Annotated in this window: 111 protein-coding genes, 4 tRNA genes and 1 riboswitch (1 of these 116 only partly in view); of the genes, 58 read left to right on the top strand and 57 right to left on the bottom strand. The window is 73.7% G+C overall.

Going from position 1 to position 112,334, the window contains the following annotated elements; genetic code table 11:
• Both N0B34_RS11535 and N0B34_RS11530 read right to left on the bottom strand, forming a co-directional pair.
• Positions 1 to 868, bottom strand: partial view of a permease gene (locus N0B34_RS11535; RefSeq protein ID WP_263731534.1) — the 5' portion only. Its footprint begins 188 nt before the window's first position; 868 of the gene's 1,056 nt are visible here — the first part of the coding sequence; its start codon is at positions 866 to 868; the stop codon falls past the left edge of the window.
• Positions 865 to 1,185, bottom strand: coding sequence for an ArsR/SmtB family transcription factor (locus N0B34_RS11530; RefSeq protein WP_263731533.1), 321 nt, complete (start codon positions 1,183 to 1,185; stop codon positions 865 to 867). The genes N0B34_RS11535 and N0B34_RS11530 overlap by 4 nt, the downstream gene beginning before the upstream one ends.
• A 295-nt stretch (positions 1,186 to 1,480) precedes the next feature.
• On the opposite strand from N0B34_RS11530, the gene N0B34_RS11525 reads away from it, so the two are divergent.
• From N0B34_RS11525 to N0B34_RS11495, 7 genes are read left to right on the top strand one after another with little or no spacing between them, the layout of a single operon-like run.
• Positions 1,481 to 1,744: a sulfurtransferase TusA family protein gene (locus tag N0B34_RS11525; RefSeq protein WP_263731532.1), complete on the top strand. Its 264-nt coding sequence runs from the start codon at positions 1,481 to 1,483 to the stop codon at positions 1,742 to 1,744.
• Between the two features lie 7 nt (positions 1,745 to 1,751).
• Entirely contained in the window at positions 1,752 to 2,180 is a 429-nt protein-coding gene (locus N0B34_RS11520; protein ID WP_263731531.1) for a hydrogenase iron-sulfur subunit, read from the top strand.
• 54 nt (positions 2,181 to 2,234) lie between these two features.
• Entirely contained in the window at positions 2,235 to 2,714 is a 480-nt protein-coding gene (locus tag N0B34_RS11515) for a DsrE/DsrF/DrsH-like family protein (RefSeq protein WP_263731530.1), read from the top strand.
• A 42-nt stretch (positions 2,715 to 2,756) separates the two neighbouring features.
• On the top strand, positions 2,757 to 5,489 hold the full coding sequence (locus tag N0B34_RS11510) for an FAD-dependent oxidoreductase (protein WP_263731529.1): 2,733 nt from the start codon (positions 2,757 to 2,759) through the stop codon (positions 5,487 to 5,489).
• Positions 5,486 to 7,303 carry a CoB--CoM heterodisulfide reductase iron-sulfur subunit A family protein gene (locus N0B34_RS11505; protein WP_263731528.1) on the top strand — a complete coding sequence of 606 codons (1,818 nt, stop codon included), beginning with the start codon at positions 5,486 to 5,488 and terminating at the stop codon, positions 7,301 to 7,303. The genes N0B34_RS11510 and N0B34_RS11505 overlap by 4 nt, the downstream gene beginning before the upstream one ends.
• Positions 7,300 to 7,545, top strand: coding sequence for a hypothetical protein (locus N0B34_RS11500; protein ID WP_263731527.1), 246 nt, complete (start codon positions 7,300 to 7,302; stop codon positions 7,543 to 7,545). Before N0B34_RS11505 ends, N0B34_RS11500 begins: the two co-directional genes overlap by 4 nt.
• Positions 7,542 to 8,723: a 4Fe-4S dicluster domain-containing protein gene (locus N0B34_RS11495; RefSeq protein WP_263731526.1), complete on the top strand. Its 1,182-nt coding sequence runs from the start codon at positions 7,542 to 7,544 to the stop codon at positions 8,721 to 8,723. Before N0B34_RS11500 ends, N0B34_RS11495 begins: the two co-directional genes overlap by 4 nt.
• A 71-nt stretch (positions 8,724 to 8,794) precedes the next feature.
• Here N0B34_RS11495 and N0B34_RS11490 read toward each other — a convergent pair whose 3' ends face one another.
• On the bottom strand, positions 8,795 to 9,571 hold the full coding sequence (locus tag N0B34_RS11490) for a DUF2202 domain-containing protein (protein ID WP_263731525.1): 777 nt from the start codon (positions 9,569 to 9,571) through the stop codon (positions 8,795 to 8,797).
• A 169-nt stretch (positions 9,572 to 9,740) separates the two neighbouring features.
• Here N0B34_RS11490 and N0B34_RS11485 point away from each other — a divergent pair, with 169 nt between their 5' ends.
• A complete protein-coding gene (locus N0B34_RS11485) occupies positions 9,741 to 10,433 on the top strand; it encodes a response regulator transcription factor (protein WP_263731524.1) in 693 nt (230 codons plus the stop codon).
• Positions 10,430 to 11,866, top strand: coding sequence for a sensor histidine kinase (locus tag N0B34_RS11480; protein WP_263731523.1), 1,437 nt, complete (start codon positions 10,430 to 10,432; stop codon positions 11,864 to 11,866). Before N0B34_RS11485 ends, N0B34_RS11480 begins: the two co-directional genes overlap by 4 nt.
• Here N0B34_RS11480 and N0B34_RS11475 read toward each other — a convergent pair.
• Together N0B34_RS11475 and N0B34_RS11470 are read right to left on the bottom strand one after the other, a co-directional pair.
• A complete protein-coding gene (locus tag N0B34_RS11475) occupies positions 11,851 to 12,192 on the bottom strand; it encodes a DsrE family protein (RefSeq protein ID WP_263731522.1) in 342 nt (113 codons plus the stop codon). The two genes, N0B34_RS11480 and N0B34_RS11475, sit on opposite strands and share 16 nt — an antisense overlap.
• Positions 12,193 to 12,196: 4 nt before the next feature.
• Positions 12,197 to 12,811, bottom strand: coding sequence for a hypothetical protein (locus tag N0B34_RS11470; RefSeq protein ID WP_263731521.1), 615 nt, complete (start codon positions 12,809 to 12,811; stop codon positions 12,197 to 12,199).
• 135 nt (positions 12,812 to 12,946) lie between these two features.
• On the opposite strand from N0B34_RS11470, the gene N0B34_RS11465 reads away from it, so the two are divergent.
• A complete protein-coding gene (locus N0B34_RS11465; protein WP_263731520.1) occupies positions 12,947 to 13,870 on the top strand; it encodes a pseudouridine synthase in 924 nt (307 codons plus the stop codon).
• Positions 13,871 to 13,997: 127 nt separating this feature from the next.
• Positions 13,998 to 15,518, top strand: a complete 1,521-nt coding sequence (locus tag N0B34_RS11460) for a methyl-accepting chemotaxis protein (protein ID WP_263731519.1) — start codon at positions 13,998 to 14,000, stop codon at positions 15,516 to 15,518.
• A 57-nt stretch (positions 15,519 to 15,575) separates the two neighbouring features.
• On the opposite strand, the gene N0B34_RS11455 is transcribed toward N0B34_RS11460, so the two are convergent.
• Positions 15,576 to 16,184 carry a sugar O-acetyltransferase gene (locus N0B34_RS11455; RefSeq protein WP_263731518.1) on the bottom strand — a complete coding sequence of 203 codons (609 nt, stop codon included), beginning with the start codon at positions 16,182 to 16,184 and terminating at the stop codon, positions 15,576 to 15,578.
• 41 nt (positions 16,185 to 16,225) lie between these two features.
• On the bottom strand, positions 16,226 to 17,182 hold the full coding sequence (locus N0B34_RS11450) for a DMT family transporter (RefSeq protein WP_263731517.1): 957 nt from the start codon (positions 17,180 to 17,182) through the stop codon (positions 16,226 to 16,228).
• 64 nt (positions 17,183 to 17,246) lie between these two features.
• Between N0B34_RS11450 and N0B34_RS11445 the strand changes: the two genes are divergently transcribed.
• The 6 genes from N0B34_RS11445 (at position 17,247) to N0B34_RS11420 (ending at position 24,313) form a co-directional block, all read left to right on the top strand.
• The gene (locus N0B34_RS11445) at positions 17,247 to 18,206 is read left to right on the top strand and encodes a LysR family transcriptional regulator (RefSeq protein ID WP_263731516.1); all 960 of its coding nucleotides are present in this window, start codon (positions 17,247 to 17,249) and stop codon (positions 18,204 to 18,206) included.
• A 200-nt stretch (positions 18,207 to 18,406) separates the two neighbouring features.
• Positions 18,407 to 19,693 carry an extracellular solute-binding protein gene (locus N0B34_RS11440; RefSeq protein ID WP_263731515.1) on the top strand — a complete coding sequence of 429 codons (1,287 nt, stop codon included), beginning with the start codon at positions 18,407 to 18,409 and terminating at the stop codon, positions 19,691 to 19,693.
• Between the two features lie 92 nt (positions 19,694 to 19,785).
• Entirely contained in the window at positions 19,786 to 20,664 is an 879-nt protein-coding gene (locus tag N0B34_RS11435) for a carbohydrate ABC transporter permease (RefSeq protein ID WP_263731514.1), read from the top strand.
• Positions 20,651 to 21,526 (top strand): carbohydrate ABC transporter permease, encoded by an 876-nt coding sequence (locus N0B34_RS11430; RefSeq protein WP_263731513.1) that lies wholly within the window; start codon positions 20,651 to 20,653, stop codon positions 21,524 to 21,526. The genes N0B34_RS11435 and N0B34_RS11430 overlap by 14 nt, the downstream gene beginning before the upstream one ends.
• Before the next feature lie 25 nt (positions 21,527 to 21,551).
• A complete protein-coding gene (locus N0B34_RS11425) occupies positions 21,552 to 23,102 on the top strand; it encodes a glycoside hydrolase family 5 protein (RefSeq protein WP_263731512.1) in 1,551 nt (516 codons plus the stop codon).
• Entirely contained in the window at positions 23,099 to 24,313 is a 1,215-nt protein-coding gene (locus tag N0B34_RS11420) for an ROK family transcriptional regulator (protein WP_263731511.1), read from the top strand. Before N0B34_RS11425 ends, N0B34_RS11420 begins: the two co-directional genes overlap by 4 nt.
• A 64-nt stretch (positions 24,314 to 24,377) precedes the next feature.
• Here the strand turns inward: N0B34_RS11420 and N0B34_RS11415 are convergent, their stop codons facing one another.
• Complete coding sequence (locus tag N0B34_RS11415; RefSeq protein ID WP_263731510.1) at positions 24,378 to 25,379, bottom strand: adenosine deaminase; 1,002 nt, start codon at positions 25,377 to 25,379, stop codon at positions 24,378 to 24,380.
• Positions 25,380 to 25,501: 122 nt separating this feature from the next.
• On the opposite strand from N0B34_RS11415, the gene N0B34_RS11410 reads away from it, so the two are divergent.
• Both N0B34_RS11410 and N0B34_RS11405 read left to right on the top strand, forming a co-directional pair.
• The gene (locus tag N0B34_RS11410; protein WP_263731509.1) at positions 25,502 to 26,215 is read left to right on the top strand and encodes an RDD family protein; all 714 of its coding nucleotides are present in this window, start codon (positions 25,502 to 25,504) and stop codon (positions 26,213 to 26,215) included.
• Between the two features lie 111 nt (positions 26,216 to 26,326).
• Positions 26,327 to 26,402: transfer RNA gene (locus N0B34_RS11405), tRNA-Lys, on the top strand.
• Positions 26,403 to 26,420: 18 nt separating this feature from the next.
• On the opposite strand, the gene gtfA is transcribed toward N0B34_RS11405, so the two are convergent.
• From gtfA to N0B34_RS11380, 5 genes are read right to left on the bottom strand one after another with little or no spacing between them, the layout of a single operon-like run.
• A complete protein-coding gene (gene gtfA / locus N0B34_RS11400) occupies positions 26,421 to 27,908 on the bottom strand; it encodes a sucrose phosphorylase (RefSeq protein WP_263731508.1) in 1,488 nt (495 codons plus the stop codon).
• A 43-nt stretch (positions 27,909 to 27,951) separates the two neighbouring features.
• Entirely contained in the window at positions 27,952 to 28,980 is a 1,029-nt protein-coding gene (locus N0B34_RS11395) for an alpha/beta hydrolase (RefSeq protein ID WP_263731507.1), read from the bottom strand.
• Positions 28,977 to 29,801, bottom strand: coding sequence for a carbohydrate ABC transporter permease (locus N0B34_RS11390; RefSeq protein ID WP_263731506.1), 825 nt, complete (start codon positions 29,799 to 29,801; stop codon positions 28,977 to 28,979). The genes N0B34_RS11395 and N0B34_RS11390 overlap by 4 nt, the downstream gene beginning before the upstream one ends.
• Positions 29,798 to 30,763 carry a carbohydrate ABC transporter permease gene (locus N0B34_RS11385; protein WP_263731504.1) on the bottom strand — a complete coding sequence of 322 codons (966 nt, stop codon included), beginning with the start codon at positions 30,761 to 30,763 and terminating at the stop codon, positions 29,798 to 29,800. The genes N0B34_RS11390 and N0B34_RS11385 overlap by 4 nt, the downstream gene beginning before the upstream one ends.
• 10 nt (positions 30,764 to 30,773) lie before the next feature.
• The gene (locus tag N0B34_RS11380) at positions 30,774 to 32,099 is read right to left on the bottom strand and encodes an ABC transporter substrate-binding protein (protein WP_263731503.1); all 1,326 of its coding nucleotides are present in this window, start codon (positions 32,097 to 32,099) and stop codon (positions 30,774 to 30,776) included.
• A gap of 297 nt (positions 32,100 to 32,396) precedes the next feature.
• Between N0B34_RS11380 and N0B34_RS11375 the strand changes: the two genes are divergently transcribed.
• Positions 32,397 to 33,458, top strand: a complete 1,062-nt coding sequence (locus tag N0B34_RS11375) for a LacI family DNA-binding transcriptional regulator (RefSeq protein WP_263731502.1) — start codon at positions 32,397 to 32,399, stop codon at positions 33,456 to 33,458.
• A gap of 69 nt (positions 33,459 to 33,527) precedes the next feature.
• Here the strand turns inward: N0B34_RS11375 and N0B34_RS11370 are convergent, their stop codons facing one another.
• The gene (locus N0B34_RS11370) at positions 33,528 to 34,067 is read right to left on the bottom strand and encodes a TetR/AcrR family transcriptional regulator (protein ID WP_263731501.1); all 540 of its coding nucleotides are present in this window, start codon (positions 34,065 to 34,067) and stop codon (positions 33,528 to 33,530) included.
• Between the two features lie 99 nt (positions 34,068 to 34,166).
• Here N0B34_RS11370 and N0B34_RS11365 point away from each other — a divergent pair, with 99 nt between their 5' ends.
• The 3 genes from N0B34_RS11365 (at position 34,167) to N0B34_RS11355 (ending at position 36,665) form a co-directional block, all read left to right on the top strand.
• Entirely contained in the window at positions 34,167 to 35,096 is a 930-nt protein-coding gene (locus N0B34_RS11365) for an SDR family NAD(P)-dependent oxidoreductase (RefSeq protein WP_263731500.1), read from the top strand.
• 101 nt (positions 35,097 to 35,197) lie between these two features.
• A complete protein-coding gene (locus N0B34_RS11360; protein WP_263731499.1) occupies positions 35,198 to 35,923 on the top strand; it encodes a DUF4190 domain-containing protein in 726 nt (241 codons plus the stop codon).
• A 73-nt stretch (positions 35,924 to 35,996) separates the two neighbouring features.
• Positions 35,997 to 36,665, top strand: coding sequence for a 4a-hydroxytetrahydrobiopterin dehydratase (locus tag N0B34_RS11355; protein ID WP_263731498.1), 669 nt, complete (start codon positions 35,997 to 35,999; stop codon positions 36,663 to 36,665).
• Positions 36,666 to 36,669: 4 nt separating this feature from the next.
• Here the strand turns inward: N0B34_RS11355 and N0B34_RS11350 are convergent, their stop codons facing one another.
• Both N0B34_RS11350 and N0B34_RS11345 read right to left on the bottom strand, forming a co-directional pair.
• Complete coding sequence (locus tag N0B34_RS11350) at positions 36,670 to 37,935, bottom strand: RNA polymerase sigma factor (RefSeq protein WP_263731610.1); 1,266 nt, start codon at positions 37,933 to 37,935, stop codon at positions 36,670 to 36,672.
• Between the two features lie 80 nt (positions 37,936 to 38,015).
• Entirely contained in the window at positions 38,016 to 38,432 is a 417-nt protein-coding gene (locus tag N0B34_RS11345; RefSeq protein WP_263731497.1) for a YciI family protein, read from the bottom strand.
• A 234-nt stretch (positions 38,433 to 38,666) separates the two neighbouring features.
• Between N0B34_RS11345 and N0B34_RS11340 the strand changes: the two genes are divergently transcribed.
• Positions 38,667 to 40,016 carry a DUF1524 domain-containing protein gene (locus tag N0B34_RS11340; protein WP_263731496.1) on the top strand — a complete coding sequence of 450 codons (1,350 nt, stop codon included), beginning with the start codon at positions 38,667 to 38,669 and terminating at the stop codon, positions 40,014 to 40,016.
• Positions 40,017 to 40,081: 65 nt separating this feature from the next.
• Positions 40,082 to 40,711, top strand: a complete 630-nt coding sequence (locus N0B34_RS11335) for a LysE family translocator (RefSeq protein WP_263731495.1) — start codon at positions 40,082 to 40,084, stop codon at positions 40,709 to 40,711.
• A gap of 217 nt (positions 40,712 to 40,928) precedes the next feature.
• Here the strand turns inward: N0B34_RS11335 and N0B34_RS11330 are convergent, their stop codons facing one another.
• The 3 genes from N0B34_RS11330 to N0B34_RS11320 all read right to left on the bottom strand — a co-directional run bounded on the left by N0B34_RS11330 (position 40,929) and on the right by N0B34_RS11320 (position 43,018).
• Positions 40,929 to 41,453, bottom strand: a complete 525-nt coding sequence (locus tag N0B34_RS11330; protein WP_263731494.1) for a hypothetical protein — start codon at positions 41,451 to 41,453, stop codon at positions 40,929 to 40,931.
• A 159-nt stretch (positions 41,454 to 41,612) separates the two neighbouring features.
• Positions 41,613 to 42,446: a hypothetical protein gene (locus N0B34_RS11325; RefSeq protein WP_263731493.1), complete on the bottom strand. Its 834-nt coding sequence runs from the start codon at positions 42,444 to 42,446 to the stop codon at positions 41,613 to 41,615.
• Positions 42,447 to 42,469: 23 nt separating this feature from the next.
• Positions 42,470 to 43,018, bottom strand: a complete 549-nt coding sequence (locus tag N0B34_RS11320; protein WP_263731492.1) for an RNA polymerase sigma factor — start codon at positions 43,016 to 43,018, stop codon at positions 42,470 to 42,472.
• Positions 43,019 to 43,177: 159 nt separating this feature from the next.
• On the opposite strand from N0B34_RS11320, the gene N0B34_RS11315 reads away from it, so the two are divergent.
• The 7 genes from N0B34_RS11315 to N0B34_RS11285 all read left to right on the top strand — a co-directional run bounded on the left by N0B34_RS11315 (position 43,178) and on the right by N0B34_RS11285 (position 51,491).
• Positions 43,178 to 43,384, top strand: coding sequence for a hypothetical protein (locus tag N0B34_RS11315; RefSeq protein ID WP_263731491.1), 207 nt, complete (start codon positions 43,178 to 43,180; stop codon positions 43,382 to 43,384).
• Between the two features lie 71 nt (positions 43,385 to 43,455).
• Positions 43,456 to 45,060, top strand: coding sequence for an AlkA N-terminal domain-containing protein (locus tag N0B34_RS11310; protein WP_318529985.1), 1,605 nt, complete (start codon positions 43,456 to 43,458; stop codon positions 45,058 to 45,060).
• Positions 45,060 to 45,590, top strand: coding sequence for a methylated-DNA--[protein]-cysteine S-methyltransferase (locus N0B34_RS11305; RefSeq protein WP_263731490.1), 531 nt, complete (start codon positions 45,060 to 45,062; stop codon positions 45,588 to 45,590). Before N0B34_RS11310 ends, N0B34_RS11305 begins: the two co-directional genes overlap by 1 nt.
• Before the next feature lie 164 nt (positions 45,591 to 45,754).
• The gene (locus N0B34_RS11300; protein ID WP_263731489.1) at positions 45,755 to 47,404 is read left to right on the top strand and encodes an ABC transporter substrate-binding protein; all 1,650 of its coding nucleotides are present in this window, start codon (positions 45,755 to 45,757) and stop codon (positions 47,402 to 47,404) included.
• Between the two features lie 129 nt (positions 47,405 to 47,533).
• On the top strand, positions 47,534 to 48,616 hold the full coding sequence (locus tag N0B34_RS11295) for an ABC transporter permease (RefSeq protein ID WP_412175737.1): 1,083 nt from the start codon (positions 47,534 to 47,536) through the stop codon (positions 48,614 to 48,616).
• A gap of 143 nt (positions 48,617 to 48,759) precedes the next feature.
• Positions 48,760 to 49,764, top strand: coding sequence for an ABC transporter permease (locus N0B34_RS11290; RefSeq protein WP_412175736.1), 1,005 nt, complete (start codon positions 48,760 to 48,762; stop codon positions 49,762 to 49,764).
• Positions 49,761 to 51,491 carry an ABC transporter ATP-binding protein gene (locus N0B34_RS11285; RefSeq protein ID WP_263731487.1) on the top strand — a complete coding sequence of 577 codons (1,731 nt, stop codon included), beginning with the start codon at positions 49,761 to 49,763 and terminating at the stop codon, positions 51,489 to 51,491. The genes N0B34_RS11290 and N0B34_RS11285 overlap by 4 nt, the downstream gene beginning before the upstream one ends.
• Positions 51,492 to 51,607: 116 nt before the next feature.
• On the opposite strand, the gene N0B34_RS11280 is transcribed toward N0B34_RS11285, so the two are convergent.
• The 3 genes from N0B34_RS11280 to N0B34_RS11270 are packed head-to-tail and all read right to left on the bottom strand — an operon-like array spanning position 51,608 to position 53,852.
• Positions 51,608 to 52,516 carry an LLM class flavin-dependent oxidoreductase gene (locus N0B34_RS11280; RefSeq protein WP_263731486.1) on the bottom strand — a complete coding sequence of 303 codons (909 nt, stop codon included), beginning with the start codon at positions 52,514 to 52,516 and terminating at the stop codon, positions 51,608 to 51,610.
• Between the two features lie 9 nt (positions 52,517 to 52,525).
• On the bottom strand, positions 52,526 to 53,467 hold the full coding sequence (locus N0B34_RS11275) for a cation diffusion facilitator family transporter (RefSeq protein ID WP_263731485.1): 942 nt from the start codon (positions 53,465 to 53,467) through the stop codon (positions 52,526 to 52,528).
• 43 nt (positions 53,468 to 53,510) lie between these two features.
• Complete coding sequence (locus tag N0B34_RS11270) at positions 53,511 to 53,852, bottom strand: metallopeptidase family protein (protein WP_263731607.1); 342 nt, start codon at positions 53,850 to 53,852, stop codon at positions 53,511 to 53,513.
• Positions 53,853 to 53,980: 128 nt separating this feature from the next.
• Here N0B34_RS11270 and N0B34_RS11265 point away from each other — a divergent pair.
• The 3 genes from N0B34_RS11265 (at position 53,981) to N0B34_RS11255 (ending at position 54,266) form a co-directional block, all read left to right on the top strand.
• Positions 53,981 to 54,053: transfer RNA gene (locus N0B34_RS11265), tRNA-Glu, on the top strand.
• Between the two features lie 27 nt (positions 54,054 to 54,080).
• Positions 54,081 to 54,154 (top strand) — tRNA-Asp (locus N0B34_RS11260).
• A 39-nt stretch (positions 54,155 to 54,193) separates the two neighbouring features.
• Positions 54,194 to 54,266: transfer RNA gene (locus tag N0B34_RS11255), tRNA-Phe, on the top strand.
• Positions 54,267 to 54,368: 102 nt separating this feature from the next.
• Here N0B34_RS11255 and N0B34_RS11250 read toward each other — a convergent pair.
• Positions 54,369 to 55,034 carry a response regulator gene (locus tag N0B34_RS11250; RefSeq protein WP_263731484.1) on the bottom strand — a complete coding sequence of 222 codons (666 nt, stop codon included), beginning with the start codon at positions 55,032 to 55,034 and terminating at the stop codon, positions 54,369 to 54,371.
• Positions 55,031 to 56,179: a sensor histidine kinase gene (locus N0B34_RS11245; protein ID WP_263731483.1), complete on the bottom strand. Its 1,149-nt coding sequence runs from the start codon at positions 56,177 to 56,179 to the stop codon at positions 55,031 to 55,033. Before N0B34_RS11245 ends, N0B34_RS11250 begins: the two co-directional genes overlap by 4 nt.
• Before the next feature lie 165 nt (positions 56,180 to 56,344).
• Between N0B34_RS11245 and N0B34_RS11240 the strand changes: the two genes are divergently transcribed.
• Positions 56,345 to 56,788 (top strand): DUF6069 family protein, encoded by a 444-nt coding sequence (locus N0B34_RS11240; RefSeq protein WP_263731482.1) that lies wholly within the window; start codon positions 56,345 to 56,347, stop codon positions 56,786 to 56,788.
• 11 nt (positions 56,789 to 56,799) lie between these two features.
• On the opposite strand, the gene N0B34_RS11235 is transcribed toward N0B34_RS11240, so the two are convergent.
• The 4 genes from N0B34_RS11235 to N0B34_RS11220 are packed head-to-tail and all read right to left on the bottom strand — an operon-like array spanning position 56,800 to position 60,416.
• Entirely contained in the window at positions 56,800 to 58,014 is a 1,215-nt protein-coding gene (locus N0B34_RS11235; RefSeq protein ID WP_263731481.1) for an ABC transporter permease, read from the bottom strand.
• Positions 58,014 to 58,697: an ABC transporter ATP-binding protein gene (locus N0B34_RS11230; protein ID WP_263731480.1), complete on the bottom strand. Its 684-nt coding sequence runs from the start codon at positions 58,695 to 58,697 to the stop codon at positions 58,014 to 58,016. Before N0B34_RS11230 ends, N0B34_RS11235 begins: the two co-directional genes overlap by 1 nt.
• Positions 58,694 to 59,797, bottom strand: coding sequence for a peptidoglycan-binding domain-containing protein (locus N0B34_RS11225; protein ID WP_263731479.1), 1,104 nt, complete (start codon positions 59,795 to 59,797; stop codon positions 58,694 to 58,696). The genes N0B34_RS11230 and N0B34_RS11225 overlap by 4 nt, the downstream gene beginning before the upstream one ends.
• Positions 59,790 to 60,416: a hypothetical protein gene (locus N0B34_RS11220; RefSeq protein ID WP_263731478.1), complete on the bottom strand. Its 627-nt coding sequence runs from the start codon at positions 60,414 to 60,416 to the stop codon at positions 59,790 to 59,792. Before N0B34_RS11220 ends, N0B34_RS11225 begins: the two co-directional genes overlap by 8 nt.
• A gap of 140 nt (positions 60,417 to 60,556) precedes the next feature.
• On the opposite strand from N0B34_RS11220, the gene N0B34_RS11215 reads away from it, so the two are divergent.
• Both N0B34_RS11215 and N0B34_RS11210 read left to right on the top strand, forming a co-directional pair.
• Positions 60,557 to 61,207: a response regulator transcription factor gene (locus N0B34_RS11215; protein WP_263731477.1), complete on the top strand. Its 651-nt coding sequence runs from the start codon at positions 60,557 to 60,559 to the stop codon at positions 61,205 to 61,207.
• Positions 61,204 to 62,376 carry a sensor histidine kinase gene (locus N0B34_RS11210; protein WP_263731476.1) on the top strand — a complete coding sequence of 391 codons (1,173 nt, stop codon included), beginning with the start codon at positions 61,204 to 61,206 and terminating at the stop codon, positions 62,374 to 62,376. The genes N0B34_RS11215 and N0B34_RS11210 overlap by 4 nt, the downstream gene beginning before the upstream one ends.
• A 16-nt stretch (positions 62,377 to 62,392) precedes the next feature.
• On the opposite strand, the gene N0B34_RS11205 is transcribed toward N0B34_RS11210, so the two are convergent.
• Entirely contained in the window at positions 62,393 to 63,118 is a 726-nt protein-coding gene (locus tag N0B34_RS11205; protein WP_263731475.1) for an FkbM family methyltransferase, read from the bottom strand.
• Between the two features lie 357 nt (positions 63,119 to 63,475).
• Here N0B34_RS11205 and N0B34_RS11200 point away from each other — a divergent pair, with 357 nt between their 5' ends.
• From N0B34_RS11200 to N0B34_RS11190, 3 genes are all read left to right on the top strand, one after another.
• A complete protein-coding gene (locus N0B34_RS11200) occupies positions 63,476 to 63,937 on the top strand; it encodes a phage holin family protein (protein ID WP_263731474.1) in 462 nt (153 codons plus the stop codon).
• Positions 63,938 to 64,018: 81 nt separating this feature from the next.
• A complete protein-coding gene (locus tag N0B34_RS11195; RefSeq protein ID WP_263731473.1) occupies positions 64,019 to 64,426 on the top strand; it encodes a phage holin family protein in 408 nt (135 codons plus the stop codon).
• A complete protein-coding gene (locus N0B34_RS11190) occupies positions 64,426 to 64,725 on the top strand; it encodes a DUF3618 domain-containing protein (RefSeq protein ID WP_263731472.1) in 300 nt (99 codons plus the stop codon). Before N0B34_RS11195 ends, N0B34_RS11190 begins: the two co-directional genes overlap by 1 nt.
• 139 nt (positions 64,726 to 64,864) lie before the next feature.
• On the opposite strand, the gene N0B34_RS11185 is transcribed toward N0B34_RS11190, so the two are convergent.
• On the bottom strand, positions 64,865 to 65,071 hold the full coding sequence (locus tag N0B34_RS11185) for a BldC family transcriptional regulator (protein WP_263731471.1): 207 nt from the start codon (positions 65,069 to 65,071) through the stop codon (positions 64,865 to 64,867).
• Positions 65,072 to 65,569: 498 nt separating this feature from the next.
• Between N0B34_RS11185 and N0B34_RS11180 the strand changes: the two genes are divergently transcribed.
• Entirely contained in the window at positions 65,570 to 65,782 is a 213-nt protein-coding gene (locus N0B34_RS11180; protein WP_263731470.1) for a DUF3073 domain-containing protein, read from the top strand.
• A gap of 117 nt (positions 65,783 to 65,899) precedes the next feature.
• Here the strand turns inward: N0B34_RS11180 and purM are convergent, their stop codons facing one another.
• The 7 genes from purM to purL all read right to left on the bottom strand — a co-directional run bounded on the left by purM (position 65,900) and on the right by purL (position 74,804).
• Entirely contained in the window at positions 65,900 to 67,018 is a 1,119-nt protein-coding gene (gene purM / locus N0B34_RS11175; protein WP_263731469.1) for a phosphoribosylformylglycinamidine cyclo-ligase, read from the bottom strand.
• On the bottom strand, positions 67,015 to 68,562 hold the full coding sequence (gene purF, locus N0B34_RS11170) for an amidophosphoribosyltransferase (protein WP_263731468.1): 1,548 nt from the start codon (positions 68,560 to 68,562) through the stop codon (positions 67,015 to 67,017). The genes purM and purF overlap by 4 nt, the downstream gene beginning before the upstream one ends.
• Before the next feature lie 38 nt (positions 68,563 to 68,600).
• Positions 68,601 to 69,092, bottom strand: a complete 492-nt coding sequence (locus N0B34_RS11165; protein WP_263731467.1) for a histidine kinase — start codon at positions 69,090 to 69,092, stop codon at positions 68,601 to 68,603.
• Between the two features lie 33 nt (positions 69,093 to 69,125).
• Entirely contained in the window at positions 69,126 to 69,506 is a 381-nt protein-coding gene (locus tag N0B34_RS11160) for a sterol carrier family protein (protein WP_263731466.1), read from the bottom strand.
• Between the two features lie 150 nt (positions 69,507 to 69,656).
• Positions 69,657 to 70,754: a ribosome small subunit-dependent GTPase A gene (gene rsgA, locus N0B34_RS11155; protein WP_263731465.1), complete on the bottom strand. Its 1,098-nt coding sequence runs from the start codon at positions 70,752 to 70,754 to the stop codon at positions 69,657 to 69,659.
• Between the two features lie 63 nt (positions 70,755 to 70,817).
• Positions 70,818 to 72,302: an RNB domain-containing ribonuclease gene (locus N0B34_RS11150; RefSeq protein ID WP_263731464.1), complete on the bottom strand. Its 1,485-nt coding sequence runs from the start codon at positions 72,300 to 72,302 to the stop codon at positions 70,818 to 70,820.
• A gap of 120 nt (positions 72,303 to 72,422) precedes the next feature.
• On the bottom strand, positions 72,423 to 74,804 hold the full coding sequence (gene purL / locus N0B34_RS11145) for a phosphoribosylformylglycinamidine synthase subunit PurL (RefSeq protein ID WP_263731463.1): 2,382 nt from the start codon (positions 74,802 to 74,804) through the stop codon (positions 72,423 to 72,425).
• Positions 74,805 to 74,857: 53 nt separating this feature from the next.
• Here purL and N0B34_RS11140 point away from each other — a divergent pair, with 53 nt between their 5' ends.
• Positions 74,858 to 75,604, top strand: a complete 747-nt coding sequence (locus N0B34_RS11140) for a rhomboid family intramembrane serine protease (protein WP_263731462.1) — start codon at positions 74,858 to 74,860, stop codon at positions 75,602 to 75,604.
• Positions 75,605 to 75,692: 88 nt separating this feature from the next.
• Here N0B34_RS11140 and N0B34_RS11135 read toward each other — a convergent pair whose 3' ends face one another.
• Complete coding sequence (locus tag N0B34_RS11135) at positions 75,693 to 76,913, bottom strand: AGE family epimerase/isomerase (RefSeq protein WP_263731461.1); 1,221 nt, start codon at positions 76,911 to 76,913, stop codon at positions 75,693 to 75,695.
• Between the two features lie 212 nt (positions 76,914 to 77,125).
• Between N0B34_RS11135 and N0B34_RS11130 the strand changes: the two genes are divergently transcribed.
• On the top strand, positions 77,126 to 78,061 hold the full coding sequence (locus tag N0B34_RS11130) for a DUF2599 domain-containing protein (RefSeq protein WP_263731459.1): 936 nt from the start codon (positions 77,126 to 77,128) through the stop codon (positions 78,059 to 78,061).
• A 79-nt stretch (positions 78,062 to 78,140) separates the two neighbouring features.
• Here N0B34_RS11130 and N0B34_RS11125 read toward each other — a convergent pair whose 3' ends face one another.
• Both N0B34_RS11125 and N0B34_RS11120 read right to left on the bottom strand, forming a co-directional pair.
• Entirely contained in the window at positions 78,141 to 80,201 is a 2,061-nt protein-coding gene (locus tag N0B34_RS11125; protein ID WP_263731458.1) for an acyl-CoA dehydrogenase, read from the bottom strand.
• On the bottom strand, positions 80,198 to 80,929 hold the full coding sequence (locus N0B34_RS11120) for a TetR/AcrR family transcriptional regulator (RefSeq protein WP_412175732.1): 732 nt from the start codon (positions 80,927 to 80,929) through the stop codon (positions 80,198 to 80,200). Before N0B34_RS11120 ends, N0B34_RS11125 begins: the two co-directional genes overlap by 4 nt.
• Positions 80,930 to 81,040: 111 nt before the next feature.
• Here N0B34_RS11120 and N0B34_RS11115 point away from each other — a divergent pair, with 111 nt between their 5' ends.
• From N0B34_RS11115 to N0B34_RS11105, 3 genes are read left to right on the top strand one after another with little or no spacing between them, the layout of a single operon-like run.
• Entirely contained in the window at positions 81,041 to 82,396 is a 1,356-nt protein-coding gene (locus tag N0B34_RS11115) for an acetyl-CoA C-acetyltransferase (RefSeq protein WP_263731457.1), read from the top strand.
• A 1-nt stretch (position 82,397) separates the two neighbouring features.
• Complete coding sequence (locus N0B34_RS11110; protein ID WP_263731456.1) at positions 82,398 to 83,816, top strand: 3-oxoacyl-ACP reductase; 1,419 nt, start codon at positions 82,398 to 82,400, stop codon at positions 83,814 to 83,816.
• Positions 83,813 to 84,841: a MaoC family dehydratase gene (locus N0B34_RS11105; RefSeq protein ID WP_263731455.1), complete on the top strand. Its 1,029-nt coding sequence runs from the start codon at positions 83,813 to 83,815 to the stop codon at positions 84,839 to 84,841. Before N0B34_RS11110 ends, N0B34_RS11105 begins: the two co-directional genes overlap by 4 nt.
• Here N0B34_RS11105 and N0B34_RS11100 read toward each other — a convergent pair.
• Together N0B34_RS11100 and N0B34_RS11095 are read right to left on the bottom strand one after the other, a co-directional pair.
• On the bottom strand, positions 84,771 to 86,072 hold the full coding sequence (locus tag N0B34_RS11100; RefSeq protein WP_263731454.1) for an APC family permease: 1,302 nt from the start codon (positions 86,070 to 86,072) through the stop codon (positions 84,771 to 84,773). The genes N0B34_RS11105 and N0B34_RS11100 overlap by 71 nt on opposite strands.
• On the bottom strand, positions 86,073 to 86,648 hold the full coding sequence (locus tag N0B34_RS11095; protein WP_263731453.1) for a GNAT family N-acetyltransferase: 576 nt from the start codon (positions 86,646 to 86,648) through the stop codon (positions 86,073 to 86,075). It abuts the gene before it with no gap.
• Between the two features lie 114 nt (positions 86,649 to 86,762).
• On the opposite strand from N0B34_RS11095, the gene N0B34_RS11090 reads away from it, so the two are divergent.
• Entirely contained in the window at positions 86,763 to 87,359 is a 597-nt protein-coding gene (locus tag N0B34_RS11090; RefSeq protein ID WP_263731452.1) for a pentapeptide repeat-containing protein, read from the top strand.
• A gap of 64 nt (positions 87,360 to 87,423) precedes the next feature.
• Here the strand turns inward: N0B34_RS11090 and N0B34_RS11085 are convergent, their stop codons facing one another.
• Complete coding sequence (locus N0B34_RS11085) at positions 87,424 to 88,797, bottom strand: aminotransferase class V-fold PLP-dependent enzyme (protein WP_263731451.1); 1,374 nt, start codon at positions 88,795 to 88,797, stop codon at positions 87,424 to 87,426.
• A gap of 31 nt (positions 88,798 to 88,828) precedes the next feature.
• Positions 88,829 to 88,943: riboswitch (SAM riboswitch) on the bottom strand.
• A gap of 273 nt (positions 88,944 to 89,216) precedes the next feature.
• Between N0B34_RS11085 and N0B34_RS11080 the strand changes: the two genes are divergently transcribed.
• Both N0B34_RS11080 and N0B34_RS11075 read left to right on the top strand, forming a co-directional pair.
• Positions 89,217 to 89,636 (top strand): rhodanese-like domain-containing protein, encoded by a 420-nt coding sequence (locus tag N0B34_RS11080; protein ID WP_263731450.1) that lies wholly within the window; start codon positions 89,217 to 89,219, stop codon positions 89,634 to 89,636.
• Positions 89,633 to 90,895, top strand: a complete 1,263-nt coding sequence (locus N0B34_RS11075) for an O-succinylhomoserine sulfhydrylase (RefSeq protein WP_263731449.1) — start codon at positions 89,633 to 89,635, stop codon at positions 90,893 to 90,895. Before N0B34_RS11080 ends, N0B34_RS11075 begins: the two co-directional genes overlap by 4 nt.
• Before the next feature lie 57 nt (positions 90,896 to 90,952).
• Here the strand turns inward: N0B34_RS11075 and N0B34_RS11070 are convergent, their stop codons facing one another.
• Positions 90,953 to 91,726, bottom strand: coding sequence for a VIT family protein (locus tag N0B34_RS11070; protein WP_263731448.1), 774 nt, complete (start codon positions 91,724 to 91,726; stop codon positions 90,953 to 90,955).
• Between the two features lie 130 nt (positions 91,727 to 91,856).
• Here N0B34_RS11070 and N0B34_RS11065 point away from each other — a divergent pair, with 130 nt between their 5' ends.
• The gene (locus N0B34_RS11065) at positions 91,857 to 92,537 is read left to right on the top strand and encodes a DUF1345 domain-containing protein (RefSeq protein ID WP_263731447.1); all 681 of its coding nucleotides are present in this window, start codon (positions 91,857 to 91,859) and stop codon (positions 92,535 to 92,537) included.
• A gap of 36 nt (positions 92,538 to 92,573) precedes the next feature.
• Here the strand turns inward: N0B34_RS11065 and purQ are convergent, their stop codons facing one another.
• The 6 genes from purQ to N0B34_RS11035 all read right to left on the bottom strand — a co-directional run bounded on the left by purQ (position 92,574) and on the right by N0B34_RS11035 (position 97,964).
• On the bottom strand, positions 92,574 to 93,269 hold the full coding sequence (purQ, locus tag N0B34_RS11060; RefSeq protein WP_263731446.1) for a phosphoribosylformylglycinamidine synthase subunit PurQ: 696 nt from the start codon (positions 93,267 to 93,269) through the stop codon (positions 92,574 to 92,576).
• Positions 93,269 to 93,541 carry a phosphoribosylformylglycinamidine synthase subunit PurS gene (purS, locus tag N0B34_RS11055; RefSeq protein WP_263731445.1) on the bottom strand — a complete coding sequence of 91 codons (273 nt, stop codon included), beginning with the start codon at positions 93,539 to 93,541 and terminating at the stop codon, positions 93,269 to 93,271. Before purS ends, purQ begins: the two co-directional genes overlap by 1 nt.
• A 141-nt stretch (positions 93,542 to 93,682) precedes the next feature.
• Complete coding sequence (locus N0B34_RS11050) at positions 93,683 to 94,606, bottom strand: phosphoribosylaminoimidazolesuccinocarboxamide synthase (protein WP_263731444.1); 924 nt, start codon at positions 94,604 to 94,606, stop codon at positions 93,683 to 93,685.
• A 58-nt stretch (positions 94,607 to 94,664) separates the two neighbouring features.
• Positions 94,665 to 95,270, bottom strand: a complete 606-nt coding sequence (locus N0B34_RS11045) for a hypothetical protein (protein ID WP_263731442.1) — start codon at positions 95,268 to 95,270, stop codon at positions 94,665 to 94,667.
• A 63-nt stretch (positions 95,271 to 95,333) separates the two neighbouring features.
• Positions 95,334 to 96,599, bottom strand: a complete 1,266-nt coding sequence (gene purD / locus N0B34_RS11040) for a phosphoribosylamine--glycine ligase (RefSeq protein ID WP_263731441.1) — start codon at positions 96,597 to 96,599, stop codon at positions 95,334 to 95,336.
• A gap of 78 nt (positions 96,600 to 96,677) precedes the next feature.
• Positions 96,678 to 97,964: an adenylosuccinate synthase gene (locus N0B34_RS11035; protein WP_263731440.1), complete on the bottom strand. Its 1,287-nt coding sequence runs from the start codon at positions 97,962 to 97,964 to the stop codon at positions 96,678 to 96,680.
• Positions 97,965 to 98,172: 208 nt separating this feature from the next.
• Here N0B34_RS11035 and N0B34_RS11030 point away from each other — a divergent pair, with 208 nt between their 5' ends.
• Positions 98,173 to 98,529 carry an STAS domain-containing protein gene (locus N0B34_RS11030; protein ID WP_263731439.1) on the top strand — a complete coding sequence of 119 codons (357 nt, stop codon included), beginning with the start codon at positions 98,173 to 98,175 and terminating at the stop codon, positions 98,527 to 98,529.
• A 41-nt stretch (positions 98,530 to 98,570) separates the two neighbouring features.
• Here the strand turns inward: N0B34_RS11030 and N0B34_RS11025 are convergent, their stop codons facing one another.
• Positions 98,571 to 100,742, bottom strand: a complete 2,172-nt coding sequence (locus tag N0B34_RS11025) for a SpoIIE family protein phosphatase (RefSeq protein WP_263731438.1) — start codon at positions 100,740 to 100,742, stop codon at positions 98,571 to 98,573.
• Positions 100,743 to 100,831: 89 nt separating this feature from the next.
• Here N0B34_RS11025 and N0B34_RS11020 point away from each other — a divergent pair, with 89 nt between their 5' ends.
• Positions 100,832 to 101,242 carry an STAS domain-containing protein gene (locus tag N0B34_RS11020; protein ID WP_263731437.1) on the top strand — a complete coding sequence of 137 codons (411 nt, stop codon included), beginning with the start codon at positions 100,832 to 100,834 and terminating at the stop codon, positions 101,240 to 101,242.
• A gap of 101 nt (positions 101,243 to 101,343) precedes the next feature.
• Here the strand turns inward: N0B34_RS11020 and fbaA are convergent, their stop codons facing one another.
• Positions 101,344 to 102,363 carry a class II fructose-bisphosphate aldolase gene (gene fbaA, locus N0B34_RS11015; protein WP_263731436.1) on the bottom strand — a complete coding sequence of 340 codons (1,020 nt, stop codon included), beginning with the start codon at positions 102,361 to 102,363 and terminating at the stop codon, positions 101,344 to 101,346.
• A 194-nt stretch (positions 102,364 to 102,557) separates the two neighbouring features.
• Between fbaA and N0B34_RS11010 the strand changes: the two genes are divergently transcribed.
• The 3 genes from N0B34_RS11010 to N0B34_RS11000 all read left to right on the top strand — a co-directional run bounded on the left by N0B34_RS11010 (position 102,558) and on the right by N0B34_RS11000 (position 105,195).
• Positions 102,558 to 103,283, top strand: coding sequence for a VTT domain-containing protein (locus tag N0B34_RS11010; protein ID WP_263731435.1), 726 nt, complete (start codon positions 102,558 to 102,560; stop codon positions 103,281 to 103,283).
• A 40-nt stretch (positions 103,284 to 103,323) separates the two neighbouring features.
• Positions 103,324 to 104,067 carry an HAD-IIA family hydrolase gene (locus N0B34_RS11005; protein WP_263731605.1) on the top strand — a complete coding sequence of 248 codons (744 nt, stop codon included), beginning with the start codon at positions 103,324 to 103,326 and terminating at the stop codon, positions 104,065 to 104,067.
• 105 nt (positions 104,068 to 104,172) lie between these two features.
• Entirely contained in the window at positions 104,173 to 105,195 is a 1,023-nt protein-coding gene (locus N0B34_RS11000; RefSeq protein WP_263731434.1) for an AAA family ATPase, read from the top strand.
• Positions 105,196 to 105,230: 35 nt separating this feature from the next.
• On the opposite strand, the gene N0B34_RS10995 is transcribed toward N0B34_RS11000, so the two are convergent.
• Genes N0B34_RS10995 through N0B34_RS10975 form a run of 5 tightly spaced genes read right to left on the bottom strand, consistent with a single transcriptional unit; the run spans position 105,231 to position 108,868 of the window.
• Positions 105,231 to 105,791 (bottom strand): LemA family protein, encoded by a 561-nt coding sequence (locus tag N0B34_RS10995; protein ID WP_263731433.1) that lies wholly within the window; start codon positions 105,789 to 105,791, stop codon positions 105,231 to 105,233.
• A gap of 5 nt (positions 105,792 to 105,796) precedes the next feature.
• Positions 105,797 to 106,501, bottom strand: coding sequence for a hypothetical protein (locus N0B34_RS10990; RefSeq protein ID WP_263731432.1), 705 nt, complete (start codon positions 106,499 to 106,501; stop codon positions 105,797 to 105,799).
• Positions 106,498 to 107,379: a hypothetical protein gene (locus tag N0B34_RS10985; protein ID WP_263731431.1), complete on the bottom strand. Its 882-nt coding sequence runs from the start codon at positions 107,377 to 107,379 to the stop codon at positions 106,498 to 106,500. The genes N0B34_RS10990 and N0B34_RS10985 overlap by 4 nt, the downstream gene beginning before the upstream one ends.
• A gap of 45 nt (positions 107,380 to 107,424) precedes the next feature.
• Complete coding sequence (gene pyrE, locus N0B34_RS10980) at positions 107,425 to 108,009, bottom strand: orotate phosphoribosyltransferase (protein ID WP_263731430.1); 585 nt, start codon at positions 108,007 to 108,009, stop codon at positions 107,425 to 107,427.
• Between the two features lie 55 nt (positions 108,010 to 108,064).
• Positions 108,065 to 108,868, bottom strand: a complete 804-nt coding sequence (locus tag N0B34_RS10975; RefSeq protein ID WP_263731429.1) for an SDR family NAD(P)-dependent oxidoreductase — start codon at positions 108,866 to 108,868, stop codon at positions 108,065 to 108,067.
• Between the two features lie 138 nt (positions 108,869 to 109,006).
• Between N0B34_RS10975 and recQ the strand changes: the two genes are divergently transcribed.
• A complete protein-coding gene (gene recQ, locus N0B34_RS10970) occupies positions 109,007 to 110,842 on the top strand; it encodes a DNA helicase RecQ (RefSeq protein WP_263731428.1) in 1,836 nt (611 codons plus the stop codon).
• A gap of 69 nt (positions 110,843 to 110,911) precedes the next feature.
• Positions 110,912 to 112,195 (top strand): alpha-amylase family glycosyl hydrolase, encoded by a 1,284-nt coding sequence (locus N0B34_RS10965; RefSeq protein WP_263731604.1) that lies wholly within the window; start codon positions 110,912 to 110,914, stop codon positions 112,193 to 112,195.
• The last annotated feature ends 139 nt before the right edge of the window (positions 112,196 to 112,334 follow it).

Genomic DNA, 112,334 nt, shown 5'->3' with positions numbered 1-112,334 from the left:
GGGCCTGCACCAGCGGCATCACGCCGGCGGCGTTGGAGTACAGCGGCACGCCGAGGGCGACGGCGACCAGCACCGCGAACGGGTTGCCCGCACCGGCGTACCGGGCGAACAGGTCCGCCGGCGCCCAGCCGTGGATCGCCGCACCGAGACCGATGCCCACCAGCAGGTACGGCCAGATGCGCCGCAGGATGGTGCGGACCTCCTCCAGGCCCATCTGGATCCGGTCGTCCCAGCTGAGCCCGATGCTCGGGTCCACCACCTGGCCGCGCAGGCGCGTCTCGAAGACGAACGGCTCCACCCACCGCTCCACGTGCAGCCGGCCCAGCGTGAAGCCGGCGACGACGGCGATCAGCAGGCCGGCGACGATGTAGAGCGCCGTCGGGCCGATGCCGAACATGCCGAACAGCATCGCGATCGCCACCTCGTTCACCAGCGGGCTGGCGATGAGGAAGCTGAGGGTCACGCCGATCGGCACGCCCGCCGCGACGAACCCGATGAAGGCCGGCACCGCGGAGCACGAGCAGAACGGGGTGACCACACCGAGCCCGGCCGCCATCACGTTGCCGACGCCCTCGCGGCGCCCCCCGAGCAGCGCCCGGGTCCGTTCCACGCTCATGAACGACCGCAGGACGGTGACCACGAAGATGATCCCGACCAGCAGCAGGACGATCTTCACCGAGTCGGTGACGAAGAACAGGACACCGGAGCCCAGCCGGCTGGTCAGGTCCAGGCCGAAGACGTGACCGACCAGCCACGTCCAGAACCGCCCGTTGACGGCGTACAGCGCGAACCAGACCACCGCGGCACCCGCGAGCCCGGTCCACCGGCGCACCGAGCTCCCGGCGCGGACCCGCTCCGTGACGCTCATGCCCGCGCCGCCGCCCGAGCGCCGGGCAGCGCGGCCGCCATCCGGGACCGCGCGTCGTCCGCGAGCGCGTAGTCGATCCACCGGCCGCGCCGGCTGGACGTGACCAGGCCCGCGTCACGCAGCACCTTGAGGTGATAGCTGAGCAGGTTGCCCGGCACCTGGACGTGCTCCTGCAGGTTGCACACGCACGACGGGCCCGCCGACAGCTGCTCGAGCACCGTCCACCGCACCGGGTCGGCGACCGCCTGGAGGACACCGAGCGCACCCTCGACCGCGGACGGAGAGAGCGTCAGTTCAAGAGCGATTGAATCAGGCACGGTTGAAGTATGTGCGCTCCCGGCGCGGACGCCGTCGGGACGTTGGTCCCTGCCTGCGCAAACGCGACACATACCCGTAGGGGTACAGGACGTTCGACCCTCACGACGCGACGTGACCAGGTCGAACCTTGGTCCGTGGCGACGTCGTCCGGCCCGATGGTGGGTCCCCGTCCGCGGGTCCTTCCGCGCGCAGACGCACGTCACCGCTGCTGCCGGGCGGTGCGCCCCGGCGGCCTGCCGTGTCCGGCGTCGTCGCCGGCGGACCGGCGCCCACCCGTCCCGGAGGAGGACTGACATGTCGGTAGCGATCGAAGAGCTCAAGGCCCTGGAGGGCACGACCACCGTCGTCGACGCCCGCGGCACGTCGTGCCCCGGCCCGATCCTCGCGGCCAAGAAGGCGATCGGCGGCGTGCCGGTCGGTGGCGTGATGGAGGTGCTGGCGACGGACTCCGGCACCCTCAAGGACCTGCCGGCGTGGTCGAAGAAGATGGGCCACGAGTTCCTGGGGAACTTCGAGGACTCGGGCTACCTGCACCTGTTCCTCAAGAAGATGAAGTGACCCGCTGATGGACCACAGCGACGCCGCCGGGTCGCTGCCGCGGATCCTCGTCTTCTCGACGAACAACATCTCGGATCCCGGCATCGACCTGGCGGGCAGCCGTCACCTGCACTACCCCGCCACCGTCTCGGTGCTGGCGGTCCCGTGCAGCAGCGGCATCAAGCCGTCGTGGATCGTGCACGCCCTCGAGTCCGGCCAGGACGGCGTGTTCATCGCCTCCGACGGCGAGGAGTGCGCGTACCTGCCGGACTGCGCCGAGCGCACGGCGCGGATCGCCACCCAGGCGCAGGAGCTGATGAAGGCCAAGGGCATCGCGCCGCAGCGGCTGAAGATGGCGGCCGTCTGCTCGGTCTGCGCCGAACCGTTCGCCAAGTACATGCGTGAGTTCGCAGCCGCGCTCGACGAGCTGCGGCCCCAGCCGGCCACCGTCGGCTGACCGCCCCGCCACGGGGCGAGGCGCAGGACCCGGACAAGGACCAGGAGAGGGACAGTGGAGTCCACGAAGAAGACGATCATCGTGTTCAGCGGTGATTTCGACAAGGTGATGGCCGCATTCATCATCGCCAACGGCGCGGCGGCGATGGACGACGAGGTCACCATGTTCTTCACGTTCTGGGGCCTGAACGCGCTGCGCAAGGACCAGCACGTCCCCACCACGGGGAAGACGCCGCTGCAGAAGATGTTCGGCGCGATGATGCCGCGCGGCCCCAAGAAGCTGCAGCTGTCGAAGATGAACTTCGCCGGCGCCGGTCCCAAGATGATGCAGCGCGTGATGAAGCAGCAGAACGTGATGCTGCTGCCCGAGCTGATCGCCACCGCCCGCGAGCAGGGCATCAAGCTCGTCGCCTGCACCATGTCGATGGACGTCATGGGTCTGCGCAAGGAAGAGCTGCTCGACGACATCGAGTACGCCGGCGTCGCGTCCTACCTCGGTGACGCGGACGAGTCGAACGTCAACCTCTTCATCTGACCAGGCGCGGGCCGCGGGCCTGACCGGAAGCAGGAGCCATCGATGGACTACGACGTCCTGGTGATCGGCAGCGGGATCGGCGGCATGGAGTCGTCGATCAAGCTCGGCGACATGGGCTACAAGGTGCTGCTCGTCGAGAAGGAGGCGAGCGTCGGCGGCCGGATGATCCTGCTGTCGAAGGTGTTCCCCACGCTCGACTGCGCGAGCTGCATCTCCGGTCCCAAGATGTCGTCGACGATCAACCACCCGAACATCACCACCAAGACGTACTCGGAGGTGACCGGGATCCGCCGGGACGCCGACGGGCGGTTCCACGCCACGGTCAAGGAGAAGCCGACCTTCGTCGACTGGGCGGCGTGCACCGGGTGCAGCGACTGCCAGACGGCCTGCACCGTGGCGGTCCCGGACGAGTTCAACTCCGGCCTGGTCGCCCGCCGCGCCGCGTACATCGCGTTCCCGCAGGCGGTGCCGAAGAAGGCCGTGCTGACCCGGGAGGGCACGTCGCCGTGCATCGGGGCGTGCCCGGCCGGCATCAAGGCGCACGGCTACGTCTCGCTGGTGCGCAACGGCAAGGACGAGGAGGCGTTCCAGCTGGTGCTGGACGCCACTCCCCTGGTCGGCACCCTCGGCCGCGCCTGCTACGCGCCGTGCGAGTCGGAGTGCACCCGCACCAAGCTCGAGGGGACCGTGCCGATCCGCCTGATCAAGCGGTACGCGGCCGACCAGCACTACGCCGCCCAGGGTGCGACGCCCAGCGGGCCCGCGGTCGAGGTCGAGGCGCCCAACCGGCACCGCGTCGCCGTGGTCGGTTCCGGCCCCGCCGGCCTGACGGCAGCCTGGCAGCTGGCCCGCAAGGGCTACGAGGTGACGATCTTCGAGAAGCGGTCGCAGCCCGGTGGCTACCTGCGGCACGCCATCCCGGCCTACCGGCTCCCGCACGACGTGGTCGACGCCGACATCGCCAACCTCACGTCGCTCGGCGTGCGGATCGTCTGCGACGCCCAGGTCGACGACCTCGCCGCGCTGAAGGAACGCGAGGGGGTCGACGCGGTGATCGTCGCCACCGGGACGCAGGCCGCCACCCCGATGAACATCCCCAACGAGGACGTGCGCGGGTCCGTCAACGGCCTGGACTTCCTCGCCGACGTGGCCAACGGCGCGGCGCCCGACCTGACCGGCAAGCGCGTGGTGATCGTCGGCGGCGGCAACGTCGCGATGGACGCGGCGCGCGTCAGCCTGCGGCTCGGTGCCGCGGAGGCCAAGGTCGTCTACCGCCGGACGCGCGCGGAGATGCCCGCGCACCACGTGGAGTCGGAGGACGCCGAGGCCGAGGGCGCCGTCTTCGAGCTCCTGGTCAGCCCGCTCGAGGTGCTCGCGACCGACGGCGCCGTCACGGGCCTGCGGCTGCAGAAGATGCAGCTCGGCGAGCCGGACGCCTCCGGGCGCCGCAGCCCCGAGCCGATCCCCGGCGCCGAGACCACCGTGCCGTGCGACCTGGTCATCTCGACGATCGGCATGAGCCCGGACTCCTCGCTGTACGAGGAGCTGGTCGGCGTCAGCCGGTCCCGCCGGATCAAGGTGAACCCCCGCACGCTGCAGAGCAACGTTCCCTACGTGTTCGCCGCGGGCGACGTCACCACCGGCGCCACGGACATCACCACGGCGATCGGCGCCGGCCGGCGCGCGGCGCACATGGTGGACCGCTGGGTCACCGGGCAGCCGATGGACGGGTTCACGGCGCTGGACGACCGGCTCCCCACCGTGGGCTCCGACCAGGTGCTGTCCCGCCAGTCCGCCTACGGCCACCGCAACCCGATCAAGCCCGACGTCGACCTGGTCCCCCGCCCCCGCGACTTCCACGAGGTCGAGGCGCCGTTGACCGAGGCGCAGGCGCGGTCCGGTGCGGGCAGCTGCCTGGACTGCGGCGTCTGCTCCGAGTGCCAGGAGTGCGTGCACGCCTGCCCGGCGGACGCGATCCGGATGGACCAGCGCGAGAAGGTCAGCGACGTCACGGTCGGCGCGGTGGTCGTGTCCACCGGCTACAAGCTGTTCGCCGCCGACGCCAAGCCCGAGTACGGCTGGGGCCGGTACGCCAACGTGATCACCGGCATGCAGATGGACCGCCTGCTGGCGCCGACCCGCCCGTACAACACGGTGCTGCGGCCCGGCGACGGGAAGGTGCCCGAGCGGATCGCGTACATCTCGTGCACCGGGTCCCGGGACAAGCAGGTGGGCAACCCGCTGTGCTCGAAGGTCTGCTGCATGTACTCGATCAAGCAGAACCAGCTGATCATGGGCGCCCTGCCGCTGGCCGACGTGACCATGCACTACATGGACATGCGGGCCGCGGGGAAGCGGTACGACGAGTTCTACGAGCAGGCCAAGGACATGGGCGCGCAGTACATCCGCGGCCGGGTCTCGAAGATCACCGAGAAGCCCAACGGCGACCTGGTGCTGCGCTACGAGGACACGGAGGGCACCGGCGAGATCGTCGAGGCCGAGTACGACCTCGTCGTCCTGGCCGTGGGCATCCAGCCCAACCGCGACGTCGAGCGCCTGTTCACCGACCAGCCGCTCGGGCTCGACGAGTACTTCTACGTCGCCGAGCCGAGCGACGAGCTGGACCCCGGCCAGACCGACATCCCGGGGGTCTTCGTCGCCGGCACCGCGTCCGGCGCGAAGGACATCGTCGACTCGATCGTGCACGCCGGCGCGGCCGTCGCCCAGGTGGCGGCCCATCTCGAGCACGTCAAGGCCGCGGAGGTGCTGGCATGACGCAGACCCTGGACCCGGCGGCCGACGGCGGGACGGCGCCCGAGGCGACCGGCACAGCCGCCGCGCAGGAGCCCGCCACCGCCCGGCGCCGCATCGGCGTGTACATCTGCCACTGCGGCGGCAACATCTCCGACTACGTCGACGTCGCCAAGGTGCGGGACGCCCTGGCGGACGACCCGGACGTGGTGGTGGCGGAGACGACGCTGTTCGCCTGCGCGGACGGCCAGCAGCACGAGATGGTGCACGACATCGAGACGGAGCACCTCGACGGCCTGGTCGTCGCGTCCTGCTCGCCCAAGCTGCACCAGGTGACGTTCCGCGGGGTGTCCAAGCGCGCCAACCTCAACCCGTACGCGTACACCCAGGTGAACATCCGCGAGCAGGACTCGTGGGCGCACACCGACGACCACGAGGGCGCGACGGCCAAGGCGATCGGCCTGGTCAAGGCGGGGATCGCCAAGACCCGGCTGTCCGTCCCGCTGGAGCCGCTGCGCGTCGACACCGTGCCGGCGACCATGGTGGTCGGCGGGGGCGTCACCGGGCTGCGGGCGGCGATCGGGCTGGCGGACATCGGCATCGCGGTCACCGTGGTGGAGCGCGAGTCGCAGGTCGGCGGCTGGCTGGGCCGGCTGGGCCCGATGTTCCCGCACGACCGCAGCGGCCGGGAGCAGATCGCCCAGCTGCTGAGCGAGATCGAGAAGCGGCCGACCATCACCGTGCTGACCGACGCCGAGCTGGTGGGCAAGTCCGGCACGTTCGGCAACTACACGGCCAAGGTCCACATCCGCAGCGGTGGCGCCGACGAGCTGCGCACCCTGCAGGTCGGCACCTTCGTGATCGCCACCGGGGCGGACGTCTACTCCCCCGAGGTCGGCGAGCTCGGCTACGGGATCGAGGGCGTGCTCACGCTCGCCGAGTTCGGCACGCTGGTCGACGCCGCCAAGGGCGGCGGCGTGCTGACCTGGTCCGGCCGGCCGGTCCGGTCCATCGCCTACGTCTACTGCGTCGGCAACCGGCAGGCGGACGGCAACGCGTACTGCTCCAAGTTCTGCTGCACGGCGACGATCCACGCCTCGATCAAGGTCGCGGACATCGACCCGACCGTGAAGCAGTACCACCTGCACCGCGACGTGCGGGCCTACGGCAAGTTCGAGCTGCTGTACACCGAGTCCCGCGAGCGGGGTTCGGTGTACCTGCGCTACCCGGACGACGAGCTCCCGAGCGTGGAACGGACCGCGGACCAGCGGCTGGCGGTGACGGTCACCGACAAGCTGACCGCCGGTGCACGGCTGACCATCCCGGCCGACCTGGTGGTGCTGGTCACCGGCATGGTGCCCGCGCAGAACACCGAGCTGTCGACGCTGCTGAAGCTGCCGGTGGGCGACGACGGCTTCTACAACGAGATCCACCCCAAGCTGCGCCCGGTGGAGACCGTGGTGGACGGCGTGATGATCGCCGGCGCCTGCCAGGGCCCGAAGACCGCGACCGAGGCGGTCAGCGGCGGGCTCGCGGCCGTCACCCAGAGCGCCGGCATCCTCAAGAAGGGGTTCGCCGAGCTCGACCCGCTGGTCGCGACCGTCGACGAGGCGGCCTGCACAGGCTGCGACGCCTGCCTGACCACCTGCCCCTACGACGCGATCAGCAGCTACGTGTGCGACTCCGGCACCAAGGCGACCATCTCGGCCGCGACGTGCAAGGGCTGCGGCGGCTGCGTGCCGTTCTGCCCGGAGGACGCGATCGACCTGCTCGGGTACACCAGCGCCCAGATGCTGGCCGCGATCGACGGGCTGTCGGTGAAGGAGCCGGTGGGATGAGCCAGACGTTGAGGGACCCGCGGGAGATCATCCGCGAGGAGATGACGATGCACGGCGTGATCACGGCCGCCCTGGCGGACGGGCCGCTGACCGTGCCGCAGATCGCCGAGGCGATCGGCCGCCCGGCGGACGAGGTCGTCTTCTGGGTGATGGGGATGCGCCGCTACGGCCACCTCGTCGAGCTCGCCGACGAGGACGACGGCTACTTCCCGTACGCGCTCGCGAAGGAGGCGTCGAAGTGACGACGACCGTCGACACCGGTCTGCTGGCGGACCTGCAGAAGTTCGGCGCCGCCGACGTGACCGCCTGCTTCAGCTGCGGCAACTGCACGGCGATCTGCCCGCTGGCGGACAACGACGCGACGTTCCCGCGCCGCGTGATCCGGTACGCGCAGGTCGGCATGAAGGACGACCTGCTGGGCTCCAAGGAGCTGTGGACCTGCTACCACTGCGGCCTCTGCTCCGAGTCGTGCCCCACCGAGGCGGACCCGGGCGAGTTCATGGCGACGGCTCGGCGGTACGCGGTCGCCTCGTACGACCCGACGGGGCTCGCGCGCATCCTCTACACCCGGCCCGTGCTCGGCACGGCGATCGCGGTGCTGGTCGCGGCGTTCTTCGGGACGTTCATGCTGACGGCCGGCGGCCTGGGGAACCAGGACACCACCCAGCTGGCGCTGTTCGACTTCGTCCCCGAGGGCCTGATCCACTGGACCGGCATCGGCGTCATGGTGCTGCTCGCCCTCGCGGGCGTGATCGGCATCGGGCGCATGATGCGGCAGGTCGCCCGGCGGGACGGGGAGAGCCTGGCCACCACGGTGCACGGCCGCGAGGCCTGGGGCCGCACGCTGCGCGCCGCGTGGGACTCGATCGGCGTGGAGTCCCTGGGCCAGAAGCGGTTCCGCGACGACTGCCACGACGACCAGCCGGTGGAACCGCTGTACCGGCGCCGCTGGGTGCTGCACGCGCTCAGCATCTGGGGGTTCCTCGGCCTGTTCGTCGCGACGATCAGCGACTGGGGCCTGGCCCTGCTGCACGTCAAGGCGACCGGTACGCCGGTGCCGATCTGGTACCCGACCCGGCTGCTCGGCACCGTGGCCGGCCTGGCGCTGATGTACGGCGTCACCATGTTCATGGTGGGTCGGCGGCGGCGCTGGAGCGCGTCGGCGGCCACCTCCACCGGCTCGGACTGGATGCTGCTGGCCCTGCTGTGGATCACTGGCGCCACCGGGTTCCTCATCGAGGTGGCGCTGTACCTGCCGCCCGCACCGGCCTGGGGCTACTGGGTGTTCCTGCTGCACGTGTCGGTGGCGATGGAGCTGATGCTGCTGCTGCCGTTCACCAAGTTCGCGCACGTGATGTACCGGCCGGTGGCGCTGTTCTTCTACTCCCTGGCGAAGCAGAAGCGCGCCGCGTCCGCCTGACGTCCACCGCTGACATGACGGGGCTCCCCGCACCGAGCCGGTGCGGGGAGCCCCGTCTGCCTCTGCGGCCGTCAGCCGCCGAAGGCGGTCAGGTGACGCTCGGACGCGGTGAGCAGGTGGCTGTAGACCAGCTGCACGTCCGGCGCCGTGACCGACGCCTTGGCGTCCGTCAGCGCGGTGATGTCGGCCTGCTCGACGCTGCGCGCCGCGGCGTACGCGGCATCCGTCGAGGCGGAGCCCTCGGCGAGCAGCCGGTCGTAGGTGGCCTGGACGTCGGTCGCGGAGAACCGGCCGGTCGTGTGGTCCGCGCTCGGGTCGGTCACGCCGTAGCGCTCGAGCAGGATGCGGATCTGGATCAGGTGCTGGCTCTCGGCGTCGGCGACGTGCTCGAACACCGGGGTGGTCGCATCCGCTGCGAACGCCGTGTACAGGTCGTGCGCCAGCAACTCCTCCTCGGCCATGGAGGCCAGCTCGGCCTTCTGCGCGTCGGTGAGCGTGCCGCTCTCGACGCCGGTCAGGCCGGTGCCGGTGCCCTGTCCGGGCCCCTGGCGCATGCCCTGCCCCGCTCCGGGCCCCATGCCCTGTCCCGCACCGCGTCCGGCGCCGTTGCCGTAGCCGTTGGCGGCGCCGAGCCCGGCGCCCGCACCGGGGGTGCCCTGGCCGCCCCGGGCGCGCATGCCGGCGCCCGTGCCGTCGCAGACGCCCGTGCCGGGGCCGGCGGTGCTCCCCGTGGTCGGGGTCGGGGTGGGCGCGTCGCCGCGCGACGCGGCGAGCGACGGGGCCGCGATCAACGCCGTGGCGACGACACCCGTCGTCGCGGCGATCGTCAGCCGGGTCCTGGTTCGCATGATGTGCTCCTTCGTCGAGGTCGTGGTCCTTGCGTGCACCTCGAGGTTCGGCCGCCCGGGTGGAGCCCCGCTGCCGCCGGTGTGGAGACGGGATGGAGTTCTGGCCCCCGGGGACGGCTGATCCCCCCGGTAGCCGCCCCGCCCGGCGGCGGACGGGAAGGATGAGCCCATGCCCACCGTGCTGGTCGTCGAGGACGAGTCGGACATCCGCGAGGTGCTGCGTCGCTACCTCGAGCGCGCCGGCTACGCCGTGCTGACCACGGGGTCGGGCGCCGAGGCGCTGCGGCTGGTGGAGACGTCGGCCGCCGACCTCGTCGTGCTCGATCTCGGCCTGCCGGACGTCGACGGTGCGGACGTGCTGCGCGAGGTGCGGTCCGGTGGCCGGACGCCCGTGCTGGTGCTCACCGCGCGCAGCGCCGTCGAGGACCGCATCCGCGGCCTGCGGCTGGGCGCCGACGACTACGTCACCAAGCCGTTCAGCCCGGCCGAGGTGGTGCTGCGGGTGGCCGCGATCCTGCAGCGGAGCGGAGGGAGCGCCGAGGCTGCGTCGGCGCCGACGTTCGGCGGCGGCCGGCTGCGGATCGACGAGGCCCGGCACGTGGCCCGCTTCGACGACCGCGAGCTGGACCTGACGCCCACCGAGTGGGGCATCCTCGCGGCGCTGGCCGGCGCGCCCGGCCGGGTGTTCTCCCGCTACGAGCTGGTGAACCGGGTGCGCGGCTACGAGTACGCGGGCTACGAGCGCACCATCGACTCCCACGTGAAGAACCTGCGGCACAAGCTGGGCTCGGACGGCGGTGCGGTCGTCGAGACCGTGCTCGGCGTCGGCTACCGGCTCGGGCTGCACCGGGACGAGCGATGAGCCGCCGCGGCCGGCTGGGCCCGGTCGGCCACCGGCTGCTGCTCGCGTTCGTCCTGGTGACGGCGTTCTCCGTGGTCGTCGTCACCGGGGCCGCGCTGATCGGGGTGGGCCGCGGGCTGTCGTCGTCGCAGGACGTCACGCGACAGGACGCCGCCACCGCGGCCGCGGCCGCGGCCGCTCGCGCCTACGCCGCGACGGGCACGTGGTCGGGCGCGGACCTGTCCCAGGCGTCGGCAGTGGCGGACGCCGCCGGGGCACGGCTGTTCGTCGTCTCGGCCACCGGTGAGGCGGTCGGCCTGGGCGGCGCGGGCGGCAACCCGGGGATGGGTCAGAACGGGGCCGGTGGCCCGGGCGGCGCGGACAGCCCGGGCGGTCAGGGACGTGGGGCCGTCGGCCCTGTGGGCGGGACCGGCGTGTACAGCGCGACCGTGACCGTGGACGGCGCGGACGTCGGCACGGTGCGCCTCGTGTTCCCCGTCTCGACGCTCACCCGGGCCCGGGACGTCGCATGGACGTGGGTGGGCCTCGCGGCCGCCGCAGCCCTGGTGCTCGCGCTCGTCGCCGGCTGGGTGGTCACGCGCCTGCTGACCGGCCCGATCGCGCGGACCACGCAGGCCGCGAGGTCGTTCGCGGCCGGGGACCGGACGGCCCGGACGGAGGTGACGGGCCCCGGCGAGCTCGCTGAGCTGGCGCAGGCGTTCAATGCGATGGCGGACGCCGTCACCCGCTCCGAGCGGGACCGGCGCAACCTGACCGCCGACGTCGCGCACGAGCTGCGCACCCCGCTCGCCGCGCTCCAGGCCGGGCTCGAGGAGCTGCGCGACGGGCTGGTCGAGCCGGACCCGGCCCGGCTCGGGGCGCTGCACGACCAGACGCTGCGGCTCGGGCGCATCGTCGCCGACCTCGCCGAGCTGTCCGCCGCCGAGGCCGAGACGGGCGTCTCCGTGCAGCGCGTCCCGGTCGACCTCGCGCGGCTGGCGGCCGACGAGGTGGCCGCCCGCGACCCGCAGCTGCGCGCGGCGGGCCTCGACGTCGACCTGACGGCCGACGGTCCGGTCGACGTGCTCGCCGATGCCGATCGGCTGCACCAGGCGCTCGGCAACGTGCTGGCCAACGCCGCGCGGTACTGCGCGGCGGGCGACCGGGTGAGCGTGCGGGTGGGGGCTGCGGACGGGCACGCCGTGCTCGAGGTCGCCGACACCGGCCCCGGCATACCCGCCGACGAGCTTCCGCACGTGTTCGACCGGCTGTGGCGCGGTCGGGCCGCGGCGCGCGTGGCGGGCTCCGGGATCGGGCTGGCGGTCGCGCGCGAGATCGTCGTCGCCCACGGCGGGACCATCGAGGTGGCGTCCGACGAGGGAGCCGGGACCGCCGTGACGATCCGCCTGCCGCTGGCGCCGAGCGGTCGGGCGGGCGGTCAGGGCCTCAGGTAGGCCCAGCCCTCGAACTGTCGCGCCACCAGGTGGGCGACGCCGGACGTCACCACGACCGCACCGGCCACCAGGTCCTCGTCGGACACCTGCGCCGACCGCATCGAGTTGCGGCACACCGCCAGCCCGATCCCGGCCTGCATCGCCTCGGCGAGCGCGTCCGCCGCCGGGGCCGTCGGCAGGGCGAGCGCCATCGCCTCGCCGTGGACCACCACCTCGACCGGGGTGCCCGCCTCGATCACCGGCAGCAGGTTGAGGGCGTTGCGCAGCACGGCGCGGTGCTTGTCCGGTGCGCCCTCGCTGAGGTGCACCACGACTCCACGGGTCATCAGGTCACTCCGTTCCGGTCACCGCCGGCACCGGGCCGACGGGGTGGGTGGTCACGCGGCACAGCACCTGGCCGCGCAGCCGCACGACGAGGGCACCGGCCGTCATCGCGACGGCCGCCATGGCCAGCACCGGCTGGGCCGGGGCGAACCACCGCATGGTGCCGGCGTAGCCGAGGGCCAGCAGGGCGATCTTGTTGCACACGGGACAGCCGACGGCGAACCAGGTGAGCACGCCACCGGCCATGCCCCACCGGCTCGGCCGGTCCGCGGTGGCCGCTGCTTGCATCGCCACGACTGCACTCTCCGGCACTTCAGGAGAGGCCTGGGCCGCGCGACCGCCGCCGCGCCGGGGGGCTGACGGCCGCACGTAGGTCGCGCCGAGCAGCCCCGCCAGGACGGAGGACAGCACCCACGTGATGTAGCTCCACGTCTGCGGCGGCACCTCCCGGCCGAACACCGGGTTGGGGATCAGCACCGTGGGGACGCCGAGCAGCACGGCGAAGGCCAGCGTGAGCAGCACCGCGGCACCGGACTGCCGGGGCGTCCACCCGCGGAGTGCGAGCGCGGCGGCGCGCAGCGTGCGGCGCGGCTCCGTCGTGGCGAGAACGCTGGGGATCATCGGCCCTCCGGGTGGGCGTCGGGCCGACCTGGCTCGACCGACCCGGTGAGGATACCCGAGGGGGTATCCGAACGGCACGTGGCTCAGCGGACCGTCCCCGGCGGCGCGACCGTCCCCGGCTCCTACCATCGGCGGGTGCCGCCCCCTTCGCCCCTGCCGCCCCGCCACGGGCTGGCCGCGGCCTGGCTGCGCACCGCGGACCGCGTCCCCGCCAGCCGGCAGCCGTGGGCGACCATGGGCGACTGGCTGCACGACAAGCTCCCAGAGCACGTCGACGTCGGCCGGATGCTCGCGTCGGGTCGGTTCGTGGACCAGACGGGCCGCCCGGTGCGCGACGAGGACCCGTACACGCCGCACACCTTCGTCTGGTTCCACCGCGACCTGCGGGACGAGCCGGAGGTGCCCGGCACCGTCCACGTGGTGCACCGCGACGAGCGGCTGGTCGTCATCGACAAGCCCCCGTTCCTGTCGTCGATCCCGCGCGGCCGGCACGTGACGCAGAGCGTCGTCGTGCGCCTGCGCGCCGAGCTGGGCCTGCCGGAGCTGTCCCCCGTGCACCGCCTCGACCGCGTGACGTCGGGCCTGCTGATGCTCGCCACCGAACGTCGCTGGCGAGCGCCCTACCAGGGCGTCTTCGAGCACCGCGGCATGCACAAGACGTACTGGGCGCTCGCCCCGCTGAACCCGGGGCTGCAGCTCCCCACGGTGGTGCGCAACCACATCCGCAAGGAGCGCGGCCAGTGGCGTGCCGAGGTGGTGCCGGACGCACCGGTGAACGCCGAGACGCTCGTCGAGCTCGAGCGACGCGTCGGCGAGCACGGCGTGTACCGCCTGACCCCGCGCACCGGGCGCACCCACCAGCTGCGCCTGCACCTGGCCGGCCTCGGCATCCCGATCGTCGACGACCCGCTCTACCCGCGGGTGCGCGCGGTGGCCGTGGACGACTTCAGCCGGCCGCTGCAGCTGCTCGCCGGCGAGCTGGCGTTCATCGACCCGGTCGACGGGCACGACCGTCGGTTCACCAGCGTGCGGCGGCTGCCGCTGGTCGCGGGCGACTGACCGGCCGGCGGCCTGGCCTTCTCAGCATCCGTCACGGATCGCCGATGGTGCGGACAGGTGCACCCTGCACCCCCTCCAGAAAGGCGCGAAAGTGTCCGGGTTCCGTTGTCGACTCGTCACGTGCTCCGTGCTCCTGCTGCTCCTGCTGGTCGGCGTCGCGGTGATCGGCACGGTCGGGGTGCACTCGGTGGCCACCGCCACGTCAGGTGCGTCCGCAGCCGCCGAGCAGGCCACCCGGAACCTCACCCTGGGGGTCGTCGTCGCGGGCGTGGTCGTCGCCGTCGGAGCCTGGTGGCTGGTCCGCCTGGTGACCACGGGCGTGCGGGAGCTGCACGAGCTGCTCGAGGCCGGCGCCGGCGGCGACCTGACGAAGCGTGGCCGCGACACGCGCCGCGACGAGTTCGGTGCGCTGGTGGGCCGCTACGGCGTCATGGCGGACTCGTTGTCGACCACCGTCGGGACCGTCGCGGTGGGCTCGAGCGGGCTGGCGGCCGGCGCGGAGGAGCTGACCGTCGCGGCAGCGGAGATCCACTCGAGCGCGACGGAGACCGCCGAGCGTTCCGAGGTGCTGGCCGCGGCGGCCGAGCAGGTCTCGAGCAACGTGCGGACCGTGGCGGCGGCCACCGAGGAGATGAGCGCGTCCATCCGGGAGATCGCGCAGAGCACGAGCACCGCGGTCGGCATCGCGGCCGGCGCGGTCAGCACCGCCCGCACCGCGAACTCGACGGTCGCGCGGCTCGGCTCGTCGTCCACGGAGATCGGCAACGTGGTGAAGCTGATCACCTCGATCGCCGAGCAGACGAACCTCCTGGCGCTCAACGCGACCATCGAGGCCGCTCGTGCCGGGGAGGCGGGCAAGGGCTTCGCCGTGGTCGCGGGCGAGGTGAAAGACCTCGCGCGGGAGACGGCCCAGGCGACGGAGGACATCGGACGGCGCATCGAGGCCATCCAGGCGGACTCGCAGGCCGCCGCCGACGCGATCGCCGAGGTCACCGGGGTGATCGAGCGGATCAACGAGACGCAGCAGACCATCGCCACGGCGGTCGAGGAGCAGACGGCGACCACCAACGAGATCAGCCGCAACATCTCCGAGGCCGCGCAGGGTGCGGACGGCATCGCGGAGAGCATCAGCGCCGTGGCGAAGGCCGCGGCGGCCGCCCGCGAAGGGGTCGGGCAGACGCTCGCACTGAGCGACGACCTCAGCAGGACGTCGATGGACCTGGTCCGGACCGCCGCACGCTTCACGGTGTCGGCCGAGGCCGGAGCGGCAACGGCGTCGGTCCGTGGCCAGATCACCAAGGCGATCGGCGCCCACGGCGACTGGAAGCGTCGGCTCGCGTCGGCCGTCGCCCGGCGTTCCCACAGCGAGGACGTCGCGACGGTGGGCAGGTCCGACGCCTGCGCGTTCGGCCGCTGGCTGCGCGACCTGCAGCCGGGGGCGGCCGACGAGCACGCCCACCGAGAGGCCGGTTCGCTGCACGCTCAGTTCCACCGCGAGGCCGCCCGCGTCCTCACGCTGATCTCCAGCGGGGACGTCGCGGCCGCGGCTACCGCGATCGAGCCCGGCGGCTCCTTCGCCGAGGCGTCACGCCGGCTGACCAAGGTCATGCTCGACTGGCGGCACAGCCAACCCGCCACGGCGGCCTGACCCCGGGCCCGACGTCAGGGGACTCCGTCCATCCCGGTGCGGTGGGCGCCGGACCGGTCAGCCGACGGCGTCCGTCAGCAGCGAGCGGACCACGCGTGCCGGGTTGCCGGCGACGACGACGTCCGGCGGCACGTCCTTGGTCACCACGGACCCCGCGCCGACGACGGATCGCGCCCCGATGGTCACCCCCGGGCACACCACCACGCTGCCGCCCAGCCACACGCCGTCCTCGATGGTGATCGGCGAGACCCGCTCCCAACCCTGCGGCCGCAGCTCGGGGTCCAGCACGTGGGTGGGCGTGTACAGGCGCACGCTCGGGCCGATCAGCACGTCGGCGCCGATGCGGATCTCCCCGCCGCCGAGCGTCAGGAAGTCGGCGTTGACGAAGGTCCGGTCGCCGAGGTGCAGGCGGTGGCCGTAGTCGAGGTAGAACGGCGGGCGGAAGTCGACCCCGTCGCCGACGGTGCCGAGCAGCTCGCGGAACATCGCGGCGGCCGCCTCACGGTCCTCGTCGTACAGCGCCGTGATGCGGCGGCACGCACGCTGCGTGGCGGTGGTCAGGTCGCCGAGCTCGGGACCGAAGCGGTAGCGGTACCAGTCGCCGGCCACCATCTTCTCGTACTCGGTGCGACCGTCCGCGAGAGCGGCCGCGAGATCGAGCTCCACCACATTCCCCTTCGTCGACGAGGCCCCAGTCTCCCAGCCGGTCAGCGCCCCGCCTCTGGGACCGTCCGCGGCTCCAGGGCCGCGAGGTGGAGCGACTCGTCGTCACCCGTGACACCGCGGCCACGCCGCTTCCCCGCCGCCGTCGGCGCGCCGCGTCTCACGAGCAGGACCCCCGCGATCACGACCAGGCCTCCGAGCAGCTCGAACAGACGCGGCCGCTCCCCGAGCCAGACGAACGCGATCAGCACGGTCACCGGCGGGACCAGGTAGAGCAGGGACGTCGAGCTGGCGACCGGCAGCCGGGCGACGGCGTAGCCCCACAGCGCGAAGCCGACGGCCGAGGGCAGCAGGCCCAGGTAGAACGCCGCCACCCACGCTCCACCCGACGCCGCGGTGAGCTGGTGCCATCCCAGGGGGAGCAGCGGCAGGGTCATCACCGTCCCGGCGACCTGCCCGTAGGTCGCCACCTCGAGTCCCGACCTGGTGCGCAGCAGAGGTTTGGTCAGGGGGTGGTAGATGCCCTGCACGACGGCGGCGCCGACCACCACCCACAGCGCCGCGCTCACGGTCGCGCCGCTCCGGACTAGGCACACCAGCGCCACCCCGGCGATCGCGACGGCGCTGCCGGCCAGCTGCATGGCGGTGAGCCGCTCGCCGAGCGTCAGCGTCGCGGTGCCGACGCTCACCAGGGGTGCGGCCGCGACGATGATGCTCGCGGCACCCGCAGGCACGTGCAGCTCGCCCCAGTTCAGCAGCAGCTGGTACGCGGTCATCCCGGCGAAGGCCGCCGCGAGCACCAGCGGCACCTGCCCGCGCTCCGGCAGCCGCACGTGCGCGAACGGCGCCACCAGCAGCAGTGCGATCGCCGCGGTGGCCAGCCGGACCAGCGACAGCCCCACCACTCCGAGGGCCGGAGCTGCCACCCGGATGGCCGGGAAGGCGCTCGCCCACAGCAGCACGACGACCAGACCCGCGACCCACGCTCGTCCCGTTCTCACCGCCCCACGGTCGCCTGCAGCAACCATTTCCGTCTATTGACGATTCTTGCGGACTCGACTAAGGATGGCTGACGTGTTGGACGTCCGCCGGCTCCAGATGCTCGCCGCCCTGCGCCGCCTCGGCACGATCGCCGCGGTGGCCGCCGAGATGCACCTGACGCCACCCGCCGTGTCGATGCAGCTGGCGGCGCTCGAGCGGGAGGTGGGCCTGCCGCTCACCGAGCGGCAGGGACGTCGCGTGGTGCTGACGCCGGCGGGTCAGGTGCTGGCGCAGCACGGCCGCGACATCGTCGACCTGGTCAGCGTCGCCGAGCTGGAGGTGGAGGGCCTGCGCCACGGCGCGTCGGGCACCTACCGCCTCGCCGCGTTCCCGACCGCCGCCCGCTCCTACGTCACCGACACCTGGCGAGAGCTGCAGGCCGACCGCACGACGGGGCTGGAGCTGCGGCTGACCGAGCTCGAGCCGGACGACGCCGCCGCCGCGCTGGCGGTGGGCGAGGTCGAGGTGGCGGTGACGCACGCCTACTCGAACGTGCCACCGGTCGACCGGCCGTCGCTCACCGCCCGGCCGCTGACCACGGAGGACGTCCTGCTCGCCGTCCCGGCGTCCTGGGAGGTCGCGCGGGCCTCGGGCGGCCGCGCGGACCTCGCGGACCAGGCCGGCGCACCGTGGGTGGTGCCGCACGCCGACCTGGCGTGTGCGCGCATGGTGCGGCATGCCTGCGCCGCGGCCGGCTTCCGCCCGACGGTGGTGGCCGAGGCGACGGACTTCACCGTGCAGCTGGCTCTGGTGGCCGCGGGCGTCGCGGTCGCCCTCGTCCCCCGCCTGGCGGCGAGCCATGTCCCGGACGGCGTGCGGCTCCTGGACCTCCGGGCGCCGGTCACCCGGCACCACTTCGCGCTGGTCCGCCGCTCGTCGCGCAACGACGCGGGCATCCGTCGCATCGTCGACGCCCTGGTCGGCAACGCCTCGCGCACCGTTGCGGCGATCACCCCGGACGACGCCGGGGCCGTCCTCAGATAGTGCAGATCTGGGGCTTGCGCCGGCTATCTCTACGGCTTAGCCTAAGTCGTGTAATAAGCCTCTCGGCGACGGTGACGACGCCGCGACGCCCGCCCGACACAGCAGTCGGCGCGGCGACGCGCGACGCGGCCCGCGTCGGGCTGCTGACCGGTCCCACCCCACCCTCGGCGTGCGCTGCACCCACTGAAAGGGATCCTTCGATGGCGAACTCCTCCGTCCGGCGCGCACTGGTGCCCGCCGGGCTCGCTGCGGTACTGGCCCTCGCGGCCTGCTCGTCCGGCGGCGCGACGTCGCCGCGGGCCACCTCCGGCGGCACCGGCTCCTCCTCCGCCGCGCCGACCGGCCCGCTGACCGTGTGGGTGATGGGCGACGCGACCACCAAGTTCGACACCCTGGTCGCGCCGTTCACGCAGTCCACCGGGATCAAGGTCAAGACGGTCGCGATCCCGTGGGACAGCGTCGACCAGAAGATGACGACGGCGGTCGCCTCCGGTGACGGTCCGGACGTGGTGCAGGTCGGCCTGTCCAAGCTGCGCACCTACGCCGACACCGGCGCGCTGCTGACCCTCGACGACGCGACGCTGACCGGCCACGCGAACCTGGCGAGCTCGAACTTCCTCGACGGGGTGGCCGGCAAGGCGACCGCCGTGGGCGGCAAGGTCGTCAGCGTCCCGTGGATCGCCGACACCCGGGTGCTGTTCTACCGGTCGGACATCCTGTCCGCGGCGGGCATCAGCACGCCGCCGGCGACGTGGGACGAGCTGCGTGCCGACGCGAAGAAGCTGGCCGCCCGCGGTGCCGGCAAGTACGGCTACTACATCCCCCAGTGGGACAGCCCGCTGCCGGTGGAGATGACCTGGGACTTCGGCGGCGACATCATCGGCGCCGACGGCAAGGTCAACTTCGACACCCCGGAGTTCCGCAAGGCGGTCGACCTGTACACCGGCCTGTACGCCGACAAGAGCGTGCCGACCGCGGGCGACTTCGACCAGACGCAGGGCTTCGTCTCAGGTGCCGCGCCGATGCTCGTCTCCGGCCCGTACCTCGCCGCCGCGATCAAGGACGCCGCACCGGACCTGGCCGGCAAGTGGTCCGTCGCGCAGCTGCCGAAGGGCACCACCAACACGTCCCTGCTCGCGGGTTCCAACATGGCCGTCTGGGCCAAGACCGCCCACAAGGACGCCGCACTGGCGCTGCTGGACTACCTGTCCACCCCGGCCACCCAGGTGAAGTGGTTCCAGCTGAACGGCGACCTGCCGACCGCCAAGGCGGCGCTGGCCGACAACGCCCTCACCTCCGACCCGCTCGTGTCGGTCTACGCCGCGCAGCTGGCCAACGCCAAGATCGTGCCGCTGGTCCCCAACTGGGACGGCGCCACGGGCAAGGCGCTCCTCGACGCCCTCAACTCGATCGCCCTCAAGGGCACCGACAAGGAGACCGCGCTCACGGCTCTGTTCGCGGCCACCAAGGGTCAGTCGATCGGCTGAGGACGCCGCGGTGGCCCGGTGGTGGGCGCCTCCTCCACCACCGGGCCGCCGTCCGTCCCCCGACCGACGCACCACCGAAGGGAAGTGACCCCGTGCGACCCCGTGCGACGCCCTACGTCCTGGTCGGCCCGGCGACCCTGCTGCTGCTGGCGTTCGGCGTGCTGCCGATCCTGGTGGCGGGCGCCGTCAGCCTCACCGACCTGGACGCCTCCGGTCTCGGTGACGTGTCCCGGGTGCGCGGCGTCGGCCTGGCGAACTACGCGGAGCTGTTCGGCGACGCGGCGTTCTGGCAGGCGATGCGCAACACGGCGTTCTACGTGGTGGTCGGCGTGCCGTCGGTCGTCGTGATCTCGCTGGTGATCGCCCTGCTGCTGAACCGGTCGCAGAGCCGGTTCTTCCGGTTCCTGCGGTCCCTGTACTTCATGCCCGCGATCACCGGCATCGTCGCGATCGCGCTGGTGTGGGGGTACCTCTACAACACCCAGTTCGGCCTGGTGAACTACCTGCTGTCGCTCGTCGGCCTCGGCCCCGTGCCGTGGCTGTCCAGCCCGGGGCTGGTCAAGGTGTCGGTCGCGCTGGTCGCGATCTGGCGGGGCACCGGGCTGAACACCGTGATCTTCCTGGCGGCACTGCAGGGGGTGCCCAAGGAGTACCTCGAGGCGGCCGCCCTCGACGGCGCGTCACGGCTGCGCACCACCTGGTCGGTGGTGCTGCCGCTGCTGCGGTTCGCCATCCTCTTCGTCACCGTCACCACGGTGATCGCGTGGCTGCAGTTCTTCGACGAGGCGTTCGTGCTGACCAAGGGCGGTCCGCTGGGCGCGTCGACGTCGATCTCCCTGTTCCTGTTCCAGCAGGGCTTCGCCGGGGCGCGGTTCGGCTACGCCAGCGCCGGCTCGGTGGTCCTCTTCGTCGTCATCGCCGTGATCACGGTGCTGCAGCTGCGCGGGAGGAGGAGCGATGTCGAGTACTGACACCCTGGCCCGGCCGGTGGTCGCCCCGACTGCGACTGCGAGCCGGCCGAGGCGGCGGCGGCACCCGTGGCTGACGGGCCTGGTCCTCTCCGTCGGCGCCCTGGCCACCGCGTTCCCGTTCGCCTGGATGATCGTCTCGGCCGTCAAGCCGCGCCGGGAGTCGATGGCGTACCCGCCGCACCTGCTCCCGCAGCAGCTGACGCTGCAGTACTTCACGCAGCTGGTGCGCCAGCTCGACTTCGGCCGTTACCTCGTGAACACGCTGGCCGTGGTGCTGATCAGCATGGTCGGCCTGCTGCTGATGGCGATGGCCGGGTACGGCTTCGCCAAGTTCACGTTCCGCGGCAAGGAGCCGATCTTCTTCCTGGTCCTGACCACGATGATGATCCCGGTCCAGGTGACGATGATCCCCACCTACCTGATCCTCAACGGGCTGGGCCTGACCAACACCCTGGTCGGCATCGCGCTGCCGACGCTGGTCAGCGCGTTCGGGGTGTTCCTGTTCCGGCAGTTCATGACGACCATCCCGACGGAGGTCATCGAGGCGGCCCGGATCGACGGCGCCGGCGAGGGGCGGATCTTCGCCCGCATCGTGCTGCCGATGTCCCGCCCGATCCTGGCCGTGCAGGTGGTGCTGACCTTCATCACCGGCTGGAACAGCTTCCTGTGGCCGCTGGTGATCGCCTCCGACCAGAACCTCTACACGCTGTCCGTCGGCATCGCGCTGCTGAACCAGCAGGTGGCCACCAACCCGTCGCTGCAGATGGCCGCCGCGTCGCTGATGGTGGTGCCGGTGCTCGTCGTGTTCGTCGTCTTCCAGCGCCACATCGTCCAGGGCTTCGCCCTGTCGGGCCTCAAATGAGCCGCACCAGAGCAGGAGCGCACGCGTGAGCACCATCGCAGCAGGGGGCGTCTCGACGACGACGGGGTTCGTCCACGTCGAGGACGGGCAGATCGTCGACGGCGCCGGGCGGCCGCTGCTGCTGCGCGGCGTGGCGCTGGGCGGCTGGCTGCTGCCCGAGGGGTACATGTGGCGGCTCGGCGACGGGGCGCAGTCCCCGCGGGAGATCGAGGCGCTGGTGGAGCGGCTCGTCGGGCGTGGCCCGGCCGACGAGTTCTGGCGGTCCTACCGGGACGCCTTCGTCACCGAGGCCGACATCGCGCGGATCGCCGCGAGCGGGCTGAACCACGTGCGGGTGCCGATCAACTCCCGCGTGGTGCAGGACGAGTCCGGCGGGCCGCTCGAGGAGGGGTACGCGCTGCTGGACCGGGTGATCGGCTGGTGCCGCACGCACGGCCTGCGGGTGCTGCTCGACCTGCACGGCGCCCCCGGCGGGCAGACGGGCACCAACATCGACGACTCCCCCCGTGGTCTGCCGGAGCTGTTCCTCGAGCCGCGCTACCGCGAGCTGACGCTGCGGCTGTGGCACGACCTGGCCTCGCGGTACGCCGACGAGCCGACGGTGCTGGGCTACGACCTGCTGAACGAGCCGCTGCCCAACGAGTGGCAGCACCGGCTGGCGGACCAGCTGGTGGCGCTGTACCGGGACCTGACGGCGACCGTGCGCGAGGTGGACCAGGTGCACCTGATCCAGTACGAGGGCACCCACTGGGCCACCAACTTCACCGCGTTCACGCAGCGCTGGGACGACAACGCGGTGCTGCACTTCCACAAGTACTGGTCGGCGCCCGACGTCGCCAGCATCGAGCCGTACCTGCGGGTGCGTGACCGGCTGGGTCTGCCGCTGTACATGGGCGAGGGGGGCGAGAACCACCTCGACTGGCTGTACACCGCGTTCCGCCTGTACGAGACGTTCGGCATCGGCTGGAACCTCTGGACGTGGAAGAAGCTGGACACCGCGACCTCCCCGGTCAGCGTGCGTCCCCCCGCGGGCTGGGACCGGTTCGTCGCGAGCGCGCAGGGGCCGGCGCAGCTGACGGCCACCGAGGCCGGCGGGGTGCTCGACGAGCTGGTGCGCAACGTGCGCTTCGAGGCGGCGGACTGGCAGCCGGACGTGCTGGCGGCCGTCACCGGCGAGCGGCCCACGGTGATGCCCGCGTGGGGGTACGGGTTCCGGGGCGCGGGCGCGTCGTACTCCGTCGCTCGACCGAGCCGGTTCGACGTCGCGCGCGCGGACGATGCCTCAGCGCTCACCTGGACCGGCACCGGGCCGCTGCCGGAGAACCCGTTCACGCACGACCTGGACCCCGCGGTGCGCCCCGACCGCGACCTGGGCGTACGGCTCGCGGCCGGCGACTGGCTCGAGTTCGAGCTGACCGGGCCCGCCGCCGGCACGTCGTACCGGCCCGTGCTGCTCGACGGCGGCGACGTGACCCTGGAGCCCGCACCGCGAGGGCTGCGCGCGATCGCCCGCACCGACGCGACCCTGCTGCGTATCGTCCGCACGGACGACCACACCGACGACGAGGCCCGATGACCACCGACCTGACGGGACGGCCGCGGAACGGTGGCGACCAGGCCACCGTCACCACGCTGCGCCTGCGCAACCGCTCCGCCGTGCTGCAGCACGTGATCCTGAACCGCCGCACCACCCGCGCCGACATCGCCCGCGACTGCGGCCTGTCCCCCGCGAGCGCCGCCAACCTGGTGTCCGACCTGGTCGCCGAGGGTCTGGTGCACGAGACCGGCACGGTCGCCTCTGGCGGCGGCCGCCCGATCGCGCTGATCGAGCCGCGCCCCGACGGCGCGTACAGCATCGGCGCGGACATCGGCGAGCGCGGGGTGGCCGTCGAGCTGTTCGACCTGACGATGACCCCCGTCGACCAGGAGTTCCGCGGCGGCCACGCCGAGGAGGACCCGGTGGCGATCGGCCGGGACCTGCGCGAGGCGGTGGCGGCGCTGCAGCAGCGGCACGCCGAGGAGTGGCCGCGGGTGCTCGGCGTCGGGCTGGCGATGCCGGGCATCGTGGAGACGGACGACGGCGTGCAGACGCTCTACGCCCAGAGCCTGGGCTGGCCGCCCGTGGTGATCGACGAGCTGCTGCCGCTGGACGTGCCCGTGTTCGCCGACAACGGCGGCAAGACGCAGGCCAAGGCCGAGCAGTGGTTCGGTGCCGCCCGCGGCATCGACCACGCCGTGGTGGCGCTGCTGGGCCGCGGCGTCGGCGTCGGGCTGATCCAGGAGGGGCGGCTGCAGGCGGGGTCGCACTCCAGCGCCGGCGAGTGGGGCCACACCAAGGTGCAGCGGGGTGGCCGGCTGTGCCGGTGCGGCGGTCGTGGCTGCATCGAGGCGTACGTCGGCGCGCAGGCGATGCTCGATGCCTGGGCGCAGGCCGGCGGCGCTTTCGAGGGCACCGGCTGGCGTGCCGTCGGGCAGCTGCTGGACGCATCGGCCGCCGGTGACACGGCCGCAGTGGCGGTGGTGGACGACGCGATCGAGGCGCTCGCCTACGGCCTGGCCAACCTGGTCAACCTGACCAACCCCGCGCGGATCGTGGTGGGCGGCTGGGTGGGCATCCGGCTCATGGACGCGATGGCCGCCCGCATCGAGACGGCCGTCCGGGCCAGCTCGCTCGAGCGTCCGGGCTCGCAGTTCGAGCTGCTGCCGTCGACGTTCGGCGGCGACACGGTGGCGGTGGGTGCGGCGATCCTGCCGCTCGAGGAGCTGATCCGCGAACCGCGCCGGTAGCCCACCGCCGTCCCCGCCCGGCCGGCTCGTCGGGCGCGGCCGTGCAGCCGGTCAGGCAGCCGGGTCAGCGGGCCGCCAGCCACCCGTCGATCTCGTCGTCCAACGCCCGCTTGCGCTCCGGCGGCAGGAAGCTGGCCTGCACGGCGTTACGCGCCAGCCCGGCCAGGTCGTCGTCGGTCAGCCCCAGCTGCGTCGCGACCGCCGCGTAGTTGTCCTCGGCGTACCCGCCGAAGTACGCCGGGTCGTCGGAGCTGATCGTCGCCACCACGCCCGCGGCCATCAGGCGCGGGAGCGGGTGCGCGGCCAGCTCCGGGACGGCGTGCAGGCGGACGTTCGACAGCGGGCACACGGTCAGGGGCACCCGCTCGGCGGCCAGACGGCGCAGCAGGTCGGCGTCCTCGACGGACCGGATGCCGTGATCGACGCGCTCGACGCCCAGCAGGTCCAGCGCCTCCCGCACGTACTCCGGTCCGCCCTCCTCCCCGGCGTGCGCGACGCGGTGCAGGCCGAGCTCGCGCGCACGGTCGAAGACGGGGGCGAACCGCGACGGCGGGTTGCCCACCTCCGCCGAGTCCAGGCCGATCCCGATGATCGGCGCCCCCAGGGCGACCAGCTGCTCGAGCACGTCGAGAGCCTCCTCGACGCTCCGGTCGCGCAGGAAGCAGGCGATCAGGGCGCTCGTCGTCCCCGTCTCGACCGCCCCCGCCCGGCAGCCCTCCACGAGTCCGTCGACCACGTCGCTCAGCGCAACGCCACGGCTGACGTGCGCTTGCGGGTCGAAGAAGATCTCCGCGTGCCGCACCCCACCGGCCGCCGCGCGCCGCAGGTAGGCGCGGGCGAGCTCGGCGAAGTCGTCGGGCGTGCGCAGCACCACCAGGTTCGCGTAGTACAGGTCGAGAAAGTCCTGCAGGTCCTCGAACCGGTAGCGGGAGCGCAGTGCGGCCAGCGAGCCGAACGGCAGGTCGATGCCGTGCCGGGCGGCCAGATCGGCGATCAGCTCCGGCTCGAGCGTGCCCTCGATGTGCAGGTGCAGCTCCACCTTGGGCAGCGCCGCGATGCGGTCCATGCGTCCTCCTGTCCGTGGCGGTGGGTCAGAGGCTGCCACGCGCGCACGCGCCTCGGCGTGACCGGCGTCTCCCGCTGCCATACTCGCGGCGAGCACCGGCCCGACGCCCGCAGGGAGCGCCCATGACCTCGCAGGACGACTGGACGTCGGCCCGTCCCGGCGACCCCGACCCCTTCGCGCCTCCGCAGGCTGGTTCCCAGGGCGGCGGGCAGGCCGGGCCGCCGCCCTACCCGCCTGCCCAGCCCTATCCGCCTGCGCAGCCCTACCCGGCCGCGCCGCCCTATCCGTCGGCGCCGGTCTACGGCACTCCGTACGGCTACCCGCCGGCGACCTACCCGTTCGTGCCGCTACCCCCGCTGGCCACGTGGCCCTACCGCGTCGCGGCCTTCCTCGTGGACCAGGCGGTCCCGGGCCTGCTCAGCCTGGTCGGGCTCGCCATCTGGTTGCCGGGATACATCGCGTTCGTCCGGACGATGGCCGCCTCCGCCGAGCAGGGCAGGGCGACGATGCAGGCGGTGCCGATCTTCGGGACGGCCTACCTCGTGATGACGTTGCTCAGCCTCGCGGGCCTGGCGTTCTCCATCTGGAACCGCGCCTTCCGGCAGGGCCGCACCGGGCAGTCGCTGGGCAAGCAGCTGGTCGGTCTGCGCCTGCTCAACGAGCAGACGATGGCGCCGATGGGCGCCGGCATGGCGTTCGTCCGGGACCTGGCGCACTACGTCGACGGGGCCGCGATGTACGTCGGCTACCTCTGGCCGCTGTGGGACCCGAAGCGGCAGACGTTCGCCGACAAGATGTGCCGCACCGTCGTGGTGATGGAGGGCCGGCGCGGCTGACCGTCCACACCGCGCTGCGTCGACCGAAGCGGTCACCGGGCCGCGGATAGGCTCGGACCGCGTCATCGCAGCCGCGGGCGTCCGACCCGCGGGACTGCAGACGACGTACCCGGGCCTCTAGCTCAATTGGCAGAGCAGCGGACTTTTAATCCGCGGGTTGTGGGTTCGATCCCCACGGGGCCCACCAGACCAACGGATTGACCCGCTACACGGACCGCTCGGCGAGCAGCACCTGCGTGCCGCGCTCGTCGGACGCGCTCAGCGTGAAGGACGCGTCCCGCACGTCGAACGACAGCGCCACCCGGTCGGCCCCGCGCTGCCACGTCATCTCGGCGGCCGTCCCGTCCAGCGTCCACGCGAAGTCCCCGCCGAACGCCGGATGCCTGTTCCGCAGCCGCAGCACGGCCAGCTGCGCCTGCACCACCGGCCTGGCGAGCTCCCGCTCCACCTCGTCGGCCGTGTAGTGGTGCCGGTTCACGTCGCGCCCCACACCGGTGCGTCGCAGCAGGTCCAGGTCGTTGGAGCCGGCCAGCAGCCCGACGTAGTACACCTGCGGGATGCCGGGCAGCAGCACCTGCATCAGGCGGGCCAGCAGGTACCGGCGGTCGTCGGCCGCGAGCGCGTCATAGAACGTGCAGTTGACCTGGTAGAGGTCGAGGTTCGACGCGGCCGCGCCGGTCGCCTGGCGGCTGCCGCCTCGGCTGTTCGCGTGGATGGCGTCGACCAGGGCGCTGATCTGGTCGGGCTCCATGAGGCCGGGAACACCCGGCACCAGGTCGCTCGCGCCGACGTCGACCACGCCGATGCCGTCGTGCGTGTCCAGCACGGTGACGCAGTTGGCCGGCCGCACCGCCAGCCACCGGTCCAGCGGTCCCAGGTCGGCCGCCGTCAGGGCGTGCAGCACCAACGGCGGCAGCGCGAAGTCGTAGACCAGGTCCACCTGCCGGGCGATCTCCAGCTGCTGGCGGTAGTGGCCGTGGACCTCGACCAGCACCTGGGCGCCGTGCTCGTGGGCGTAGGCGGTGATGCGGTCGGTCAGCGCGTGCGCGGACGGCGTCATGAAGCAGTCGGTGCCCGGCTCCTTGCCGGTGTACCCGACGGCGTCGAGCCGCAGCATCCGCACGCCGGCGCCGGTCAGGGCGTCGATCACGGACGTGAGGTACTCCCAGGCGAGCGGGTCACGCACGTCCAGGTCCACCTGCTCGGCCGTGAACGTGGTCCACACCAGGCGACGGCGGCCGCCGAGCGTCATCGGCGTGAACGGCAGCCCGGGACGCGGCCGGTAGATGCCGGCGAGCTCCTCCTCGGTGACGCCGTCGGGGTACACGGAGGACAGGGTGAGGAACATGCCGGCCCACGGTGACCGGTCGCCCCGGGTCACCACGTCGAGGAACTGGGCCGACTGCGCGGACATGTGGTTGACGATCACGTCGGCCATCACCGTGTGCGTGGCGCTGATCGCCCGCACGTCGTCCCAGCCGCCCAGGCGGGGGTCGACGGCGGTGTGGTCGCGCGGGTCGAAGCCCGCGTCGGCACCGTCGAACGGCGTGTAGAAGGGCAGCACGTGCACGCCGTCGAACGCACCGGCCAGCGGGCCGGTCAGCAGCGCGTCGAGCGCGCGCAGGTCGCCCCCGAGCCGGTCGGCGTACGTGATCAGCTGCGGTCCGGTGGCGGACGGCTGGGTGGTGGTCATCTGCGATCCTTCGTCGCTGCGACACCCTGGGCGACCAGGGCGGTCATGGGGTCTGCTCGTCGTCCAGCGTGCTCGCTGCGGCGCGCGCGAGCACCCCGTCGCGGGCCCTGCGCGCCAGCGTGCGGGTCAGCCAGCTCACGCGCGCCGCGCGCGCGGCACGGGACAGGTCCGCCTCCGGCACCAGGAAGTCGAAGCCGTGGCAGCCGCCCGGCCACACGTGCAGCTCGGCGTCGCCGCCCGCCGCCCACAGCCGGGCGGCGTAGGCGACGATCTCGTCCCGGAACGTCTCGGCCGAGGCGACCTCGAGGTACGTCGGCGGCAGCCCGCCGAGGTCCTCCGCACGCGCCGACGCGGCATAGGCCGGCACGTCCGGACCGCCGACGAGGTCCCCCAGGTAGGCCCCCCAGCCGGTGGCGTTCGCCTCCCGGTCCCAAGCGCCGACCCCGGCCATCTGGTGGCCCGACGCGCTCTCGTTGCGGTCGTCGAGCATCGGGTACACCAGCAGCTGCCCCGCCAGGCGCGGACCGCTGCGGTCGCGGGCCGCCAGCGCGGTGGCCGCAGCCAGCCCCGCCCCCGCGCTGACGCCGGAGACCACCACCAGCCCGGGGTCGAGGCCCAGCTCCGCCGCGTGGTCCACCAGCCACACGAGGCCCGCGTAGCTGTCGTCGAGCGCCGCCGGGTAGCGCCACTCGGGCGCGAGCCGGTACTCCACGGCAGCGACCGCCGCGCCGAGCTGCGCCGCGACACCCACCAGCCAGGGCAGCTCCTCGTGCGCCGCCCCGGTCACCATGCCACCGCCGTGCAGGTGGTAGAGCACCGGCAGCGGGTGGTCCGCGACGACGGGCCGCACCAGGGTCAGCGTCACGTCCGGAGCCGTCCCGGTGCCGGGCACCCGGTGCGACGTCATGCGGTACGTGCCGCCACGGGTGATCGCCGCGACGTCGGGGGCAGCCACCCGACGGCGCAGCGCCGGGATGTCGGCCGCCGCGAGCGAGGTCACCACGTCACCGTCGGCGGCGAGTGCGGCGGCGATCTGCGGGTCGAACGGGGGTCGGGGCGTCGAGGCGCTCATCCCTTCAGCGAGCCCTGCAGCAGCGCGGACACGAAGCGCCGCTGGAACACCAGGAAGATCACCAACGTCGGGGTCAGGATCAGCAGCGATCCCGCGCACAGCAGCGGGATGTCGGTGCCCCACTGACCCTGGAACGCACCCAGCGCACCGGCCATGGTGCGCTGCAGCGGGTCGGACACCAGCACCACGGCGAGCAGGAACTGGTTCCAGCTCCACAGGAACAGCAGGATCGCCAACGACGACAGCGCGGGCATCGACAGCGGCACGTGGATCCGCCAGAACAGCTGCCACAGGTTGGCGCCGTCGATGCGGGCGGCCTCCGAGATGTCGTCCGGCATGGTGATGAAGTGCGCGCGCATCCAGAACACCGCGAACGGCATGTAGAGGCCGATCAGCGGCAGGATGATCGCCCACCTGGTGTTCAGCAGGCCCAGGTCACGCATCTGGTAGTAGAGCGGGATGATGATGCCCTCGAAGGGCAGCGTCAGCCCCAGCAGGAACCCGATGAACAGCGCCCGGCCGCCGGGCGGCCTCAGGTGGCCCAGCGCGAACCCGGCCATCGTGGAGATCAGCAGGGAGACGGGCACGACGCCCACCTCGATCAGCACGCTGGACCAGAGCAGCCGGCCCATGTCGGCGGCCTTGAACGCCTCGACGAAGTTGGACCAGTGCGGGGTGGCGGGCCACGAGAGCCCGGCCGGGTACGTGCCCGACGGGTGCAGGGCGGTGACGAAGAGGCTGACGAACGGCAGCACCGTCACGGCCATGAGGATGACGAGCAGGACGCGGCCGAGCCACTGCTCGCGACGAGAGACGATCACGACTTGCCTTCCCGGCTGAGCGACTGCAGCGGCAGGACCACGGCGAGCACGAGGAGCATGAGCACCACGGCCAGCGCGGACGCGCTGCCGACCTGTCGCTGGAAGAACGCGAGGTAGTAGATCTCCAGGCCCGGCACGAGCGTCCGGTTGCCGGGTCCGCCCTGCGTGGCGATGTAGACGATGTCGAAGCTGGCGAGCGCCGCGATGATCGTCACGGTGAGGCAGACGACCACCTCCTGCCGAAGGCTCGGCAGCGTGATCGAGAAGAACTCGCGCACCGGACCGGCGCCGTCGACGCGGGCCGCCTCGTAGAGCGAGGGGTCGATCTTGGTCATGCCGGCGAGCAGCAGCAGCATGCACAGGCCGAACAGCACCCACGCGCCGATCACGCCGACCGCGGGCAGCGCCGTGCCGAAGTCGCCGAGCCACGGGCGCGCCAGCCGGCCGAGCCCGAGCAGCCGGAAGACCTGGTTCACCACGCCGTCCGTGGACAGCTGCCAGCTCCACATGATGCCGGCGGCCACCAGCGGGATGATCTGCGGCAGGAACAGCACGGTGCGGGCGACGACGGCCAGCCGGCTGGTGGCGAACCCGCGGATCGCGTTGGCGGTGAACAGGCCGAGCGCCACCGGGACGAAGCTGAAGAACAGGATCAGCGTGAACGCGTTGACGATCGAGCCGGACAGCTCGGGGTTGTGCAGGATCGCGACGTAGTTCGACAGTCCTGCCCAGGTCGACGGCGTGATCCCGTCCCACTTGTAGAACGAGTACTGCACCGTCATGACGATGGGCCGGATCACGAAGATCACGTAGGCGAGGACTGCCGGTGCCGTGAGCGCCAGGGCCAGCCCGCCGCGCCGCAGGCGCCGCGCGCGAAGTGCGCGACGCCTGCGGTCCGTCGTGAAGCGAGCTGCGGCCTCGTCCTCGCGGTGACGCCGGATGGTCGTCGACCGCTTCTGCATGGTGGTTCCCTCAGCTGCCGATCTGGGTCTTGTAGTCCGCCTGGACGGCCGTCAGCAGCCCCTTGGCGTCGATCTGGCCCGCCACCAGCTTCTGCAGGTTGGGCGTCCAGCTCTTGGCGTAGATCGCACCGGTCGCGTTGGCGATGAAGTCCATCGCACCGTTGTCCGCGCCGATCTGCGCGCCGGCGGCCAGCGTCTGGCCGGTGACGGTGTTCTTGTCGACGGCCGGCATGAAGGCGTCCGCCGGGCCCATCGGGTGCGAGCCGCCCACCTGGACGTCGATGGTCCGGGCCTGCTGGTTGGTCGCCACCCAGTTGAGGAAGAAGGCCGCGCAGTCGGCGTGCTTGGCCTTGGCGGAGATGCCGTAGGTCAGCGGGGCGGACATGGCCCCGAACTTGCCGCCGGCCTGGGCCGGGGGCATGAGGAAGAAGCCGACCTTGCCCGGCATCTTCTGGTCGAGGTTCCCGGACTCCCAGTCGCCGTCGAAGATGAACGCGCTCTTGCCGTCGATGAACCGGCTCATCATGGTCGCGTAGTCGATCGAGTTGACGTCGCTGGCGAAGTAGCCCGACGAGATCCACTGCTGCAGGTGCTGCGCGGCCTGGAGGTTGGTCGGCGTGTCGATCGTCGCGCCCGACTTCTGGTAGATCCACGCGTTGATCGCCGACGCGTCGCCGTAGGACGCCATCAGGCCCTGCAGCGGGAACGCGAGGCCGCCGGTGGCGCCGCCGTTGAACTGCACGATCGGCGTGATGCCGGCGTCCTTGGCCTTCTTCAGCGCGGCGTCCAGGTCGTCGAGCGTCTTGGGGGCCTCGGTCATCCCGAACTTCGCGGCGAGGTCCTTGTTGTAGAAGACGCCGGTCATCGAGAAGTTCAGGCCCATGGCGTAGAGCGGACCGTCACCGCGGCGGCCGTCGGCGTCCACCCGCATCTGCTCCAGCTGCGAGGCGGGCCACTTGTCCCAGCCGAACGCCTTGGCGTAGGGGTCGAGGTTCAGCAGCAGCCCGTCCTTCACCAGACCGGAGACCTGCGGGAGCCGCATGAGGTCCGGCGGGTCGTCGACGAGCACGCGCGGTGCGTTCTGGGTGATCACCGCGAACTGGTCCTCGCGGATCTTGAAGGTGACGTTCGGGTACTGCTTGGTGAACTCGTCGGTGAGGTTCTTCGGCAGCGGGAACCCGGTCTCGATGTAGGTGCTCAGCGTCACGGGCGAGGTGCCGCACGTGGGCGAGCCGCCGGCGAACGTCGCCGAACCGGTGGACGCAGCCGTGGAGGCGGTTGCCGTGCCCCCGGGGGCGCTGCACGCCGCCAGGGCGAGCGCGGTTCCCAAGATCACGCTGGTGGTGAGGGCCGTTCGTCGAGCTGATCCAGGTCGAGACACCGGTGTCTCCCTTCGTGGAGCGGGCCATGGTCGTCGGCCAGCACGGGCCCGACGGGTGCTAAATCGGCTTAGCCCGGCTAAGGTCCCGTATGGGCGCCGCCCTGTCAAGCGCCGCAGCCACCGCCGGCTCCGCGCCGTCGGTGCGCTCCCGGCTGCTCACGGGGCGCCCCCGTGGCGACCGTGCGGGCGGCGTCCGGGCGCCCTGCGGGCCCCACGGTGCCCACTACGATCCGCGTGAGCCGAGGAGCTGAGTTGGGCCGAAAGAGAGTGACCCTCGCGGACGTCGCGAGCGCAGCCGGGGTCTCCGGCACCACCGCCTCGCTGGTGCTCTCGGGCCGTGGGGACGAGCTGCGCATCTCCCCGACGGTGCAGCAACGGGTCCGTGAGGCGTCGGCCGCCCTCGGCTACCGGCCCAACATCGTCTCGATCGGCCTTCGCAACGGCTCGAGCCGCACGCTGGGGTTCGTCTCCGACACGGTCGCCACCTCCCAGCTCGCCGGGGACATGATCAAGGGCGCGCTGGAGACCGCACGGGCGCACGGCTTCATGCTGTTCATCGCCGAGACCGAGGGCGACCCGGAGCTGGAGCGCCGGCTGCTCGACGCGATGCTCGACCGGCAGGTCGACGGGATCGTTCTCGCCTCGATGTTCACCCGCACCCGACCCCTGCCCTCGGGGCTGGACCAGGTGCCGGCGATCCTGCTCAACGCCCTGCCCGAGCAGCGCACCAGCTCCATCCCGGCCGTCATCCCGGACGAACTGACGGCGGGACGCGCGGCGGCGCGGCTACTGCTCGACGCCGGTCACCGCTCGATCCACCTGGTCGGAGCGGGCCCCGGCGAGCACGACGTGCCACCCGGCACCGTGGCGGGCGTCGAACGTCTGGCCGGCATCCGGGAGACGCTGCACGCCGCGGGCCTCGAGCTGGCCAGCGGTCACCTGGTGTCCGAGTGGGAGCCCCGCGTCGGCTGGGAGGCGACGCACCGGCTGCTCGAGGAGTGGGGTCCCGGGCAGGCGATCATCACCCTGAACGACCGCCTGGCCTTCGGTGCCTACCAGGCGATCCAGGAGGCGGGTCTGACCGTCCCCGGCGACGTCTCGGTGGTCTCCTTCGACGACGCACCCCTCGCCCAGTGGCTGCGCCCGGGCCTGACGACGTTCGCCATCCCGCACCACGACCTGGGACGACGGGCCGTCGAGCTGCTCGTCGAGCAGATCGGCGCGGACGGTACGACCACCGACACGTCCACCGAACCGGTGCACCGCGTGAGCATGCCGCTGCGCGAGCGCGGATCGGTCGCGCGGCGCAGCTGACCGCAGCCGATGCGGCAGCGACCGGGCCGCTCCGGGACGGCCGGCGGGAGAGGCCGCAGTGGGGATCGGCTACGCGGGCCGCACGCCGGAGACGAGCACGTCGAGCAGCAGCTCGCGGTCGGCGGGCGACCCGAGCCGGACGGCCGCCTCGATGCCGCACACCAGGTTCTGCAGGTGCCCGACGGTCAGCTCCGGCCTGACGGCGCCGGTGGCACGGGCGCGGTCGAACACAGCGCCGAAGGAGTCGAGGATCTCCCGCTTCACCGCCGTGACCTCGGGGTCCTCGTCGGCAGGCGAGACGAGGACCGTCTTGAGGCCGCCGTCCTCCAGCTGCAGGGTCAGCGCCCACCCGAGGAACGCCGCGAGCGCCTCCCCCGCGTCCGGGATGCCGGCGGCCCGGCGGGCGAGGTCGCGCAGCCGCAGCAGCGTCTGCTCCGACAGCGCCTCCTGAAGCGCGTGCACGGTCGGGAAGTGTCGGTAGACGGTGCCGACCCCGACGCCCGCCTCGTGGGCGACCTCGTTGAGCCGGAGGGACGAGCCGTCGAGACCCCGGGCGGCGCCGAGGATCTTCTCCCGGTTGCGCTCCGCATCGGATCTCCGGCCGGCCACCGCACCAGCCTAGGCCAAACCGGATCGTTCATCCACTTACCGTGCTACCGTGATTCGGATAGTTCATCCGAATACCGCCATCCGCCCGGAGGAACACCCATGACCTGGGACCCCGCCCACCTGCCCGACCAGACGGGACGCACCCTCGCGGTCACCGGCGCGACCGCCGGCATCGGCTACTTCGCCGCCGAGCAGCTCGCCGCCGCGGGAGCGCACGTGGTGCTCGTGTCACGGTCGGCCACCAAGCTGGACCGCGCCCGCACCACGCTGCTGCAGCACGTGCCCTCCGCGACCGTGAGCACCACGGTCGTCGACCTCGCCTCGCTCGCGTCGGTGCGCGAGGCGGCCGACGAGCTGTCCCGGCTCCCCCGGCTCGACGGGATCTTCCTCAACGGCGGCGTCATGAGCCCCCGCCGGGGCGAGCTGACGGCCGACGGCCTGCCGGTGGCCATCGGTACGCACGTGGTGGCCAACGTCGCCCTGGTGGCGGGCGTCCTGGACCGGCTGGCCTCCACCGCCACCGAGCACGGGTCCACCGGCCGGATCGTGCACGCCTCGACCGGGTTCGTCCGCAGGTTCGCCCTGGCGCCGGACGACGCCCTGGCCACCCCTCGCCTGCTGATCGCGGCCTACGTCAAGGCCAAGACGTTCACCGAGATCTTCGCCTTCGAGCTGGACCGCCGGCTCCGGGCCGCCGACGTCCCCGTCGCCTCGGTCGTCAGCCGCCCCGGGGTGGGGGTGGACGCCAACACGCCGCAGCGGGCCGGTGTCCGCGACGCGACGACGCCCTACCGGCGCAACCCGTACACGCCGTGGGCCCAGGGCAAGGACTCGGCGGCCTGGTCGGCCGTGCGGGCGCTGACCGACCCGGACGCCACCGGCGGGCAGTACTACGCACCGACCGGCGCGCTGCGCGGGCTCCCGGTGCGCGTCGAGCCGCTCGCCCGCACCGCAACACCGGATGCCGCGACGGCGCGCCGCGTCTGGGACCAGCTCCAGCAGCTCGCCGGCGTGCACCTGCCGGTGTAGACGCGGCGACACCCGGCTCGCCGCACCGGACATTTCCGCTCAAGGTGACCCGCGTGCGCGCCGATGACAGTCCCCGACTGCATCATCACGAAGGGGGCACCGTGTCGAGCAACGATTCCTACCCACCGTCGGGCCAGGCGGGACCGGACGGCGAGGCGGTGGGCCTGACGTCGTGGCAGCCGGCACCGTCGGACCCGTACGCCTCCCCTGCCCCCGCGCCGCAGTGGGCCGCGCCGGCGCAGCCGTGGTCGGCCGCGGCACCGGTTCCGGCCCCTGCCCCGCCCACGCCGGACCACCAGGTGCCGAACCCGTACGGCACACCGAGCTACGGAACGCCGACCTACGGCACCGCGACCTACGGCAGCCCGACGTTCGGTGCCGCCACCGGTGCACCTGCCTACGGAACGCCCACCGGTGCACCTGCCTACGGCTCGCCGACCGGCGCCCCGGCTTACGGCTCGCCGACTGGTGCCCCGTCGTACGGCACCCCGTCGTACGGGGCCCCCGGCTACCCCGCAGGCCCCGTCTACCCGGCACCGCCGATCGGCGCCCCGAGGTACGCCCCGACCCCGGTCGTGGAACCGAAGAACGGCATGGCGGTGGCGTCCTTCGTCGTGTCCCTGGTGATGCTGGCCGCCGGCCTCTTCACGGGGTTCTACATCGGGTCGTTCGTCGTCGTCTGGCTGGGCGTCGCCGGCCTGCGCAAGGCGAACGCCCTGGACGCCGCCGGGTACGGCCCCCGTGGCCGCGTCCTCGCGTGGATCGGCATCGCGATCGGCGTGGTGAACCTGGTCATCGTGTGGGGGCTGCGCTTCGGGGCCTTCTGACCGGCACGCCGGGCGGCCGGCGGCATCCCCGGCTTACCGTGAGAGCTCCTGCCCGGACGTGAGGGAGCGCACGATGGCTGATGCCCCGCTGACCACCACGCAGGTGCGCGATGCCGGTCTGGCCGACTGGCGGCAGCTGCTGGGACGGCTCAAGGCACGGTTCCGCACCGGCGACTTCGCCACCGGGCTGGCGCTGGTGAACCGGATCGGCGAGCTGGCCGAGGCGGCGAACCACCACCCCGACGTCCAGCTGACCTACCCGGACGTGATCGTCACGCTGACCAGCCACGATGCCGGCGGGATCACGGACCGGGACGTCGACCTGGCGCGCCGGATCAGCGAGGTGACGGCGCAGCAGGGCATCGCGTCGGACGTCGTCGGGCTCACGCAGCTCGAGCTGGGGCTCGACACGGCCGCGGGGTCGCGCCTGGCGCCGTACTACGCCGCGCTGCTCGGCGGCACGGTCGCGGACGGCGAGGCGGTGGACCCGTCCGGCCAGGTCCCGACGCTGTGGTGGCAGGAACCCGGAGACGCGGACGACCCGCTGGCGCTGCCGGCGCAGCCGTTCGAGCAGCGATGGCACCTCGACGTGTGGGTGGGCGTCGACGAGGGTGAGCGGCGACTCGCGGCGGTGCTCGACGCGGGCGGCCGCCTGGTCAGCGACCGCGCGGCTCCGCGGTACTGGGTGGTCGAGGACGCCGACGGCAACCGCTCCTGCATCTGCACCGCCGCGGATCGCTGAGCGATCAGCCGTCGGACAGATCGGCGGCCTTGCGCTCCAGCAGCTCCCGCTCGCGGCGGTTGGTGGTGAGCCCGGCGGCGCGCAGCAGCTCCGCTCGGGCCTCCGTCGGACGCCCGAGCCGGGCCAGCAGCTCCCCGCGGACGCTCGGCAGCAGGTGCGAGGCCGCGAGGCGCCCACCCGCCGCCAGCTCGTCCACGATCGCGAGCGCGGTCAGCGGGCCGTGCAGCATGGCGACGGCGACGGCCCGGTTCAGCTCCACCACCGGCGACGGCGCGACCCGCCCGAGCGCCTCGTACAGCAGCACGATCCGTTCCCAGTCGGTCGCATCGACCGTCGGGGCGGCAGCGTGGCAGGAGGCGATCGCGGCCTGCAGGCCGTACGGACCGAGGCCCCGCCCCACCTGCGCCGCGCGCGCCAGCGCGGCCTGCCCGCGTGCGACGGCGGCGCGGTCCCACAGCCGGCGGTCCTGGTCCTGCAGGCCGACCGCCGCACCGTCCGGTCCGGTGCGGGCGGGGAAGCGCGCGGCCGTCAGCTCCATCAGCGCCAGCAGACCGTGCACCTCGGGTTCGTCGGGCAGCAGGCGGGACAGCACGCGGGCCAGCCGCAGCGCCTCACGGGCCAGGTCGACGCGGAGCAGGTCGTCGCCCGCGGTGGCGGTGGAGCCCTCGGTGAAGACGACGTACAGCACGCTCAGCACGCCGCCGAGCCGCTGGTGCCGCTCGTCGGCCGCCGGCAGCTCGAAGGGCACCTTCGCGGCCGCCAGGGTCTTCTTCGCACGGCTGATCCGCGCCTGGACCGTCGCCCTCGGCACCAGGAAGGCCCGCGCGATCTCGTCCGTGGTCAGTCCCGCCACCACCCGCAGGGTCAGCGCGACGCGCGCCTCGGCGGAGAGCACCGGGTGGCACGCGATGAACACCAGGGCGAGCACGTCGTCGTCGATCTCCTCGGGGTCCGGCAGCAGGTCGTCGAGGCCGTCCTGCACCTGCGGGCCGCCCGACGACGACGCCAGCTCCCCCTCGCGCAGCCCGTGCGCCAGCGCCGCGTACCGCTCGTCGAGCGCCGCCCGCCGCCGGAAGCCGTCGATCCCCCGCCGCCGCCCGACGGTCAGCAGCCACCCGGCCGGGTTCGCGGGGACACCGTCCCGCGGCCAGCTCTCCAGCGCCTCGGCCAGCGCCTGCTGCGCCAGGTCCTCCGCCAGCGGGAAGTCGCCGGTCCACCGGGCCAGCGTGCCGACGATCCGCGCCGACTCGATCCGCCAGACCGCCTCCACCGCGGCCCGGGACGCCTCGTGCGGGTCACGAGGCGTCCCGGCGACGGCGGGTCGGACCGCGGCGGCGTCCGCGTCGGGCGTCAGAGCTGACCCGTCTGCTCCCGCCACGCCCGCTCCTTGACGATCCACTCGTTGTCCTGCGGGAACTCGTCGATCTGGGTGACGCGGCGGATCTCCGTCTTCGCGCCCGGGAACGGCGGCATGCGCTTGGCCCACTCGACCGCCTCCTCGAGGCTCGCGACGTCGAGCACGTAGTAGCCGCCGAACAGCTCCTTGGTCTCGCCGTACGGCCCGTCCGTGACCAGCGGCGGCTCGCTCGAGTAGTCGACGACGACGCTGACCTCCGGGTCCAGCCCCTCCGCCGCGAGCAGCACGCCGGCCCTGATCAGCTCGTCGTTGAGCCGCCCGATCGTCTCGAGCATCTCCTCGAACGGCCGGGACATCATCGCGGCGAACGTCTCGTCCGACGGACGCATGATCAGCATGTACTTCGCCATCGTCTCCACCTCTCGGTCGCGGGTCGGTCGTCGACCCTCTCATCTGGGAGTCGAACGGGGTAGACGCGGATCGACACCGCAGCGCGACGAGCCGGTCGTGGGCGTCGTCCCGGGATCGGCACGCCCCTCCCGCGTGCGAGCAAAAGGCATTCTTCGGACAACACAGACGATTTTCCTGGCAATTCATCCGGCATTTCTCCGTGGCTTCCGGGGAGCGCGATTAGCGTCGGCGCCGTGTCCGGTCCCGTCCCACCCGTCCCAGCCGTTCCCCCCACCGACCGACGGGCCGTCCGCAGCCCGTGGAGCCGCCCCGCGGTGCTCATGCCGCTGATCGGGAACGGCCTGGCGCTCCTGGTCGGGTTCGCGGCCGCCGGCGTGGGCGGCGCACTGCTGATGCTCGGCGGCACGGTGCTGCTCGGGGCCGTCTGGCACCTGGTGACCGGGCGCCCGGTGCTCGGCGTGCCGGGCCGACGCGCTGGCGCGGTGCTGGTCGCCCTGTCCCTGGTCGGCATGGGCGTCGGCGGTGCCACGGCGGCACCGCCCACCGGGCCGACCACGACGGCCTCGGCGTCGGCTCCCGCGTCGGCGGCGACGCGACCCAGCCGCACCCCCACCGCGGCACCGACCGCCGACGACCTGGCCGACCCCGACGACCCCGCGCTGAACCAGGCGCAGGCCGCCATGCTGGCGCGCCCCGCCGTGCCACCGACCGGCGACACCTCGACCACCCTGGCCGCCGCCCAGGGCCAGGACGCCCTGGTCGCGCTCGCCGCCCTGGTCGTGGACGACTCCCCGACCACCACCGGGTACCAGCGGGACCTGTTCGGCTACCGCGCGGTCGACCTCGACCGCAACGGCTGCGACACCCGCAACGACATCCTGCGCCGGGACCTGCACGACGTGGTGCTCAAGCCCGGCACCAACGACTGCGTGGTGCTCTCCGGCACGCTGGCCGACCCGTACTCCGGCGAGACGATCACCTTCACGCGCGGCACCAGCACGTCGAACGACGTGCAGATCGACCACGTCGTCGCCCTCGCCGACGCCTGGGCCAGCGGTGCGTCCGCCTGGGACCAGACCACGCGGTACCGGCTGGGCAACGACCCGCTGAACCTGCTGGCCGTCTCGGGTCCGCTGAACACGCAGAAGTCCGACGGCAACGCAGCCGAGTGGCTCCCGCCGAGCACCGCCTACCGGTGCGCGTACGTCGCCCGGCAGATCGGGGTGAAGTACACCTACCGCCTGACGGTCACCACGCCCGAGCGGGCTGCGATGGCCGCCGTGCTGGCCACCTGCCCCGACGAGCCCCTGCCGGCCGGCTCGACGCTGCCGGCGCCCGTGGTCCCGGCACCGGCCCCCGCCGCTCCGGAACCTGCCGCCCCCGCTCTGGCGGCACCGGCCCCCGCGGCCCCGGGCCCCGCGCCGGCACCCGCCGCGCCCGCGCCGCAGCCGGCCGCACCCGCGACCGTCTACTACGAGAACTGCACCGCAGCCCGCGCCGCCGGTGCGGCGCCGATCCTCGAGGGCCAGCCGGGCTACCGCCCGGCACTCGACCGCGACAAGGACGGCATCGCCTGCGAGTGACCTGCTGACGACCGGCAGCCGAACACCCGCTGGGCGTCCGGCCTCCGGCCTCGCACACTGTGCCCATGCTGAGCCACCTGCTGGTCGCCACCGGCGTGCTGGCGCTGCTGACCGTCCTGCCCGGACCGGACATGGCCGTGATCACCCGCGCCGCCCTGGCCGGCGGCCGCCCGGCCGCCACCCGGGCGGCGGCCGGCATCGTCACCGGCCTGCTGGTCTGGGGCTCGCTGGCCGTGCTCGGGCTGACGGCGCTGCTGACCGCGTCGCCCCGGGCGTACCTCGTCGTCAAGGTGCTCGCGGTGCTGTACCTGCTCTACCTCGGTGTGCAGGCATTCCGGACGCAGCACGCCCCGGCCGCGGGCGGCGACCTCGAGCTGACCCCACCCACCAGCCCGACCGCTCGGGCACCATTCCTCACCGGGCTGACCACCGACCTGCTCAACCCGAAGATCGCGGTGTTCTACACGGCGATGCTGCCCACCCTGGCGCCCCCGTCGCTGCCGGGAGCCCCTGGCCTGGCGCTGCTCGTGGTGATCCACGTGGTGCTGACCTTCGCCTGGCAGGTCGGCTACGCCCAGCTGCTGACGCGTGCCCGGCACGTCGTCGGCCGGCCTGCCGTACGCCGCGCGCTCGACCGGGTCACGGGCGTCGCCCTCATCGGGTTCGCCGTCCGGCTCGTCACCGAGCACGCCTGAGCCGAAGAGCTGCCGAACCGGCGCACCCCTGAGCCGGTGGAGGGCTGACCGCGCGATCAGACCGCTCGTCCCCTGACGCAAGAACGCCGCCCGGTGGCAGGGGGTCCACCGGGCGGCGTTCGTGCTGGGCGGCCTACGCGGGCCGTCCCGTGCTGCCGCCCGGCGGCAGGGGGTCCGCCGGGCGACTGCGGGTGAGCGACCTCGAGGGTCGCCCGGATCAGTGGTGCGAGTCGACGGCCGCGGTCGGGACCGCGGTCGGCAGCACGCGAGGCGCGTGCACGTCCGCCGACTCCGTGGCGTCCGCCGTCTCGGTCGGCTCCGGCGTCGCCCCGTCCTTGCGCAGGTCGTTGCGCTCGTGCGCACGGAGCGCGATCTGCGGGCCGTCGACGCCGCCGTCGCGCGCGTCCGCGGCGACGCTCTGACCGAACGCCGCGGCGGACGGCAGGTCCGTCGGCAGCGGACGGGCGGTCTCGCTCGCCTCGGGAGTCTCGCTCGCCTCGGGGGTCTCGGTCGCCTCGGGCTTCTCCGTCTCCACGGCCTCGGCGGACTCGCTCGCGTCCGCGGAGCTGGTCACGCCGGGCACCGGCGCGGTGGCCGAGCCGGTGAACTGGTCCGCGATGGCGGGGGCACTGGCGGCGACACCGACCACGCCCGCGGCGATGACGACGCCGACGGTGGCCTTGCCCGCGACGCTGAGCCCGGCGATCTTGGCCAGGACGGCCGCAGCTGTCGAAGTGCTCACGTGATTCCTCCGGTTCGCAGGAGCGTGGTCCGTCGGGACCGCGCCGTCTGTCCGGCGGCTCGTGCCGCCCTCACCCCCGCAATCGCAGGTGCCCCGCGGAGGGTTACGGGGTCCGTCGAGATTTCTCCGGCCGGATCCGCGCGACGCGCTCGAGGCGGCTCAGTGCTCGGACGGCGACGGGCTGGCGTCGGGCTTCGGCGAGGGGGACGACGACGGCTCGGGCGACGGCGCAGGAGCGACGTCCTGCTTGCGCGTCATCCAGTCGTTCGAGCTGGTCGCGGGCGCCTGGTCGCTCGACGAGCGGTCGCCCGACGACCCGGACGACGTGCGGTCGCCGGACGAGCCGCGCTCGGTGGACGTCCCCTGCCCGGCCACCGCGGGCGACCCCGTCCCGGCGACGGCCGGCGAGCGACCCTGCTCCGGACGTGAGCCGTCCCGGCCGTCCTTCGCGTCGGCGCTTCCCGCGGACGTCGCAGGCTCGGCACCCGCGTCGCCGACCGAACCGGTGGTCTCCCCGGCGACGTCGTCGGGCAGTCCCGTCCGGTGCGTGCCGTCGCGGTGCGGGGCGATGGCGGAGCTGCTGGGCGCCGGTGCGGGCTCGACACCACCGCCGAAGACGCGGCCGACGTCGACCAGCACCGTGTGGGCCGGCTGCTGCACCACGTCGGGCACCGCCGGGATGGTCGCGGCACCGGTCACGGCCGCCATCGCGACCCCCGCGCCGAGCACCACCTTGCCGGTCAGCCCGAGGCCACCGATCCACCGGCCGGCGGTGCTGGCGCGCCGCCGCACGGCACGTCCCACCAGCACGGCGAACGGCACGGGCGCGACGCGCGGCGGCAGTCCGGCCTCGAGCAGCGCGGCCAGCTCGGCCGTCGGTGCGGGCGCGGGCTCGTGCGCCATGGCGCGCAGGGAGTCCAGGAGGTCCACGAGGGCGCCGTCGCCGGGCACGGCGTGCCCGGTGAGCAGCAGCTCGTCGTCCTGAGACCTCATGCCCTCGTAATCGTCGAAACCGGTCATAGGGGCACGGTCTCCGTCTCGATCATCTTGCGCAGCGTCGCCAGGCCCCGCCGCTGCAGCGCCTTGACCGCGCCCTCCGACCGTCCGACCACCTCCGCGACCTGCTCGACGGTGAGGTCCGCCACCACCCGCAGCACCAGCACCTCCTGCTGCTCCCCCGTCAGCCGGCCCAGCAGCGCGAGCACCCGCTGGTGCCCCAGCACGTCCATCGCCTCCGCCTCGGCGCTGCCCACGGCCCGGTCGTCCTCGGCGGGCTCGTACGGCACCTGCGGGACGGTGCGGGCGCTGCGGCGCCAGTGGTCCATCACCCGACGGTGCGCGATGGTGAACACCCAGGACCGGAAGTGCGCCTGGTCCCCGGTGAAGCCGCTCAGCCCGGTGAAGACGGCGAGGAACACCTCGCTCGTCACGTCCTCCACCTCGCGCACACCCTGCGCGCGGACGTAGGCGGCGACGGGCTTCGAGAGGTCGCCGTACAGGAGGGTGAACGCCTCGCCCGCTCCGCTGCGGGCGCGTGCCAGCACCCCGTCGAAGTCGTCGAGCACGGACCCAGCATGCCCGATGCCGGGAGGCTCGCCGACGCCCACCCGGCCGGGCGCGGAACGGTCCTGTCCGCCCCTTGACACGCCCACGTTCGAGTGGTTCGCGGGTGAGATGTCCACAACTCGACCAAACGCGGGCCACCTTCCGGGCACTATAGGCCGGTGACCAGCGACGAGACCGGGGACGACCTCTGCGTGACGGTGACGGACGACGACGTGCACGCCGCGCGGCGGGCGTGGCTGGCCGCTGTCGAGGAGTGCGCAGGGTCACCGCGCGAGCAGCTGCTGCACGACTCGTTCCGCCGCATCGTCCACACGCAGGCGCAGCAGACCGCGCTGGAGTTCCGCCGGTCGCACCGACCGTCCTGAACCCCACCACCCGCACCGCGATGTCGGATTCTCGCTAGCCCCGGCCGACGCACAGGGCGCACCATCGACGCGTGCCCGCCCCGATCCCTCCCGCGGCCGCCGCGCCGCGTGCGCTGCGACCGGCCGCCACCACCGCACCACGCCCCGGCATCCCCGACGCCGACGCCTGCCTCGCGGCCGTCCGCAGCCGCGACCCCCGCTTCGATGGCTGGTTCTACACGGCGGTGCTCTCCACCGGCATCTACTGCCGTCCCAGCTGCCCGGCCCGCACCCCGCGGGACGACCGCATGCGGTTCTACCCCTCCGCGGCGGCCGCCCAGCAGGCCGGCTTCCGCGCCTGCAAGCGCTGCCGCCCCGACGCCAGCCCCGGCTCACCCGCGTGGGACGTGCGCTCGGACGTGGTGGCCCGGGCGATGCGGCTGATCGAGGACGGGTTGGTGGACCGCGGCGGCGTGCCGGCGCTGGCCGCCGCGGTCGGCTACAGCACCCGCCAGCTGGAGCGGCTGCTGCAGGGCGAGCTCGGAGCCGGGCCGCTGGCCCTCGCGGCGGCCCGCCGCGCACAGACCGCCCGCACCCTGGTCGAGTCGACCCAGCTGCCGATGACCGACGTCGCCTTCGCCGCCGGCTACGCCTCCGTGCGGGCGTTCAACGACGCCGTCCGGGCGACGTACGCGCTGACGCCCACCGAGCTGCGCGCGGCGGCCTCCCGTCGTGCACCGAGCCGTCCGGGGGCGCTGTCGTTGCGGCTCGCCTACCGGCTGCCCCTGGACCCGTCGAACCTGCTCGGCCACCTGGTGGCGACCGCGGTCCCGGGCGTGGAGGAGTACCGCGGCGGCGCCTACCGCTCCACCGTGCCGCTGCCGCACGGCCCTGGGGTGGTCGCCGTGCACCCGCCGCGGGAGGGCGCCTTCCCGGTGACCGTGCGCCTGACCGACCTGCGGGACCTGCCGGCAGCGGTGGCCCGCACACGCCGGCTGCTGGACCTCGACGCCGACCCCGTGGCGATCGACGAGGCGCTGTCCGCGGACCGCCGGCTGCGGCCGCTCGTCCGCGCGTCCCGGGGGCGACGGGTGCCGCGCACCCTCGACCCCGAGGCGATGGCGCTGCGCGCGGTGATCGGTCAGCAGGTGTCCACGTCGGCGGCGCGCACGCACGCCGGCCGGCTCGTGGCGGCGCTCGGGACCCCGGTCGCGGACCCCGACGGCGGCCTGACCCACCTGTTCCCGCGCCCGGCCCAGCTGCTCGCCGACGAGGCGGTCACCGCGGGGCTTCTCGCCATGCCGGCGTCGCGTCGGGACACGCTGCTCGGACTGGCCCGCGCGCTCGCCGACGGCGACGTGGTGCTCGACGCCGGCGCCGGCCGCCCGGCCGCCCGCGCGGCGCTGGCGGCGCTGCCCGGCATCGGGCCGTGGACCGTCGAGACCGTCGCCATGCGGGCGCTCGGCGACCCCGACGCCTTCCTGCCCGGCGACCTCGGTGTGCGGCAGGCCGCCCGGCGCCTCGGGCTGCCCACCTCACCGGCCGCCCTCGAGCAGGAGTCGCGCGCGTGGTCACCGTGGCGCGCCTATGCCGTGCAGCACCTGTGGGCCACCGGCACCCACGCCGTCAACCAGCTCCCGGACACCGATCTGCCCGACCGGCCCCGGAACCCGCACCACGCATCGGAGGTCCTGTGATGATCCACACCGTCGTCGACTCCCCGCTCGGCCCGCTCACCCTGGTGGCGGACGACGAGGGTCGCCTGGCCGGCCTGTACATGCAGGACCAGCGCTACCGTCCCGCCGACGAGCGGTTCGGCCCCGCCGTCAAGGTCCCCGCCGGCCCGGACGCGGATCGCGCCGAGGCGGTCCTCACCGAGACGGCCGACCAGCTCGAGCAGTACTTCGCCGGCACGCGGCGCTCCCTGGACGTGCCGCGGTCACCCGTCGGCACCGCCTTCCAGCGCCAGGTGTGGGACGCGCTCGCCCGCATCCCGTACGGCGAGACGCGCACCTACGCCGAGGTGGCCCGCGAGCTGGGCCGGCCGACGGCGGTCCGGGCGGTCGGCGCCGCCATCGGCCGCAACCCGCTGTGCGTCGTGGTGCCGTGCCACCGGGTGGTCGGCACCGGCGGGGCGCTCACCGGGTACGCCGGCGGACTGGTGCGCAAGCAGCGACTGCTCGACCTGGAGAACGCGCCCGTGGCGGCCACGGCGTCCAGATCCTGAGATTTCTCCCCTCGGATCGCGGACCGAGACCCGTTCGTGATCATCGGGTTACCGGTCGGTAAACGTCCCGTGCTCTCCTGAGGCGGTGCGCGCCCGCTCGGGGCGCGTGGGGACGCCGTCGCGCGGGGCGCGAGGCGATCGAGCAACGACGAAAGAGGTGGCGGATGACATCCGCGACGACACGTCGCCGTGTGTGGGCGATCACGGCTGGGCTTGCGGCGACCACGCTCCTGCTCGCCGCGTGCAGCAACGGCAAGAGCGGCGCGAACGCGACCACGGGTTCCACCGGCGGCTCCAGCACCGCGCTGACCATCGGGACCACGGACAAGATCACGACGATCGACCCGGCCGGCGAGTACGACAACGGCTCCTTCGCCGTGATCAACCAGGTGTTCCCCTTCCTGATGAACACCCCGTACGGCAGCCCGGACGTCAAGCCCGACATCGCGCAGTCCGCCTCGTTCACCAGCCCCACCGAGTACACGGTCAAGCTGAAGCCGAACCTGAAGTTCGCCAACGGTGACCCGCTCACCGCCACATCGGTGAAGTTCTCGTTCGACCGCGTGCTGAAGATCAACGACCAGAACGGCCCGTCCTCGCTGCTGTTCAACCTCGACAGCACCGAGGTGAAGGACCCCACCACGGTCGTCTTCCACCTGAAGTCCCCCAACGACCAGACGTTCCCGCAGGTCCTGTCCAGCCCCGCCGGCCCGATCGTCGACGAGAAGGTGTTCTCCCCGACGGCGCTGACCCCGGACGCGGACATCGTCAAGGCGAACGCCTTCGCCGGCCCGTACGTGATCACCAGCTACACGCTCAACGAGCTGATCTCCTACAAGGCCAACCCGGACTACCAGGGCATCTACGGCGCCCCGAAGACGGCCAACGTCAACGTCCAGTACTACGCGGACTCGTCCAACCTGAAGCTGGACGTCCAGCAGGGCAACATCGACGTCGCGTTCCGCAGCCTGTCCGCCACGGACATCGACTCGCTGCGCTCGGACAGCAAGGTGCAGGTGGTCGACGGTCCCGGCGGCGAGATCCGCTACGTCGTCTTCAACTTCAACACGCAGCCGTACGGCGCGAAGACTCCCGAGGCCGACCCCGCCAAGGCGCTCGCGGTCCGTCAGGCCGTCGCCGACGTCGTCGACCGCAAGGCGATCGCCGACCAGGTCTACAAGGGCACCTACACGCCGCTGTACTCCTACGTCGCCCAGGGCCTGACCGGTGCCACCGAGTCGCTCAAGGGTCTGTACGGCGACGGCAAGGGCGGTCCCGACAAGGACAAGGCGACCAAGACGCTGTCCGACGCGGGCGTCACCACCCCGGTCACGCTGAACCTGCAGTACACGCCGGCGCACTACGGCCCGTCGTCCGCGGACGAGTACGCCCTGCTCAAGGACCAGCTGGAGAGCTCGGGCCTGTTCAAGGTGAACCTGCAGAGCACCGAGTGGCAGCAGTACTCCAAGGACCGCACCTCGGACGTCTACCCCGAGTACCAGCTCGGCTGGTTCCCGGACTACTCGGACGCCGACAACTACCTGACGCCGTTCTTCCTGCAGGGCGGCTTCCTGAAGAACCACTACGACAACCCGACGGTGGACCAGCTGATCCAGCAGCAGGCCACCACGACGGACGCGTCGGCCCGCACGGCCCTGATCCAGCAGATCCAGGACGCCGTCGCCAAGGACCTGTCCACCGTGCCGCTGCTGCAGGGTGCCCAGGTCGCGGTGGTCGGCAAGAACGTGCAGGGTGCGAAGGACACGCTCGACGCGTCCTTCAAGTTCCGCTACGGCGCCCTGTCCAAGAGCTGACGGACGACTCCCGGCTGACGGGGGCGGTCTCCTCGCACGTCGAGGGGGCCGCCCCCCTGCCCGTCCTCCAGCACGTCCGCGCGGCATCGCGCCGCCTGCTTCCTCGAGGTCCTCGTGTCCACAACCGACGTGGCGACGGCTGAGCCCGCCGCCGACCCTGCCCCGGCCACCGGGGCGTCCCGCCAGCGCGGCGGCGGGCTGGGCCGCTACCTGCTGGTGCGGTTCCTGCTGATCTTCCCCACGGTGCTGATCCTGGTCACCGTCGTCTTCGTGCTGATGCGGTCGACGGGTGACCCGATCACCGCGGCCCTCGGCGGCCGGCTCGGGCCCGAGCAGCTCAAGGAACGCATCCACGCCGCCGGGTACGACAAGCCGATCCTGGTGCAGTACTGGCACTACGTGTCCGGCATCGCCCACGGCGACTTCGGCACCACGATCACGGACCACCGTCCGGTGACGCAGGTGCTCACCACGTTCGGGTCGGCGACGCTGGAGCTCGCCGTGTACGCCCTGGTGGTGGCGTTCCTCATCGGCATCCCGCTCGGCCGCATCGCTGCGGCTCGGCGGGACAAGGGCCCCGACGCCGTGCTGCGCGTCTCGGCGATCCTCGCCTACGCCACCCCCGTCTTCTTCGCCGGCATGGTGCTCAAGCTCGTGTTCGCCGTGTGGCTCAACGTGCTGCCGGTGGCGGGTCGCGCGACGACGCGCTCGATCCTCACCATGAAGACGCAGGGCGCGGGCACCGGCATCTACCTGATCGACGCGATCTCCACCGGCGACCCCGCGGTGGTCGGCGACGTGCTGCAGCACGCGGTGCTGCCCGCCGTGGCGCTCGGCCTGCTGACCGCCGGCGTGTTCCTGCGGCTGGTCCGCACCAACGTGATCGGCACGCTGCAGACCGGCTACGTGGAGGCGGCGCGCTCCCGCGGCGTCTCGGAGCGGCGGCTGCTGCGCACGCACGCCTGGCGGCCCGCGCTGGTGCCGATCATCACGGTGATCGGTCTGCAGGTGGCCATGCTGCTGGGCGGTGCGGTGCTGACCGAGACGACGTTCGAGTGGAAGGGCCTGGGCTTCCAGCTGGTGCAGTACCTGCTGGCCCGGGACTTCGTGGCGGTGCAGGGCATGGTGGCCCTGCTCGCCGTCATCGTGGCGGTGACCAACTTCGTGGTCGACGTCATCGCCGCCCTGGTCGACCCGAGGATCCGTTACTGATGACCGCCGACGTCTCCGTCCCGAACGACACCCCCGCCGACCCGGCAGACATCCCCGTCGACGCCCTTCCCACCCGTGGACCGCTCTGGAAGCGGCTGCCCGTGGTGCGCCAGCTGCGCACCAGCGTCGGACTGCAGCGCGGCATGCTGGTCGCCGGCGTGGTGATCACCGGGATCTTCCTGGTCACGGCGGTCTTCGCCCCGCTGATCGCCCCGTACGGCGGCTCGCAGCTGCGCAGCGGCTCCGTGGCGTTCGGCGCACAGAAGCCGCCCTCCGCCGAGCACCTGCTCGGCACCACCGTGGGCGGGTACGACGTGCTGTCGCGCGTGGTGTGGGGCTCCCGCACCGCCCTGCTGGTGATGCTCGTCGCCGTGGTGCTGTCGATCTTCGCCGGCATCGCCCTCGGGCTGGTGTCCGGGTACTTCGGCGGGTGGATCGACCGGGTGCTCGTCGTGGTCGCGGATGCGATCTACGCGTTCCCGACGCTGCTGCTCGCGATCGTCGCGGCCATCGTGATCAGCCGGGGGCAGTCGTCGATGTGGGGCGGCATCCTCGCCGCGGCCATCTCCATCACCGTCGTCTTCGTGCCGCAGTACTTCCGCGTGGTGCGGTCCGAGGTGGTGCGGGTCAAGGCGGAGGCCTTCGTCGAGGCGGCCAAGGTGATCGGCACGCCGCCGGCCCGGATCATGGTGCGCCACGTGCTGCGCAACTCGGTGCGGACGCTGCCGCTGATCGTCACGCTCAACTGCTCCGAGGCGATCCTCACGCTGGCCGGCCTCGGCTTCCTCGGGTTCGGCATCGAGCCGTCCGCGGCTGCCGAGTGGGGCTACGACCTGAACAAGGCCCTGTCCGACGTGACCAGCGGCATCTGGTGGACCTCGGTGTTCCCCGGCGTCGCCATCGTGCTCACGGTGCTCGGCGTCACGCTGGTCGGCGAGTCGCTCAACGACCTGGCCGACCCGCGGCTGCGCACCCGCCGGGCGGCCGGTCGGCGCGGCGTACGGGCGGCGGTGCAGTCCGAGGCGGACGTGGTCGAGGTCGATCCGCTGGATGCGCCGCCGGTGGCCGACGAGGCCCGGTCCGGCGGCCGGATCGGTTCGGCCGGCCAGGCCGGTTCGCACGACGAGACGACGGGAGGTGCCCGATGAGCGCGCAGGAGCCCGTGATCGACGTCCGGGACCTGAAGGTCACGTTCGCCACCGACGCGGGTGACGTCGCGGCGGTCCGCGGGGTCAGCCTGCGGGTCGAGCCCGGCCAGGTGCTCGCCATCGTCGGCGAGTCCGGGTCGGGCAAGACGGTGACGGCGCGGTCGATCCTGGGGCTGCTGCCCGAGACGGCGCTGGCGTCGGGCGCCGTCGTGCTGCGCCGCAACGACGACGCGGCCTCCTCCGACGTCCTCGCCCTCAGCCCGGCACGGCTGCGCGAGGTGCGTGGGCGCGACGCCGCGATGGTGTTCCAGGAGCCGTCCACCGCGCTGAACCCGGTGTTCCCCGTCGGCTGGCAGATCGCCGAGGGGCTGCGCGCCCACCGCCGGCTCACGCGCGCGGAGGCCCACCGCGAGGCCGTCGACGTGCTGCGCCGGGTCGGCATCCCGGACCCGGAGGAGCGCGCCAAGCACTACCCGCACCAGTTCTCCGGCGGCCAGAAGCAGCGCATCGTCATCGCGCAGGCCCTGGTGCTCAACCCGGGCCTGGTGATCGCCGACGAGCCGACCACAGCCCTGGACGTCACGGTGCAGGCCGAGATCCTGGACCTGCTGCGGCGGCTGCCCGAGGAGTTCGGCACCGCGATCGTGCTGATCACCCACAACATGGGCGTGGTGGCGGACCTGGCCGACCAGGTGGCGGTGATGTACCACGGCCGGATCGTCGAGCAGGCGGACGTCCGCACGCTGTTCTCGGCGCCGCAGCACCCGTACACGCGGGCCCTGCTCGACGCGGTGCCGCGGGTGGGCGGGCCCCGGCTGCGACCGGCGCTCGCATCGGCAGTCGGACGGGCACGGACGGCGCCCGCCGGCGAGACGGCGCTGACGGCGGCCCCGTCGAGCGCGGCGCCGGTGGTCGAGGCGAGGTCGCTCACCGTCACCTACCCGGGCCGGTTCCGCCGTCCGGGGTTCACCGCGGTCGACGGTGTCGACCTGACGATCCACGCCGGCGAGGTGCTCGGCCTGGTCGGCGAGTCCGGCAGCGGCAAGACGACCATCGGCCGGGCCATCGCCGGCCTCACGCCGGTCACCGGCGGCGAGCTCACGGTGCTCGGCACCCAGGTGCGCGGCATCCACGAGCGGGAGTTCCGGGCGGTCCGACGCCGCATCGGCTTCGTGTTCCAGGACCCGGCCACGAGCTTCAACCCGCTGCTGACCATCGCGGCCTGCGTGGCCGAGCCGCTGCTGGTGCACGGCGTCGCCAAGGACCTGGACGCGGCCCGTCCACGGGTGGACGAGCTGCTCGAGGCCGTCCAGCTGCCCAAGGCGTACGGCGACCGCTTCCCGCACGAGCTGTCCGGCGGCCAGCGCCAGCGGGCCTCGCTGGCGCGTGCCCTCGCACTCGACCCCGAGCTGCTGATCGCCGACGAGCCGACGTCCGCCCTGGACGTGTCGGTGCAGGCCCGCGTTCTCGACCTGTTCGCGCGGCTGCAGGAGGAGCTCGGCTTCGCCTGCCTGTTCATCAGCCACGACCTGGCGGTGGTGGACCTGCTCGCCGACCGCATCGCGGTGCTGCACCACGGCAGGCTGGTGGAGCAGGGCACCGGGGCGCAGGTGCTCGGCGCGCCGCGGGACCCCTACACCCAGCGCCTGCTGGCCTCCCTGCCGGTGCCGGACCCGGTCGAGCAGGCCGAGCGGCGCGAGGCGTGGCGGGCGCTCGTCACGCGCTGACGCCCCGGTCCGACAACCCGGGCAGACGACGGCCCCTGTCGCACCGGCACACGGCGCGACAGGGGCCGTCCTGCGTCCGGGGGCCTCCTCGACCGCCGTCCGCACCGGAGCGGCCGTCAGCGCCGCGGTGCGGCTTCCACGCGCTGCAGCTCGGGCAGCCGCTCGGCGAACGCCCGGTACGTCTCCAGCGAGCCGGCGTAGATGCCGTCGGCCCGCGGCCGGTGCAGCACCACGTCCGTGAACCCGAGCTCGGCCGCCCGGTGCACGCCCTCGACGGCGGTGTCCACGGACTCCAGCGAGAACACCGGTGCCCCGTCGATGCTCAGGTACCGGCGCGCCGGCTCGCTGCGTCCCGCGGCCGCCTCGATCTCGTCGTACTGCGCCGCCAGCTCCGCCAGACCGGCCCACCACTGCTCCTGCGCGCCCGCGCCCGTCCCGTCCGGCACCACCGGGCCGTACGTCGCCCACCCCTGCCCGAACCGTGCCGCGAGCGCCATGGTGCGCGGGCCGTTCGCCGCCACCACGAACGGCGGCCGCGGCCGGGCGATGGTCCCGGGCACCATCCGCGCGTCGTTCGCGGTGTACCAGCGCCCGGTCTGGTCCGTCACCGGCTGGGTGAGCAGCGTGTCCAGCAGCTCGACGAACTCCTCGAACCGCGACGTCCGCTCACCCCGGGTCGGCGCCGGCCCCAGCACGCGCGCGTCGAACCCCTCGCCACCGGCCCCGAGGCCCAGCAGCAGCCGGCCGCCCGTCACGTCGTCCAGGCCCATCACGTCCTTGGCGAACGGCACGGGGTGCCGGAAGTTCGGTGACGCGACCCACGTGCCGAGCGCGATGCGGCTGGTCACGGCACCGGCCGCCGCCAGCAGCGGCACGGTGGCGAACCACGGCTGGTCGGCCAGCGACCGCCACGCCAGGTGGTCGTACGTCCACGCGTGGTCGAACCCCAGCTGCTCCGCCTCGAGCCAGTGCTGCCGGGACACCGACCACCGCTCCTGCGGCAGGATCACCACTCCGATGCGCATGGCCGGAGCCTAGGCGTGGGTCACGGGCTCGGCCGGGCCGCCGGACGCGGGCTCCAGCTGGAACGTGCAGTGCTCGACGTCGAAGTGGCCGGTGAGGCAGCCCCGCAGCTGGTCGAGCACGCGACCGGTGCCACCGGCCGCGAGGACGTCGTCGTCCACCACCACGTGCGCGGACAGCACCGGGACGCCCGAGGTGATCGTCCACGCGTGCAGGTCGTGCACGCCGCGCACACCCGGCAGCCCGCCGATGTGGGTCCGCACGGTCTCCAGGTCGACCCCCTCGGGCGTCGCCTCGAGCAGCACGTCGGCCACCTGCCGCAGCAGCGCCGCGGCGCGCGGCAGGATCAGCAGGCCGATCAGCATGGACGCGGCGCCGTCCGCGCGCGTCCAGCCGGTGCCGAGCACGACGAGCGCCGCGACCACGGCAGCGGCAGAGCCGAGCAGGTCGCCCAGCACCTCGAGGTAGGCCGCGCGCACGTTCAGCGACCGTCCCTGCCCCTGGTGCAGCAGGGCGAGCCCCACGCCGTTGGCAACCAGCCCGACGGCGGCCACGGCCAGCATCAGCCCCGCCCGGACCGGTCCCGGGTGCACCAGCCGCTGCACGCCCTCGACCAGCACCACCACGCCGACGACGGCCACCAGCATCCCGTTGACCAGGGCTGCGAGCACCTCCGCCCGCTGCCAGCCGTAGGTCCGCGCTGCGGTCGCCGGTCGCGCGGCCAGCCCGGTGGCGACCAGCGCGAGCGCCAGCCCGCCGGCGTCCGTCAGCATGTGCCCGGCGTCGGCCACCAGGGCGAACGACCCGGACAGCACCCCGCCGACCACCTCGGTCACCATGACGGCCAGGGTGACGACGAGCACGGCGACCAGCCGGCCCCGGTGCGCACCCGCAGCCGTCGCTCCGTGGGAGTGTCCGTGCCCGGCGTGCGCGTGCCCCTCGGCGGCCGTCATCGACCACTCCCCACGCACGGCCGACCGGCCCCGACGCGCCGCCTCAGCCCCACCCCAGCTCCTCCAGCCGCTCGTCGTCGATGCCGAAGTGGTGCGCCACCTCGTGGACCACGGTGACCGCCACCTCCTCGACCACCTCGGCACGGTCGTGGCACACGGCCAGCGTCGGGTTGCGGAAGACGGTGATCCGGTCCGGCAGCGACCCGAACCACGCATCGGTCCGCTCGGTGAGGGGCGTGCCCTCGTACAGGCCGAGCAGCGCGGGCTCGTCCTCCGGACCGTCGTCCTCCACCAGCACGACGACGTTGTCCATCAGCTCGCCGAGCTCCGGCGGGATGCTGTCGAGGGCGTCGCGGACCGCGTCCTCGAAGTCCTCCCGGCTCATCTCGACCACGGACCCATCCTCCCGTCCCGCGCCGACGTGTCGCGCCCCACAGGATCCCGCTTTGGTGGTTCGGCGCCTGACCCGTATGATCGTCACCGGTCTTCCGACGCCTCGACGTTGGGGCGTGAGCCCCCATCGTCTAGCGGCCTAGGACCCCGCCCTTTCACGGCGGTAGCACGGGTTCGAATCCCGTTGGGGGTACGGAGCAGTGCAAAGGCCTTACACCAAGGCCCCGTAGCGCAGTTGGTTAGCGCGCCGCCCTGTCACGGCGGAGGTCGCGGGTTCAAGTCCCGTCGGGGTCGCTCGAGGCGCCGGTCTTCGGACCGGCGTCGTCGTATCGAGGCTCTGTAGCTCAGTTGGTAGAGCGCACGACTGAAAATCGTGAGGTCACCGGATCGACGCCGGTCGGAGCCACTCCCTCGAGAACCCCCTGGTTGACCAGGGGGTTCTTCTGTTCCCCCGACCGCGTCGCGCCCTCTGCGTCATGCCCGGGCCCCGCCGGTTCTTCGCGACGTCTCACTCCGGGCCGACGTCGAGGCCCGCGTCGTGCACCAGCAGCGCGATCTGCGTCCGGTTCTCGAGACCCAGCTTGAGCAGGATCGCCGACACATGGGCCTTCACCGTCGGCACGGACAGGTACAGCCGGTGCCCGACGTCCGCGTTCGACCCCCCTCGCCCGATCGCCAGCACCACGTCACGCTCGCGCGGGGTCAGGGCCGCCAGCAGAGCCCGGGCGTCCTCGCGGACGGACCCCGTGCGTGCCGTGGTGTCCATCAGCCGACGGGCGACGGTCGGCGACAGCACCGGCTCCCCCGCAGCGGCCGCGTGGACCGCGGCGACGAGGCGCGGTGGGGGCGTGTCCTTGAGCAGGTAGCCGCTGGCGCCCGCTGCCATCGCACCGTCGATCTCGGGGCCGGTGTCGAAGGTCGTGAGCACCACGAGGGCCGGCGGGTCCCGGCGCGCCCGCACGGCGCGGGTGGCTGTGACGCCGTCGACCCCGGGCATGCGGAGGTCCATGAGCACGACGTCGACCGGGTGCGCCTCCAGAGCGGCGGCGACACCGGCGCCGTCCGCGACCTCGCCCGCCACCACGATGCCGTCGGCACCGTCGAGCATCAGCGTCAGGCCAGACCGCACGAGCGGGTCGTCGTCCACCACGAGCACCCGGACCGGGGCTGTCACCGGGTCACCGGGATCTCGACGTCGAGCACGAACCCACCCGCGGCGGGACGGGCCTCCACGCGTCCCCCGAGCAGCTCGACCCGTTCGCGGAGCCCGACCAGCCCGGTGCCCGTCCCCTCGGTGGGGACGTCTGCGCGACCCCGTGGTCCGTCGTCCTGCACCCGCACGTGCACGGCGTCGTCCGACTGCACGACCTCCACCTGCACCGCGCTCCCGGGCGCGTGCCGGCGGGCGTTGGTCAGCCCCTCCTGGCAGGTACGGAACACAGCGAGCCCGACGGCGGCGGGCAGGTCGAGGTCGTCGGGCGCCTGCAGGTCGACGTGCGCCCCGGCGGCCTGCTGCTGCTCGACGAGCGCGGCGAGGTCGGCCGGACCCGGCAGCGGGTGCAGCTCCTCGGGGCCGGACCGCAGCAGGCCGACGACCGTGCGCAGGTCGTCGAGCGCCGCACCGGCCTGCTCCCGCACCACCCCCGCGGCGGCGGCGACCTGCTCGGCCGGCAGGTCCGGGCGGTACTCGAGGGCGCCGGCCGTGGTGGCCAGCAGGGACAACCGGTGGGCCAGCGAGTCGTGCATCTCCCGGGCGATCCGCGTCCGCTCCGCAAGCCGTGCCTCGTCGACCCGTCTGGCCTGCTCGCGCTCCGCGCGAACCGCACGCTCGCGCCACACGTCGAGCAGCGACGCACGGGTACGCAGGTACGCACCCCACCCGAGCAGGGCGGCGTGCACGGCGACGTCGCACAGCAACCACCAGCCCCACCGCAGGCCCGTCGGCCGCCAGAGCACGAGGACGGCGTGCCCCGCCGCGCTCGCGGCAGCCACCCGCCACGACACCCGCACGGGATGCAGCCGCGCGGCGACGAACGTCCCCGCTGTCGCGGCGGGGGTCGCGGCCGGGCTCAGCGCCGCCAGCACACCGAGCAGCACACCCGCCAGGGTCGGCCGCCGAAGCAGCAGCGGGACGGTGGCCAGCGCGGCGACGCCGACGGCGACGTCGACGAGCAGCGGTGCCGGTGGGACCCCACCGGACGCATGCGGCCAGGCGGCGAGCACGGTGAGCGCCGCGAGCCCGACCAGCGCGGGCACGAGAGCGCCGCGGTGGGCCCGCAGCACCGCCTCGGGCGGGCAGTCGACGAGCTCGGAGGTCATGCGCCGAGCCTAGGAACGCGCACCACCACGGTCGACCGACCTCGGTAGGGGGTGCCCCGTCCCCCAGTCTCCGCGGGTACCGACCGTCGCACGGTCCGCCACCGGCCGCCGTGCAGCAGCGTCGGAGGCGTCCCACCCGGGACCCCGTCCGAAGGAGACCGTGACATGCACCCGTCCCGCCCGTTCCCCGTCTGGTCCGTCGCCGTCAGTGCGGCGCTCGCCGCGTCCGCCGTCTGGGTGCTCGCCGTCCCGCTCGGTGGCGTCCGCCTGGCGGTGGGCCAGCCGCCTGCCACGGTCAGCCCGCTGTCCGTCGTCGTCGCGGCGGTGCTCGCCACGCTCGCGGCCTGGGGCGTGCGGACCGTGCTGCTGCGGGCCGTCCGTCCCACGGGCTGGGTGGTGTGGTGGCGCGTGATCTGCCTGGTGACGTTCGCGGTCTCGCTCCTCGGCCCCCTCGGGGCGGCCTCGCTGCCCGCGCTCGGCACGCTCCTCGCCATGCACGTCTCGGTGGGAGCGGCGATCCTCGTCGGCCTCGACCCGCGGCGCGCTGCCCGCCGTGCGGTCGCCCTCCCGAGCACTCCCACCGAGGACAGCCGCCGCGCAGGTAGGTGAGCCGGGGGTGCTCACGGTGCGCGAAGCGCGTCAGCCGGAGCCAGCCGCGCGGCGCGGATCGCCGGGTAGAGCCCCGCGAGCGCACCGACGACCATCGCGGCGGCGAACCCGCCCAGCGGCACGTCCGCCGGCATCGTCGCCGTCGTGCCCCTGATCCTCGCGACGACCACGGTCGCGAGGACACCGAGGCCGACGCCGAGGAGCCCGCCGACCGCCGACAGCAGCGCCGACTCGGTGCAGAACTGCAGCACGATGTGCCGGCCCCGAGCCCCCAGCGCCCGGCGCAGGCCGATCTCGCCGCGGCGCTCGAGCACGGAGATCACCATGGTGTTCGCGATCCCCACGCCGCCGACCAGCAGGCCGATCGCGCCGAGCGCGAGGAAGAGCCCCACGAACGCCGTCTTCGCGGCGATCCGGGCCACCAGGACGTCCGACGGTCGGCGGACCTGGACGCCCTCGGGCTGTGCCGGCGACGCCGTGAACGGCAGGACGGCGGCCACCGCCCCGACGTTGTCCGGGTCGACCCGTACGTAGATGCGCGTGGGCCGGCCGTCGAGGCCGAGCAACGAGTCGGCCACGGGGAAGCTGACGAGGGCGGCGGTGTCCAGCTCGGGTGCCACGGACGTGGGCGCCATGATGCCGACGACCGCGAAGTACGTCCCGTCGAGGTACACCTGCGTGGCGGGGGTCAGCACGTCGATGCCGAGGCTGCGCGCAGCAGCGAAGCCGAGGACCGTCTCCGGGTAGCGGTCGCTCACCGCATCGAGGAAGTGCCCGTGCAGCATGGTCGTGCCGAGACCCGACGGGAGCGACGGCTCGGCGGCGAGCACGCTGATCCCACCGGTGTCGAGGGGCGGGATCGCGGCGGTCCGCCGCACCGTCGCGCCGGGGACCGCGCCGACGGCCGTCGTCATGAGGACCGGCGGGATGGCCCTGATCATCGGTTCGGCTGTGCCGGGCAGCGGCGACGGGCTGCCGTTGAAGGTCTGGCCGGAGGCGACGGTCAGCAGGTTGCCCTCGGCCCCGAGCTGCGCGAGCAGGTCGGCGCGCGACGACGCAGCGATGCCGAGCACGGCGACCAGCGCTGAGATCGAGATCGCGATGCCGAGCGCCGAGAGTGCCGAGCGCAGCAGCCGCGCTCTCAGCCCGGCGGCGCCGACCCCCAGCGCGTCGGCGGCGCGGACGCGCGAACGCGGTGGCGCGGTGGTGGTCCGGGCGGCCCTCATCACGCCGCCGCCGTGTCGTCGACGATGCGCCCGTCACGCAGACGGACGTGCCGGTCCATCGCGGCTGCGACGTCGGCGTCGTGCGTGATGACGACGATCGTGGTGCGCTCGTCCGCCAGACCGGCGAGGAGCGCGACGATCGCGGCGCCGGTCGCCGAGTCGAGGTTGCCCGTCGGCTCGTCGGCCAGCAGGAGGGTCGGGCGGCCGACGACGGCCCGGGCGATCGCCACGCGCTGCCGCTCTCCCCCGGACAGCTCCTGGGGCCGGTGGCTCAGCCGCTCGGCCAGCCCCACCCGTGCGAGGGCCGCCTCGGCGGCCGCGCGGCGGTCCCGGCTGCCGAGCCCCCGGTACAGCAGACCCTGCGCGACGTTGTCCAGCACCGACAGGTGGTCGAGCAGGAAGAACTGCTGGAACACGAACCCGATGTGCCAGGCCCGCAGGCCCGAGAGCTCACCGTCCGACAGGCTCGAGGTCGACGCACCCGCGATCCGCACCACCCCGCTCGTCGGCCGCTCGAGCGTGCCGAGGACGTTGAGCGCGGTCGACTTGCCGGAGCCCGACGGGCCCGTGATCGCCACGGTCTCACCCGTGCCGAGCTGGAGGGTCACCCGGTCGAGCGCGGTGACGGCGTTCGGGGTCGGGTAGGTCTTGGTGACGTCGCACAGCTCGACGGCGGCGCTCATCCGACCGGTACCTCGACCTTGTCCCCCTCGTGCAGGTCCGCGCTGGTGACCTGCACGAGCGTGGTCGCGAACAGCCCCGGCACCACCCCGACCAGGCGCCGGCCCTGCGCGTCGTCGAGGTACACGCCGTACCCGCCGCCCGCGAGCGCGACCAGCGCCGAGATCGGCACCGCCAGCACACCCGTGACCGCCTGGCTGGTGATGTTCACCGTGACGGGCGTCTGGTCGAGCCCGGCCACCGCCTGCGGGTCCGCGAGCGTGACCGTGGCGGGAACGGTCACCGGTGCCTCCCGCGACGAGCCGCCGCCGGGCGAAGCCGACCCGTTCGAGTCGGCCGTCGCGCTGGCCGCGGTCGAGACGGCGTCGACCCGACCGTTCGTCAGCGCCCCGGACGGCAGCGTGACGGTGACCGCGTCGCCGACGTGGACGAGGTACGACTGGACCGTCGGGACGGGCACCAGGACCTGCGACGTCGTCGAGGTGGCGGTCAGCACCGCGCTGCCCGCCCGGACGTCCCCGCCGAGCGCGGCCTGCACCGCAGCGACCCGGATGGGACCCGCCTCGTAGGCCACCGCGCCGACGGCGACGCGTCCGTCGACGGTGTGTCCGGTCGCACGCTGCCAGCGCTCGACTGCGGCCGCGGTCGCCGTCGTGAAGTGCTGGTCGACGGTCAGGTTCGCCGCCCCGGCATAGCCGAGCGCGGTGAGGTTCTCCTCGAGCTGCTGGACGTCGGGCCCGTCCGGCACGCCGACGGCGAGGTCACGCCATGCGGGTCGTGCGCCGTAGAACAGGGGGACCGCGTGCCCGTCGACCTCGTACACACCTTGGCCGCGTGCGATGACGTCGCCGGGCGACGGCAGACCCGTCACCGTCCCGCCGACGCCCTGCCCGATCACCGCGTAGTGCCCGGCGTACCCGAGCGTGCCGCTGACCTGGGTGGTCGTCGCCAGGTCGGTCCGGGTCACGGTGGCCGTCGCGGTGGGGACCACCGTGGCCGCGGCCGCCGGCGGGCGCCCGACGCGGCCGAGGGACCAGGTCCCGGCACCTACCAGCACGGCCACCGCCAGGATCGCGGCGACCCACCTCGCACGCCTAGCCATGCGCGAGGGCGGTGAGGGTCGACTGGGCGACCTCCGCATCGAGCTTGTCGCGGCACGCGGCGAACGCCCGTTGCACGGTGGGGTCGGCCTTGCCGGCTCCGGTCTGCGGCAGCTCGTCGCTCGTGAGGCCGAACCCGTGGCCCGGCGTGAAGGGAGTCGCCGACGTCGGGTCGGTGACGTTCGGCAGACCGTTGGCACGCAGGCACTGGGCTGCCGCCACGCCCGCCTGGACCAGCGCCGGCGGAGCGGGCGGCTGGTCCGCCGGCTGGAGTCCCGCGGCCGTGATGAGCGATCCGCACGCATCCCTCAGCCGGGCCTCGAGGCCCGACTGGTTCCCCGCTGCCTCAGAGGCGTCCGCCAGGCTGCGGCTGTCGGTGTACACGTGACCCTCGGCATCGAGCACGGGGTCCTGGTACGCGGGCACCCCGTGCTCGCGGATGCACTGGGCCGCGGCATGCAGCGCCGCTGCACGATCAGCTCCTGAGCCGCCCGCACCGCTCGAGCCGGCCGCCGACCCGCTCACGGCCAGGGTCGGCACGCCAGGGCCTGCGGGCGACGCAGAGCACGCGGCGAGCAGACCGGTGCTCACCAGCGCGAGGGCCAGCAGTCGGGTCTTCATCGGGACCTCCTTGGACCGGGCGGGCCGGCGCGCCCCCTGTCGCGGCGGGCCGTGCACCCAGGTCTACGGGGACGGCGGTGACACCGCCGCTACCTGCGATGTCGCACGGATGTCATCCGTCCCGGCGCACCATGGGGCGCATGCGGGTCCTGGTGGCGGAAGACCACGTGACGTTGGCCGGACGCATCGCCGAGGGCTTGCGGGACTCCGGCATGGCCGTGGACGTGGTGCACGACGGCGGGGCCGCACTCGACGCCGCCGGGATGGTGCCCTACGACGTGATCGTGCTGGACCGGGACCTTCCGGTGGTCCATGGCGACGTGGTGTGCCGCACGCTCGCCTCCGGCGGACTGCCGACGAGGATCCTCATGCTCACTGCCGCCTCCGGCGTGGACGACCGGGTCGCCGGCCTGGAGCTCGGCGCCGACGACTACCTCGGCAAGCCGTTCGCGTTCCACGAGCTGGTCGCGCGGATCCGCGCCCTGGGCCGACGCGAACCGTCGAGCCCGCCGATCGCGCACGTCGGCGACCTGACGGTGGACCGCGCCCGGCACCGCGCGACGCGCGGCGACCAGCCGCTCTTCCTCACGCGCAAGGAGTTCGGCGTCCTGGAGGTCCTTGCCTCCTCCGACGGTCGCGTGATCAGCGCCGAGGAGCTGCTCGAGCGAGTCTGGGACTCGACCACGGACCCGTTCAGCAACATCGTCTCGGTGACCATGACGCGACTGCGTCGCAAGCTCGGTGACCCGCCGTTGATCGTGACCGTCACCGGCAAGGGCTACCGGATATGAGGCGCCCGCACCTGACGATCCGGGCCCGGCTCACGCTCCTGGCCACGGCACTGTCAGCGGCGGCGGGCACCGTGGTCGTCGCGTCGACGTACGCCCTGGTCGCGAGCACCCTTCCTGCGAGCAAGACCGTCACAGCAGTCAACAGCTCACAGGCGTTCGCCGCCGCATGCAGGACGGCGCTGGCCGACGGGACCGCCGACGCCAACCTTCGCGAGAAGTGTCAGGCGGCCTTCAAGGCCGGAGTCAAGGTCGGTGCTCAGGTCCAGAGCGACACCACCCTCAGCCACCTGCTGACGTTCTCGCTGGTCACCCTCGTGACCGCGACGTTCCTGACGGCGCTGGCGAGCTGGTTCGTCGTCGGCCGGGTGCTGCGCCGCATCCAGCGCATCACGGACGCCGCGCGCGCCGCCTCGGACACCAACCTGTCCGAGCGGGTCGCGCTCCAGGGTCCGCACGACGAGGTCTACGAGCTCGGCGACACCTTCAACGAGATGCTCGCTCGGCTGGATGCCTCCTTCACCGGCCAGCGCTGCTTCATCGCGAACGCGAGCCACGAGCTCCGCACGCCGCTGACGGTCATCAGCACCTCGGTCGACGTCGCGCTCGCCAAGCCATCACCCACGGCTGCCGCCCTCGGCGCGATGGCGCTCGACGTCCGCGAGGCGGCCAACCGGGCGACGGCGCTGATCGACGCCCTGCTCACGCTCGCCAGGACCGACCGCGCCCTCACCGACCGGGAGCCCGTCGACCTGGCCACGGTGGTCGAGGACGTCGTGGACTCGATCCCGCACCCAGGTGTCGACGTCGACGCGTCCCTCGAGCCGGCGCGGACCACCGGCGACCCTGTGCTGCTCGAGCGGCTCGTGGCGAACCTCGTCGACAACGCAGTCCGCTACAACCGGCCCGACGGCCGCGTCGCGATCAGCACCCGGACGGACGAGGTGAGCGGGCGGGTCGTCGTGGAGGTGGCGAACACCGGACCGGTGGTGCCAGCCACCCAGGTCGACGGCCTGTTCGAGCCGTTCCGGCGGCTCAGCGATCGCACGGGACCTGACGGCTTCGGGCTCGGCCTGGCCATCGTCGCCTCGATCACCTCGGCCCACTCGGGGACGCTGACGGCGACGGCGCCCGACACCGGAGGCCTCGTCGTCACGGTCACGCTCCCGTGAGGTCCCCGGATCCACGTCAGCTGCGGCGGCTGCCGTCCGGCGCGGTGTCCGCCCGGAACAGGACGTTGCGGCCGACGATGCCCGGCCGCCAGGCGCCGTCCGCCCAGTGCGACGGGGTGTAGCCGAGTGTCTCGAGCTGGCCGACGACGGTGCGCGCCGAGGTGTCGAACCGCACCAGGTGCCGGTCCTCGAGCTCGAGCAGCAGGTGCGGGCGGAAGATGGCGAGCGTCGTGCTGCCGCCGGCGAGCAGCCGCTCCTCGGCGCCTTCGACGTCCGCCTTGACCAGGTCGAGCCGCGCCAGCGCGAGGCGTGCGGCGACGGCGTCGAGGGTGTCGACCTCCACGGGAAGGCTGCGGTGCCGGCTGAACTCCGCGTTGGAGCCGAGCCCGTGCGTGCCGTCGGACAGGAACGCGCGGCCGTGGACCCGCATCCCGCGGCGGCTCGGCAGGGACAGGTGCCCGCGTCCCGGTTCGGCACCGAGGGCGAGCTGGTGGACCGTGACGTGGGACGCGCCGACCAGGCGCCTGGCCAGCCTGAGCACGCGGGTCAGGTCGGGTTGGGGCTCGATGGCGTGCACGGCGCCCGCGGGGCCGACGAGGTGGGCCAGGGTCCAGGTGTACAGGCCGAACTCCGCGCCGACGTCCACGCAGACGGCTCCGGGGGCGACCAGCTGGGCCAGGCCGAGCACCTCGTCCTCCACGAACGGCGCCCGCCGGGCCCCGGCGCCGAGTGCGGCCGCCACGGCGGCGAGCCGTCTCGGCCGGCGCGGCGCCCGGCTGCCTTCCGGCGGCTCAGGCTCAGCACCTGCGTCGGGTGCGGTGGAGGTGGCGCCCGCAGGCTGGTCGGGGGCGGGGCTCGGAGTCGGCATGGCTCGATCCTGCGAGCCATGCGGCGGTGCGGGCATCAGGCATCGACCCTGAGTGGACCCTGGTTGCGCCCTGGAAACCCCTGAGCCGGGGGCACCCGGGGCCCGACTGCACCTCCGTGCACCACGTCACCCCTCGTCAGCGCCGTGTCGGGGCCGATCGTCCCGGTGACAAGGTGGCGCTCCTCCTACGCTGGACCAAGCCACCGCCGCCTATCCACCGAGGACGTCATCGTGACCTCCGCCCCGCAGCCCGAGCACCACGGCCTGTTCGACCGCCTCGCCCACCGGCTCGCCGGCCGGACCACCGAGCCGATCGCCGACCGGGCCAAGGAGCGGATCGGTCGGATGGAGGACCGGGTCCGCTCGTCCGTGATGGCGGAGCTCGACGCGGTGAGCCGCTCGGTCCGGGCCCGCGCGGTGCAGGTGCGGCCGTCCGCGATCGCCTTCGCCGTGGCGGCCGTCCTGACGGTCCTCGCGCTGGCGCTCATGGTCGGCGCGGCGGTCGTCGGCCTGGCGCACGTGCTGCCGCTGTGGCTCGCGCTGCTGATCGTCGGCGTCGCCCTGCTGCTGCTGGCGGCCGGTGCGGCCGCCTGGGGTCGCAACCACCTCCCGCCGGGGCCCGTGCTGGGCGTCCCCCCGGCACCCATGCCGACGCACCCGGCGGAGGAGCTGGTGCACCCCTGGGCGGACTGACACCTCGCCGAAGGACTCGCGTGCCGGGCCGCTGACCAGCAGACTGAGGTCGCAGGACGCGGACGGACGAAGGGTCGGGCCATGGTCACGCAGACGTCGGTACCGGGCGACACGAGGTCGCTCGGTCAGCTGGTGAGCGATCTGTCGGAGCAGGCCGGTCGCCTGGTCCGCGCGGAGATCGACCTGGCGAAGGCCGAGCTCGCCGAGAAGGCGAAGCAGGCGGGTATCGGCGGCGGTCTGCTGATCGCCGCGGGGTTCCTGGCGTTCTACGGAGTCGGCGCCGCGATCGCGACCGCGATCATCGGCCTGTCCAACGCCGTGGCACCGTGGCTCGCGGCGCTGATCATCACCGTGGCGATCTTCCTGCTGGTCGGCATCCTGGCGCTGGTCGGCGTCCGACGGCTGAAGCGAGGGATGCCGCCGACGCCGGAGCACGCGATGGAGAACGTCCAGCAGGACGTGGCGGCCGTCAAGGAGGGCCTGCACTGATGAGCGACTCGAGCGCAACACCGAAGCTGGGCACGTCCGAGCGCATGAGGGCCCTGGAGGCGGAGCTGGAGCTCACCCGCGGGGAGCTTGCGGTGACGGTGGACGAGCTGGCCGACCGGCTGAACCCCAAGACGCAGGCGGAACGTGCCGTCGCGGAGGGCAAGCGCCTGGTGGCCGATGCGACGGATCCCACGGCCGCTCCCGAGGCGCGCAAGCGGGCGCGGGTGGTGCTGGGGGTCGCCGGCGCGGTGGCGGTGCTGCTGGTGACCGGAGTGGTGCGGCGGATCGCTCGGCACTGAGGTCACTGAGGTCACCTCGGCTCTGAGGCCGCCCGGTGGCGGTGCGGTCGGCCCGACCTGCTCCTGCCGGCCCTGGCCGGAGCAGTGGTAGCGCGCACCCCGATGGACGCCGGACCTCGTCCGGCGTCCCGCAGACGCCCTAGTCGACCTGGCGCTGCTGCGGCAGGCCGTCCAGCAGACCACGCACCTCGGACTCCCGGTAGCGGCGGTGGCCGCCCAGGGTCCGGATGGACGAGAGCTTGCCGGCCTTCGCCCACCGCGTCACGGTCTTGGGGTCGACCCGGAACAGGCTCGCGACCTCCGACGGCGTGAGCAGTGTCTCGGGGTCGACGTGGTTGGACGACATCCTGGACGTACCTCCTGACGGACCTGGGACTGAGCCTGCAGGTCGCTCCCCCTCTTGCCTCACACGTCCAGCATGGACGTATGCCTCAGATGCCGCACTTCGTGCGGGGCCAGTTTGCCACCCGTTTGGGTGACGAGGCTGTGACATCAGTCACCGCCATGCTGACCGGCGCGCGGAAGTCCTTGTCAGAGTGCTAGAGAGGGACGAACTACCCGACTCGCCGCCAACGGTACATCCGGCGATCGGCCGCCTATACCGCACCATGCCGGACTTGTGGCGCAGTTCACCACAACTCGTGTGCGACCTTCGTCACACTCGGGGACCGAGGTCCTGGCGGCCTGCGGCTCCGGTCCAGCTCCGGTCCGGGGCGCCGGGGCTCGGTGGTCGGAATGCTCACGGACCATGTAGCGTTGCCCTGCGAACAGACGAAACAGCACCCCGGGGCCGCACGTGTGAGCACGGAGCCGCCCCGCTTCCACGTTAGAGGGGGTCGATGCCATGGGGCGCGGCCGTCAGAAGGCTAAGCAGACGAAGGTGGCCCGGGAGCTGAAGTACTTCAGCCCGGACACCAACTACAGGGCTCTCGAGCAGGAGCTCTCGTCGCGTGGCCACAACGATCTCGTCACCGAGACCCGTCCCCCGGTGAGCGAGGAGACCAACCCTTCGTGGAAGAGCTGGTCCTCGGACGACGAGGACGACGACGACCGCTGAGCGGTCGTCGTTCGGTGTCCGGCTCGCACCACCCGAGTAGCGGGCGACCTGCCGGTACCGCTCCCCGCTGAGGACGCGAGCCCGCGGTCACGCCGTGACCCGTCGGCGACGCGATCCTCAGACGCGGTAGCTGCCCGACATCAGGACGGCGCCGCCCTGCACACCCTTGGTGCCGCTGACCAGGTCCGGCGTCCCCGGCACGTCGCGCTCCGGGTCGAACGCCCGGATGGTGCCCAGCTCCCAGGCCGGCAGCCCCAGCTCAGCGGCGTGCGACAGCACACCGGCGGCGGCCTCCGGCGCGACGACGGCGACCATGCCGACCCCCAGGTTCAGGGTCGACTCCAGGTCGTTCCACGGCACCCCGCCGAGGCGCTGCACCAGGGAGAACACCGGCGGCAGCTGCCAGCCGGCGCGAGAGACCTCCGCCACCGAGCCGGTGGGCAGCACGCGGGCCAGGTTGGCGGCCAGCCCTCCGCCGGTGACGTGGCTGAACGCGTGCACGCCACCCGCGGCACGCTCCGTCAGCGCCAGGCAGTCGGCTGCGTAGACCCGGGTGGGCTCGAGGAGCTCCTCACCGATGGTGCGGCCGAGCTCGTCGACGTACCGGTCGAACCGCCAGCCGGACACCTCGATGACGCGGCGCACCAGCGAGTACCCGTTGGAGTGCAGCCCGCTGGACCCGAGGGCGATCAGCACGTCGCCCGCCTCGACCCGGTGCGGGCCGAGCAGCTCGTCCGCCTCGACAACACCCGTCGCGGCACCGGCCACGTCGTACTCGTCGGGCGCCAGCAGGCCCGGGTGCTCGGCGGTCTCACCGCCCACCAGGGCGGTGCCGGCGACCTGGCACGCGGCGGCGATGCCGCGGACGATGTCGGCGATCCGCTCCGGGACCACCTTGCCGCACGCGATGTAGTCGGTCATGAACAGGGGCTTGGCACCGACCACGGCGATGTCGTCGACCACCATGCCGACCAGGTCGAACCCGATGGTGTCGTGCCGGTCGAGCGCCTGGGCGACGGCCACCTTGGTACCGACGCCGTCGGTCGACGTGGCCAGCAGCGGCCGGCGGTAGCCGATCAGCGCCGAGGCGTCGAACAGGCCCGCGAAGCCACCGACCCCGCCGACCACCTCGGCACCCTGCGTGGCGCGCACCGCCTCGCGCATCAGCTCGACGGCCTTGTCACCGGCGTGCACGTCGACGCCGGCCTCCGCGTAGGTGACCTTGTGCCCGGTCACGGGTGCTCCAGCGCGCCCGCAGCGCCGGCGCTGGGGATGAGGGTGACCAGCCCGTCCTCGGGTGAGCCGAGGGGCAGCTGCTGCTGGTCGACCAGGTTCTTGGCCAGCCGGTCGTCCGGCGGCAGCGGGATCGGGTACTTGCCGGTGAAGCAGGCGGTGCACAGCTGGCCCACCGGCTGCTCGGTCGCCTCGACGAGACCCTCGATGGAGATGTAGCCCAGGGAGTCGGCACCCAGGGACGCGGCGATCTCCTCGACGGCCAGGCCGTTGGCGATCAGCTCGGCGCGCGACGCGAAGTCGATGCCGTAGAAGCACGGCCACTTCACCGGTGGGGAGCTGATCCGCACGTGCACCTCGGCGGCGCCGGCCTCCCGGAGCATGCGGACCAGGGCGCGCTGGGTGTTGCCGCGGACGATCGAGTCGTCGACGACGACGAGCCGCTTGCCGCGGATCACCTCGCGCAGCGGGTTGAGCTTGAGCCGGATGCCGAGCTGGCGCAGCGTCTGCGACGGCTGGATGAACGTGCGGCCGACGTAGGCGTTCTTGGTCAGCCCCTGGCCGAACGGGATGCCGGACTGCTGCGCGTAGCCAACGGCCGCGGGGGTGCCCGACTCGGGCACGGGGATCACCAGGTCCGCCTCGACGGGGTGCTCGACGGCCAGCCGGCGACCCATGTCCACGCGGGAGGCGTGCACCGACCGGCCGGCGATCGTCGTGTCCGGACGCGCGAGGTACACGTACTCGAAGATGCAGCCCGCCCGGTCGACCGGGGCGAACCGGCTGCTGCGCAGCCCGTCGGCGTCGATCGCCAGGAACTCGCCCGGTTCGACCTCGCGGACGTACGACGCACCGACGATGTCGAGCGCCGGCGTCTCCGAGGCGACCACCCAGCCGCGCTCGAGGCGGCCCAGCACCAGCGGGCGGACGCCCTGCGGGTCACGGGCGGCGTAGAGGGTGGTCTCGTCCATGAAGACGAGGCTGAACGCGCCTCGCAGGCGGGGCAGCACCTCGAGTGCCGTCGCCTCGAGGGTGTGGTCCGGGTCGCCGGCGAGCAGCGCCGTGACCAGGGCGGTGTCCGTGGTGTTGCCGCGGGCGAGCTCGCCACGGCGCTTGCTGCCGTACCGCTCGGCGACCAGCTCGATCAGCTCGGCGGTGTTGGTCAGGTTGCCGTTGTGGCCCAGGGCGACGGTGCCGCCGGCGGTGGCGCCGAGCGTGGGCTGCGCGTTCTCCCAGGTGGAGGCGCCCGTCGTCGAGTAGCGGGTGTGGCCGATGGCGATGTGCCCGGTCAGCGCGTTGAGCGCCGTCTCGTCGAACACCTGGGAGACCAGGCCCATGTCCTTGTAGACCAGCAGGTGCCGCCCGTCGCTGGTCGCGATGCCCGCCGACTCCTGGCCGCGGTGCTGCAACGCGTACAGGCCGAAGTAGGTGAGCTTGGCGACCTCCTCGCCGGGAGCCCAGACACCGAAGACCCCGCAGGCGTCCTGCGGGCCCTTCTCGTTCGGCAGCAGGTCGTGGGACAAGCGTCCGTCCGCGCGGGGGGCCACGCGACCATGGTCGCACAGGGGCGAGCGCGGATCCGACCTCAGCGGCGCAGCGAGCGGCGGTCGGCCCACAGGGCGAGACCGGCGCCGATGCCCAGACCGAGCACGGCACCGGTCAGCGCCGAGAGCAGGCGGACGCCGCTGGAGCCGCCGAGGAACGGCAGCACACCGCCGGCGCTGCTGACCGAGCCGTCGCCGAGCAGCACGGCGACGAGGAGGCCGACGACGAGGCCGACCAGGGTGCCCGCGGTGAGGAAGGCGCTGTAACGCGGGGCGTGGCGGACGGTGGCCGGCACGGCGGTGCGGAGCAGCTCGTCCTCCGTGGGAACAGGTGCGTCGGCGGCTAGGTCGCCGCTGTCGGGGGGCGCGAGGGTGTCGGCGGGTTCGGCGGGTGCGCCGGAGTCGGTGGGTTCGGCGGTCTCGACGGGGGGCTCGGCGTTGTCGGCGGGGGGTGTGGCTGTGTCGGGGGGCGTCGCGGCGACGTCCGGCACGGCCGCGTCGTCGGGCTCGGGGGTCGGCTGGGGATCCGGCACGCGGCGATCCTAGGCGGGACTCAGGGGCGGGACTCAGGCGCGGGGGCGGGCGGCCTGGAGCGGCAGCCAGTCCGCGAGGTCGGCGCGGGCGCCCGACGCGTGCACCTTGCCCTGGGCGACGGCGTCGGTCCACGTCAGCGCACCCGTCGCGAGCCGGAGCCAGGTGTCGGGGTCGGTCTCGACCACGTTCGGCGGGGTGCCGCGGGTGTGCCGCGGGCCGGCGACGGCCTGCACGGCACCGTCCGGCGGGACGCGCACCTCGACCGAGTTGCCGGGGGCCACGTCGGCCAGCTCCTCGAGGGTGAACCGGACCGCGGTGCGCCGGGTGCCCACCGGTACCTCGTCGGGCGCGGCACGCCACACGGCGAGTGCCGCACGCCCGTCAGCCGGATCCGTCCTGCGTCGTACCGCCACCCGGACATCCTGCCGTGGTCGGGGACGCGCGACCGCCCGGGGCGAGACCGGCCGGACTTCCTGGCCCGACTTCCTGGCCCGACTTCCTGGCCTGACGTCCAGGCCCGACCTCCTGGCCCGACCCGTGCCCCGACCACCGACGGCGCGGGCTCAGCGGCGACCGGTGCCGCGCCCCTCGACCCGGTCTCGCTCGCGCAGCGACCGGTGCACGTCTCGGCTCCACTGCCGGACGCGGGCGCGCTCCTGCGCCGCGAGGCGCGCGTCCGCCCGGCGCGCCTGGTGAGCGGCCTCGCGGGCGAGGCGACGCCACGACTCGAGGCGGCGCTCCGGCAGCTCGCCGTCCTCCACCGCCGCGAGCACGGCGCACCCGGGTTCCGACAGGTGCGCGCAGTCCGCGAACCGGCAGTCGGCCGCGAGCGCGGTCACGTCGGCGAAGGTCTCGTCGAGCGCCTCGGCATCGGCCACCAGGCCGATCCCCCGCACGCCCGGGGTGTCGATCAGCAGCACGCCGTCGCCGAGCGGCACCAGCTCGCGGTGGGTGGTGGTGTGCCGCCCGCGTCCGTCGGCACGCCGCTCACCGGTCTCCATCACCTGATGCCCCGCCAGGGCGTTGACCAGGGACGACTTGCCGGCACCCGACGGCCCGACCATGACGAGGGTCGTCCCGGGACGCAGCAGCGCCCGCAGCCCGTCGAGGCCGGACCCGTCGACCACGCTGACGGCGTGCACCGGCGCGCCCGGGGCGACCGAGGCGACCTCGGCCGCCATCGACGGCGCGTCGGGCACCAGGTCGGACTTGGTCAGCACCACGACCGGCTGGGCGCCGGACCGCCACGCGAGCGTCAGCAGGCGCTCGACGCGGCCGAGGGACGGATCGGGGTCGAGGTGCTCGACGACGAGCACCACGTCGACGTTGGCCGCGAGCACCTGCTCCCGCGAGGTGGCACCTGCCGTGTCGCGCACCAGCGCGGTGCGCCGAGGCACGAGGTGGTGCACGTGCGGCTGGTCGCCGGGGGCTGACGCGTCGAGGACCAGCACGTCACCGACCGTCGGCGGCAGGCGGAGGCCGTCCGGGTCGGGGACGAGTCCGTCGTGGTCGAGCGGGACGCGCACCGGCGCGGCTGCGTCCACCGTGTCGAGGGCCTGGTCGGCGCCCCGGTGGCCCTGGTCCGTCGGCCGCTGCGGCACGTCCGCGGGCACGACGAGGACGGCGCCGCGGTCGGCGCGCACCACCCGGACGGTGTCCATGCGTCGACCGTAGGAGTGTGCCGACGGCGCGGGCGAGCGGATTTCGCCCGGCTCGAAGGCCGGTCAGGGGAGCCGGAACAGCACGGTGCGCCGGGGCACCGACGCCTCGGCCAGCCGTGCACGGACCGGCACGCCGAGCGGGAGGTCGGCACCGTCGCCGGCCTCGATCCGAGCCCGCACCGCCGGGTGCCGCACCACCAGCTCGCCCCGCGTCGGCTCGGCGTCCCGCCGGTCGACCACCACGCCGTCGAAGGTGCCTCCGACCCGCGGCGCCAGCACCGCCGCCTCCACCACGTCGGTCCCCTCGCGGTCGTAGGCGGCGGCCCGCTGACCGGTGCGGCCCATCACCGACGGCAGACCGGGCAGGGCCGCGCGGACCCACTCCGGCACCGCCGACCCCGCGCACGCCGCGATCGCGATCTCCGAGGCGTACCGGTCCGCGAGGCGGCGCAACGGTGCGGTGACGTGGGCGTAGGGCGCCGCGATCGCCGCGTGCCGGGCGGCGGACCCCGTCGGGGGTGCCGCACCGTCCGACCCGCCGAACGCGACGTAGCCGGCGCCGCGGAACAGGGAGGTCGCGGCGTCGAGGAACGCGGCCTCCGCGGGGTGCGCCGAGTCCAGGCGCCGCAGCAGGTGCGGGTAGGGCTCGTCGGCGGGCCAGTCGACGTCGAGGGCGGCGGCCGTGCGGTGCAGCCGCGCGACGTCCCGGTCGTCCGCCGGCGGCATGGTGCGCAGCAGGCCGACGCCCGAGTCGAGCATCAGCCGGGCCGCGGCCATCCCGGTCAGCAACGAGAGCTGCGAGTTCCAGCGCTCCATCGGCAGGACCGCCCGGAAGCTGGTGATCCAGCCGCCGTGCCCGTCGGCCGCCACCTGCTGCTCCGGCACCGACAGGGACACCCCACCGCGCTCCCGTTCCGCCCGCTCGCGCAGCCGGCCCACCGCGCGCACCCCGACCAGCACCTCGGTCGGCGCCCCGGGCTCGTGCTCGTCGAGCATGCGCTGGGCCTGCGGGTACGCCAGCTGTGCACGGCTGCGGACCGTGGCCGGGCCGACGTGCACCGCCGCCGGCTCGCCGTCGGCTCCCAGGTCGAACCGCCACAGCACCGCCGGGCGGTCCTGGTCCGGCAGCAGGCTCGCGGCACCCTCCGACAGGGACGTCGGGTGCAGCGGCACGGTGCCGTCCGGGCCGTAGCAGGTGGTGCCGCGCGCGTGGGTCTCGGTGTCCAGGGCGCCGCCGGGGACGACGAACGCGCCGACGTCCGCGATGGCGTAGTGCACGGTCCAGCCGTCGCCCGCGGCCGCGACGTGCAGGGCCTGGTCGAGGTCCATCGAGCCGGGCGGGTCGATGGTGAGCAGCGGCAGGTCGGTCGCGTCCACCCGTGCGACCGACCGCCCGGGGACGTCCCGCGGCCCCGTGCGCGCTGCCGTCGCCGCCTCGTCGGCCGCCGCGGCGGCGAACTCCGTGGGGATGCCCAGCTCGGCACGGACCTGCGCCAGCGCGGCCGCGACCTGGGCGTCCGCAAGGCGGGCGACGCGGGACCGGGGCACGGTCAGCCCCTCGTCGCGGGACGGGAGGGACCGGCCGTGGTCATGCCGCGACTCTAGGTGGCGCGGCGGGACGGTGCCGCGCCAGGCAGGCTGCGTCCGCCGAGCCGGCTCAGCCGGGTGTCAGCCGAAGTGGCGCGGCAGCGTCCCCTCGGACGCCGTCCGCAGCTCGGTGAGCGGGATGGTGAACAGGCCCTGCACCTCGACCGACGGCGCGTGCACGTGGTCCGACGGGTCCACCGGCCGGCCGGCACCCGGGCTGCACGTTTCGGCGGTCTCGCCCAGCCGCAGCACCGGCACGCCCCGCGAGGTGCAGAGGTCGATCAGCCGGACCTCCTCCGAGCGCGGCACGGCGACCAGCACCCGGGCGGTGGACTCGGAGAACAGCGCCTCGAACGGCGTCAGCCCGTCCCGCGTGCACAGCGGGTCCAGGTCCACCTGCACACCGACCCCGAACCGGAGCGACGCCTCGACCAGACCCTGCGCGAGCCCACCCTCCGACAGGTCGTGCGCGGCATCCACGAGGTCGTCGCGAGCGGCCTGGGCCAGCACCAGGGCCAGCCGGTGCTCGGCCTCCAGGTCCACCTTCGGCGGGGTGCCGCCGAGCTGGTGGTGCACCACGTCCGCCCACGCGGAGCCGTCGAGCTCCGGCCGGGTGGTGCCCAGCAGGTAGACGGCGTCACCGGGGTTGGTCCAGCCGGAGCGGACCGCGTCGGCCACGTCGTCCAGCACGCCGAGCACGCCGACCACCGGCGTGGGGTGGATCGCCTGGTCGCCCGTGGTGTTGTAGAGCGAGACGTTGCCGCCGGTCACCGGCACCTCGAGCGCGACGCAGGCGTCCGCGAGGCCGTGGATCACCTGCACCAGCTGCCACATCGAGTCGGTGCGCTCGGGGCTGCCGATGTTCAGGCAGTCGGTGACAGCGAGCGGCTTGGCACCCGTCGTCGCGACGTTGCGGTAGGCCTCCGCCAGCGCGAGCTGGGCGCCGACGTACGGGTCGAGCTGGGCGTAGCGGCCGTTGGCGTCGGTGGCCAGCGCCACGCCGAGGCCGGTCGTCTCGTCGACGCGGACCACGCCGGAGTCGTCGGGCTGGGCGAGGGCCGTGTTGCCCTGCACGAACCGGTCGTACTGGTCGGTGACCCATGCCTTCGAGGCGAGGTTCGGCGAGGCGACGAGAGCCAGGACGGTCTCCCGCAGGTCGTCGGGCGTGTCCGGACGCGGGTAGCGCGCCTGGCCGTCGGGCGTGCTGACGGAGTCCGCGACCAGGGCGTCCTGCCAGTCCGGCCGGGCGTAGGGGCGGTCGTACACCGGGCCCTCGTGCGCCACCGTCTTCGGGTCGACGTCGACGATGCGGGCGCCGAAGTGGTCGATGGTCAGCCGGCCGTCACCGGTGACCTCGCCGATCACCGCCGTCTCCACGTCCCACTTGCGCGTGATGGCGAGGAACTCGTCCAGCTGGTCGGGGCGGACGACGGCCATCATCCGCTCCTGCGACTCCGACATGAGGATCTCGCCCGCGGTGAGCGTGGGGTCGCGCAGCAGCACCTTCTCCAGGTCGACGTGCATGCCGGACCCGCCGTTGGACGCCAGCTCGCTGGTGGCGCAGCTGATGCCGGCGGCGCCGAGGTCCTGGATGCCCTCGACGACGTGCGCCGCGAACAGCTCCAGGCAGCACTCGATGAGCACCTTCTCCATGAAGGGGTCACCCACCTGCACGGACGGCCGCTTGGAGGGCTTCGAGTCGTCGAACGTCTCGCTGGCCAGGATCGACGCGCCGCCGATGCCGTCGCCGCCGGTGCGGGCGCCGAACAGCACCACCTGGTTGCCCACGCCCTCGGCGTTGGCCAGGTGGATGTCCTCGTGCCGGAGCACGCCCAGGCAGAGGGCGTTGACCAGCGGGTTGCCCTGGTAGGACGGGTCGAAGACCAGCTCGCCGCCGATGTTCGGCAGGCCCAGGCAGTTGCCGTAGCCGCCGACGCCCGACACGACGCCGTGCACCACGCGGGCGGTGTCCGGGTGGTCGACGGCGCCGAACCGCAGCTGGTCCATCACGGCGACGGGGCGGGCGCCCATCGAGATGATGTCCCGGACGATGCCGCCGACGCCGGTGGCCGCACCCTGGTACGGCTCGACGTAGCTGGGGTGGTTGTGGGACTCGACCTTGAACGTCACCGCCCACCCGTCGCCGATGTCCACGACCCCGGCGTTCTGCCCGATGCCGACCAGCAGGTGCTCGCGCATCGCGGGCGTGTGGTTCTCGCCGAACGTCGACAGGTGCAGCTTCGACGACTTGTACGAGCAGTGCTCCGACCACATCACCGAGTACATGGCGAGCTCGGCGGCGGTGGGCCGGCGGCCCAGCAGGTCACGGATGCGCGCGTACTCGTCGGGCTTGAGGCCCAGCTCGGCGTACGGCTGCTCGAGGTCCGGGGTGGCGAGCGCGTGCTCCACCGTGTCGGACGTGGCGGCGGGTCGGGGGGCCGGCGACTGCACGTGGCTGGTCATCGATCCCCGAGGATACCGGGGCCGCGCTGGACACCGGTTGCTAGCGTCGAGGAGTGGTCATCCCCATCGCGGACGACAACAGCAGGCGCCGGACGACGCCCGGCATCACCTACCTGCTGCTCGCGGTGAACGTGCTGGTGTTCCTCGCGATGGTGCGGGCGACGCCCGCCGAGCAGGCCCGGCTGATGGCCACGTACGCGGCGGTCCCCCGCGCGATCCTGCACGACGGGCCGACGGCCTGGCTCACGCTGCTGACCAGCATGTTCATGCACGCCGGCTGGTTGCACCTGGCGGGGAACATGCTGTTCCTGTGGATCTTCGGCGACAACGTCGAGGACGCGATGGGGCACCTGCGGTACCTCGGCTTCTACCTGCTGTGCGGGGTGGTCGCCGGGCTGACGCAGGTGGCCGTCGACCCCGGTGGGACCACCCCGCTGGTCGGCGCGAGCGGCGCCATCGCCGGCGTGCTGGCGGCGTACGTGGTGCTGTTCCCGCGCGGCATGGTCCGCACGATCGTGGTGCTGATCCCGCCGCTGTTCGTCTGGCCGCTGCTGCCGGCGTGGCTGCTGATCGGCGGCTGGTTCGTCCTGCAGTTCTGGTCCGGGCTCAGCTCGCTCGGCGCGCTGGCCACGGGTGGCGTCGCCTACTGGGCGCACGTCGGCGGGTTCGTGCTCGGGGCGGTGCTGGCCCGGCCGTTCGCGCGGGCCGGCGGGGTGGACCACCGGCTCGCGGTCACCCGGCGGTACCCGCAGGACCTGTACCGGAACGACCCGTACGGGCGGCGGCCACCGCGCTGGTGAGGGTCCGACGGGCCCGTCGCGCGCCCGGAGACAGGTCCGGGTGCGGCGGGAGCCTCCCCACCGCACCCGGACCCGACGTCGGGACGCCTCAGGACCGCACGAGCCCCTGCGCCACCGCGGTGGCCAGCGACGGCGCGAGCGGCAGCCGCGGGATCAGCGTGCACTGAGCGGCGTGGTACAGGTCCGCCTTGCCGGGCCAGACGGTGCCGGCCGGCTGGTTGTGCACGTCGAGCTGGTGGAACCACGAGCCGTTGACATGGTCGATCACGTAGCGGTCGACGTAGTCCCACCACTGCGCGTAGCGCTGCGCGTACTGCTCGTCACCGGTGCGCTGGTGCAGCGCCGCCGCGGCGCCGATCGCCTCGGCCGCCACCCAGTGCATCCGGTCGGCCACCACGGGGACGCCGGACCAGTCGGTGGTGTAGACGAAGCCGTCGGCACCGTCGGCCGCCCAGCCGTCCGCCACGGCCCGGTCGAACAGGGCGCGCGCCGCCTCGAGCCAGTCGGCGCCGGTGGCCCCGGCGGCCTCGAGGTGCAGCAGCAGCCGCGCCCACTCCAGACCGTGGCCCACGGTGGCGCCGTAGGGCTTGAACTTGTCGTCCCGCTGGTCGTCGTTGAACTCCGGCTGGGCGGTCCACGCCTCGTCGAAGTGCTCCGGCAGCCGCCAGCCGTTGGCGGCGGCGGCCGAGGCGGCGAAGGCGCCGATCCGCGCGGCGCGGTCCAGCCAGACACGGTCGCCGGTGACGTCCGCCGCGGCGAGGAACGCCTCGACGGTGTGCATGTTCGCGTTGATGCCGCGGTACGGGTCGAGCGTGGAGAACGTCGTGTCCCACGTGTCGACGGCCTTGCCGGCGGCCTCGTCCCAGAACCAGCGCTCGTAGGTGGCCAGCGCGTCGGTCAGCAGCTCACGCGCACCGGCCAGGCCGGCGACGGTGGCCGACGACGCGGCGAGCACGACGAAGGCGTGGGCGTAGGCGGTCTTGTCCGGGTCGGGGGTGCCGTCGGCGCCGACGCCGGGGTACCACCCACCGTTCTCGGTGTCGCGCAGCGGACCGGTCAGCCCCGCCAGCGCCGCCTCGGCGATCGGCCGGCTGCCCGGGATGCCCAGCAGGGTGCCGAGCGAGTACACGTGCACGGTGCGGCACGTGATCCAGGTCTGCACCCCCTGCGCCGGCAGGGGCGTGCCGTCGTCGTCCAGCCAGTAGGCGCCACCGCCGGGGGCGGGGGTGCTCCGGCCGAAGGCCAGCAGGGAGTTCAGGTGGCGGTCCAGCCATGCCAGGTGGCTCGGGACCGTGGGCCAGGCCCGCATCGTCAGCTCACTCCAGAGGTGTGTCGGGGCAGGGGTGCGGCGGTGGTGCCGCGCGGCGTCGGCCCGGGCGGCTCGGCGGGGCCGACGTCGGCCGCCACGGCGCGCCCGGCGGCCGCCTCCCCGCATTCTCGTCCACCGACGCCGCGGGGCGTGGGACCAGGGTGCCGCCGTCGGACCGCCCGGGCGCGCGTCCGCCCGGTTAGGGTGCCTGCGTGTCCAGCCACCGCGGGCCGAGCACGGACGGTCGCCGGCGGGTGCGCGCCGGCCGCGCGTTCGCCCTGGTGTGCGTCCTGGTCGGCGTCGCGTCGGCGTGCACGGCCGGCGACACGTCCAGGCCGGCCGCTGCCAGGCCGACGGCGAGCACGGCTGCGCCCGCGCCCACCGACCCCTCGGCGGCGGACGTCCGCACGAGGGGCCTGGCCGTGACCGCCAACGGAGTCAGCGCCGCCGCGGTCCCGGACGCCTCCGTCACCGCCGACGCGAGCGCCGACCCGGACGGCTCCGCCCACCTGCACCTCGTCGTCAGGGGCGGCGGTGAGAGCGGAGCACCGACCTCCACGCCCGCCAGCCCCGCGGCCTCCGCACCGCCCGCCGTGCCGCTGGCGTGGCTCACCGGTCCGGCCGGCTCCACCGCCGCCGTCCTCGAGGACGGCTCGGCGGTGGTCTCCGCCTCCGACGGGTCCTTCCTGCTCGGGCTCAGCGCACCGACGCCGAGCGCGCGGTTCACCGTGGTCGGCACGCCGGCGGCGGTGCTGCGGATCGACCGCGTCACCGGCAGCGGGCTCGGGGTCACGGCCCCCGACGGGCCCGTGACCACCTGGCTGTCCGGCACCGCGGTGCTGGCGGCGAGCTGGGGCGAGGCGGAGGGCGGCCGCTCGCTCGAGATCACCCCGAGCGAGTGGGCCCGCAGCGGCACGCTCGCCGCTCAGCAGGCGCTGTGGAGCCAGCTCGTCGCGCAGCACCCCGACGCGAACAGCCCGACGATGCACGAGCAGCTGCTGTGCCACGTGCTCGGTGCGGCCGGCAAGTCCACGTGGCACATCGAGCCGTGGCGGCCTCAGGTCGACGCGCTGACGATGCTGCGCACGCGGTGCAACCCGACGGCTGCCGACGTCGTGACCCCGCCTGCCCCCACCGCTGCCGGCTGACGGCGCGCGGCCGCTGCGGACGACCCGCAGGTCAGCACCGCGCAGGTTCAAGCGCGCGCAGGCTCAGCCCCGCGCAGGCTCAGCCCCGCACGTGCCGCTCCGGCACCGCCGCCTCGCCGGACGCCCGCTGCGCCCGGTTCCACGCCCGCGCCTCGTCCTGCCGCACCTGCTCGGCACCCGAGGCGATCGCGGCGCGCAGGTGCTCCGGTCCGTAGCCGAACGCGTCCACCAGGTCCTGCGCGTGCGGACGCAGCCGCACCAGCAGCCGGTCGATGTACGACGACACCGTGCGGGCCCGGCCCGCGGACAACCGCCCGTGGATCAGGTACCAGGCGAGGTGCCGCTCGACGAGCGTGAGCCCGAACAGGTCCCGCAGCCGGGTGAGCACCCGGCGGGTGCCGGGGTCGTCGACCGTGGCGAGGGCCCGCGTGAACGCCTCCCACTGCACGCGCTCGGCATGAGCGCGAGCCGCCTCGATCAGCTCGTGCTGATGAGCCTCGAACAGCGCTGCTGCCGCAGCGGGCGGCAGGCTGCGCGCCGGCGCGAGGGCGGCGGCAGCCTCGGCGACCATCGTCTCCACCCGGTCGGTCAGCAGCTGGCGCTGGGTGGACTCGTCGCGCAGCTGGCCCACCGAGCGGCGCGCGTCGCCGACGTCGGCGATCGTCTGGGCCGCGCGCACCAGCGGCGTGCGGTGCAGGGCGGCGTCCGCGGCCCGCTCGGCGACCAGTCGTGCCATGTCACCGGCGGAGTGCAGCTTCAGGCCCTTGGCGTAGTCGCCGAGCAGCCGCTTGGCCACCAGCTGGTACAGCACCGTGTTGTCGCCCTCGAACGTCACGTACACGTCCAGGTCCTGGTGCAGGCCGACCAGGCGGTTCTCGGCGAGGAAGCCGGCGCCGCCGCAGGCCTCGCGGCACGTCTGGATGGTGCGCATGGCCGCCCACGTCGACGTCGGCTTCAGCGTGGCGGCCAGCGTCTCGAGGTCGGCACGGGTGGCCGGGGTGTCCGCCCGGCCGGAGAACACGTCGTCGAACGCCGCGAGCAGCTCCTCGTGGGCGTAGGTCGCGGCGTAGGCCTCCGCGACCAGCGGGAGCAGCCGGCGCTGGTGCTCGCCGTGGTCCAGCAGCACCACCTCGTCGTCGTCCGCACCCGCGAACTGGCGGCGCTGGTTGGCGTAGGTGACCGCGATGGCGAGCGCGAGCTTGGCGGCGTTGGTGGCCGCGCCGTCCAGGGAGACGCGGCCCTGCACGAGCGTGCCGAGCATGGTGAAGAAGCGGCGTCCCGGGTTCTCGATCGGCGAGCTGTAGGTGCCGTCGGCGGCGACGTCGCCGTACCGGTTGAGCAGGTCACGACGAGGCACGCGGACGTGGTCGAACCACAGGCGGCCGTTGTCGATGCCGTTGAGCCCGCCCTTGAACCCGTCGTCCTCACCGCCGACGCCAGGCAGGAACTCGCCGGTGACCGCGTCGCGGATCGGCACGTAGAACGCGTGCACGCCGTGGTTGACCCGCTCGCCGCCGGGCGCCGCCGTGATCAGCTGGGCGAACACCACCGCGGCGGTGCCGTGCGTGGCGGCGTTGCCGAGGTAGTCCTTCCAGGCGCCGCGGAACGGCGTGTGGATGACGAACTCCTGCGTGGCGGCGTCGTACTCGGCGGTGGTGCCGATCGAGGCGACGTCCGAGCCATGGCCGGTCTCCGTCATCGCGAAGGCGCCCGGCACCTGCAGGAACATCGCGTCCCGCAGCAGCCGCTCGTGGTGGTCGGCCGTGCCGAGGTGCAGGATCGCCGAGGCGAACAGCCCCCACTGCACGCCGGCCTTGATCTGCAGGCTCGGGTCGCCGGCCACCAGCTCCTCGAACCGGGCCAGGCTGCCGCCGTGGTCGTCGGCACCGCCGAGCGCCGTGGGGAAGGCGCGCAGCACGTCGTGCTCCGCCACCAGGCGGCGCAGCTGGGACAGCACGCGCTCGCGGTGCTCGGCGTACGGCTGGCCCTCGATCTTCTGGAAGGCCGGGTCGGCGGCGACGGCACGGGCGCTGCGGCGCAGGTCCGCGTAGCGGCCCAGCAGGTGCTGCTCCAGCGTCGGGACGTCGACGGTCGCGTCCGCGGTGCGGGCGGTGGCCGGACGTTCGGCGGTGGTGGTCATGAGGTCTCCTTCATCGTCGAAGTGCCTGCTGTGGGATGGGCGGTGGTGCCGGGGCGCACGACGAGGCCGACGGGGCCGGCCCACAACCAGGTGGAGACGCGGCCGGCGAGCTCGCCCCGGCTCGGTGCGGCGGGTTCGTGGCGGTGCAGCAACCACCACTCCCCGGCGCCACGGACGAAGCCGACGGCGCCGGCAGCCCAGGCGGCGGCCAGTGCGGCCGCGCTGCCCGGTGAGTCGACGGACCGCGCGGCAACCTCGCGGGCGAAGGGGCCCGCCACCAGGGCGGTCACCTGGTCCAGGAAGTGCTCCACGGACCCGTCGCGGGTGACGAACGCGTACACCGAGGGCGACGACTCGATCATCTCCAGGTACACGTCCACCATCGCGCGGAGCCCCTCGCGGGGCGTGCCGTGCGCCGCGAGCGCGTCCGCGAGCGCGTCGCGGATGTCCCGCACGACGAGCTCGGCGACCGCCACCTGCAGCGCCGTCTTGTCGGCGAAGTACCGGTAGACGATCGACTTGGAGGTGCCGGCCGCCGCGGCGATCTCGTCCATGGAGATGTCCGGGCCGTCGTGGTGCACCGTGCGCCGGGCCGTCTGCACCAGCACCGCCCGCCGGGCCTCACGGTGGTCCGCCCACCGGGTGGCGCGACCGTCCGCCGGTGGGGCGTCCTCGCCCACCGCCCGAAGGCCCGTCGTCGTCGACTGGGTCGGTTCACGACCACTCACGAAACCGACGGTATCAGGTACCATCGGTTCCGGACAGATCCAAGGGACGAAGGTCCTCCTCCCGTCCCACCACAGCAGGCCCATCAGTGACGATGCGAGAGGACTTCTCCCATGGCCCGCACCCCCGCCCGGTCGTCCAGCCCCGCCCCGTCGACCGGCCCGCGCCCCGCCTACGTGCTCGGCGGCAACCGCGTCCCGTTCGCCCGCGCCGGCGGCCCCTACGCCCACGCGAGCAACCAGGACCTGCTGACCGCCGCGCTCGACGGGCTCGTCGCCCGGTACGGGCTGCAGGACGAGGTGATCGGTCAGGTCGCCGCCGGTGCGGTGCTCAAGCACTCCCGCGACTTCAACCTCACCCGCGAGGTGGTGCTCGGCTCCGCGCTCTCCTCCCGCACTCCCGCGGTCGACCTGCAGGAGGCGTGCGCCACGGGCGTGGAGGCCGTGCTGCTGCTGGCCAACAAGATTCGCCTCGGCCAGCTCGAGTCCGGCATCGCCGGCGGCGTCGACTCCGCGTCGGACGCGCCGATCGCCGTCAGCGAGGGCCTGCGCCGCGTCCTGCTCGACCTCTCCCGGGCGCGCACCGTCGGGCAGCGGGCCGCCGTGCTCGCCCGCCTGCGGCCCAAGGACCTGACGCCCAACCCGCCGCGGGTGGACGAGCCACGCACCGGCCTGTCGATGGGCGAGCACCAGGCGCTGACGACCGTCGAGTGGGGCATCACGCGCGAGGCGCAGGACGAGCTGGCGCTGGCCAGCCACCGCAACCTCGCCGCCGCCTGGGACGGCGGGTTCTTCGACGACCTGGTCACGGGCTACCGCGGGCTCACGCGGGACGCGAACCTGCGCACGGACACCTCGCTGGAGAAGCTCGCCGGCCTGCGGACCACGTTCGGCAACCACCTGACCGCCCCCGCGACGATGACGGCCGGCAACTCGACCCCGCTGACCGACGGCGCATCGACGGTGCTGCTGGGGTCGGCGCAGTGGGCGGCCGACCACGGCCTGACGCCGCTCGCCGCGGTGGTGGACGCCGAGGTCGCCGCCGTCGACTTCGTGCACGGCGAGGACGGGCTGCTGATGGCCCCGGCCTACGCCGCGCCTCGGCTGCTGGCCCGGCACGGCCTGACGCTCGACGACCTCGACTACGTGGAGATCCACGAGGCGTTCGCCGCCACGGTGCTGACCATCCTGGCGGCGTGGGAGTCGGAGCAGTTCGGCCGCGAGCGGCTGGGGCTGCCGGGCGCCTTCGGGTCGGTGAAGCGGGAGCGGCTGAACGTGCACGGCTCGTCGCTGGCGGCCGGGCACCCGTTCGCCGCGACCGGGGGACGGATCGTGGCGAGCACCGCCAAGGAGCTGCACGCCCGGCACGTGGCGCAGGTCGCCGCGGGCGACGACTCCCCGGTGCGGGCGCTCGTGACGGTGTGCGCCGCCGGGGGCCTCGGTGTCGCCGTGCTGCTCGAGGCGGCGTGACATGCCGGACACCTACCTGCAGCTGGTGAACAGCGGGCCGACGGCCACGCTGGCCAAGCGGTTGGGGCTGCCGCGGCCCGCCGTCCTGCGGCGGTACACGCCCGGCGCCCCGCTGGTCGAGGGGCCGGTGCTGGTGCTGGGGCGCGGCGACGACGCCGATGCGCTGGCACGGCTGCTGTCCGGGCCGGCGGGCGGCGCGGCACCAGGGGCCGGCGTCGAGATGCGCCCGACCGCCGGCGAGGTGCCGACCCTGCTCGACGGCTGGGACCTGGAGGTGCACCGGCACGCGGCGCCGGACGCCCGGTACGGCGCCGTCGTGCTGGTGCTCACGACCGTCGAGCGCCCGGACCAGCTGACCGAGCCGGTGCTCGCGGCCGCGGGCCCGATCAAGGGGCTGCGCAGCGGCGGCCGGGTGGTCACGGTGTCCCGGGCGGCCACCGCGGACGACGCCCCGGCGGTCGCCGCCGCCCGGCAGGGGGTGGACGGCCTGCTGCGGTCGCTGGCCAAGGAGCTGCGCGGCGGGTCCACCGGCAACGGCGTGGTGCTGACGGGCGAGGTACCGGTGACGGCACCGTCGGCGGTCGCCTCGCTCCGGTTCTTCCTGTCCCGGCGGTCGGCCTTCGTGGACGGTCAGCTGCTCGCCGTGGACTCGACCGCCGGCACGCTGCCGGCCGATTGGGAGCGGCCGCTGGACGGCCGGGTGGCCGTGGTGACCGGGGCGGCGCGCGGCATCGGCGCGGCGATCGCCCGGACGTTGGCGCGCGACGGCGCACACGTCGTCGCGGTGGACGTACCGGCCGCCGGTGAGCAGCTGACGGCGGTGGCCAACGAGGTACGCGGCACCGCGCTGCAGCTCGACGTGACGGCCGCCGACGCCGGGGAGCGGATCCTCGAGCACGTGCGTGCCCGGCACGGCCGGCTCGACGTGATGGTGCACAACGCCGGCATCACGCGCGACAAGCTGCTGGTGAACATGACACCCGACCGCTGGTCGTCGGTGCTCGCCGTCAACCTCGAGTCCCAGCTGCGGATCAACGAGGCGCTGCTGACCAGCGGAGACTTCACCGACGAGCCGCGCATCGTCGCCACCGCCTCGACGTCGGGCATCGCCGGCAACCGCGGCCAGACCAACTACGCCACCTCCAAGGCCGGCGTGATCGGCATGGTGCGCGCCACCGCTCCCCTGCTGGTGCCGTTCGGCGGGACGGCCAACGCCGTGGCCCCCGGGTTCATCGAGACGGAGATGACGGCGCGGATCCCCGCGCTGACCAGGCAGGTCGCGCGACGGCTCAACTCGTTGCAGCAGGGCGGCCTGCCGCAGGACGTGGCGGAGGCCGTCGCGTTCCTCGCCTCGCCGGCCGCCGGCGGCATCGTCGGACGGACGCTGCGCGTGTGCGGGCAGAACCTGGTGGGCCGGTGACCGGGGCGCTGCGGACCGTCGAGCTGCCGACGGTGCCACCGCTCGGCGACTCGTACCGGCACGCGCTGACCGCGGCCGCGGCCGGCGCGGTGGCGCGTCGCGCCGGGCGAGCCGGCCGGGGTGGCGCGACGACGGGGCTGCCCCACGTCTCGCTCAGCGCCCACGGCGTGCGGGCCGACGCCGACCGGCTCACCGCGTACCAGCACCTGGTGGGCGAGCCCGGCACAGACGTGCTGCCCGCCGGGTTCGTGCACGTGCTGGTGTTCCCGGTCGCGACCGCCCTGATGGTCCGCGACGACTTCCCGCTGCCGCTGCTCGGGCTGGTGCACCTCGCCAACCGCGTCGAGCAGCGACGGCCGCTGCGGCTCGGGCAGGAGCTGGACGTGCGGTCGTGGGCCACCGGGCTGCGCGCGCACCGGTCCGGGACGCAGGTGGACCTGGTCAGCGAGGTGGCGGCGGACGGCGTCACCGCGTGGCGTGGGGTGTCGACCTACCTGGCCAAGGGGGTGCGCCTGGCCGGGTCGGCCGGTCCCGCGCCGGAGCCGGGTTCAGCCCCGGCCCCCGCCGACGGCACCGGCTCGGGCTCCGGCACGGACGAGGCCACCGACCGCCGGCCGTTCGAGCCGCCCGTCCCCACCGCCTCCTGGCGGCTGCCCGCCGACACCGGCCGCCGCTACGCGGCCGTCTCCGGCGACGTGAACCCGATCCACCTGTGGGCACCGGCCGCCCGGGCGTTCGGCTTCCGCGGCGCCATCGCGCACGGCATGTTCACCGCCGCCCGGGCGCTGGCCGCCGTCGGTGCCGTCCGCGGCGAGTCGTTCACCTGGTCGGTCGACTTCGCCGCACCCGTGGTGCTGCCGACCACCGTCGCGGTGCGTGTCGCCCGCAGCGACCCGGCCACCGGCACGTCCGTCGCCGCCTCCACCGGCACATCCACCGGGACCGGTTACGACCTCATCGTGTGGGACCCGCGCCGACGCCGTCCCCACCTGACCGGCTCGGTCTCCCCGCTGCCGACCGCCTGACCCGCACCGCGACCGCCCGCACCGCGGACCCGACCGCCAGCAGCCCGACGCCGGCCGCCACCGCCCAGCCGGGCAGCGCCGTCGCGAGCGCCAGGCACCCGACCAGACCCATCACCGGCACCCATCGCGGTGCGATCCGGTCCGCCGCCGGCTGCGTCCAGGCCGCCGCGTGGCCGATGCCGTAGTAGAGCAGCACGCCGAACGACGAGACCACCAGCACGCCCGTCAGGTCGACCGTCAGCGTGAGCACCACCACCGTCACGCCGACCAGCAGCTCGGCCAGCCACGGCGCCCGCGAGCGCCCGCCGACGGCGGCCCACCGGCGCGGCAGGTCACCCTCGCGCGCCATGGCGAACGCCGTGCGGCTCACCCCGGCGAGCAGGGCGAGCAGCGCACCACCCGCTGCCGCGACGGCGGCCACCCGCACGGCCGGCACCAGCCAGCCGGCGGTCGCCGTGGCCGTGTCGAGCACCGGCGCGCGCGACCCCGCCGCACCGTCGACGCCGAGGACGTGCAGCACCGCGACCGCCACGGCGAGGTACCCGACCGCGACCAGGGCGAGCGCGATGCGGATGGCCCGCGGGATCGTCGTGCGAGGCTCACCCACCTCCTCGCCGAGCGTGGCGACGCGCGCGTACCCGGCGAAGGCGAAGAACAGCAGGGCCGCGCCCTGCAGCGTGCCGCGCACCCCGCCGGGCAGACCGTGGGGAAGCACGTCGCCCGGCAGCGCGTCGGCGTGCCGGCGCAGGGCGACGACGACGACCGTGACCAGCACCACCACCGCGACGGCGAGCAGCAGCCGCGCCGCCGCCGCCGTCCGCGAGACGCCCGCGAGGTTGACGGCGACGAGCACCACGACGATCAGCGCGGCCACCGGCCGGTGCCACGCCGCCGGAACCAGGTAGGCCGCGACCGTCCCCGCCATCACCGCGCACGACGCCGTCTTGCCCAGCACGAACGCCAGCCCCGCGAGGAACCCGGGCCACGGGCCGAGCCGCTCCCGTCCGTACGCGTAGACCCCTCCGGCGCGCGGCAGCACCGCCGCCAGCTGGGCGGTCGACGTCGCGTTGGCCCACGCGACCAGGGCCGCCACCACCAGGGAGACCAGCACCCCGCCGCGCGCGGCGGCCGTCGCGGGCCCCAGCACCACGAACACCCCGGCGCCGAGCATCGACGACAGCCCGATCACCACCGCGTCGGTGGTGCCGAGCCGTCGGTCGAGCGTCGGCACCTACGTCAGCCCCACGCGCTGCTCCAGGCCGGCCCGCACCGCCGGCCACTCGTCCGCCAGCACCGAGAAGTACGCGGTGTCCCCGCGGCTGCCGTCGGGCCGCACGCGGTGGCTGCGCAGCACGCCCTCGGCCGTCGCGCCGAGCCGCAGGATCGCCCCGATCGACCGGGAGTTGGCCGTGTCGGCGCGCAGGGCGACGCGCGCGAGGCCCCAGTCGTCGAACCCTTGGCTGAACAGGGCGAGCTTGCTGGCGGGGTTCACCGTGGTGCCCCACACCCGGCGCGCGTAGTAGGTGAACCCGATCTCGGCGCGGCCGGCGGCGAGCGTCACGTCGTACAACGAGGTGCTGCCGACCACCGCGCCGCTGGACTCCTCGACCACGGCGAACGCGTACCGGCCCGGATCGGCGTCCGCGGCGGCGATCAGGTCCAGCACGTCGTCCGGCGTGCGCGGGACGGGGCTGCTCATCCCGCGCCACATCGGCTCGTCCACCAGGGCGGCGAGCGCCGGGGCGTGCACGTCGGCGAGCGGGACCAGCAGGACACCGGGCGCGGTGAGGACCAGGGAGTGGCGCACATCGCGATGCTGCCATCCGGCACCCACAGCCCGCACCGGGGTTCCGACCCCCTGGCCCCTCGACGTCGGCGGGTCCCGGGCGGTCACGTCCCGCGGGCGTGGCACGGTGGTCGCGTGAGGCCCCAGCCGCTCTCCCCCGGTGCCGACCTGGACGGCGTGGACCTGGCGGACGTCGACCTGTCCGGCGCCGACGGGCACGACGCCCGCGTCCTGGAGTGCACGTTCACCGCCTGCCGGCTGGACGGCGTCCGCCTCGACGGCGCCCGGCTGGTCGACACGTCCTGGTCACGCGTGCGGGCCGACGAGCTGAGCCTCGCCCGCACCACCTGGTGGGACGGGACGCTGACCGACTGCCGGCTCGGCGCGGTGCAGGCCTACGGCTCCTCGTGGACGCGGGTGACCGTCCACGGCGGGAAGGTGGACTACCTGAACCTGCGCGAGTCCGAGCTGGTGGACGTGGTGCTCGACGGGTGCGTCGTCGACGAGCTCGCCCTGGGCGGCGCGACCGTCCGTCGGCTCGAGCTGCGCGGCTGCACGGTGCGCCGGCTCGACGTGACGGCGGCCCGGCTGGTCGACGTCGACCTGCGCGGCCTGCGCGGGCTGGAGCACATCGAGGGGGTCGCCGGGCTGGCGGGGTCGACGATCACCGGCGACCTGCTGCTGGAGCTCGCCCCGGCGCTCGCCGAGCAGCTGGGCATCCGGGTCGACTGAGCGCTCCGGGGTCCCGCGGCTCCGGACGAGCGGGTCCCGACGAGCGGGTCCCGACGAGCCCGCGTCAGACGGCCGGACCGCAGGCCGCCGCCGCGGTGGCCGCCAGGTGGTCCAGCCCCGGCACGTCGAGCAGCGGCCGCGGGTCGTCCGCCACCGTCCAGCAGCCGTCCACGACCGTGTACTCCGCGGCCGGCCCGTCCACCAGCAGCCGGTCCAGGGCCGTGACCAGGCGATCCACCGCCTCGCTCGTCGTCCCGACGCCGACCGACGCCCGCACCGCGCCGTCTGACGCGGACAGGTGCGCCAGCAGCGGGTGCGCGCAGAACCGCCCGTCCCGCACGCCGATCCCGTGCTCGGCGGACAGCACCGCCGCGACCAGCCCCGGGTCCAGGTCCGCGACCGTGAAGCTGACCACGCCGACCGGGTCCACCGAGTCCGGCCACACCCACAGCACCCGCACCCCGGGCAGCGCCTCGAGCCCGGCCACCAGCCGGGACCGCAGCTGCTCCTCGTGCGCCGTCAGTGCCCCGGCCGGCAGGGCGACCAGCGTCTGGCACGCCTCCGCCAGCGCCACCGCGCCCAGCACGTTCGGCGAACCGGCCTCGTGCCGCGCCGGTGCCGGCTGCCACAACGTCCGGTCCGGACGCACGTCGCGCACCGCACCGCCACCGGCCAGGTACGGCGTGCCCGCGTCGAGCCAGTCCCGCCGGCCGACCAGCGCGCCCGCGCCGAACGGTGCATACGTCTTGTGCCCCGAGAAGGCGACGTAGTCCGCGCCGCTGGCCGCCAGCGAGAAGCCGCGGTGCGGCACCAGCTGGGCTCCGTCGACGGCCACCCGCGCACCGGCCTCGTGCGCGGCCGCCACGACGGCGTCCAGCGGCAGCGACTCCCCGGTCACGTTCGACGCCCCCGTGACCGTGACCAGGGCGTACTCGTTGGCGGCGAGCTCGGCACGCAGCGCGGCCAGGGTCCCCGCGACGGTGGCCGCCACCGGCAGGATCGTGGTCCGGTGGCGGGCGCGGGCGGCATGCACCCACGGCAGCAGGTTGGCGTGGTGCTCCACGTCGAGCACCAGCACCGCGCCGGGCACCACGCCGGCCAGCAGGTTCAGGGAGTCCGTGGTGTTGCGCGTGATGATCGCGACGTCGTCGGCCCGCGCCCCGACGAACGCTGCGACCGTCGACCGCGCGGACTCGTACAGGGCGGTGGACACCTGGGAGAGGTACCCCGCCCCGCGGTGCACCGAGGCGTACAGGGGCAGTACCTCGGCGATCCGGTCCGCCACCGACTGCAGCGCGGGGGCGCTCGCGGCGCAGTCGAGGTTGGCGTAGACGACGCTGCTGCCGTCCACCAGCGGCACCAGGGTGTCGGCCCCGACGACGGGCAGCAGGGCGGGGATGTCGGTGCAGACGGGCGACGTCTCGAGCACGCTGGTCATGGCAGTCCTCCGGCGGGAGGGACCTCGGCGAGGTCCGCGCTTGCCCTCCGCCGGACGGCGGACGGCCCGGTCGTCACCCGGGGCACCCCGCCGCGGAGGGAGGGTTGCCGGCCAGCGAGCCGGGGCTTGCACGCCGCCTGCGGACCCGTGCGGGACCCCAGCCGGCGCTCGCTGGCGCTCATGACCGAGACGAGGTTCGGCGGCGCCCGGGCCCGCTGTCAACCGCCCACGCCCTTGTATCTCGTCATGCAAGACACTTCGTCCGCGCACTGGGACGGCGCTCCGCCCCGGGCATAGCATCTCGCCACCATCCAGAGCGGCCGAGAGACCCGGATCGACGACGCCGCAGCAACCCGCGGACCACGCCCCACGGCGCGGACCGGACACGGGTGCTACCGCCGGGACCGATGGAGGAGCACATGAGCGACATCGACGACCTGACCCCGCGCGAGGCCTGGGACCTGCTCGCGTCCGACGAGCATGCCGTGCTGGTCGACGTCCGCACGGCCGGCGAGTGGCAGCAGATCGGCGTGCCGGACACCGCGGACCTGGGCCGCGAGCCCGTCTTCGTCGAGTGGCTGTCCGGGACCACCCACGCGGTGAACCCGCAGTTCCTCGACCAGCTGGCGCTGGCCGGTGTGCAGCCCGGCGACGGCCGGGACCTCGTGTTCCTGTGCCGGTCGGGCGTGCGGTCCGTCGCCGCCGGTCTCGCGGCGCAAGCGGCTGGTTTCGGTCCGGTGCACAACGTGCTCCAGGGCTTCGAGGGGGACGTCGGCCCGGACGGGCAGCGCGGCCACACCGGCTGGCGCGCCGACGGCCTGCCGTGGCGGCAGGCGTGAGCCGCCGGGTCCCGGGACCCGCCGACTGGGACGACCGCCGGGTGGACCGCGCCGGGCTGCGGCCCGACACGCTCGCCGTGCGCGGCGGCCTGGTCCGCTCGGGCTTCGACGAGACGTCCGAGGCGCTGTTCCTCACCCAGGGCTACGTGTACGAGCGGTCCGCGGACGCCGAGGCGGCCTTCGCCGGTGAGGCCGACCGGTTCCAGTACTCCCGCTACGGCAACCCGACCGTGTCCACGTTCGAGGAGCGCCTGCGCCTGCTCGAGGGCGCCGAGGCGGCCGTGGCCACGGCCAGCGGGATGTCCGCCGTGTTCACGACGCTCGCCGCGCTCGTCTCGTCGGGCTCCCGGATCGTCGCCGCCCGCGCGCTGTTCGGCTCGTCGATCGTGATCTTCGACGAGATCCTCACCCGCTGGGGCGTGCGCACCGACTACGTCGACGGCCACGTCCCGGAGCAGTGGCAGGCCGCGCTGGCCACCCCGGCCGACGTCGTCTTCTTCGAGACGCCGTCCAACCCGATGCAGGACCTGGTCGACATCGCCGCGGTGTCCGCCCTGGCCCACGCCGCCGGCGCCGTCGTGGTGGTCGACAACGTCTTCGCCACGCCCGTCTTCTCCCGCCCGCTCGAGCACGGCGCCGACGTGGTGGTCTACTCCGCCACCAAGCACATCGACGGGCAGGGCCGGGTGCTCGGCGGGGCGATCCTCGGGTCGACGGAGCTGCTGCACGGGCCCGTCCGCACGCTGATCCGCAACACCGGTCCGTCGCTGTCGCCGTTCAACGCCTGGGTGCTGCTCAAGGGGCTCGAGACGATGTCCCTGCGGGTGCGCCACCAGGCCGCCTCGGCGCTGCACCTCGCGGGCTGGCTCGAGCAGCACCCGGCCGTCGCCGGCGTCCGCTACCCGTTCCTGCCGTCGCACCCCCAGCACCAGCTCGCGCTGGCGCAGCAGACGGGCGGCGGCACCGTGGTGACGTTCGAGCTGGCCGTGCCGGAGGGCGCCGGTGCGGACGAGGCCAAGCGCCGCACGTTCGCGGTGCTCGACGCCCTGCGGGTGATCGACGTGTCCAACAACCTGGGCGACGCCAAGTCGATGGTCACGCACCCGGCGACGACGACCCACCGCAAGCTCGGTGCCGCCGGCCGCGCGGCGGTCGGCATCGCCGAGTCGACGGTCCGGTTGTCCGTCGGCCTGGAGGACGTGGACGACCTGGTCGACGACCTGTCCCAGGCGCTGGACGCCGCCGGGTCCGCCGGCTGACCGGCCGGGCGGCTGACAGACCACCCGGCCGGGGGCCCGGGCGGCCCGCCGAGCGGGTCAGGCGACCGTCGTCCCGAAGATCTTGCCGACGGCGTAGGTGATCGCCATGGTCAGGATGCCCATGCCGACGTTGCGCAGGATCGCCCGGCCCTCCGGCGCCTTGCCCAGGCGAGCGCTGAGGAACCCGGTGAGCACCAGGCCCACGACGACGGCCACCACGGTGGCCCACACCCGCGCGCCGTCGATCGGCAGCAGGATCACCACCAGCGGGATGAGCGCGCCGACCGCGAACGAGATGAACGACGAGCCTGCGGCGTGCCACGGGTTGGTCAGCTCGTCCGGGTCCAGCCCGAGCTCGGTCTCGGCGTGCGCGCGCAGGGCGTCGTTCTTCGTGAGGTCCCGAGCCACCTCCTCCGCGACCCGCCGGGAGATGCCCTTCGCCTGGTAGAGCCGGGTGAGCTCCTCGAGCTCCTCGTCCGGCATGTTCTCCAGCTCCCAGCGCTCCTTGGTCAGCAGCGCCTTCTCGGTGTCCCGCTGGGTGCTGACGGACACGTACTCACCGCCGGCCATGGACAGCGAGCCGGCCACCATGCCCGCGATGCCCGCGGTGGCGATGGCCGTGACCGAGGTGGTGGCACCGGCGACGCCGATGACGATGCCGGCGGTGGAGACGATGCCGTCGTTGGCGCCGAGCACGCCCGCACGCAGCCAGTTCAGCCTCGATCCGACCTTCGCGTCGTGCGGCTCCTCGTGCAGCTCGGCCGGGTCCTGGCCGCCCGGTGCTGGCTGGGTCGGCTGCGGGGCGGACGTCGACTCGGGCGCATCGGTCATGGCGACTCCCGGAAAACGAAGGGGTGGTGGCCACCGGCGTGGCGGCCCTGGTCACGACTCTAGGCCGGTCGCCGCGCACGTACCCGGCCGGTGGCGGGCACTGCCGGCTCGCAGGCGGTTGACTCCTCCCATGGCCGATCACCACTCCACCGACCCCGCCGAGAGCCATCGCCTGCGACGGCTCAGCGGGTGGCTCGACGTACGCCCCGGCATCCGCATCGCGGTGTCCGCCGCCGCGGGCGTCGCCGTGGGACTGGTGCTGACGTGGGACTCCGCGGTGGCGGCCGCGATGGGCGCCTGGGCCACCGCGGGTCTGCTGTCGACCCTGTGGACGTGGCTGGTGATCGTGCCGATGAACGCCACCGAGACCGCCGTGCACGCCACCCGTGAGGAGCCGGAGCGGTTCGCGGCGCACCTCATCGTCATCACCGCGGCGCTGGCGAGCCTGTCCGGCGTAGTCCTCGTCTGGACCGGGGCCGAGAAGAAGGCGGGCGCTCTGGGCATGGCCACAGTGCTCGCGGCGATCTTCGCGTCGTGGGCGGCGATCCACACGATGTTCGCGCTGCGCTACGCGCGCATGTACTACACCGGGCCCGACGGCGGCGTGGACTTCCACCAGCAGGAGCCGCCGCAGTACACCGACTTCACCTACATGGCCGTGACGGTCGGGATGAGCTTCGCCATCTCCGACACCGACCTCAAGGCGTCGTCGTTCCGGCGGACCGCACAGGTGCACGCCCTGCTGTCCTACCTGTTCGGCACCGTGATCCTGGCGCTGCTGGTGAACCTGGTCGCGGGGCTGTCGAAGTAGCGCGTCGGCCGGCCCGCATGCGCGCGCCGCGCGGGGTCAGCCGACGAGCGTGTGCAGCACCGAGGTGAAGAAGCGCATCCCGTCGGTGCCGGTCCGCGGCCCACGCGGACCGTCCGGCCCGAACCCCGGTTCGACCGCGTGCTCGGGGTGCGGCATCAGCCCGACGACGTTGCCCGCCGCGTTGCAGATGCCGGCGATGTCCCGGCGGGAGCCGTTGGGGTTCCAGCCGCGGTAGCGGAACACCACGCGACCCTCCCCCTCCAGCTCGTCGAGCGTGTGCTCGTCGGCGACGTACTGCCCGTCCTGGTTCTTCAGCGGCACGGTGATCACCTCGCCGCGCGTGTACTCGCGGGTCCACGGCGTGTCGACGTTCTCCACCTCCAGCTGCTGCTCGCGGCAGACGAAGTGCAGGTGGTCGTTCTTCACCATCGACCCCGGCAGCAGGTGCGCCTCGGTGAGCACCTGGAACCCGTTGCAGATGCCGAGCACCGGCATCCCCTTGCCGGCGGCCTCGACGATCGACGTCATCACCGGCGCGAACCGGCTGATCGCGCCCGCGCGCAGGTAGTCGCCGTAGGAGAAGCCGCCCGGCAGCACCACGGCGTCGACGCCGTGCAGGTCCTCGTCGGCGTGCCACAGGGACACCGCCTCGGCGCCGGACAGGCGGACCGCCCGTGCCGCGTCCCGGTCGTCGAGCGTGCCGGGGAACGTCACCACGCCGATGCGGGTCATCAGGCGTCGGCCCCAGCGGCTGCACCCTCGGCGTCGGCCACGTTCACCACGTCCTCGATCACCGGGTTGCTCAGCACCTGCCGCGCGGCCTCGGCCGCCGCCGCCAGCACCTCGGGCGTGACCGGCCCGTCCACCTCGAGCTCGAACCGCTTGCCCTGCCGCACCGATACGAACTGGGCGAACCCGAGCCGCGGCAGCGCGCCGGCGACGGCCTTGCCCTGCGGGTCGAGGATCTCGGGCTTCGGCATGACGTCGACGACGACGAGTCCCACAGCAGCTCCAGACGGCGTGGCGAACGGGGGTCGGCGCCCATCCTAGAGCGGGCCCCTCCACGGCCGGATCGACCGTCCGCCCGCCGAACCACTCGCCCCGCCGGCACCGACAACCGTTCGGGCCACCGGCACCGTGACCGCTCAGACCTCGGGCACGGCCAGCGGCGACCCGGTGATCCGCTCGTACGCCTCGAGGTACCGGTCCCGCGTCCGCTGCACGACGTCTGCCGGCAGCTGCGGCGGCTCGGCGTCGCCGGCACGGTCCCACCCGGAGGCGTCCGAGGTCAGCCAGTCCCGCACGTACTGCTTGTCGAAGCTCGGCTGCGCGTGCCCCGGCTCCCACTCGTCCGCCGGCCAGAACCGCGAGGAGTCGGGGGTGAGCACCTCGTCGCCGAGGGTGATCTGCCCGGTCACCGGGTCGGTGCCGAACTCCAGCTTGGTGTCCGCGAGGATGACGCCGCGCTCGCGCGCGATCTGCTCCGCGCGGGCGTAGACCGCCAGCGTCAGGTCGCGCAGCGTTGCGGCGGCGTCCCGACCGACCAGGTCCGCGACGGCGGCGAACGGCACGTTCTCGTCGTGCTCGCCGTACTCCGCCTTGGTGGCCGGCGTGAAGATCGGCTCCGGCAGCCGCGAGCCGTCCACCAGGCCGGGAGGGAGCGGGATGCCGGTCACCTGGCCGTTCACGCGGTACTCGGCCAGCCCCGACCCGGTGAGGTACCCGCGGACGACGCACTCCACCGGGAACATGGTCAGCCGCCGGCAGAGCATCGCCCGGCCCGCCACCGCCGCCGGCACGTCGGTGGAGACGACGTGGTTCGGCACGATCTCCGCGAGCTGCTCGAACCACCACAGGCTCAGCTGGGTCAGCACCACGCCCTTGCCGGGGATTCCGGGGCTCAGCACGTGGTCGTACGCCGAGATGCGGTCGCTGGCCACCACCAGCACCACGTCGCCGTAGCGCTCGAAGATCGCGGCACCGGACGGGTCCTCCGCCGGCACGTAGAGGTCGCGCACCTTGCCCGAGTACGCGTGCGTCCAGCCGGTCAGGTCCACCGCATCCGCCATGGCGGCATCCTCCCCCAGCGGCTGCGGGCGTCGCACGACCGTCCGCCGACGTGCCTGTTCAGGGCAGCATCAGGTCCCGCACGTCGCGCAGCCCCGGTAGCGGCGCCACGCCCAGCGGCCGCTTCCAGTAGACCCACGGGAACCACATCGTCCCGATGCGCTGCCAGCCGTCGCCGGGCCGCAGCGGGCCGGCGCCGACGTAGGAGCGGTGGTGCTCCCACTGCTGGTCGGACTCCTCGACCTCGAAGAACAGGGGGCCGTAGGCCACCGCGTGCCAGCCGTACCGGCCCGCGCGCTCCAGCACCCGCATCTCGTTGAAGGCCGTCAGAGGCGTCAGCAGCTGCCGCCGGTGCGGCACCGACTCCCCCGCAGGCTCCGGCTCCGGCAGCTCGTCGCGGCGGCCGTACCGCTGCTGCGCCGCCTGCCGCGTCATGCCGAGCACGTCGCCGATCTGCTCCCAGGTGCAGCCCGCCGACCGCGCCGAGCCGACGGCGGCGACCAGCAGCTGACCGGTCTCGTCGTACGCCGCCCGGGCCAGGCGGACCAGGTCCAGGTGCGAGCCGGGCTCGTGCTCGAGGCGGGCGGCGAGGTCCGGCTCGGCCGCGTCGAGGGCGGCGGCGAGGTGCTCGCGGAGGGTGGGACGGGTCGGGTCGGACGTCGTCATGCGTCAATCATTGCTTGACGTCATCGCCCCCGTCAACCATTCCTTGACGCCCGAGCGTCCGGCTCAGGCGCCCTGGGCCGCCGCCAGCGCGATGTCCGACCGGTGGTGCGACCCCGGCAGGTCGATCGCCTCAACCCCCGCGTAGGCGGCCTCGCGCGCTGCGGTCAACGTCGCCCCCGTGCCGACCACCGACAGCACCCGGCCGCCCGCCGACACCAGGTGCCCGTCGGCGTCCAGCGCCGTCCCGGCGTGCAGGACGTGCACGTGCGGCAGCTGCTCGGCATCCGCGATGCCCGTGATCGGGTCGCCGCTGCGGGCCTGCACCGGGTACCCGTGCGAGGCGACCACCACGGTGACGGCCGCACCGTCGTCCCAGGTCAGCGGCTCGGTCTCGCCGAGGGAGCCGGTCGCGGACGCCAGCAGCACCCCCGCCAGCGGTGTGCGCAGCCGGGCCAGCACCACCTGCGTCTCCGGGTCGCCGAACCGGGCGTTGAACTCCACGACGCGCACCCCGCGGGACGTCAGCGCGAGGCCGCAGTACAGGACCCCCGCGAACGGTGTCCCCCGCCGCGTCATCTCGGCGATGGTCGGCTTCGCCACCGTCTCGACGACCTCGTCCACCAGCCCGGCGGGCGCCCACGGCAGCGGTGAGTACGCGCCCATCCCGCCCGTGTTGGGTCCGGCGTCCCCGTCACCGACCCGCTTGAAGTCCTGCGCCGGCACCAGCGGCACCACGTCCACGCCGTCGCTCAGCACGAACAGCGACACCTCGGGTCCGTCCAGGTACTCCTCCACCACCACCCGGCCGCCCGGCTTGGCCAGGCACTCGGCGGCGTGCGCCAGTGCGGCGTCGCGGTCGGACGTGACCACCACGCCCTTGCCGGCGGCCAACCCGTCGTCCTTCACGACGTGCGGGGCGCCGAACTCGTCGAGCGCCGCCGCCACCTCGTCGACCGTCGTCGCGACGCGCGCCGCCGCCGTCGGGACGCCTGCCGCCGCCATCACGTCCTTGGCGAACGCCTTCGACCCCTCGAGCATCGCCGCCGCGCCGGACGGCCCGAACACCGGGATGCCCGCCGCGCGCACGGCGTCCGCCACGCCGGCGACCAGGGGCGCCTCCGGGCCGACGACGACGAGGTCCGCACCGAGCTCGGTCGCCAGCGCCGCCACCGCCGCGCCGTCGAGCGCGTCCACCGGGTGCAGCTGCGCCAGTGCGCCGATGCCGGGGTTGCCGGGCGCCGCGTGCAGGGCGGTCACCGCCGGGTCGAGCGACAGCGCACGCACGATCGCGTGCTCTCGGGCACCGGTGCCGACGACGAGGATCTCCACGACGGCCGAGCGTAACGGCCGGGTCGAGCGCCGCTGGGAGCCGTCCAGCGTCGGGCCGACCCGCTCCGGCCGGAAGCGTCAGTCCAGCAGCTCGTGCCGCACGACGGTCGCCTCGCGGCCCGGGCCGACGCCGATGGACGACACCCGCACGCCGCTGATCTCCTCCAGGTGCAGCACGTACCGCTGCGCCGCCGGCGGCAGGTCATCGAACGTCCGCGCGCCGGTGATGTCCTCGCTCCACCCGTCCAGGTACTCGTACACGGGCTTGGCGTGGTGGAAGTCCGACTGGTCCGCCGGCATCTCGTCCACCCGGCGGCCGTCCACGTCGTACGCCACCGCGACCGGGATCTTCTCCTTGCCGGTCAGCACGTCGAGCTTGGTCAGCACCAGGTCGGTCAGCCCGTTGACGCGGGCGGCGTACCGGACCACCACCGCGTCGTACCACCCCGTGCGCCGCGGCCGGCCCGTGGTGGTGCCGTACTCGCCGCCGGTGGTGCGCAGCCACTCACCGTCCGCGTCGAGCAGCTCGGTGGGGAACGGCCCCTCGCCGACGCGCGTCGTGTAGGCCTTCGCGACGGCCACCACGCGGTCGATGCGCGTCGGCCCGACGCCCGACCCGGTGCAGGCCCCACCGGCCGTCGCGGACGACGACGTGACGAACGGGTAGGTGCCGTGGTCGACGTCGAGCATCGTCGCCTGGCCCGCCTCGAACACCAGCGTCTTGCCCTCGTCGAGCGCCCGGTTGAGCACCAGGGGCGTGTCCGCGACGTGCGGGCGCAGCCGCTCGGCGTACTGCAGCAGGTCCTCGACGGTCTCCTCGACCGTCACCGCGCGGCGGTTGTAGACCTTCACCAGCAGCTGGTTCTTGCCGTCGAGGGCGCCCTCGACCTTCTGCGTGAGGATGTGCTCGTCGAACAGGTCCTGCACACGGATGCCGATGCGGTTGATCTTGTCCGAGTACGTCGGGCCGATGCCGCGGCCGGTGGTGCCGATCCGCCGCTTGCCCAGGAACCGCTCGGTGACCTTGTCCAGCGTGCGGTTGTACGGCGGGATCACGTGCGCGGCGGTGGAGACGAGCAGCGCCGACGTGTCGACGCCGCGCTGCTCGAGCGCGTCGATCTCCTGGAACAGCACCTCGAGGTCGACCACGACGCCGTTGCCGATCACCGGCACGACGCCGGGCGTGAGGATGCCGGACGGCAGCAGGTGCAGCGCGTACTTCTCGCCCCCGACCACCACCGTGTGACCGGCGTTGTTGCCGCCGTTGAACTTCACGACGTAGTCGGTGCGCGCGGCGAGCTGGTCGGTCGCCTTGCCCTTGCCCTCGTCGCCCCACTGGGCCCCGAGCACCACGACGGCAGGCATGCTTGTCCCCGTTCCGCGCTGCCTCGCAGGTAGGTGGACCGCAGGGTCACGGGCGGCAGCGGGCCCGTCTCCCGCACGAGGCTATCGCCCGGCGCCCTGGGACCCCGACCCGGGCGCCCCCGCTCGCGTCCGACGGGGGCTCGACCTACAGTCGCACCGAGCACCGCCCGTCGCACCGGGCCGCCGCCCGAACCGGAGGAAACCCGTCGTGATCGAGATCTCCACGTCCGCGGCGACGACGACGCTCACGATCGCCGGCGACCTGGACCTCGCGGAGCGCGACCAGTTCCCGGAGATCACCGCGCGCGTGGTGGGTCTGCGCCGGCAGCTGCTGGTGATCGACATGTGCCGCGTCACCTTCATGGACTCCACCGGAGCGGCGTTCCTCATCTCGCTGGCGGACTCCGGCCGCAAGCGTGGTGGTGCGACGGTGCTGCGTGGTCCCGACCCCCGGGACCTGTTCGTCCTCGAGGTGTGCGGCGCCCTGGACATGTTCCGCATCGACACCGAGCACGACTGCGGCGACTCGGTGCCGACGTCGGCGTTCCAGCACCCGAACGCCTGACCGTCCGAGACCGCCCGGTCAGCCGGCTCCTCAGTCGGCCCTCAGTCGGCGGCGTGGCTCGTCGTCGAGCTCGCCGCCTCCGGCAGGGACCCCGGCCGCAGCTTCGCCCACACCACCTTGCCGCCCCGCGCCGGGCGCCAGCCCCAGTCGGCCAGCCGCTCGACGATCTGCATGCCGAACCCGCCGACGCGTCCCGGGTGCCCGTCGGTCGCCACCGGCGGAGTCGGGTTGGCGTCCTCGACCTCGATCCGCAGACCGTCGCCCGTGTCGTACAGCTGCAGGGCCACCCGGCCCCAGCCGTGCAGCACCGCGTTGGCCACCAGCTCGGACACCACCAGCTCGGCGTTCGCCGCGTCGTCGATGTCCCAGGCCTGACAGGTGCGCACCACCGCGTGCCGGGCCCGGCCGATGGACGCGGCCTCGTTGGGGAGCGCCCACCGCCGACGACGAGGGCTGGGGCGCGAGTCCGTCACCTCGGCCTCGTCGGGCACGCGGACCACCACGACCGCGACGTCGTCCTCCGGCTGGTCGGCCAGCCGCAGCAGCAGGTCCTCTCCGATGCCGGCGGCGTCCGTGGCCGTGACGGCCGCCGCGGCGTCGACCAGTGCCGCCAGTCCCTCGCGCAGGCCGCGGTCCCGTCGCTCGATCAACCCGTCGGTGAAGTACACCAGGGCGTCGCCGGGCTCCAGCTCCACGGTCGCGGTGGGCCGCTCGCCACCGCCGAAGCCGACCAGCGGCCCGGCCGCGTCGGAGAGCGGACGGGCGTGACCCTGCCGCACCAGCAGCATCGGCAGGTGGCCGGCGCGGCAGTAGGCCAGCCGCCACCGGTCGTCCGCCCTGGTCAACGTGGAGAACACCAACGCCGCCGACCGCGGCGTCCGCAGGCCGGCGACCAGCTGGTCGACCCGCTCGAGCACCGGCCCCGGCACCGTCACGTCGAACCCGTACGAGCGCACCACCGACCGCAGCTGGCCCATGGTGGCCGCGGCCTCCACGTCGTGGCCCACCACGTCGCCGATCACCACGCCCACCACGTCCGGCGCGATCTGCAGCACGTCGTACCAGTCGCCACCCACCTGCACGTTGGCCGAGTTGGGCGCGTAGTACGTCCAGACGTCGAGGCCCTCGACCTCGGCCTGCTCCGGCAGCATGGCCCGCTGCAGCGCCTCGGCCACCCGGTGCTCGCGCTCGTAGAGCCGCACGTTGTCCACCGACAGGCCCACGCGGCGCGCCGTCAGCTCCAGCACCGTTCGCGTGGAGCCGTCCAGGCCCGCGAGCCCGGAGCCGCAGCGGCCGCGGACCGCCAGCAGCCCCATCACCCGGCGGCGGCCCGCCACGGGGTAGACGACGACGTACGGCTCGCCGTCGGACGGCCGCCCGTGCCGCGCGAGCCAGTCGCTGGCGCTCCCCGGCACGTGCCCGGCACCCTCCGACACGTCGAGCTCGACCGGCCGCTCGCTGTGGCCGTCCAGCAGCTGCTGCACCGGGTCGGCGGCCAGCTCGGCGGCGGGTGCCGCGCGATCTGCCGGCACGTCGGGGGCCAGGTGCCGCCGGCCGACGCCCGTCGGCGGGCGGTCCGGCTCGATGCCGTCGGCAGCACGAAGGCCGCCGTCGTTCAGGTAGAACGCCGCCCAGTCGACGGTCGTGGACCGCAGCAGCGCCACGATCTCGCCCAGTGCGTGGGGGTCGTCGACGTCGACCAGCAGGTCGGACACCTGGGCGACGACGGACAGCGCCTGCCGCTCCCGCCGCTCCTCGGCCACCTCCTCGGCACGCCGTGCCTCGCGCGAGAGCTCGCCACCGATGTCTCGCAGCACCGCTACCCACACGTCGGCGCGAGGTCCGCCACGCACGGGGGCGAGCCGGGCGGAGCACAGCAGCACGCTCCCGTCAGGACGGCGCACCTCCACGGACAGCTCCACGGGCCGTCGGCCGCGCAGCGCCTCGTCGAGGTGGCCCTCGGCGCCGTCGAGCAGCCGGACCCGCGGGCTCCCCAGCACGCCGTGCGGCGCCGACCGCATGGCGTCGAGCGCGTACCCGGTCCGCATCGACGCGGCCGGGTTCGCCCACAGGACGGCCAGACCGTCGACCGAGGCGTCCAGCACCAGCATCGACATGTCGCTCGCCGCGACCGCCTGCGCCACCAGCTCCTGGGTGCTCTCACCCGAGCCGGGGACCGCCGGGTGCGAGGTGGCCGGTAGATTGACCACCATCACCTCCGATCGTCTAGCGTTCGCGACAGGAGCACGTGCCGCGGGACCCAGCGACAGCCGCCCCAGCACGGCCGGCCGGAAGGAGCATCGTGCGAGACGGTAACAGCCCCACGCCGGACGAGCAGGCCCAGGCCCAGGAGGTCGTCGGGGAGCCCGGCGCCGTCCAGGTGATCGTCGGCGCGGACCGTACGCGCATCGTGCTCTCGGGCGAGGTCGACGCCGATCTCGGTGCCGAGCTGGCCGAGGCGACGTCCGAGGCCGAGCAGCGCGGGCTGCCGATCGAGGTGGACGCGCACCACGTGACGTTCATGGACTCGTCGGGCGTGGCGTTCCTCGCGCGGCTGTCGATCCGTAGCCAGCACCGCGTGCGCCTGCTGCGCGTGCCGCCCACGGTGCGCTTCCTGCTCGAGGTGACGCGGATCGGCGAGCTGCTGGACATCGTCGACGACGACCAGGGCGCGCCGTTCGAGCCGCTGGGCGACGGCACGCCCACGTCCTGACCCCGTCTCGCGGCGGCGCGCAGACCGGCTCGCGAGACACCACCGACGCACGAAGGCCCGGGACCATCAGGTCCCGGGCCTTCGTCGTCGTCAGACCGACCTCAGAGCTTGTGCCCCGCGGAGCCGAGCTGCTGGGCGGCCTCGACCAGGCGCGCGGCCATGCCGCCCTCGGCGAGCTTGCCCCAGGCGCGCGGGTCGTACGCCTTCTTGTTGCCGACCTCGCCGTCCACCTTCAGCACGCCGTCGTAGTTGCTGAACATGTGGCCGACCACCGGGCGGGTGAACGCGTACTGGGTGTCGGTGTCGATGTTCATCTTCACGACGCCGAAGCTGACGGCCGCCGCGATCTCCTCGGCCGTGGAGCCGGAGCCGCCGTGGAACACCAGGTCGAACGGCTTGTCCTTGCCGACCTTGGCGCCGACGACCTTCTGGATCTCCTCCAGGATGGCCGGGCGCAGCTTGACGGCACCGGGCTTGTAGACGCCGTGCACGTTGCCGAAGGTCAGGGCCGTCAGGTAGCGGCCCTTCTCGCCGAAGCCGAGCGCCTCGACGGTCTTCAGGCCGTCCTCGGGGGTCGTGTACAGCTTGTCGTTGATCTCGGCCGCGTGGCCGTCCTCCTCGCCACCGACCACGCCGACCTCGATCTCGAGGATGGTGCGGGCCTTCTGCGACAGCTCGAGCAGCTCGGCCGCGATGACCAGGTTCTCGTCCAGCGGGATGTTGGAGCCGTCGAACATGTGCGACTGGAAGGTCGGCTCCTGGCCGTTCTTCACCTGCTCCGCCTCGAGGGCCAGCAGCGGGCGGACCCAGGACTCGAGGTTCTGCTTGGTGCAGTGGTCGGTGTGCAGGGCGACCGTGATCGGGTAGTTCTTGGCGACCTCACGGGCGTACGCGGCGAGCGCCAGCGAACCGGCGACGCGGTCCTTGATGGTCGAGCCGGAGGCGTACTCGGCGCCACCGACCGAGACCTGGATGATGCCGTCGCTCTCGGCCTCCGCGAAGCCCTGCAGGGCCGCGGTGACGGTCTGGGACGACGTGACGTTCACGGCGGGGTACGCGAAACCGCCGGCCTTGGCGCGGTTGATCAGCTCGGCGTAGACCTCGGTGGTCGCGATGGGCATCGCTGTTTCTCCTGCTTCGTCGGGTCCTGAAGTCGTTCCCCCGAAGTCTTCCACGCCACGGAAGGGCCGGAACCAGGACCCGAGGCCCGGCGGCCGCACAGGACCGCCACACGGGCGCCACGGCTCGCCACCACCCCGGGCCGTACCCTGGGGGCCATGCGCCCCACGACCTCTCGTCCCAGCCGCGGCACGTCGTGCTGACCGCGTCCGCCCTGGCAACCGGAGCGGTGCACACGCTCGGCCCCAGCTTCCTGGACCCCGAGCACATCATCAGCTCGTTGGGCACGGCCGCACTGATCGGCGTGATGGCGATCGTCTTCATCGAGGTCGGGCTGCTGTTCCCGATCCTGCCGGGCGACTCCCTGCTGTTCACCGCAGGCGCCCTGGTGGCGCACGGCGGGTCGCACCTGCCGTCCATCTGGTGGCTGTCGCTGATCATGGTGCTGACGGCGTACGCCGGCACCCAGTGCGGCTACTGGATCGGCCGGACGCTGGGCCCGCGGGTGTTCAGCCGCCCGGACTCGAAGATCTTCAAGCAAGAGCACATCGACCAGACGTACGCGTACTTCGAGAAGTACGGCGGCCGCACGCTGGTTATCGCGCAGTTCATCCCCTTCGTGCGCACGTACGCGTCGGTCGCGGCCGGCGTGGGCCGGATGCGGTACTCGCACTTCGCCCTCTACAACGGGATCGGCGTGGTGCTCTGGGCCGGCGGCGTGACGTGGCTCGGCTACGGGCTGGGCAACATCACCTTCATCAAGAAGAACATCGAGGTGCTGCTGGTCCTCATCGTGCTGATCTCGGTGGCCCCGGTGCTCGTCGAGGCGTGGCGGGCTCGGCGCCGGTCGCGCCTGGCCCGGCCGGCGGCCGCCGAGGTGGCGGTCGACGGGGCACCGGCGCTGGACGGCGACGAGGCCTGACGTGCAGGCACCGCGCGAGATCGCCTCGTGGCTGTGCGACATGGACGGCGTGCTGGTCCACGAGGACCGCGCGCTGGCCGGTGCCGCGGAGTTCGTCGGCGCCCTGCAGCAGAAGGGCCGGCCGTTCCTCATCCTGACGAACAACTCCATCTTCACCACCCGTGACCTGCGCGCCCGGCTCGCGGCGAGCGGGATCGAGGTGCCGGAGGAGGCGATCTGGACGTCGGCGCTGGCGACCGCGCAGTTCCTGGTGGACCAGGCGCCCGACGGCGGCAGCGCGTACGTGATCGGCGAGGCCGGCCTCACCACGGCGCTGTACCAGGCGGGCTTCACGCTGACGGCCAGCCGGCCGGACTTCGTCGTGCTCGGTGAGACCCGGACGTACTCGTTCGAGGCGATCACGCAGGCGATCCGGCTGATCCAGGGCGGTGCCCGGTTCATCGCCACCAACCCCGACGTGACGGGCCCGTCCGCGGACGGCGACCTGCCGGCCACCGGCGCGGTGGCGGCGATGATCTCGGCGGCGACCGGCCGCAAGCCGTACTTCGTCGGCAAGCCCAACCCGATGATGATCCGGTCGGCCCTCAACCGGATCGACGCGCACTCCGAGACCACCGTGATGGTGGGCGACCGGATGGACACCGACATGGTGGCCGGCATCGAGGCGGGACTGCGCACCTTCCTGGTGCTCACCGGGTCGACGCGTGCCGAGGACGTGCAGCGGTACCCGTACCGGCCCACCGAGGTCGTGGACTCCGTCGCCGACCTCGTCGGCCGCGTCTGACGCTCCCGGCCGGGACCCCGGTTCGGCCCTGCACGCCCTGGTCGGCGGCCCGAACGGGCCCTTCGTCCTCGCCGATCGCTACTCCCGGGTAGCACCCTCAGGAGGATGCGACACAGCGAGCTGGCACAGGTGCTCCGCGCCGCCAACCCGTGGTGGTCCCGCCGCACGCGGGTCTCCTGGGCCGTCGACGACGTGCACCTCGCCCAGCGCGCACGGCACGAGTGGCTGACCGGCACGCTCGCCGGCCGGGCCGCGCTGTCCGACGTCGCGCACGCCCCCGCCGGGACGGTCACCGTGCTGGTGGGTCCCCGCGGTGTGGGGAAGACGACGGCGGCGAAGGATGCGGTGGTCCAGGCGCTCGCCGAGCCGGACCTGGACGCCCGTGCGGTGCTGTGGGTTCCGGTCGAGGCGACGCCCGATGACCCGTTCCCCGACCGCCCCCCGCTGGACGCCCAGGACCTGGACAACGCGCTGCGGCGGCCGACGCGGGTGGGTGCACCGGCGTGCGACCAGCCCCGGCTGGTGGTCCTGGACGAGGCGTCGGCGTGCGGTGACTGGGCCGACGTGCTGGCGACGCCGGTGCCGGGCGTCCGGGTGCTGGTGACGGCGTCCCTCGCGGGTGCCGCGGTGGAGCGGGTGCAGGCCGGCTGGGAGGGTGCCGCCACCGTGCGGTCGCTGCGCCCGTCGACCCTGGCGGAGCTGCTCGGCGCCCAGCCGGGCGCTGACGCCCGCGTGGTGCGCGAGGAGTACCTGCGGTACGGCGGCTTCGCGCGGGCCGTGGCCGAGCGGCGCGACCTCGGGGACGTCAGCACGGCGTTCGTCGACCTGCTGGCCGAGGGCCTGCGGCGGGACGTGTGCACCGGTGACCGGTCCGCACCGTGCCCGGTCGAGCGGTTGTTCGTCGCGGTGTGCAGCACCACCGGCCGGTTCGTCGAGCCGGCGGAGATCGCCGTCGAGCTGGGCATCCCCGCCGAGCAGGTCGGCCACCTGCTCGACCGGTTGGCGGACGCCGGCGTGCTGGACCCGCGGCGGGGGTTCGTCGACCCGCTCCTGCACCTGCTGCCGTCGCTGCGCGACCCGTCGCTGCCGCACCCGTCGCAGGAGCACGTCGCGACGTACTCCTTCTAGGGCACGACTCGACGACCGACGGCAGCGGCCGCGCGTCAGAAGCTGACGGTCGGCGCCTGGCGGACCTGCGGGTCGTCCACCTCGAAGTACTCCGCCCGCGTGAACCCGAACATGCCGGCGATCACGTTCGACGGGAACGTCTCGACCTTGGTGTTCAGCGCCCGCACGTTGGCGTTGTAGAACCGGCGGCCGGCCGCGATCCGGTCCTCCGTGTTGGACAGCTCGGCCTGCAGCTGCTGGAAGTTCTCGCTGGCGCGCAGCACCGGGTAGGCCTCGGCCACCGCGAACAGCCGTCCGAGCGCGGCGGTCAGGGCGTTCTCCTGCTCGGCCTGCTGGGCCGGGCCGGCGGCCGGGCCGGAGGCGGCGGCGCGGGCGCGCGCCACCTCGTCGAACACCGCGCGCTCGTGCGCGGCGTAGCCCTTCACGGTCTCGACGAGGTTGGGGATCAGGTCGTGCCGGCGGTGCAGCTCGACGTCGATCTGCCGCCAGGCCTCCTGCACCAGGTTCCGCAGCCGGACCAGGCCGTTGTACTGCGCCACCGCCCACAGCAGGAGCAGGACGACGATCGCCGCGATCACGATCAGGACGACGGACACGGGGTTCACAGGACGGCCTCTCCAGGGGTGCTGTCGGTGAGCGGATCGTAGCCGTGGTCCTGCCACACGTGGCGGGGAACGGCGCGGACGACGGCGGCCAGCACGCCGAGGCGGGCCGCGAGCGAGTCGAGGTCCCAGCCACCGGCCTGCCAGGACAGGATCCAGACGCCGTCGATCCGCCACGACACCCCGCGCGCGTCGCCGCGCAGCAGCCGCTCCATCAGCCGGGGGTTGATCACGTCGGTGGCGGTGCGCAGGTCTCCGGTGGTGACGCGGTAGGCGCGGTTGAAGTCCTCGGACTCGAACTGCATGTCCTGCGCGCCGACCAGGTGCGCCAGCACCGTGCCCAGCCCCTCGGGGGTCACCTGGACGGTGGGCAGGTACGCCGGCAGCCGCAGTGCGACGACGTGCGCGTGGTGCACCTGCCGGTTCTTGCCGTTGCCGGTGGTCCAGCGGTAGTCGAAGGCGACCGAGGGGTGCGCCTCGAAGGACCCCTGGACGACGTCGCACGCCCGGCGGTCGCGCCCCTGGCCGAAGGGGTGGGACGAGGAGATCGTCGTCCACTCGTCGTACCGCTCCGCGTACTGCCAGCCGGTGGCCTGCGCCCACACCTTCAGGCGCCGCCGGTTCTGCACGCGCAGCCACGCCTGCCCGGCCGCCGCGGCGAGGCTCAGCAGCACCACCAGCCAGAAGACCCAGTTGCCGGTCACGGTCGCCACCCTTCCGGACCCAGGCGGTACATCTGCCGCGGCTGACGGCGCGTCGCGCCGCCGGGCAGCGGCGGGTTGTCGTCCAGCACGTAGCCCGGGACCAGCTCCGCGAGGTCCACGACGAGCTCGGCCATGGGCGAGACCCGGCTCAGCGCGGTGAGTCCCGGCCTGTGCACGACCACGTCGCCCGCTTCGAACAGCACCTGCAGCGTCGGGTCGTCGACCGCCATCAGTCGCTCCATCACGCGCGGATGGACCATCGCCAGGGCGTGCCTCGGGTCGGCGGAGAGGACTGACCAGCGGGAGTTGAACTCGGCCCACTCGGTGGAGATCTCCTGGGCGCCGACCGCCTCGGCCGCCGCGCGCACCAGCGTCCGCGGGACCAGCCGCACGGGCGGCCCGTGGAAAGGCCGCGTCGTCGTCACGACGTGCCGGGGCACGTCGTCGATCACGTAGGTCATCGAGTACACGGTGCCGCGCTCATCGGTGCGGCTGATCAGGTTCAGCACCTGCGACCGGGTGGTGGCGAACGGCGGTGACTCCCAGCGGTCCTCGAACAGCTGCGGGACGGCTCCGGTGGACCAGCCGCGCGACTCGGCCCAGCTGCGCATGGTTCGGCGGCCGACAGCGACGCCCTCGAGGTTCGTCCGGAACGCCAGCCAGGCGAGCGGCAGGAACAGGACCACCGCCAGGACCCAGGCGAGGCCGCCCACGGTGCGGCCGCTGGCGTCACCGCCCAGCGCCCCGGCGAGAGCGCCCAGGATCACGTCGCTGACCACCCACAGCACGGGCAGCCCCATCGACAGCAGCCCGAAGAGCGCCAGCACCCGCACGGCGCTGACCTGCCAACGTCGGGGACCGCCACCGTCACGTCTCACGACCGGGGCATCGACACGCGAGGCACCGGACGTGAGGCGGCCGGGTCAGGCGAGGCCGAGGTCGGACAGGCCGTACAGGTAGTGGTAGGGCACGCCGAGGGCCTCGATCTTCTCGCGCGCGCCGGTGTCCCGGTCGACCAGGACGGCAACACCGCGCACCTCGGCACCGGCCTCGCGCACCGCCTCGACGGCCGTGGCCACCGAGCCGCCGGTGGTGGACGTGTCCTCGACCACCACCACGCGGCGGCCGGCGATGTCCGGGCCCTCGATACGGCGCTGCATGCCGTGCGCCTTGGCCTCCTTGCGGACGACGAAGGCGTCGAGGTCCAGGCCGCGGCTCGCGGCGGCGTGCAGGAGGGACGTCGCCACAGGGTCGGCGCCGAGCGTCAGGCCGCCGGTGGCGTCGATCTCGCCGGGGCCCAGACCGACCTCCTCGAGGCGGTCCAGCAGCACGTGGCCGATCAGCGGGGCGGCACGGTGGTGCAGCGTCACGCGGCGCAGGTCGACGTAGTAGTCGGCCTCACGGCCGGACGCGAGCGTGACGCGGCCGTGCACGACGGCGAGGTCGCGGATCAGGTCGCGCAGCTGGTCGCGGGTGGAGGCGGGGCCGGTCGGGGCGTCGGGGCTCACGGGTCGCCAGGGTAACGAGTCGGGCCGACAGCGGTCAGGACCGCTCCGGTGGTGGTCAGGACCGCTCGGGCGCCACGTCGGGTGCGGGCTCCTGGTCCTGCAGCTGCTTGCGGTAGCGGCCGAAGGCGCGGATCGCCGACCGCGGCGCGATGCGGGCGACGGCGGCCGCGGCGCGGTAGCGCAGGCTCGGCGTGGAGAGGACCACACCGCGACGGACGTCGGCCAGGGCGGCCGCGACGACGTCCTCCGGGTTGAGGAAGGTGACGTCCGGGAACATCGAGACGTCGATCCCGCCGCGCTGGTGGAACTCGGTGTGCACGAAGCCCGGCTGGACGACGGTGGCGGTCACGCCCGTCCCCTGCAGCTCCACCGCGAGGCCCTCGGTGAACGAGCGGACCCACGCCTTGTGCGCCGAGTACGTGCCGGAGGCGAGCAGCCCCGCCACCGACCCGACGTTGAGGATCGCCCCGCGGCCACGCCGGACCATCGCCTCGGCCGCCGCGTGGGACAGCACCATGACGGCACGCACCATCACGTCGAGCGCGTACTCCTCGCGGGCGACGTCGCCGCCGACGAACTCCTGCGCCAGGCCGAAGCCGGCGTTGTTCACCAGCAGTCCGACGGGACGCTCGTCGTCCCGCAGCCGGTCAGCGACACGGTCGAGGTCGGCCCGGACGGACAGGTCCGCCACGAGCACCTCCGCGCGCACGCCGGCGGCCGCCTCGAGCTGGGCGGCGAGGCGGCGCAGCCGCTCCTCGTCACGGGCCACGAGCACCACGTCGTGCCGCGCGGTGGCCAGCTGCCAGGCGAACTCGAGACCGAGGCCGGCGCTCGCGCCGGTGACCAGTGCAGTACCCATGCGGGCCACCCTACGGACCGTCGGGCGTGCTCGGGGAGGCGTCGGGCCGCACGACGGCCGACGGGTCCGCCCGCCCGGCGGCCAGGCCTGTGGGTGGCCGGGCGTCTTGGTGTCGGGGGTCGCTCGTAGGGTGGGCGGGTGCAGCTGACGTCGCAGACCCCGCTCGACGTGCTGCGCACCGTCTGGGGGTATGACGAGTTCCGCGGCGCCCAGGCCGAGGTGATCGACCACGTGGTGGCTGGCGGCGACGCGATCGTGCTGATGCCGACCGGCGGCGGCAAGTCGCTCTGCTACCAGGTCCCGTCCCTGGTCAGGGAGGGCACCGGCGTGGTCGTCTCCCCGCTGATCGCCCTGATGCAGGACCAGGTGGACGCCCTCTCGGCACTGGGCGTGCGGGCCGGGTTCCTCAACTCGACGCAGGACCCCACGGCTCGTCGAGACACGGAACGGGCGTTCCTCGCCGGTGAGCTCGACCTGCTCTACCTCGCACCGGAGCGGCTGACCGCACCGGACACCCTCGACCTGCTGGACCGGGGACGGGTGGCCCTGTTCGCGATCGACGAGGCGCACTGCGTGTCGCAGTGGGGCCACGACTTCCGGCCGGACTACCTGCAGCTGTCGTTGCTGCACGAGCGGTGGCCGGACGTGCCGCGGATCGCCCTGACGGCCACGGCGACGGCCGCGACGCACGCCGAGATCCGGCAGCGGCTGTCCCTGGGCGACGCGCGGGACTTCGTCGCGAGCTTCGACCGGCCCAACATCCGGTACCGGATCGTGCCGAAGGACAACCCGCGGGCCCAGCTGCTGCAGCTGCTGCGCACCGAGCACGCCGGGGACGCGGGCATCGTCTACTGCCTGACCAGGGCGTCCGTGGAGCAGACGGCGGAGTTCCTCGTCGGGCAGGGCATCGCCGCGCTGCCGTACCACGCGGGGCTGGACCGGGCCGTGCGGGCACGCAACCAGGCGCGGTTCCTGCGCGAGGACGGCGTGGTGATGGTGGCGACCATCGCGTTCGGCATGGGGATCGACAAGCCGGACGTGCGGTTCGTGGCGCACCTGGACCTGCCGAAGTCCGTCGAGGGGTACTACCAGGAGACCGGGCGGGCCGGACGCGACGGGCTGCCGTCCACCGCGTGGCTGGCGTACGGGCTGGCCGACGTGGTGCAGCAGCGGCGGTTGATCGACGGGTCCGAGGGGGATGCCGCGCACCGGCGACGGCTGACCCAGCACCTCGACGCGATGCTGGCGCTGTGCGAGACGGCCGACTGCCGCCGCGTGCAGCTGCTCTCGTACTTCGGGCAGGCGTCGGAGCCGTGCGGCAACTGCGACACGTGCCTGGCCCCGCCCGAGACCTGGGACGGGACGGTTCCGGCGCAGAAGCTGCTGTCCACCGTGGTCCGGCTGGAGCAGCGGGGGCAGCGGTACGGGGTCGGGCACGTGGTGGACATCCTGCGCGGCAAGGAGACCGAGCGGGTGCGCAGCCTGGGCCACGGCGAGCTGTCGACGTTCGGCATCGGCACGGACCTGTCGGACGTCGAGTGGCGCGGGGTGGTGCGGCAGCTGCTGGCCGCGGAGCTGCTGTCCGTGGACACCGACGGGTACGGGACGCTGCGACTCACCGAGGGCAGCGCGGACGTGCTGCGTGGTGAGCGGGAGGTACGGCTGCGGCGGGAGGCGCCGCGGACGGGTCGGTCGCGGACGCGGGGCGGTGCCGCGGGCGGCCGGGCCGGCGGTGCCGGCGCGCCGGACCTGGACGACGAGGCGCAGGCCGTGTTCGAGCGGCTGCGCGCGTGGCGCGCCGGGGTGGCCAAGGAGCAGGGTGTGCCGGCGTACGTCGTGTTCCACGACGCGACGCTGCGGGACGTGGTGACGCGGCGGCCGGCGGACCTGGACGAGCTGGCCGGGATCGGCGGGGTCGGGGCGGCGAAGCTCGAGCGGTACGGCGCGGGGCTGCTCGCGGCGCTGGAGGGCTGAGTGGACCGCGAGGTGGCGAGCGGCGCCGTGCCGTCGGCGGGCGGCGGCGACACAGTCGCGGCGGGGCGGTTGCCCGGGCCGGCGTGGGCGCGGCACGCCATCTGGTGGCACGTGTACCCGCTCGGCTTCACGGGGGCGGCGACGGACGGGTCGTCGGCCGAGCCGGGAAGGGGCCTGCGGCACCTGGTCGGGTGGCTGGACCACCTGGTGGGCTTCGGGGCGAACGGGCTGCTGCTGGGGCCGGTGTTCCACTCCGCGACGCACGGGTACGACACCCTCGACCACCTGCGGGTGGACGCGCGGCTGGGCGGTGACGAGCAGCTGGACGAGCTGATCGCGGCGGCACATGCGCGCGGCGTGCGGGTGCTGCTGGACGGGGTGTTCAACCACGTGTCGGCGGAGCACCCGTGGGTGCGGGACGCCGTGGCCGGCGGGCCGACGAGCGAGGCCGGACGGCTGGTCCGGTGGGACGGCGACCGCCCGGCGACGTTCGAGGGGCACGGCGCGCTGGTGGCGCTCAACCACGACGACGAACGCGTGCGCGCGTACGTCGCTGAGGTGATGACGCACTGGCTGGACCGGGGGGTGGACGGCTGGCGGATCGATGCCGCGTACGCGGTGCCGGCGTCGTTCTGGGCGGCGGTGCTGCCGGGCGTCCGCGCGCGACACCCGGAGGCGTGGTTCCTCGGCGAGATGATCCACGGCGACTACGCCGGATACGTCGCGGAGTCCGGGCTCGACTCGGTCACGCAGTACGAGCTGTGGAAGGCGATCTGGAGCTCGCTGGTCGACCGGAACCTGTGGGAGCTGGCCTGGTCGCTGGGCCGGCACGACGAGCTGGTCGCACGGTTCCTGCCCCAGACGTTCGTCGGCAACCACGACGTCACTCGGATCGCCTCCACGGTGCCACCCGAGCTGCTGACCCACACCGTCGCGCTGCTGGCCCTGCTGCCCGGCATCCCGTCGGTGTACTCCGGCGACGAGCACGGCTTCCGCGGGGTCAAGGAGGAGCGGGTCGGCGGGGACGACGAGATCCGGCCGGCCTTCCCGCCGTCACCGGACGAGCTGTCGCCGATCGGGCTGCCGGTCTACCGCGTGCACCAGGAGCTGTTCGGGCTGCGGCGGCGGCACCCGTGGCTGGTGGACGGGACGGTCGGCGTGTCCGAGCTGTCGAACACGGCGGCGCGGATCACCGTCACGTCTCGCGGCGGCGGCGAGGCGCTGACGCTGGCGCTCAACCTCGGCACCGAGCCGGTGGCGGCGCCCGGCGGGGCACGGCTGGCGGTCAGCGACCCGGTGTGGGGGGACGGGGCGTCCGTACCGCCGAACGGCTGGGCCGTCCACACCGGCTGAGCCCCAGCTGCGGCCCGGCAGCGGAGTGGGTCAGCTGGGCGGTCGACGGCACCGGAGCGGCTCAGCTGCGGCCGGTGGCGGCGTGGGTCAAAAGAGGCCCGAGACGAAGACCGCCCCCAGGGCGAGCGTGGCGTTATCC

Source organism: Cellulomonas sp. SG140 (assembly GCF_025770785.1).
Taxonomy (GTDB): domain Bacteria; phylum Actinomycetota; class Actinomycetes; order Actinomycetales; family Cellulomonadaceae; genus Cellulomonas.
Note: the sequence above shows the minus strand (reverse complement) of the source record. Positions and strands in the feature narration are given on the sequence as shown.

Coding starts and splice junctions, on each gene's coding strand:
- purL (WP_263731463.1), bottom strand. CDS start 74,804: ATGACCAGCCACGTGCAGTCGCCGGCCCCCCGACCCGCCGCCACGTCC.
- N0B34_RS11525 (WP_263731532.1), top strand. CDS start 1,481: ATGTCGGTAGCGATCGAAGAGCTCAAGGCCCTGGAGGGCACGACCACC.
- fbaA (WP_263731436.1), bottom strand. CDS start 102,363: ATGCCCATCGCGACCACCGAGGTCTACGCCGAGCTGATCAACCGCGCC.
- N0B34_RS11070 (WP_263731448.1), bottom strand. CDS start 91,726: ATGACCGATGCGCCCGAGTCGACGTCCGCCCCGCAGCCGACCCAGCCA.
- N0B34_RS11385 (WP_263731504.1), bottom strand. CDS start 30,763: ATGCAGAAGCGGTCGACGACCATCCGGCGTCACCGCGAGGACGAGGCC.
- N0B34_RS11365 (WP_263731500.1), top strand. CDS start 34,167: ATGACCTGGGACCCCGCCCACCTGCCCGACCAGACGGGACGCACCCTC.
- N0B34_RS11235 (WP_263731481.1), bottom strand. CDS start 58,014: ATGAGGGCCGCCCGGACCACCACCGCGCCACCGCGTTCGCGCGTCCGC.
- N0B34_RS11280 (WP_263731486.1), bottom strand. CDS start 52,516: ATGCGCATCGGAGTGGTGATCCTGCCGCAGGAGCGGTGGTCGGTGTCC.
- N0B34_RS11110 (WP_263731456.1), top strand. CDS start 82,398: ATGCCGGACACCTACCTGCAGCTGGTGAACAGCGGGCCGACGGCCACG.
- N0B34_RS11000 (WP_263731434.1), top strand. CDS start 104,173: ATGCGACACAGCGAGCTGGCACAGGTGCTCCGCGCCGCCAACCCGTGG.
- N0B34_RS11180 (WP_263731470.1), top strand. CDS start 65,570: ATGGGGCGCGGCCGTCAGAAGGCTAAGCAGACGAAGGTGGCCCGGGAG.
- N0B34_RS11210 (WP_263731476.1), top strand. CDS start 61,204: ATGAGGCGCCCGCACCTGACGATCCGGGCCCGGCTCACGCTCCTGGCC.
- N0B34_RS11135 (WP_263731461.1), bottom strand. CDS start 76,913: ATGCGGGCCTGGCCCACGGTCCCGAGCCACCTGGCATGGCTGGACCGC.
- N0B34_RS11125 (WP_263731458.1), bottom strand. CDS start 80,201: ATGACCACCACCGCCGAACGTCCGGCCACCGCCCGCACCGCGGACGCG.
- N0B34_RS11230 (WP_263731480.1), bottom strand. CDS start 58,697: ATGAGCGCCGCCGTCGAGCTGTGCGACGTCACCAAGACCTACCCGACC.
- gtfA (WP_263731508.1), bottom strand. CDS start 27,908: ATGACCACCACCCAGCCGTCCGCCACCGGACCGCAGCTGATCACGTAC.
- N0B34_RS11215 (WP_263731477.1), top strand. CDS start 60,557: ATGCGGGTCCTGGTGGCGGAAGACCACGTGACGTTGGCCGGACGCATC.
- N0B34_RS11245 (WP_263731483.1), bottom strand. CDS start 56,179: ATGACCTCCGAGCTCGTCGACTGCCCGCCCGAGGCGGTGCTGCGGGCC.
- N0B34_RS11325 (WP_263731493.1), bottom strand. CDS start 42,446: ATGAGGTCTCAGGACGACGAGCTGCTGCTCACCGGGCACGCCGTGCCC.
- N0B34_RS11185 (WP_263731471.1), bottom strand. CDS start 65,071: ATGTCGTCCAACCACGTCGACCCCGAGACACTGCTCACGCCGTCGGAG.
- N0B34_RS11025 (WP_263731438.1), bottom strand. CDS start 100,742: ATGGTGGTCAATCTACCGGCCACCTCGCACCCGGCGGTCCCCGGCTCG.
- N0B34_RS11415 (WP_263731510.1), bottom strand. CDS start 25,379: ATGGACCGCATCGCGGCGCTGCCCAAGGTGGAGCTGCACCTGCACATC.
- N0B34_RS11065 (WP_263731447.1), top strand. CDS start 91,857: ATGGCCGATCACCACTCCACCGACCCCGCCGAGAGCCATCGCCTGCGA.
- N0B34_RS11300 (WP_263731489.1), top strand. CDS start 45,755: ATGACATCCGCGACGACACGTCGCCGTGTGTGGGCGATCACGGCTGGG.
- N0B34_RS11285 (WP_263731487.1), top strand. CDS start 49,761: ATGAGCGCGCAGGAGCCCGTGATCGACGTCCGGGACCTGAAGGTCACG.
- N0B34_RS11475 (WP_263731522.1), bottom strand. CDS start 12,192: ATGACCCGTGGAGTCGTGGTGCACCTCAGCGAGGGCGCACCGGACAAG.
- N0B34_RS11085 (WP_263731451.1), bottom strand. CDS start 88,797: ATGACCAGCGTGCTCGAGACGTCGCCCGTCTGCACCGACATCCCCGCC.
- N0B34_RS11005 (WP_263731605.1), top strand. CDS start 103,324: ATGGACGGCGTGCTGGTCCACGAGGACCGCGCGCTGGCCGGTGCCGCG.
- N0B34_RS11220 (WP_263731478.1), bottom strand. CDS start 60,416: ATGAAGACCCGACTGCTGGCCCTCGCGCTGGTGAGCACCGGTCTGCTC.
- N0B34_RS11445 (WP_263731516.1), top strand. CDS start 17,247: ATGGCTGACGTGTTGGACGTCCGCCGGCTCCAGATGCTCGCCGCCCTG.
- N0B34_RS11225 (WP_263731479.1), bottom strand. CDS start 59,797: ATGGCTAGGCGTGCGAGGTGGGTCGCCGCGATCCTGGCGGTGGCCGTG.
- N0B34_RS11355 (WP_263731498.1), top strand. CDS start 35,997: ATGGCTGATGCCCCGCTGACCACCACGCAGGTGCGCGATGCCGGTCTG.
- N0B34_RS11345 (WP_263731497.1), bottom strand. CDS start 38,432: ATGGCGAAGTACATGCTGATCATGCGTCCGTCGGACGAGACGTTCGCC.
- N0B34_RS11490 (WP_263731525.1), bottom strand. CDS start 9,571: ATGCGAACCAGGACCCGGCTGACGATCGCCGCGACGACGGGTGTCGTC.
- N0B34_RS11335 (WP_263731495.1), top strand. CDS start 40,082: ATGCTGAGCCACCTGCTGGTCGCCACCGGCGTGCTGGCGCTGCTGACC.
- N0B34_RS11485 (WP_263731524.1), top strand. CDS start 9,741: ATGCCCACCGTGCTGGTCGTCGAGGACGAGTCGGACATCCGCGAGGTG.
- N0B34_RS11195 (WP_263731473.1), top strand. CDS start 64,019: ATGGTCACGCAGACGTCGGTACCGGGCGACACGAGGTCGCTCGGTCAG.
- N0B34_RS11505 (WP_263731528.1), top strand. CDS start 5,486: ATGACGCAGACCCTGGACCCGGCGGCCGACGGCGGGACGGCGCCCGAG.
- N0B34_RS11115 (WP_263731457.1), top strand. CDS start 81,041: ATGGCCCGCACCCCCGCCCGGTCGTCCAGCCCCGCCCCGTCGACCGGC.
- N0B34_RS11270 (WP_263731607.1), bottom strand. CDS start 53,852: ATGAGCCGGGAGGACTTCGAGGACGCGGTCCGCGACGCCCTCGACAGC.
- purQ (WP_263731446.1), bottom strand. CDS start 93,269: ATGACCCGCATCGGCGTGGTGACGTTCCCCGGCACGCTCGACGACCGG.
- N0B34_RS11420 (WP_263731511.1), top strand. CDS start 23,099: ATGACCACCGACCTGACGGGACGGCCGCGGAACGGTGGCGACCAGGCC.
- N0B34_RS11410 (WP_263731509.1), top strand. CDS start 25,502: ATGACCTCGCAGGACGACTGGACGTCGGCCCGTCCCGGCGACCCCGAC.
- N0B34_RS11430 (WP_263731513.1), top strand. CDS start 20,651: ATGTCGAGTACTGACACCCTGGCCCGGCCGGTGGTCGCCCCGACTGCG.
- N0B34_RS11080 (WP_263731450.1), top strand. CDS start 89,217: ATGAGCGACATCGACGACCTGACCCCGCGCGAGGCCTGGGACCTGCTC.
- N0B34_RS11290 (WP_412175736.1), top strand. CDS start 48,760: ATGCTGGTCGCCGGCGTGGTGATCACCGGGATCTTCCTGGTCACGGCG.
- N0B34_RS10975 (WP_263731429.1), bottom strand. CDS start 108,868: ATGGGTACTGCACTGGTCACCGGCGCGAGCGCCGGCCTCGGTCTCGAG.
- N0B34_RS11275 (WP_263731485.1), bottom strand. CDS start 53,467: ATGACGGCCGCCGAGGGGCACGCGCACGCCGGGCACGGACACTCCCAC.
- N0B34_RS11305 (WP_263731490.1), top strand. CDS start 45,060: ATGATCCACACCGTCGTCGACTCCCCGCTCGGCCCGCTCACCCTGGTG.
- N0B34_RS11470 (WP_263731521.1), bottom strand. CDS start 12,811: ATGATCCCCAGCGTTCTCGCCACGACGGAGCCGCGCCGCACGCTGCGC.
- N0B34_RS11480 (WP_263731523.1), top strand. CDS start 10,430: ATGAGCCGCCGCGGCCGGCTGGGCCCGGTCGGCCACCGGCTGCTGCTC.
- N0B34_RS11520 (WP_263731531.1), top strand. CDS start 1,752: ATGGACCACAGCGACGCCGCCGGGTCGCTGCCGCGGATCCTCGTCTTC.
- N0B34_RS11050 (WP_263731444.1), bottom strand. CDS start 94,606: ATGGCGGATGCGGTGGACCTGACCGGCTGGACGCACGCGTACTCGGGC.
- N0B34_RS11240 (WP_263731482.1), top strand. CDS start 56,345: ATGCACCCGTCCCGCCCGTTCCCCGTCTGGTCCGTCGCCGTCAGTGCG.
- N0B34_RS11035 (WP_263731440.1), bottom strand. CDS start 97,964: ATGCCTGCCGTCGTGGTGCTCGGGGCCCAGTGGGGCGACGAGGGCAAG.
- N0B34_RS11500 (WP_263731527.1), top strand. CDS start 7,300: ATGAGCCAGACGTTGAGGGACCCGCGGGAGATCATCCGCGAGGAGATG.
- N0B34_RS11045 (WP_263731442.1), bottom strand. CDS start 95,270: ATGACGACGTCCGACCCGACCCGTCCCACCCTCCGCGAGCACCTCGCC.
- N0B34_RS11510 (WP_263731529.1), top strand. CDS start 2,757: ATGGACTACGACGTCCTGGTGATCGGCAGCGGGATCGGCGGCATGGAG.
- N0B34_RS11395 (WP_263731507.1), bottom strand. CDS start 28,980: ATGAGCGCCTCGACGCCCCGACCCCCGTTCGACCCGCAGATCGCCGCC.
- rsgA (WP_263731465.1), bottom strand. CDS start 70,754: ATGGACACCGTCCGGGTGGTGCGCGCCGACCGCGGCGCCGTCCTCGTC.
- N0B34_RS11190 (WP_263731472.1), top strand. CDS start 64,426: ATGAGCGACTCGAGCGCAACACCGAAGCTGGGCACGTCCGAGCGCATG.
- N0B34_RS11440 (WP_263731515.1), top strand. CDS start 18,407: ATGGCGAACTCCTCCGTCCGGCGCGCACTGGTGCCCGCCGGGCTCGCT.